A 110,842-nucleotide genomic window follows, 5' to 3' on the forward strand; every position below is an offset into this window, starting at 1 on the left:
CTGCGCATCGCGCACTGGCGGCGCCAGGCCCATCGCGATGGACTCACCGGGCTGGCCAACCGCCACAGCTTCGAACTCGCCTTCCATCAGGAACTGGCGATGGCGCAGCGCAGCGGCAAGCCGCTGACCCTGATCGTGGTCGACGTCGATCATTTCAAGCGCTACAACGACGCCCTCGGCCACCACAGCGGCGACCGCGCGCTGACCCTGGTCGCCGCGGCGGTCGCACGTCATGCGCGGCGTGCGCACGACGTGGCCGCGCGCTTCGGCGGCGACGAGTTCGCGATGATCCTGCCCAACACCGCGCTGGACGATGCGCGCCAGATCGCCGAAGCGCTGCTCGAGGACATCCGCCAGCTGACTGTGCCCGGACCACAGGGCCCGGTGCCGATCACCGCCACCCTCGGCGTGCACAGCACCACGGTCGATGCGGATACCCGCCAACGCGACTTCTTCGCCCAGGCCGACGCGGCGCTGTACCGGGCCAAGACCGCCGGCCGCGACGGCTATGCCTGCAGCACGCCCGGACAGCGTCCGGCACAGCGATGAAATAGCCCACTCCGCGGTTCGGCGTGCACGCGGCAAGCAACAACAGCGGAGCCGACGGGCGATACGCGACGGCGCGACGCCGCCGGCCGCGAACGTGTCACGTTGCAAAACCGTGGGCGGCCGCACCCACGGATGCCGAAGACCCCGGCACACCATACCCATGCGAATGGTAAGCTCGCCGCTTCGTCCCGCCTCCCCCCGTCATGAACGCTTCGCTGTTCCGCTTTGGCCTGAACCTGTGGCCGCCGTTCCTGTTCGCCGGTATCCACCTGGTGGAGCTGAGCCCGGACTACCGCTACGCGCGGGTCGAGCTGCGCATGCGGCCGTGGAACCGCAACTACGTCGGCACCCATTTCGGCGGCAGCCTGTTCGCGATGACCGATCCGTTCTGGATGCTGCTGGCGATGCAAAACCTGGGCAGCGCCTACTACGTCTGGGACAAGGCCGGCAGCATCGAGTTCGTGCGCCCGGGGCGCGGCACGGTGAGCGCGCAGTTCCGCCTGGACGACGCGCTGCTCGACGAACTGCGCACCGCCACCGCCGGCGGCGACAAATACCTGCGCTGGTTCGACAACGAGATCCTCGACGCCCAGGGCGAGGTGGTGGCGCGCACGCGCAAGCAGTTGTACGTCAAGCGCAAGCCGGCGCGGTAGCCGTTCGACGCCGATGGCGTCAGCGCCGGGATGCGCGCGAACGCGCGACGCTGCCTGAGCGGCGGCCCTGGCCTCGCAGGAAAGGCTTCAGCCCGATGCTGCACCCTGCTTCGTTCGTCGCGGTTGCACCGCTCCTGCCCAGGGGCAGTAACCGGCATGGCCGGCATGCCGTGCCTGCGAAGAACTCACGGCGCGAGCGCCGGACCATCCGCTCCCGCGCCGGCACGCAGCGCGTCAGGGCCGCAGCCTGCTGCCCGGCGACGGCAAGCGCAGCGCATCGCCCTCGCTGTCGGCATACAGCGCCACCTGCACGCCCTGCCCGTCGGCTGTCGCCTGTAGCGGCCGCTGCTCCCCGCGCAACTCGGGCGGTAGCGCTGCCAAGCGCTGCGGCAGCGGCTGCGTGCCGGGATGCGCGCGCAGCCACAGCAATGCCGAGGTCAGCCGCATCGCCGCAGCGGTATCCTGCAGCCTCCATTGCGGACCGCCGGCGACGGTGGACGGCGGCAAGCTCACCATCGCGCATCCGAACTGATTGGCCAGGCAGGCGAACGGCGAGCCCACCCATGCGGTCATCTGCGCCGGTGCCAGGCGCCGGTCTTCGCGCAGGCTGGCGCGCACATCGGACGCGCACAACCGGGTGTACGCCGGTGCGACCAGCGCCTCGCTACGCGCGCGGTCGAACAAGAGCGTCAAGCCCATCGATTCGTACCAGCGCCGGCGCGGCGCAGCGCGCGTGCGGTCGAGTTCGTCCAGCGCCGCGAACAGCGCCTGCGCCTCGCCGTGCATCGGCCGGCATAGGCTGACCTCGTCGACCGACAGCGGCGCGAAGGCCTGCGCGCACTGCGCCGGCAGCGCCTGCTGCGCGGGCAGCTCGGCGAGCATGGCGGCGAACAGGCGCGCATTGCCGCGCAACATCGCCGCCCCGATCGTCGTCGTCAGCACGTTGTCGCCACCGCGCAGCAAGACCCGCGCCACACTGGCGTCGTTGCAGACTCCGGCCAGGGCCGGATCGGTCCGGCCCTCGACGAAATCCAGAGCCCGGCGCATCTGCGGCGTCTGCAGCACCGAGAACGCAGGCAGCGCCCCTTCCTGGTGCGCCGGGAATGGCGTGCGATAGCCCGATACCGCCGTCGGCACCGGCATGCGCGCCAGCAAGGCATCCTGCGTGGCCAGCGCCTGCGCATAGTCCCGCGGCCGCGCACGCACCTTGGCCAGGCAATCGTCGGCGTTCCAACTGCAACGCGGCACGCGCTCGGACGGCCAGTCCGGCGTGCGCGGATAATCACTGGCCGCACTGCGCAACGGCTGCCCGGCCAGGCCCTGGCGGAACCTGCGCAAGTCTTCGTCGAGCACCGCCTGTCGCTGTGCCGGCGGAATGGCGTAAGGCAGCAGCCACAGGTCGACGAACAGGTTCGGCCCCTGCAGCGGCGGCGGCGGTTGCCGCAGCTGCGCCAGCGCAGCGCGCTGCGCCGCCGGCACCGGCCACAACCTCGATGCCAGATACAGCGCCACGGCCAGCAGCAGCACCGCGCCGAGCCCTCCCCCGATCCACCTGCCGATCCTTGCCACGCCGCTTCCCCAATCGCACCTGCACGGAGTGCGCCATCTTAGCCGTCGGGCGCAGCGGCAGGCGCAGCGCGCCGCTACACTAGGCGGATGTCGCCCGATACCCCCGCTCCGCACCCCCGCCCGTCCCTGCAACGGCTGTTCTTCACCGGCCTGCTGACCCTGCTGCCGATCTGGCTGACCTGGGTCGTGGTCAAGTTCGTGTTCGTGCTGCTGTCGGGCATCAGCAGCCCGTGGGTGGTGCCGCTGTCGGCGCGCATCGCCGCCTCGTTCCCGCACGAGATGGGCTGGGCCACCGCGCTGTGGGTGCAGAACACCATCGCGCTGGTCGCCACCCTGGCGGTGATCCTGCTGGTCGGCATCCTCAGCCGGCGGGTGATCGGGCAACGCCTGCTGCGCTGGTTCGAGGCGGTCATGCGCCGCATCCCGCTGGCCAGCGTGGTCTACGACAGCGCGCGCAAGTTGCTGGACATCCTGCAGACCCAGCCCGGCAGCACCCAGCGCGTGGTGCTGATCGACTTCCCGCACCGCGACATGAAGTCGGTGGGCCTGGTGACCCGGGTGATCAAGGAACAGGGCACCGGCCGCGAGCTGGCCGCGGTGTACGTGCCGACCACGCCGAACCCCACCTCCGGCTACCTGGAAATCGTGCCGGTGGAGCTGCTGACTCCCACCGACTGGAGCGTGGACCAGGCGATGAGCTTCATCATCTCCGGCGGCGCCGTGGCGCCGGACAGCGTGCCGTTCACCCGCACCATGGACCGCTGAGGGAAGACGCATGCGCAACGGCACGCTCGACGATCGCGCCGTTCGCCTGTTCATCGGCCTGGCCGCGTTCTTCTGCGTCAATGCCGCGCTCGCCGAATTCATCGGGGTCAAGATCTTCGCGCTGGAAGACACCCTGGGCATCGCGCCGCTGAACTGGAACCTGTTCGGCCAGACCGGCTCGATGAACTTCACCGCGGGCACGCTGCTGTGGCCGCTGGTGTTCATCCTCACCGACACCATCAACGAGTTCTTCGGCCGCCGCGGGGTGCGCTTCATCTCCTGGCTGGCGGTGGCGCTGATCGGCTACGGCTTCCTGTTCGCGTTCGCGGCGATCGCGCTGGCGCCGGCCGGGTTCTGGGTCGGCGCGGCGCAACACCAGGGCGTGCCGGACTACCAGGCCGCGTTCGCGGCGGTGTTCGGCCAGGGCCTGTGGACCATCGCCGGCTCGCTGGTCGCGTTCCTGGCCGGGCAGCTGATCGACGTGGCGGTGTTCCACCGCATCCGCAACGTCACCGGCGAAAAGCACGTGTGGCTGCGCGCCACTGGCTCCACCGCGGTGTCGCAGCTGATCGACAGCTTCGTGGTCATCTACATCGCCTTCGTGCTCGGCCCGCAGCACTGGTCGATCCCGCTGTTCCTGGCGGTGAGCACGCTCAACTACATCTGCAAGATGCTGCTGGCGGTACTGCTGATCCCGCTGCTGTACCTGATGCGGCGGCTGATCACCGACTACCTGAGCCCCGAACGCGCCGAGCAGTTGCGCGAGGAAGCCGCGGCCGACTGAGTGCGCGGATCGGCCGCGCCGGCGCGGCAACGAGCGGATCCGCGCGCCCGGATGCATCCCGTATTCGCACGGCCGTCGCACCGTTGGCGCGGCCGTCTTCTCGCCCATGCACGGCCGGCGCAAACGCCGAAGACAACCGCCCCGCCTGGGTCGCGCGCGCCATGCGCACCCGCCGCCCCGGCCGCACCTGCCCTCTGGCTTCCCGGGTTTTTCCTGACCGCGCGCGCGGCGGTGGGTGGCCTCCACGGTGCGGATCGGGCAAGCTCCCGTGCTCGCTTGTCGTTGGAGCCCGCAATGCCGCCCAGCTTTCCCCGCCTGCTGTCGCTCGCCATCGCCGCCGTCCTGAGCCTGTCGCTGGCCGCACCGGCGGACGCGGCCAAGAAGAAGGCCGTCAAGAAACAGCAGACCGTGCAGACCCGCAGCAAGGCCAAGAAGGCGCGACCGGCACCGGCGCCGGTGGTGCGCAGCAAGGCCGAGCAGCTCAACCGCCTGTACGACGACTACTGGGAAGCGTCACTGAAGCTCAATCCGCTGCAGGCCACGTTCCAGGGCGACAGCCGCTACAACGACCAGTTGCCCAACTTTCTGTCGCCGGCGTTCCGCCAGCAGTCGCACGACTTCACCGTGCTGTGGCTGGGCAAGGCCGAGGCGATCGGCAAGGACGGGCTGAGCGGACAGGACCTGCTCAGCTACGAGATCTTCGTCAGCGATGCGCGCACTGCGCTGGAAGCGGAGAAGTACCCGAGCTGGATGCAGCCGGTGAACCAGTTCTACAACGTCGGCAGCATCATGGTGATGCTCGGCTCGGGCACCGGTGCGCAGCCGTTCCGCACGGTCAAGGACTACGACAACTGGTCGCGGCGCGCGCTCGGCATTCCCGCCCTGTTCGACCAGGCCATCGCCAACATGCGCGACGGCATGAAGGCCGGCGTGGTGCAGCCGCGCGCCTTGATGGAAAAGGTGCTGCCGCAGCTGGACGCGATCATCAAGCCCACCGCCGAAGAGAGCCTGTTCTGGGGTCCGGTGCGCAACCTGCCGGCGGACATGCCTGAGGCCGACAAGCAGCGCATCACCGCCGACTACAAGCGCCTGATCGAATACCGGATCATGCCGGCCTACCGCGCGCTGCGCGGCTTCATCGCCACCGAATACCTGCCGGCCACGCGCAGCACCGCCGGCGTCGGCGCGCTGCCCGGCGGCGCGGACTGGTACGCGTACAACGTGCGCCAGAGCACCACCACCGACCTGAGCCCGGCACAGATCCACCAGATCGGCCTGGACGAGGTCGCGCGCATCCAGGCGCAGATCCAGGTGGTGATGAAGCAGGTGAAGTTCCGCGGCTCGATGCCGAAGTTCTTCAAGTTCATGCAGAGCGACAAGCGCTTCACCTTCAAGAGCGAAGACGAACTGCTGAACTACTACCGCGGCCTGGAGACGCGGGTGGACGTGGCGGTGCCGCGCCTGTTCGCGCTGAAGCCGAAGGCGGCGTTCGAGATCCGCCCGGTGGAGCCGTACCGCGCGCAGTCGGCGGCCAGCGGCTCGTACATGCGGCCCAGCGAAGACGGCACGCGCCCCGGCATCTTCTACGTCAACACCTACGACCTGCCCAGCCGCAAGACCTGGGACGCGGAAGACCTGTATCTGCACGAGGCCATCCCCGGCCATCACTTCCAGCTCGGCCTGCAGCAGGAGCTGAGCAACCTGCCCAAGTTCCGCCGCTTCGGCGGCGAGACCGCCTACATCGAAGGCTGGGGCCTGTACACGGAATCGCTGGGCAAGGAGCTGGGCCTGTACCAGGATCCGTACAACTACTTCGGCTACCTGCAGAACGAATTGTGGCGGGCGATCCGCCTGGTGGTGGATACCGGCCTGCACAGCAAGGGCTGGACCCGCGAACAGGTGATCGACTACATGCTCGAGAACTCGGCCACCAGCCGCACCGATGCCGAAGCCGAGGCCGAGCGCTACATGGCCATCCCCGGGCAGGCGCTGTCCTACAAGATCGGCGAGATGAAGATCCTGCAGCTGCGCGAATACGCCCGCACCCAGCTCGGCGCCAAGTTCGACATCCGCGAGTTCCACGCCGAGATCCTGAAGGACGGCTCGGTACCGCTGGACGTGCTGCAGGAGAAGATCGAACGCTGGGTGGCGAGCAAGAAGGGTTGAGCGACGCGGCCCGGCTCGTATGGGAGGGGCCTCGGCCCCGACCGGGCCTTGCCGGTAAAAGCGGTCGGGGCTGAAGCCCCTCCTACAGTGGACTCCCGGCGCGTCGGGGCAGCCTGCGTTGCTCCCCAGAGCCGACGTCGGTACAGCGCCTACAGGTTCGCCGAATCAACCACCCTGCAACGCGTTCGCGCGCAACCGCTGCGCCAGCTGCGCGATAACGCGCGGCGTGGTGCGGCAACAGCCGCCGATCAGGCGCGCGCCGGCAGCGCGCCAGGCATCGACACGGCCGGCCAGACCGCAGGCATCGCCGCCGTCGCCATCCCAGCGCTTGCCAGCGGCGTCGTAGCGCTCGCCGGAGTTCGGATACGCCACCAGCGGCAACCGGGTCAGCGTCGCCAGATGCTGCAGCGCCGGGGTGCACAGCGCCGGCGCGATGCAGTTGACGCCGAGCGCGACCACTTGCGGATGGCCATCGAGCAGCGCCGCCACCTCGCGCAGCGGCGTGCCGTCGCTGAGGTGCATGGCATCGCGCAGGGTGAACGAAAACCACGCCCTGCCCTGCGGAAACTCCTGCAGCAACGCCAGCAGCGCAGCGACCTCCGCCGCCGACGGCTGCGTCTCGCAGGCCAGCAGGTCCACGCCCGCGTCGACCAGCGCGGCGATGCGCGGGCGGTGGAAGTCCAGCATCTGCGCCTGCGGCAGCGCATAGTCGCCGCGGTATTCCGAACCGTCGGCCAGATAGGCGCCATACGGCCCCACCGAGCCGGCGACCAGCAGTGGGCCGGCCTCGGGATGCGCGGCCCGATGCACGTCGCGTGCCTGCAGCGCCAGCTGCGCGCTCAGCACGATCAGCCGCCGCGACTGCACCGGATCGATGCCGCGCGCGGCGAACCCCAGCGGCGTGGCCTGATAGCTGGCGGTGATCGCGCATTGCGCGCCGGCTTCGAAATAGTCCAGGTGCACCTGGCGGATCAGCTGCGGCTGCTCGAGCAGCATCTTGGCCGACCACAGCGCATCGCCGAGGTCGCAACCGCGCGCCTCCAGCTCGGTGGCCAGTGCGCCGTCGAGCACGATGCAGCGGTCGTCGGCCAGCAGCGCGGTCAACGGGTTGTGCGGCATGCTCGCGTCCTCGCCGGCGAAACGTGATGCCGCCATTGTGTCAGGCGGTGGCCGCTGCGCGGAATGTGTGCGGTCGCGCGCACCGCCATTTGCGCACACGCAGCGGACGGCACCGCCGCCGTATGCGAACGCATATCCCGCGCCACGCATCGCACAGACTCACACCTGACGCTGCGCTATGCTCGGCGCATGGCCGACCCTCTTCCTTCCTTGCCGGAACAGCGCATGACGTTCACCGCGTTGACGCCGATGCTGCGCAGCGCCGACCTTGCCGCGGCGCTGGCGTTCTACACCGACACGCTGGAGTTCCGTCTCGACAGCGGTGGCGCGGACGCCGGCTGGGCCTCGCTGCGACATGGGTCGCTGGCGCTGATGCTGGCCGCGCAGCAGGCTACCACCGAGACCGCCGTAGCCGGTTTTCCCGGCTCGCTGTACTTCCGCACCGACGACGTCGACGCCTGGTGGCAGCGGCTGCAGCCGCGCGCGCGCATCGCCTATCCGCTCGAGGACTTCGCCTACGGCATGCGCGAGTTCGCGATCCACGATGCGGACGGCCACCTGCTGCAGTTCGGCCAGGCGCTGTGCCGATGAGCCTGACCCTGCGCGGCGTGCACCACGTGGCGATCATCGCCTCCGACTACGCCCGCTCGAAGGATTTCTACTGCCGCATCCTCGGCCTGCGCGTGATCGCCGAGGTCTACCGCGACGCGCGCGACTCCTGGAAGCTGGACCTGGCCCTGCCCGACGGCACCCAGATCGAACTGTTCTCGTTCCCCGCGCCACCGCCGCGGCCCAGCCGTCCGGAAGCCTGCGGCCTGCGCCACCTGGCGCTGCGCGTGGCCGACCTGGACGCCGCCGTCGCCCATCTGCAGGCGCACGGCGTGGTGACCGAGCCGATCCGCATCGACGAATACACCGGGCGCCGCTTCACCTTCTTCGCCGACCCGGACGACCTGCCGCTGGAGCTGTACGAGATCGCGTAAGCGACGCAAGCCCACGTCAATTGGACTGCGTACTCCTAGCGCGCTGCGTTCGCGTCGCACGTTACGCAAACGACCCCGGGGCGCCGCGACCAAGCAGCCCGGCTTCCACTGCCGGACCCTAAGAGCGCTGCCGACTCGCTGAACCGCCCGCGTCCGGCGATTCCCAGCACCATACGCTTGGGTATACAGTCGGCTCCAGGTCGGCATCGCGCCGGCCGCTTCGCACACACCCTGGGAGGGGACACATGCGCACCACCTTCAAGACCCTGCTGCTGGCCCTGCCGCTGAGCGTGGCCGCGTTCGTCGCGCAGGCCGCCGACACCTCGCCGGTCGGCCGCTGGCAGACCATCGACGACGAAACCGGCAAGCCCAAGTCCATCGTGCAGATCGAGCAGGCCGGCAACGGCACGCTGAGCGGCAAGGTCGTCGAGATCCTGCAGTCCAACCACGGCCCGAACCCGATGTGCGACAAGTGCGACGGCGCGCAGAAAGGCAAGCCGATCAAGGGCATGACCATCCTGTGGGGACTGAAGCCGGACGGCACCGCGGTGTGGAGCGGCGGTTCGGTGCTGGACCCGGCCAAGGGCAAGACCTACAAGGCCAAGGTCACCCTCACCGACGGCGGCAAGAAGCTGCAGATGCGCGGCTATATCGGCATCGAGGCGCTGGGGCGGACGCAGACCTGGATCAGGGAGTAAGAGCCGGGAATCGAGAACCGGGAATCGGGAATCGACACGGCAGGCGCCCGCGAGGGCGCCTTTTTTTTGTAGCCATCAGCCAGCGGCCTGCGTTTGCTTCGACCAATTCCCCATTCCCGATTCCCCATTCCCCAGTAATGCGATAATCGCGATCCCCCAGGATCGCCGTTCGCCATGACCCGCACCGCTCTCGTCACCACCGCCCTGCCCTATGCCAATGGTCCGCTGCACCTGGGCCATCTGGTCGGCTATATCCAGGCCGACATCTGGGTGCGCGCGCGGCGGCTGCGCGGCGACCGCACCTGGTTCGTCTGCGCCGACGACACCCACGGCACGCCGATCATGCTCGCCGCGGAGAAGGCCGGGGTCACCCCGGAGAACTTCATCGCCAACATCCAGGCCAGCCACGAGCGCGACTTCGCCGCATTCGGCGTGGCCTTCGACCATTACGACTCGACCAACTCGGCCGCCAACCGCGCGCTGACCGAGGCGTTCTACGCCAAACTCGAGGCCGGCGGCCACATCGCGCGGCGCTCGGTGGCGCAGTTCTACGATCCGGCCAAGGGCATGTTCCTGCCCGACCGCTACATCAAGGGCATCTGCCCGAACTGCGGCAGCGCCGACCAGTACGGCGACAACTGCGAGGTCTGCGGCGCGACCTACGCGCCGACCGAGCTGAAGGAGCCGAAGTCGGTGATCTCCGGCGCCACTCCGGAATTGCGCGACTCGGAGCACTTCTTCTTCGAGGTCGGCCGCTTCGACGGCTTCCTGCGCGAATGGCTGGCCGGCGACGTGGCCCTGCCCGGGGTCAAGGCCAAGCTGATGGAGTGGCTGGACAGCGAGGGCGGGCTGCGCGCCTGGGACATCTCGCGCGACGCGCCGTACTTCGGCTTCGAGATCCCCGGCCAGCCGGGCAAGTACTTCTACGTGTGGCTGGACGCGCCGATCGGCTACCTGAGCAGCTTCCAGACCCTGTGCGCGAGCCTGGGCGAAGCGTTCGAACCGCACCTGGCCGCCGGCACCGCCACCGAACTGCACCATTTCATCGGCAAGGACATCGTCAACTTCCACGGCCTGTTCTGGCCGGCGGTGCTGCACGGTACCGGCCACCGCGCGCCGACCCGGCTGCACGTCAACGGCTACCTGATGGTGGACGGCGCGAAGATGTCCAAGTCGCGCGGCACCTTCGTGATGGCGCGCACCTACCTGGACGTGGGCCTGGAGCCGGAAGCGCTGCGCTACTACTTCGCCGCCAAGTCCTCCGGCGGCGTGGACGATCTGGACCTGAACCTGGGCGACTTCGTGGCGCGGGTCAACGCCGACCTGGTCGGCAAGTTCGTCAACCTGGCCAGCCGCTGCGCCGGCTTCATCGACAAGCGCTTCGGCGGCCGGCTGGCCGACGCGCTGCCGGACCCGGCGCAGTACGCGCGCTTCGCCGCCGCGCTGGCGCCGATCCGCGACGCCTACGAGCGCAACGACGCGGCCAGCGCGATCCGCCAGACCATGACCCTGGCCGACGAGGCCAACAAGTACATCGACGAACACAAGCCGTGGGTGATCGCCAAGCAGGACGGCGCCGACGCGCAGTTGCAGGCGGTGTGCACGCAGGGCCTGAACCTGTTCCGCGTACTGGCCGGCGCGCTGAAGCCGGTGCTGCCGCGCACCAGCGCCGAGGCCGAAGCCTTCCTGTCCGCGCCGCTTACCGCCTGGGAAGATCTCGACGCGCCGCTGCTGGCGCACGTCATCCAGTCCTACACCCCGCTGTTCACCCGAATCGACCCCAAACTGATCGACGCCATGACCGACGCCTCCAAGGACACCCTCGCCCCCGCGCCCGCCGCCGCCAAGCCGGCGCCGGCCAAGACCGAAGCGAAAGCCGCTGCGAATCCCGAATCCCCAGGCCCCAACCCCGGCCTCATCGGCATCGACGATTTCGCCAAGCTCGACCTGCGCATCGGCAAGGTGCTGGTCTGCGAGTTCGTCGAGGGTTCGGACAAGCTGCTGCGTTTCGAACTGGACGCCGGCGAACTGGGCAAGCGGCAGATCTTCTCCGGCATCCGCGGCAGCTACGTCGAGCCGGAAAAACTGGTCGGCCGCAGCGTGGTGTTCATCGCCAACCTGGCCCCGCGCAAGATGCGCTTCGGCCTGAGCGAGGGCATGATCCTGTCGGCCGGCTTCGACGGCGGCGCGCTGGCGCTGCTCGACGCCGACAGCGGCGCGCAGCCGGGGATGCCGGTGCGCTGAAGGCCGGGATTCGGGATTGGGGAGTGGGGATTCGTTGAAGCGGATCCCTTGCCCGATCCGCTCCATGACGCGCTTTGCGAATCCCCAATGCCGAATCCCCAGTCCCTTGCTCTTTTCGACTTCGACCACACCGTCACCACCACCGATACCTATTCGCGGTTCCTGCGCCGCGTCGCCACGCCGCGGCAGCTGGCGCGGGCGAAGTGGTCGGTGGGGCCGTGGCTGGCCGGCTATCGGCTGGGCCTGATCTCGGCGCAGGCGATCCGCAGGCGGGTCACCCGGATCGTGTTCGCCGGCCGGGCCGCCGAAGAGATCGCCGCGCATGCCCAGGCGTATGCGCACGAGGTGCTGCCGACGCTGCTGCGCCCGGAGACGATGCAGCGCATCGCCTGGCATCGCACGCAGGGCCACAGCCTAGTGCTGGTGTCCGCATCGTTGGACCTGTACCTGCAGCCCTGGTGCGAACAGCACGGGCTGGCGTTGATCTGCAACCGCCTGGAAGCGCGCGACGGCCGGCTGACCGGCCGCTACGCCGATGGCGATTGCGGGCCGCACAAGGCGCGCCTGATCCGCGCGCGCTACGATGTGGCCGCCTATCCGCGCGTCTACGCCTACGGCGACAGCCGCGAAGACCGGCCGATGCTGGCGCTGGCGCACGAGCGTTGGTACCGCGGACGCCGCATCGCCTGACCCTCGTCCTGCAGCGCGCCGCATCCGGCACGCCGAATCCGCCATGAAGCCCACCCAAGACACTCTGCTGGAACGCCTCGATCGCCTGCTGCCGCAGACCCAATGCGGCCAGTGCGGCTTCGATGGCTGCCGCCCGTACGCCGAGGCGATGGCGCGCGGCGCGGCGCAGGTGGACCGCTGCCCGCCCGGCGGCGACGCCGGCGCGCGGGCGCTGGCGCGCGCGCTGGGCACCGTGCCGCTGCCCTACGACCGCCGCCGCGGCACGCACAAGCCGCCGCAGGTGGCGTTCGTGATCGAGGCCGACTGCATCGGCTGCACCAAGTGCATCCAGGCCTGCCCGGTGGACGCCATCGTCGGCGGCGCCAAGCACATGCACACGGTGCTGGCACCGCTATGCACCGGCTGCGAGCTGTGCCTGCCCGCATGCCCGGTGGACTGCATCGAGCTGCGCCCGGTCTAGGCGCCGGCGCCCCGCACGGATCGCGCCAAGCTTGCGCGTACATGGTGCAAGCAAGCGGAAGGGATGAGCGCATGTCCGCGCCCGCGAGATGCCGCAGCACCGTACCGGCGCGGGAGCGCGCTTGCGAACCGGGCTTGCCAGGACAGCCGCCGGGTCCGCGCCGCGTGACCTGACGCGGCCTGCCCGGAATGGATGACGCGCCCCGGCGTCCGGCGTCGGCGCGGCCGTCAGCGCATCCGGATCGGCGCCCGCTGCGTATTGCCAGCTGTCACCGTCTCGCGGAAGCGCCACGCATGCCCATGCCGATCGCCCTTTCCCCACTCGCCCGCGCGCGCCAGCCGCTGGCCGCCGCTGTGTGCCTGACCGTGTTGGGCGTCGCCGCCCCGGCGCAGGCGATGCTGCACTACGACGGGCTGGCCTATGCGCCGAACGGCCAGCAACTGCTGTACCGCGAGAGCCACTGGGTGCGCGACGACGGCGCGCGGCTGGTGCTGTACCGCTGCGCCGACGGCACGCCGTTCGCGCGCAAGCGCATCGCCGACGGCAGCACCGCCCCGGATTTCGAACTGGTCGACGCGCGCAGCGGCTACCGCGAAGGCGTGCGCCGTGCCGGCGGCGGCCGAGTGATGTTCAGCCAGCGCGACGGCGAGCCGGAACGCAGTGCGCCGTTGCCGGCGACGGCGGCGCCGCAGGTGATCGATGCCGGATTCGATGCCTTTCTGCGCCTGCACTGGGACGCGTTGCGCCAGGGCACACCGCAACGCGTCGCCTTCGTGTTGCCCAGCGCCCTGCGCACGCTGGAGTTCCAGATCAAGCCCGCGGCGGCCGACGCCGGCGTGCAGCGCTACACCCTGTCGGTGGACGCCTGGTACGGCGGCGTGCTGCCGAATATAGCGGTCGCCTACACGCGCAACGACCGCCGCCTGCTCGAATTCCGCGGCATCGGCAACGTCCGCGACGCGCGCGGCCGCTACGCGCAGGTGCGCATCGATTTTCCCGAGCGGCTGCGCGGCCAGGCCGACGCCGCCGCATGGAACCAGGCGCTGCAGCAACCGCTGGTCGCGCAATGCGCCGCGCGCTGAATCGCGCCGGCGCCACCTTCACGTCCGTCTGCGTCGCGGCCGCTACACCTATGCAGCGGTCTCCCACACCTCCCGACAAGGAACATCCATGGCCAAGGCCTATCTATGGTTCAACGCTGCGCTCTACGCAGTCCTCGCGCTGTGGTGCACGCTGTTGCCGGCGCAGACCGCCGCCGCGGTCGGCTACATCGGCTTGGATCGCTCCGGGCAGTCCGAATACCTGGTCATCTACGGCGGCCTGCAATTGGGGATGGCGTTCCTGTTCGGCTATTTCGCCCGCAGCGGGCAGATCCGTAACGGGCTGGTGCTGGCGCTCGCCTTCTACGTGCCGATCGTGCTCTACCGCAGCGCCAGCCTGCTGCGGCTGTGGCCGGTCGGACCGACCACCACCGGCCTGGCCATGTTCGAGATCGCGCTGCTGCTCGCCGCGCTCGCGCTGTGGCGCGGGCAGCGTCGTTGAGCGACGCGCGCGCCGAAAGCCTGTAGCATCGCTGCCACCTTCGCCACCGCTCCCCGGCATGACCGAGACGCCCGATCACGACGAAGCAGGCCAATTGCTGGTCGCCACTGCGGCCGGCGACAGCGCCGCGTTCGAACGCCTGTACCGCACCACGTCGTCGCGCCTGTTCGGCGTGTGCCTGCGCATCGTGCCGCAGCGCGGTGAAGCCGAAGACGTGCTGCAGGAAGTGTTCACCTCGGTCTGGCGCAAGGCCGCGCAGTTCGATCCGCAGCGCGCGCGCGGCCTCACCTGGCTGACCATGATCGCGCGCAACAAGGCCATCGACTACCTGCGCGCGCGCGCGCCGGCGCGTCACTCCGTGGCGCTCGACGACGCCGGCGAACTGCACGACGACGGCCGCGACCCGCTGGCCGAGACCGAGTGGCGCGTCGCCGGACGGCGCCTGGACGTGTGCATGGGCGAACTGGAGCCGCCGCGCGGCGACCTGATCCGCACCGCGTTCTTCGAGGGCATCACCTACGAGGAACTGGCTCACCGCAGCGGAACGCCGCTGGGCACGGTCAAGAGTTGGATCCGGCGCGGTCTGGCCAAGCTGAAGGCGTGCCTGGAACGATGAACGCATCCGTGCCCGATCCGCAGGAAACCCCGCCGCCGCGCGACGTGCTGGCCGGCGAATACGTGCTTGGCGTGCTCGATGCAAGCGAACGCCGCGCCGCCGAACAACGCATCGACGCCGACGCCGAGTTCGCCGCGGCGGTGACGCAATGGCAGCAGCACCTGATGCCGCTGGCCGAAGAGATCGCGCCGGTCGCGGTGCCGGAACGCGTGTGGGTGCGCATCCGCGCATCGCTCGGCCTGGATGCGCCGGTGCCGCGCGCGCCGACGGCATCGCCTGGCTTCTGGGAAAGCGTGCGCACCTGGCGCTGGCTGAGCGCCGGCGGTTTCGCCACCGCAGCGGCGTGCATGCTCACGCTGATGGTCGCGCGGCAGCCGCTCCCGCCGCAAACGCCCACCCCGCCGGTCGCTACGGCGCCAGCCGACACCGGCATCGCGATGACCTCGACGCTGATGCAGGACGACGGCAAGCCCGGCTACGTGGTGCTGATGGACGCCGACAAGAAGCGCATCACCCTGACCCCGCTGGCCGGCAGCCGCGACCCCGCGCGCGTGCCGGAGCTGTGGCTGATCCCGGCCGACGGCAAGGCGCGCTCGATGGGCGTGTTCGACGACGCGCAGGCGCGCGCGGCGCGCATTCCCGACGCGCTGATGCCGTTGCTCAGCGACGGCGCCTTGCTGGCGGTGACGATGGAACCTCCTGGCGGCGCGCCCGGCGGCGTCGCCACCGGTCCGATCGTGGCAAAGGGCGGTATCAGCACGCTGCGCCTGGCACCGTAGCCAGGCCGCCGCGGCGCCAGCTGTTCCTTCTCCCTGCGGGAGAAGGTGCCCCGAAGGGGCGGATGAGGGTATGGGCGAAGCCTCAAAGATCCAGACGCGCCCGCCTGCCCGTGCCGACGTACCCTCACCCCAACCCTCTCCCGGTGGGAGAGGGGCTACTGCGGCTCGCAGACAATGCAACGCAGACTGCGCACCTCCCTTCTCCCTGCGGGAGAAGGTGCCCCGAAGGGGCAGATGAGGGTACGGGCGAAGCCTCACAGATCCAGACGCGCCAGCCTGTCCGTGCCGACGCACCCTCACCCCAACCCCTCTCCCGGTGGGAGAGGGGCTACTGCGGCTTGTAGACAATGCAACGCAGACTGCGCGCCTCCCTTCTCCCTGCGGGAGAAGGTGCCCCGAAGGGGCGGATGAGGGTACGGGCGAAGCCTCACAGATCCAGACGCGCCAGCCTGGCCGTGCCGACGCACCCTCACCCCAACCCCTCTCCCGGTGGGAGAGGGGCTTGAGCGCCGTGCGTCGATGACACGCTCGGCTCTCGCGCTGCGCGTGATCATCAGAAACACCGCGAACCCGCACGTTCACCCGGCCACCACTCGCGCGCAGGCAGCATCGCCGCAGCCGTCGCGCATGCGCCGGGCAGCCTGATCCTCCGACGATTCGACCTGCGTGGACGCCGCCGCTAGCGGCGACCGCATGCGCTGCCGTGGCCGGCCATCGATGCCGGCCGCAGTGCGCACAGACGCCGCGACGCGAGTGCATCCGTCTTCCGGCTTTGTCCGTATCGCTATCCGAATCCCCACGAGATGCGCTTGTGCCAAGCCCCGTTCCGGACCAGCCCCGTGAACCCACCGCTGCGCCTGCCGAGGCGCCCGCGCGCCGCGGCGGCGTGGCGCGCACGTTGCGGCGCTGGTTCGACACCGGCGCGGAGATCGAACTGGACGAGGCCCGCGCCGATCGCATCGACTGGCTGCGCGCCGCACCCTATTTCGCCCTGCACCTGGCCTGCCTTGGCGTGTTCTGGGTCGGCGCGTCGTGGTTCGCAGTGGGCATGGCGGTGGCGATGTACGCCGTGCGCATGTTCGCGCTCACCGGTTTCTACCACCGCTACTTCGCGCATCGCGCGTTCAAGACCTCGCGCGTGGTGCAGTTCCTGTTCGCCGCGCTCGGCGCGACCTGCGTGCAGCGCGGGCCGCTGTGGTGGGCCGCGCACCACCGCAACCATCATCGCCACACCGATACCCCGACCGACCCGCATTCGCCGCGGCAACACGGTTTCTGGTGGAGCCACAGCGGCTGGTTCCTGACCCCGCGCGGCTTCCGTACCGACTGGGAGGCGATCCCGGATCTGCGCCGCTTCCCGGAACTGCGCTTCCTCGACCGCTTCGACCTGCTGCTGCCGGTGCTGCTGGCGCTGGCGCTGTTCCTGCTCGGCGGCTGGCTGCAACGCCACCATCCGCAACTCGGCACCGACGGACCGCAACTGCTGGTGTGGGGCTTCTTCGTCTCCACCGTGGCGCTGTTCCATGCCACCTTCACCATCAACTCGCTGGCGCACCGCTTCGGCAGCCGCCGCTTCGACACCCGCGACGACAGCCGCAACAACGCCTGGCTGGCACTGCTGACCTTCGGCGAGGGCTGGCACAACAATCACCACTTCTTCCCCGGCGCGGCGCGGCAAGGCTTCCGCTGGTGGGAAATCGACCTGACCTGGTATGGCCTGAAGGCGCTGTCGTGGACCGGCCTGATCCGCCAGTTGCGGCCGGTACCGGCAGGGCTGGTACGGGCGCAGGCGCGCGCACGATGAGCCGCATCGCGGTAGTGGGCTCGGGCATCGCCGGGCTGGGCTCGGCCTGGCTGCTGTCGCAACGGCACGAGGTCACCCTGTACGAGGCCGCCAATTACTTCGGCGGGCACACCCATACCCATGCGATCGAACTGGGCGGCGTGGAGTACGCGGTGGACAGCGGCTTCATCGTGTTCAACCCGCAGCACTATCCGCTGCTGAGCAAACTGTTCGCGCAGCTCGGCGTGGCAGCGCAACCGACCACGATGAGCTTTTCGGTACACGAAGCGCGCAGCGGCCTGGAATACAACGCAGGCAGTCTCGGCGGCCTGTTCTGCCAGCCCGGCAACCTGGCCAGCCCGCGCTTCTGGCGCATGCTGGGCGATCTGCGCCGTTTCTACCGGCAGGCGCCGCAGGTACTGGCCGATGCGGCGCAGGCGCAGCTGACGCTGGGCGAATTCCTGCAGCGACATGGCTATTCGGACGTGTTCCGCGACGCGCACCTGGTGCCGATGGCGTCGGCGCTGTGGTCTTCGCCGTCGCAGCGGATCCTGCAGTTCCCGATGCGCCAGCTGATCGGCTTCATGGCCAACCATCACATGCTGCAGATCAGCGGCCGGCCGCAGTGGCAAGTGGTGCAAGGCGGCTCCAACAGCTACGTGCGCGCGCTGCGCAGCCGCTGGCGGGTGCACGAGCGCATCGGCACGCCGGTGCGTTCGGTGCAGCGGCTGTCGCAGGGCGTATCGGTGCTGACCGAGGCCGACAGCGATGCCGATGCGCAGCACTACGACCACGTGGTGCTGGCCTGCCACGCCGACGACGCCCTGCGCCTGCTCAACGACGCCAGCGCCGCAGAGCGCGAGATCCTCGGCGCGATCGCCTACCAGGACAACGACACCGTGCTGCACACCGATGCGCGCGTGCTGCCGCGCAACCGCCGCGCCTGGGCCGCCTGGAACGCGCACGTGCCGGCCGATCCGGACGCGCCATGCACGGTCAGCTACTGGATGAACGCGCTGCAGTCGATCGCCTCGCCGCAGCCGTTCATCGTCAGCCTCAACCGCAGCGACGACATCGATCCGGCCAAGGTGCTGCGGCGCATGCGCTACCGGCACCCGCTGCAAACCCACGCTTCGGTCGCCGCGCAGGCGCGCAAGGGCGAGATCCAGGGCCAGCGCGGCACCTGGTTCGCCGGCGCCGGTTGGGGCTTCGGCTTCCACGAGGACGGCCTGCGCAGCGCGGTCGACGTCGCCGCCGGGCTAGGGGTACCCTGGCCATGAATCTGCTGCGCAGCGCTACCGTGTCCGCCCCGCCGGCTGGCGCCGTCTCGACAACGCCGGCGGCGGCGGGCACGACCAAGCGCGGGCTGCACAGCGCGCTCTACAACGGCTGGGTCCGGCACCGTCGCCATGCGCCCAAGCCGCTGGCGTTCCGCTATCCGATCTTCCTGATGTACCTGGACTTGGCCGAACTCGAACAGGTGTTCGCGCGGCGCTGGCTGTGGTCGGTCGGCCGCCGCAACCTGGTCGAATTCCGCCGCAGCGACTACCTCGGCGATCCGGCGCAGCCGCTGGACGAAGCCGTGCGCGACCGCGTGCAGCAGCACTGCGGCGAACGTCCGCTCGGCGCGGTGCGCATGCTGACCCACTTGCGCTACTTCGGCCACTGCTTCAATCCGGTCACCTTCTACTACTGCCACGACGCGCAGCAGCGCCTGCACAGCATCGTCGCCGAGATCACCAACACGCCGTGGAAGCAGCGCCATGCCTACGTGCTGCCGGTGGCCGCCGCGCGCAGCCACGGCAGCGTGCATGCCTGGCGTTTCGACAAGCGCTTCCACGTCTCGCCGTTCATGGCGATGGCGCACGAGTACGCATGGCGCTGCAGCGAGCCGGGCGCGCAGTTGCGCGTGCACATGGACGTGCTGGATCCGCAGCCGGCGGCCAGGCGCTTCGACGCCACGCTGGTGCTGCAGCGGCGCGAACTCTCCGGCGCCAGCCTGGCGCGCGCGCTGCTGCGCTATCCGGCGATGACCCTGCAGGTCGTGGCCAAGATCCACTGGCAGGCGTTGCGCCTGTGGCTGCGCGGCAATCCGGTGCACGACCACCCCGACCATTCCCTTCCGCGAGAACGCCGATGAACGCTCCGCACGCGCCCTCCTCCGCTTCCGTCGCGCTGACCCCGGCCGCGCCGCCGCTGCGCGGCCTCGACCGCCTGCTGCGGCGGCGCCTGCTGGCCACGCTCGACGGCTTGCGCGATGGCCAGCTGCGCATCGAGGAAGCCGGCGCGATCACCACGTTAGGGAGCGCCACGTTAGGAAGCGCCACGTCAGGGAGCGCCCCCCTAGGCAGCGCCACGCAGGCGGACAGCGCACTGCACGCGCACCTGCGCATCCGCGATCCGCGCTTCTACCGCCAGGCCGCGCTGAACGGCAGCGTCGGCGTCGGCGAGGCATACATGGACGGACTGTGGGAATGCGACGACCTGGTCGCGCTGGTGCGCCTGCTGGTGCGCAACCGCGAGCGCCTGGACGCGATGGAGACCGGCCTGGCCCGTCTCGGCGGCATGGCGATGCGCGGCCTGCACGCGCTGGCGCGCAACACCCGCGCCGGCAGCCGCCGCAACATCGCCGCGCACTACGACCTGGGCAACCCGCTGTTCGAACTGTTCCTGGACCGCAACCTGATGTATTCCTCGGCGATCTTCCGCGATGACGACGCCGCGCTCGGCGACGCCGCGCTGGAGCGCGCCGCCGAGCGCAAGCTGCAGCGCATCTGCGCCAAGCTCGACCTGCAACCGCACCACCATGTGGTCGAGATCGGCACCGGCTGGGGCGGTTTCGCGCTGCATGCGGCCAGACATCACGGCTGCCGCGTCACCACCACCACGATCTCGCGCGAGCAGTACGAACTGGCCCGCCAGCGCGTGGACGCGGCGGGCGTGTCCGATCGGGTCGAGGTGCTGTTGCGCGACTACCGCGACCTCGACGGCCGCTACGACCGGCTGGTCTCGATCGAGATGATCGAGGCGATCGGCCACCAGTACCTGGACACCTATTTCGGCAAGGTTGGCAGCCTGCTCAAGGACGACGGCCAGGCGCTGATCCAGGCCATCACCATCGAGGACCACCGCTACGCGCAGGCGCTGAAATCGGTGGATTTCATCAAGCGCCACATCTTCCCCGGCAGCTTCATTCCCTCGGTGGCGGCGATGACCGGCGCGATCGCGCGGGCCAGCGACCTGCGCCTGTTCAACCTGGAAGACATCGGCCCCAGCTATGCGCTGACCCTGCGCGCCTGGCGCCAGCGTTTCATGGGCAAGTTGCCGCAGGTGCGCGCGCTGGGCTACGACGAGCGTTTCATCCGCATGTGGGAGTTCTACCTGGCCTATTGCGAGGGCGGCTTCCTGGAGCGCTCGATCGGCGACGTGCACCTGTGGCTGAGCAAGCCGGGCGCGCGCCCGGCGCAGTTTGCGCCGGCGTTGGCAGGCGACGCATGAGCAACCTCGCCAACTACGTCGCGCTGCAGCTGCTGTGGCTGGCGGCCGTGATGGGCGCCGGGCACGGGCTGGCCTGGGCCGGCCCGGCGGCGCTGGCGCTGTTCGCGCTGTACCAGTTGCAGCCGCGCCGCCGCGCGCGCGGCGATGCGGCGCTGATGGCGCTGGCGTTATTGCTCGGCGCCGGCGTCGATACCGTGCTGGCCGCGGGCGGCTGGGTACGCTACGCCGCGGCGCTGCCGCCGGCGCCGTGGGCGCCGTTGTGGATCCTGGCGCTGTGGGCCGGCTTCGCGCTGACCTTCAACCATTCGCTGGCCTGGGTCATGCGACACCCGTGGCGCGCGGCGCTGTTCGGCGCGGTGTTCGGCCCGCTCGGCTACGTGCTGGCCGCGCGCGGCTGGCAGGCGGTGACGCTGAGCGCGCCGCTGCTGCACCCCGTGCTCGCGCTGGCGTTGGCCTGGGCCGCGGCGCTGGCCGTGCTGAGCGTGGCGACGCGGCGGTTGTCCGCGACCGCGCAGCCCGCGCCACGCATCGCAGGCGCCGCGCCATGAACGCCTGGCCGCTGCTGCACGTGGGTGCGTTCACTGCGCTGATCATGCTCGCCGGCTGGGCCTGGCAGCGGCGCAGCGGCAACGCCGGCGTGGTCGATGTGCTGTGGGCGGCATGCATGGCGCTGGCCGCGCTGTACTGCGCCTGGCGCGCCGACGGCGCCGCGCTGCCGCGCGTGCTGACCGCGGCGATGGGCGGCCTGTGGGGCGCGCGCCTGGCCTGGCACCTGGGCGTGCGCGTATTCGGCGATGCGCACGAGGATGGCCGCTATCGCGCGCTGCGCGAACACTGGCACGGCGACCAGCGTCGCTTCCTGCTGTTCTTCCTCGGCCAGGCGCTGGTCGTGGTGCTGTTCGCGGTGCCGCTGTCGATCGCCGCGCACGCTCCGCTGCCGCAATGGAGCGTGTGGACCACGCTGGCGCTGGCGACCTGGCTGCTGGCGGTGGGCGGGGAAAGCCTGGCCGACCGCCAGTTGGCCGCGTTCCGCGCCGATCCGGGCAACAAGGGCAAGACCTGCCGCCGCGGCCTGTGGCGCTACTCGCGGCATCCGAACTATTTCTTCGAGTTCGTGCACTGGTTCGCCTACGTATTCCTGGCCGTAGGCGGCGGCGCGCTGTGGGTCGGCATCGCCGCGCTGGGGCCGCTGCTGATGTTCGCATTCCTGTACCGCGTCACCGGCATTCCCTACACCGAACAACAGGCGCTGCGCTCGCGCGGCCAGGACTACGCCGACTACCAGCGCAGCACCAGCGCCTTCTTTCCGTTGCCGCCACGGCAATGACCCCGCTTCCAGGAGATTGCCCGATGTCCAGCACCCTCGCCCCTTCGCCTGCGCCCGCGCTGCCGGCCGAACCGCTGGCCACGCGCGTGGCCGAATCCGGCCTGCTGCCCGATGCGCTGCTGCGTGCGGCAATGCGCAAGCTGTGCACGCAGCGCCTGCGCGATGAGCGCAGCGGCGGCGCCGACGCGGCGTGGGAACGCCAGCGCGCCTTCGTCGAGGCCCTGCGCGGCAGCGCCATCGCGATCGAGACCGATGCCGCCAACCGCCAGCATTACGAACTGCCACCGCGCTTCTTCGAGCTTTGCCTGGGCAAGCGCCTGAAGTACAGCAGTTGCTACTGGGACGCCGGTACCCAGGACCTGGACGCGGCCGAGGAACGCATGCTGCACCTGTACGCCGAACGCGCGCAGCTGCGCGACCGCCAGCGCATCCTCGAACTGGGCTGCGGCTGGGGTTCGCTGACGCTGTGGATGGCCGAGCACTATCCCGGCGCGCGCATCACCGCGGTGTCCAATTCGCGGCCGCAGCGCGAGCACATCGAGGCGCAGTGCCGCGCGCGCGGGCTGCGCAACGTGGAGGTCATCACCCATGACGCGAACACCCTGACCCTGCCGCACGCGAGCTTCGACCGCGTGGTGTCGATCGAGATGTTCGAGCACATGCGCAACTACCGCGAACTGCTGGCGCGGATCGGCCAGTGGCTGGTGCCGGGCGGTCGGCTGTTCGTGCACATCTTCTGCCACCGCGACCTGGCCTACCCGTTCGAGGTGCAGGGCGAGGACAACTGGATGGGCCGGCACTTTTTCACCGGCGGGCTGATGCCGGCCGCCGACACCCTGCTGCAGTTCCAGGACGACCTGGCGCTGGAACGGCGCTGGCTGCTGTCCGGCGAACACTACGAGAAGACCGCCAACGCCTGGCTACGCAACCAGGACCGGCACCGCGCCGAACTGATGCCGGTGCTGCAGGCCACCTACGGCCGCGACGCGAAGATCTGGTGGCAGCGCTGGCGCATGTTCTGGATGGCCTGCGCGGAGCTGTTCGGCTACGAGCAGGGCCAGCAGTGGGGCGTGGCGCATTACCGGTTCGTCAGGCGCTGAAGCGCCGGGATTGGGGAGTCGGGATTGGGGATTCGCAAAGGCGGGGCTGCGTGCCCTGAAGGGCGACGTGATGCGGATCGGCCCTTGCAGCGATCGCATGGTGCAGGCAGCCGGATGTGGGGATCGAATCCCGACTCCCCAATCCTCAATCCCGGCTTCCCACTCACACGGCAGCGGTGATCACGATCTCGATCTTCCACTCCGGGTTGGCCAGCTTGGCCTGCACGGTGGCGCGTGCCGGGGTGCTGCCCGGGCAGACCCAGGTTTCCCAGACCTTGTTCATCTCGGCGAACTCGGCCAGGTCGGTCATGTAGATCTCCGCGCGCAGCACCTTGCTCTTGTCGCTGGCGGCGCGCGCCAGCAGTTCGTCGATCGCCGCCAGGACCTGGCGGGTCTGGCCGGCGATGTCGGCGCTGGCGTCGTCGGCGATCTGCCCGGCCAGGTAGGCCACGCCGTTGTGCACGGTCATTTCCGACATGCGCGGGCCGGTATCGAATCGCTGGATCATGAGGCGGTGTCCTGAAGAGGGGAAACCCGGGCATTGTCGCGCGATTGCGCCAGGCCTGCAGGCCGCCACATCCGGTAGGCGACCAGCAGCAGCCAGGCCAGGATCAGCACGATCGCCAGCTTCTGGGTCAGCCCGCGCGGCGGCGCGCGCCACAGCACATGCACCCACAGCGCCACGAACGCCGCCACCGCCAGGGCCATCACCGTGCCGGCATGGCCCTGCCACGGCGCTTGCCGGCGCAGCCAGGCGCTCTGCAGCAGCATCGCGCTGGTCGCGCACAGAAACGCGGTCTGCGCGAACAGCGCGTGCAACAGCGGCGCCAGCAACGGAGCGCGCTGCGGCAGGTAGCTGTCGCCGATCGCCACCCCGCACAGGCCCAGCGCGGCGACCGCGAACAGCAGCAGGGGCGCGGCGCTGCGTGCCGGCGGCGGGGCCTGCGCATACAGGCCAGCGGCCAGTGCGACGATGCCCGCCGCCAGCAGCACGTAGACAATCCGCAGCAGCAGCCCGCCGGGGCCGTGCAGGTACAGGCTCAGCGTCGCCTGCTGCCAGTGCAGGTCGGCGCGCAGCAGCTGCAGCGCCAGCGCCACGCCGAGGAACAGCAGGCACAGCAGCGTGGCGAGGGCGCCGGCGGCGCGCGGCCAATGCGGCGGCGCGGCGGCGCGGGCCAGGGGCGTCGGCATGGGATCGGCTCCGGGTCGTAGCGGGAAACGCGATGCGCGACGCATGCGCGCGCCCGCACCCTCCGCGCACACCGACGCGGTGCCGACGTGCGATTCCACTATGATGCGCGTCACCGGTGTCGCCGGTACAGCCCCAGGCCACCCGATATCGCGATGCACCAGCCCCGTTCCGCCTGCAGGCGCGCCATCGCGCTGGCCCGCACCGCCAACGCCACATGCCTGCGCGACGCCGCTGGCGCCTGCGCACAGTTCCCTCTCTCCTTCGCTTACGCTCCCCTGCAATGACCGACGCCGCGCCCTCCGTTTCCCCGTCCCCCTCCGCCGCTGGCTGGCGCCGTGCGCTGCCGGTGGTGTTCAGCCTGGCGATCCTGGCGCTGGCGCTGCGCGCGCTGGCCACCGAGTTCAGCACCCACGGCTACGCCGCGATCCGCCATGCCTTCAACCAGCTCAGCGTCGGCCAGATCGCGTTGACCCTGCTGCTGGGGCTGAGCAGCTACGCCTGCCTGATCGGCTTCGACGCGGTCGGCCTGCACCGCAGCGGGCGCAAGCTGCATCCGATGCGGATCGGCGTCACCGCGTTCCTGGCGCACGCGGTCGGACAGACCCTGGGCTTCGCCGCGCTCACCGGCGGCGCGGTGCGCCTGCGCGGCTACGGCCGGGTCGGGCTGAGCCTGGCCGAGATCGGCCAGGTGGTGCTGATGAGCACGCTCGGCTTCGTGTTCGGCGCCTGGCTGCTGCTGGCATTGGCGCTGACCCTGGAACCGGCGTCGGCGGCGCTGGCGCTGCCGCTCGGCGCCTCGGCGGTGCGCGCGTTCGGCATCGCGCTGCTGGCCGGCTTCGGCCTGATGCTGCTGCTGGCCGGGCGCGAAGGCCGCACCCTGCGCTGGCGCACCCACGAACTGTGGCTGCCGGACCGGCGCACCGCGCTCGGCGTGACCGCGCTGAGCGTGGTCGAACTGGGCCTGGCCAGCGCCGCGTTCTACGTGCTGCTGCCGAACGAATCGGGCATCGAGTTCGTCGGCTTCGTCGGCCTGTACCTGGTCGCGGTGGTGGCCGGCCTGATGTCCACCGTGCCGGCCGGCCTGGGCGTGTTCGAATGGAGCCTGCTCAAGCTGCTGCCCGGCGTGGCCCCGGCCGCGGTGCTGGCGGCGGCGCTGATCTACCGCATCACCTACTACGTGGTGCCGCTGCTGCTGTCGGTGCTGATGGCTGCGGTCTCGGGCCTGCGCCGGCCGCTGGCGGCCAGCGCCGGCGGGGTGCGCGTGGCCTGGGGCACGCTGCGCCCGTGGCTGCCGCAGATCATCGCGATGGCGGTGTTCGCGGTCGGCGCGGCGCTGGTCATCGACGGCACCCTGCCGACGCCGAAGCGGCGCCTGGGCATGGCGCCGCTGTCGATCGTGGAGACCTCGCACCTGCTGGCCAGCCTCGGCGGCGTGGTGCTGCTGCTGATCGGCCAGGGCCTGCAACGGCGCAGCCATGCGGCCTGGGTGCTGGCGATCGGCATCTGCGTGCTGCTGCCGCTGCCGGCCTGGCTGCGCGGCGGCCACGCCTCGGTGGCGCTGTCCTCGCTGGTGGTGGCGGCCGGGCTGTGGGGCGCGCGGCGCGAGTTCTACCGCCAGGGCGCGCTGCTCGACGAGGCCTGGTCGTGGCCGTGGCTGCGCAACCTGGGGCTGGTGCTGATCGCCACGGTGTGGCTGCTGTTCTTCGTCTACAGCCACGTCGAATACCAGAACGAACTGTGGTGGCAGTTCGCCACCTCGGCCAATGCGCCGCGGGCGCTGCGCGCGGTGCTGCTGGTCAGCGTGGCGGTGGTGGTGTTCGGGCTGGCGCGGCTGCTGCACAGCACGCGTTCGCCGCTGCCGGCTGCAGACGCGGCGCAGCTGGATGCGCTGGCGCCGGTGCTGGCCGCGGCCACCGACACCCAGGCCTGCCTGGTGCTGACCGGCGACAAGGCGCTGCTGCCCGACGAAGGCGGCCAGGGTTTCGTGATGATGCAGCGCTACGGCGGCTCGCTGGTGGCGATGGGCGACCCGGTGGGGCCCCCGGAGGTCGCGCGGGCGCTGATCTGGCGCTTCCGCGAGGAAGCCGACCGGATGGGCCTGCGCCCGGTGTTCTACCAGGTCGGCGAGCAGCACTGGCAGACCTACCTCGACCTGGGCCTGACCCTGGTCAAGCTCGGCGAGGAAGCGATGGTGTCGCTGGAAGACTTCCACCTGGAAGGCCGCGACCGCGCCGACCTGCGCCAGGCCTGGAACCGCGGCAAGCGCAGCGGGCTGAGCTTCCGCATCGTGCCGTTGGAGGAGATCGACGCGCTGATGCCGGTGCTGGCCGACGTCTCGCAGCAATGGCTGGAGGAAAAGGCCGGCGAAGAGAAGGGCTTCTCGCTGGGCAGCTTCGACCCGGCCTATCTGCGCCGCTTCCCAATCGCGGTGGTCGAGGCCGAGGGCAAGGTCGTGGCCTTCGCCAACCTGTGGCAGGCGCCGGCCGGACACGAGCTGTCGGTGGACCTGATGCGGCACATCGCCGATGCGCCGAAGGGCACCATGGATTTCCTGTTCATCGAGCTGTTCCTGTGGGGCCGCGAACAGGGCTACAAGCGCTTCTCGCTGGGCATGGCGCCGCTGTCGGGCCTGGCCCAGCATCGCCTGGCCGGACGCTGGAACCGCTTCGGCAACCTGATCGTGCGCCATGGCGAGCGCTTCTACGGCTTCACCGGCCTGCGCCGCTTCAAGTCCAAGTTCGCGCCGGCCTGGCGCACCCGCTACCTGGCCGCGCCCGGCGGCATGCATCTGCCGGCGGCGCTGCTGGACGTGACGCGGCTGATTTCGCTGGATCCGCGTAAGCCCGATTGACGGCCGGGATTGGGGATTGGGGATTTGGGATTGGTAGCCATTCGGCTGCGGAAACAGGGATTCTGGGACCTGGGAAGAGGTCTCTGCGGCAACTGCGGGTTTGTGGGAGTGGTTTCAGCCCCGACGCTTCAGCGGCACTGCGTCGGGGCTGAAGCCCCTCCCACACATGCCGCTCTTGCGAATCCCAAATCCCCAATCCCCAATCCCGGCCTTCAATCGATGCGCTGCAGGATCTGTTTGGCCAGTTCCGCGTAGTCGCCCTTGAAGTGGTGGTCGCCCGGCAGCTTCACCTGTTGCGCGCCGCCGTGCGGCAGGTCCGGGCACAGCGTGTCGTCGTCGTCTTCGCCGTAGATGCACAGGGTGTGCGCGCCCGGCATCTTCGCCACTTCCGGGGCGATCGGCAGGCCGTCGTCGCCGGAGCTGATCCAGTTGGAGACGTGGAATTCGTAGTCGGCGGTCTTGCCCAGCGACAGCAGCGCGGTGGCCTGCACCTGCTCGCGCATCGCCGGCGGCAGTTGGTTGTAGGCGGCCGGCAGCACGTCGGCGCCCTGCGAGAAGCCGATCAGCACCACGCGTCCGCGCTGCCACAGGTGGCTGTAGTGACGGTAGATGCGATCCAGATCGGTGGCGAAGCCCTGCGGGGTGCGCTCGCTCCAGAAATAGCGCAGCGAATCCACGCCGACCACCGGGATGCCGGCCTGGGCCAGCGCGCCGGCGACCTGCTGGTCGAGCCCGGCCCAGCCGCCGTCGCCGGAAACGAAGATCGCGAACACCTGGTCGTTGGCGTTGCCGGTGGCCGCTGCGCCTGCCGCGGCCGGCGCAGCGACCGCAGGCACCTCGACCACCGGCAGCCCGGCCAGGTCGACCGGCGTCGGCGGCAGGCTGACCCCGCGCTGCGCGCCCAGCGAACGCACCGCCGCGCGCAGTCCGGGCAGCGGATCGCCGCTGGCGCTGCGGCGGAACTGCCGAGCCTGCGGCACCTTCTGCAAGAACGCATCGCTCTGCTGGGTGCAGCGGCGCTTGCCCGGCGCATCGATCGCCGCCAACCACGGCAGCGGCAGCGTCGCCGGCTGCAGCGCGCGCGCCGGCGCAGTGATGCCGGCGCCGCAGATCTGGTCGTCCAGCACCTGCACCGGGCAGAAATCCTCGGTGACCAGGCCGGCCAGCAGGTGCTTGGGCGCCTGCGCCGCGACCGCATAGGCCAGCGCGGCGCCGTCGCCATCGCCGACCAGCAGCGGCAGGCGGTAGGTCGGCACATGGTAGTAGGCCTGCACGTAACGCGAGAAGTTCTCCACGTCGCCGGCGGAGAAACCGCAGGTGCCGGGGATCTTGGCCAGCACCGCCTGCAGGTGCGCGCCATCGATCACCACCACCATCGCGCCGTCGTCGCGCAGCGCCTCGATCTGGCGCATGCGCGCCGCCTCGCCGTGCTTGCCGCCGGCGAACCACAGCACCACGCGCTGCGCCTCGCCACGCGGCAGCAGCACCGGGACCTGTTCGAAGCGGCCGTGGCTGAGTTTCTCCGGGACCGCAGCCGGTGTCGCCGCTGGCGCGGCTGGCGCTGGCGCCGCTGCCGTCGTCGCAGGCGCCGCCGAGGCGGCAACCGCGGCGGCCAGGCCGGCCAACGCACATCCCCACATCCATCCGCCACGCATTCGCATCATCCGGCAATCCTGAAAAGGCGTGTAAAGATAATCCCGAACGGCGGCGGCGCGAAGCACGGCGCGGGCGCCGGTTCATGCGGGGTACGCCGGGACGTTGCACGCGGGGCCGGCACGGCCGCCCGCAGGCGGGCGCTCACGCGCCCGGGTCGGCCTCGGGATGGCGCAGCCGCCACGCCGCCAGCGCCAGCCGATAGCGCGCCACTTCGTCGTTGTACAGGTCGTGGACGCACAGCGGGCAACCGCTGTTGCAGCAATCGCTGGGCAGCGGCGGCTGCGGCGCTTGCGGGCACGGATCGGCAGTGGCGGAATCGGGATCGGACATCACGGTGCGCGGCGGGTGGCACGCCAGCGGCGTGAACAGGTGCGCATTGTAGAACGCCGGCGCGGCCGGCTCAGCCGATCGCCTGGCGCAGGTTGGCGCGCGCCGCCGCGTCGTAGCGCGCATGGAACCAATCGCTGAGGAAGATGCGCGGCTGCGCCAGCACCGTCTTCAGGAACGCCCGGCGCTTGCGCCGGTACAGCCAGCCCGGCACCACGCCGCGGTATTCCTCGGCGATGGCGCGATCGTAGGCGGCGAACCCGGCGGGATCGGCGCCGAGAATGGCCATGTCGCAATCCAGGAACAGCGCCGCCTCGGCATCCACCGCAGCGGCGGACAGTTGCCCATGGCGCGCTGTCAGCTCGATCAGCGCGGCGACGCGCGCCGCGTCCAGCCCGGCAGCGGGCAGCCACTGCGCGATCGCCGCCTGCGCCATGCGTGCCGACTGCGCCTCGTTGTCGCCACGCCCGGCCTGATACACCGCGTCGTGATAGAGCACGGCCAGGTAGACCTCGCGCGGCTGCCGCCAGCCCAGGGCCGCGGCGACCTCGGCATAGTGGCCCAGCACCGCCTGCACATGGCCGAAGTGGTGATAGGCGCGCGGCGGCGTGGCATAGGCCGCCTGCAACTGCTCCCATTGCGCGGCGGGCAGGGTCAGCGGCGGCGCCGGTTCGCTCATCGGATCGCCTCGCCGCCGGCAGACGCAGGCCCGGCCGCATCCGCCGACAGCGGCCAGGTCGCCTCGTGCACATAGCGTCCCTGCCCTTGCACGCTGCGGATCAGGCTCAGCGCGGCGACCGTGCAGCGCAGTTCCGGCACGGTTTGCGGCGGCACCGTCTGCTCGTCGTAGCTCAGGGTGATATGCGGGACATAGGCCGTGTCGGCGCGCGTGGCCACGCCCTGGCGGCCGAGTTGCCGCTGCAGCGCCTCGCGCAGCCGGCGCAGCGCGGGCGGCTCGGCGTCGCCAAGCAACACCAGCGGCCGCGTGCGCGCGCGGCCGCCGAAGCTGGCGACCCGATCGAAACACAGCTCGAACGGCGCCGCCGCCAGTGCCTGTCCGGCGGCATGCGCCTGCTGCAGCAGCCGCGGCGGAATGCCGGCGTATTCGCCGAGGTAATGCAGGGTCAGATGCAGACGTTCCACCGGCAACGCGCGACCGCGCAGATCGTGCGCGGCACGCAGGCGCTCGCCAATCGCGAAGGCGCGCTGCGCGGTGGCCGGGTCCGGCAGCACGGCGAAGAACAGGCTCTCGCGCGGCGCGGGCGCAGCGAAGCCGAGCGAGAACTGCGCGTTTGCGGAAGAAGGATCGTGGGCCATCGGCAGGGTGCGGACGCCGCGGGCGCTGCGGCGACGGGACAGGGACCGCCATGGTAGCAAGCGCGTTGCGCCCGGCGCGCGACCGCTCGCTGCGCAGCGCAAAAGGCCGACCGGACGGACTCCGGTCGGCCTTCGCGCCTTTCGGCATCGGCACGTTGCGATCCGCGCGGATCGCAACGTGCGTTGCCGTCGATGAAGGCCAGGCGCGAGCCCGGCCTGCGGCTCAGGCCGCGTTCTTCATCGCCAGCTTGCGGTTGCGCATCACGTCGTGACAGGCACGCACTTCCGGCAGCAGCTTGGTGGCGGCATCGCGCGCGGCGACCGGGGTATCGCTGTCGGCGATGGTCTCGTTGAACGCCTTCAACAGGCGATCCTCGGACTCTTCCAGCTCGGCCACGTAACCGTACTTGGTGTCGCCCAGCGTCGCGCGCACCTTGCCATACATCTGCTGCATGCTGCCGACCAGCGTGCCGTGCTCGTCGGGCTTGCCGCCGACCGCCTGGACCACGGCGCTCAGGCTGCTGACGATGTCGGACTTGACCCCGGCAATGCGCAGGAACAGCGCGGACAGCTCGGTATCGCCGACCTTCTGCGCCGCTTCTTCGTAGAAATCCTTGCCGTCGCGGGAAATGGCGATCAGGTCGTTGAGGCTGTGGGTGGTCTTGCTCTGAATGCTCATGGATGGAACTCCTTCTGCAATGGGCCGGCGAACATCGCGCAACGGGCACGTTGGGTCGTGTTCCCTGGATGTCGCTTGGCCGCGGGATGAAGAGTCTTGCCGCGTTGCGTCGTGGGAGAGATGCTGGACGCCGGGGCATAAAGTGCACGTGAGCCGAAACGGCCGCGTCCTCACGCGACGCTGGCAGGCATGAACGAACATTCATCGCCAGCGCGCGGCACTCACTGGCGATATTTTCGCCAGGCCGTGCATGCGCCCGGCACGGCACGCCGCGGCGGAGTTATCCACACGCTTGCCCCGCAATCATCCACAATCGCTGTGGATGAATACGCGGCGCCGGCCAGCCGGCAGGCACGGCATCGGACGCGGTCGCGATGGCCGCATTCCCTGGCACGTGCGACGCGCCGGCAAAGGGCTATATTTGCCGAAAGACCCTCCCATCCGGGATTCCCCACGAGGTGCGCCATGTTCGGCTGGACCGCATTCGCCCTGGTCGCCGCGACGGCGATCGCGCCGCCGCCCGCACCGCCGTCGCCGCCCGCTCCATCTGCGCCACTCGTCCCCGAAGAGATCATGCGCGTCCCGCCCGCGCTGCATGCGCTGGTGCAGCAGCGCATCGACCGCCACGGCCCGCCCGAGCAGCGCCTGCAGCAGTTGGTGCGGCTGGCCTTCGACGTGGACGGCCTGGATCTGCAGTACGACGCCAAGGCCACCAACAGCGTTGCCGAGAGCTATACGACGCGGCGCGTCAACTGCCTGTCCTTCACCCTGCTGTTCGTGGCCCTGGCGCGCGACGCCGGGGTGGACGCGCAGGTGCAGGAAGTGGGCCGCGTCCTGAGCTGGTACGAGGACGGCAACGCGCTGTACAACGCCGGTCACGTCAACGTCCTGGTGCGCATCGACGGCAGTCGCCGCAGCGTGGACCTGGACCGCAGCGTGCTGATGGACCGGCGCGGTCCGCAGCCGATTTCCGACCGCCGCGCACTGGCGCACTACTACAACAACCGCGGCGCCGAGCTGATGGCCAACGGCGACCTGCCCGCCGCGCAGCAGCACATGGAGATGGCGCTGCGGATGGACCGCGACTTCGCCGCCGCCTGGAACAACCTCGGCGTGCTGGCGCTGCGCCAGGGCGATCCGCAGACTGCCGCGAACAACTATGCGACCGCACTGTCGATCGATCCTGGCCACGTGTCCGCGCTGTCCAACGCCGCCATCCTGTACCGGCACCTGGGCGACAGCCGGCACGAAGCGGCGATGCTGGCGCGGCTGCAACGGGTGCAGCTGACCGACCCGTTCCATCAGTACCTGCTCGGCAACGAGGCGGAACGGCGCCAGGACTATGCCGCGGCGATCGGCTACTACCGGCATGCGCTGCGCCTGTACGACAACGCGCACCTGCTGTATTTCGCCCTGGCCCGCGCCTATCTGCTCAATGGCGATCCGCGCCGCGCCAACTGGGCGTTGCAGCAAGCCGTGGAGCACGCCGACAAGACCGCGCAGCCGCGCTACCAGGCCAAGCTGGAGGCGTTGCGGCGGTTGACGCACAACACCCAGGCGCAGCGCTGAGCCGCAGCGGGCGAGCCGATCGGGCCGCGCGCGTGGCGTCGGCGTCGCGCATCCACGCAGCCACACCTACCACAGCGCGCCGCCCCACCCGCCTGGCGCGATCGCACCAGGCCCTATGCCGCTCGGCTCAACAGGCTTGCGCCAGGCGCTGCGCACGGCGCGCGTCGTGGCGCGCCCACAAGTACACCAGCAGGCCACCCAGCGCCGCCGCCGCGCCGACGTAACCGGTCGACGTCCAGCCCAGCCCGGCACTGATCGCGATCCCGCCCATCCACGGTCCCAGCGCGTTGGCCAGATTGAAGGCGGCATGGTTGGACGCCGCGGCCAGGGTCTGCGCCTCGCTGGCCACGTCCATCAGCCGGGTCTGCAACACCGGCGCCAGCGCGCCCATCGTGCCGACCGCGACCACCGCCGGCAGCACCGCCCAGGGCGAGTGCGCGGCCAGCGGCCAGGCCAGCAGCACCGCCATCGACCACAGCAGCACCAGCGGCACCGCACGGAACTGCAGCCGGTCGAACAACCAACCGCCGGCGAGGTTGCCGAGCAGGCCGCCGAAGCCGAACGCGCACATCGCGAACGGGATCCAGCGTTCGGACACGCCGGTGACCTGGGTCAGGGTCGGCGCCAGATAGCTGAACACGCAGAACATGCCGGCGAAGCCGACCGAGCCGATGCCCAGCGCCAGCCACACCTGCGGACGGTTGAACGCGCGCAGTTCGCGCAGCGGCTGCTGCCGCGGTTCCTGCGGATCGGCCGGCAGCAGGCGCGCGACCAGCACCACGGTCAGCACCGCGATCGCCGCCACCAGCGCGTACGCGTAGCGCCATTGCGCCACCTGGCCCAGCCAGGTCGCCAACGGATTGCCGACCAGCACCGCCAGGTTGAGCCCCAGCAGTACCCGGCTCACCGCCGCGCCGCGCTGGTCGGGGCGACTGATCGACGCGGCGACCAGGGTAGCCACGCCGAAATAGGCGCCATGCGGCAGCCCGGCGATGAAGCGCACCAGCAGCATGCTGTGGTAATCCGGCGCCAGCGCACTGGCCAGGTTGCCGACCGCGTAGAACCCCATCAGCGCCAGCAGCAGCGTGCGCCGCGGCCAGCGCGCGCCGACGATCGCCAGCAGCGGCGCGCCGACCACCACGCCCAGCGCGTAGGCGCTGATCAGGTGCCCGACCTGCGGCTCGTCGATCGCCAGCCCGCGCGCGATGTACGGCATCAGGCCCATCGTGGAGAACTCGCTGGTGCCGATCGCGAAGCCGCCCATGGCCAGCGCGAACAGGATCAGCACGTAGCCGCGGCGCGACAGCGGCGCCTGGGGAGTGACGGGAGTGGACATGCCCTGGGACCTGATCGAGGGCTGCCCATTATTGTGCATCGCAGCATGCAAAGGCACCCATGCGCGTGCAACACCGCGTTGCGCGCGGTCTTCGCCGGCGTCGCGCCAGCCGTCCGCCTCGCGCCTGGCGAGGCCGGCCGCGCAACGCCGCCAGCACGGCGCCGCCGTCGCTGGCGAGCCTGGCGCCAGCAACGCACTGTCCCATCGCGGCGACGCGCAACCGCGGCGACCATCCCCATGTCTTAGCGGGAGACGGCGACGCCTTCGGCGCTGTGCCGTCCATGCCCCCATTCCTAGTTCGAGAAACCCTGCCGATGACCGCTACCGCTTCCCCCCTGTTCGCCCCGCTGCGCCTGGGCGCGATCGAACTGGCCAACCGCATCGTGATGGCGCCGCTGACCCGCAACCGCGCCGAAGGCGAAGGCCGCATCCCCTCGCCGCTGGCGCCCGAGTACTACGGCCAGCGCGCCGGCGCCGGGCTGATCGTCGCCGAGGCCACCCAGATCAGCCCGATGGGCCAGGGCTACATGGATACGCCCGGGATCTACAGCGAGGCGCAGGTCGCCGCCTGGAAACAGGTCACCGCCGAGGTGCACCGCCGCGGCGGCAGGATCGTGCTGCAGCTGTGGCACGTCGGCCGCATCTCGCACGTCAGCCTGCTGCCGGACGGCGCCGCGCCGGTGGCGCCGAGCGCGCTGCGCGCCAACGCCAAGACCTATACCGCCGAGGGCTTCAGCGACGTCTCCGCACCGCGCGCGCTGCGCCTGGACGAGATTCCGGGGCTGCTGGAGGACTTCCGCCACGCCGCGCGCAACGCCATCGCCGCCGGCTTCGACGGCGTGGAAGTGCACGCCGCCAACGGCTACCTGATCGACCAGTTCCTGCGCGACGGCAGCAACCACCGCGACGACGCCTACGGCGGCAGCATCGAGAACCGGACCCGGCTGCTGTTCGAGGTGGTGCAGGCGGTGGCGCAGGAAATCGGCGCCGAGCGCACCGGCGTGCGCCTGTCGCCGGTGACCCCGGCCAACGACGCGCACGACAGCGACCCGCAGCCGCTGTTCGAGCGCGCGGTCGAACGCCTGGATCCGCTGGGCCTGGCCTTCCTGCACGTGATCGAGGGCGCCACCGGCGGCCCGCGCGACAACATCGCCTTCGACTACGCCGCGCTGCGCGCCAAGTTCCGCGGCCCGTGGCTGGTCAACAACGGCTACGACAAGGCGCTGGCCGAGCGGGTGCTCGGCGCGGGTGCCGCCGACGCGGTCGCGTTCGGGCGTCCGTTCATCGCCAATCCGGATCTGGTGGAGCGGCTGCGCCGCGACGCGCCGCTCAACCCGCTGGATGCGGACACGCTCTACGGCGGCGGCGCCAAGGGCTACACCGACTACCCGACGCTGGACTGAGAAGCCAGACGCGCGGCGGCACAGGCGGGCCGCCGCCGCTGCACCTCAAGGCGTCGCCGCTTTCTGCGGCGGCGCGTCCGCAGACAGATGCGCCTGCAGGAAGCCGGCCACGCCGCTCCACAGCGCGGCACGGTGATCGACGTCGGCGAAGCCGTGGCCCTCGCCCGCGAAGGTCAGACCCACCGGCGGGTTGCCGGCCATCTCCAGCATCCGCAGCATGCGCCGGGTGTGTTCGTAGTCCACGCGCCGGTCCTCCAGCCCGTGCGCCAGCAGCACCGGCACCTTGATCGCCTCGTAGCGGTACAGCGGCGAGGTGCGGGTCATCTGCTCCAGCTGCGTGTTCGGATTGCCCAGCAGCCGCTCCAGGTCGGCGCGACTGTCGGCATCGCGCGCGCCGTCGCTGGCGGTGTAGATCAGGATCCGGTCGGCGACCCCGGCGATCGACGCCACGCAACGGAAACGCGCCGGCCAGCGCATCGCCATCACCAGCGCCGAGTACCCGCCATAACTGGCGCCGAGCACGCACATGCGCTGCGCATCCAGCGGATAGCGCGCCAGCGCCTGTTCGATCGCCGCGTCGATGTCGTCCTCGATCAGCATGCCGAAACCGTCGCGCCCGGCTTCGCGGAACGCGCGGCCATAGCCGTCGGAGCCGCGGAAGTTGACCCGCAGCACCGCATAGCCGAGCGAGGCCAGGAACTGGGTGTCCGGATCGAAGCCCAGCGAATCGGCCACGCCGATCGGCCCGCCGTGCGGGAACACCACCAGCGGCTTGCGTTCGCCGCCCGGCGGCAGGGTCAGGAACGCTTCCAGCGGCAGCCCGTCGCGGCCCTTGAACTTGAGCACCTCGCTGGGCGCGAAACGCAGGCCCTGCAGCCACGGCATGTCCTCGGCGATCGGCGTGGCGGCGCGCTTGTCCAGGTCCAGGTGGTACAGCTGCGGCGGCTGGTCGGCGGCGTCGGCCCACAGGATCATCTGCCGTCCGTCCGCGTTGCGCGCGGCGATCTGCACGTTGCGCCCGGGCAGTGCGGCGCTCAGCGCGCGGCCGAGGCGTTCGTCGGTGCTTTCGAAGTAGTGGCTGACCAGGCGCCCGCTCTCGTAGTAGGTGACCCCGATCGGCGTGCGCCGCGGGCCCTGGATCAGGTCGACCACATCGACCCCGGGCTGGCTGAACAGGGTGCGCACGATCTTGCGCGCGGCGACGTCGTAGGCGACCAGATCGCGCTGGCCGCGCCCCTCGTCGGTCACCGCGTAGATCTCGCCGGCATCGAAGGACAGCCCGACCGGCTGGAAATCGCGCAGGTCGCTGAGCCTCATCACATCGCGGTAGGTCGCGCCCATGCCGTCGCGGTACAGCAGCACGTAGTCGTCGTCGCGCCGCACCACCGCCAGGCGCAGCCGCCCGTTGCCGTCGGTCAGCCAGCCCACGTCGCGTTCCAGGCCGATGTTCAGCCGTTCCTGGAAACGCGGCCGCCAACGGTCGATCGCCGCCTGGCTGGACACGTCCATCAACTGCACCGCGTTGTCGCCGTTGCGCAGCGTGGTGGCGTACAGCACCGTGTTGGGCGCCTGCGGCAAGGCATCGACGATGTAGCCGCCATCGGGCAGGGTCAGCGCGCTCCACTTGCGCTTGCCGTCGGCGCCGACATCCACGCGCATGCCGCGCACCACGTCCTGGCCATGCGGCACGCGCACGGTGAACAGCAGCGCATCGTTGCCGGCCCACAGCAGCTGCTTGATCGGCTCGACGCTGGTGGCCAGCAGGCGCTGCTGGTTGCTGGCCAGATCCAGCAGTTCGATGCGCCATTCGTCCTTGCGCTCGTGCAGCTGCAGCGCCAGCAGGTCGCCGCGCGGATTCAGCTCCAGCGCGTTGACCAGACCGCCGCGGAACACGGTGGCGGGGGCGATCGGCATTGCGGCCGGCGGCGGCGGCGCGCGCAACGCCACCTTCGCCGCCGGCGTGGCGTTGGGATGCTGGGCCAGCGCCTGGCGGTAGAACTGCGGGAACGGATCGGGATAGTGCCCCGAATAGCCCAGTTCGTAGTGCGTCCACACTGCCGGATGGGTCTGCTGCAGCCAGTCCATCGCCGCCAGCGAACGGTTGACCATGCCCAGGTCGAAATTGAACAGGGACTTGGGCCGAAACAACAGGTCGCCCGGATAGGTGATGCGTCCGGGCTGGATGCGGAAGCGGAACTCGTCGCTGTCGCGCATGTTGTAACTGAATCCCGGCAGCAACGAGATCTTGCGCCAGGCGTAGTTGCCGACCGGCGCGATGTACAGCCGGTAGCTGATGCCCGGCTTGAGCTGGGACATGGTGCCGGCGCCGAAGATCTTGCCGTCCTTGTTCAACTCCACGCCGTACAGGTCGACATCGGTATCCACCGCGACCAGCACCAGGCCCTCGTCGGGCGCCAGCTGCGGCGTCTGCCCGGGTTTGACTTCCTGCATCCGCGCCCACGCCGGCAGCGCCAGCGTGCACAACGCCAGCAGCAACAGCCACGCCAGCGAGCGCCCCACGCGACCGCCGGCCGCGACAACGTGCTTTTCCATGATATCCCCTGTTTCCTTGCCGGGCGGCAGCCCCCTGCGCCCAACGCGCATCATAGCCGCGCCGCAGCCGCCTACGGCTGCCGCTAGAGCACCAGCCGCGCGCCGAGGAAATCGACGAACACGCGCAGCTTCGGCAGCATGTGCCGGCCGGACGGCCACAGCAGGTGGAAGGTGCCGGTGGAGTCGACGTAGTCGTCGAGCAGCGTGCGCAGCGTGCCGGCCGCAAGCTCCGCGCGCACCGAGTGCTCCGGCAGGAAGGCGATGCCGCAGCCGCGCAGGGCGAAGCTCAGCCGCGTCTCGATGTTGTTGCAGACCATCGACACCGGCAACTGCAGGCCGGCTGCCGCCGCGCCCATCGGCCAGGCTTCCAGGCGCCCGCTGCTGCGGAAGCGGTAGTGCAGGCACTGGTGGGCGAGCAGATCGGCCGGCCGCAGCGGCGTGCCGCAGCGCTGCAGGTAGTCCGGCGCGGCGACCAGGCAGCGGCGGAAGCGGCCCAGGCGGCGCGAGGCCAGCCGCGAGTCGTCCGGCTCGGCCACGCGCAGCACCGCATCGAAGCCCTCCTCGATCACGTCCACCAGGCGGTCGTCGAAATCCAGGTCCAGCTGGATCTGCGGATAGGCGCGCATGAAGTCGGCCAGCACCGGCAGCAGCACGTTGTTGTTCATCGGCAGGCTGATCCGCAGCCGCCCCTTCGGCGTCGTGGCCAGGCTGCCCAGCTCGCCGCGCGCCGCTTCGGCCTCGGCCAGGATGCACCGGCAGCGCGGCAGGAACAGCTGGCCTTCGGCGGTCAGGGTCAGGCTGCGGGTGCTGCGATGGAACAGACGCACGCCCAGCGACTGCTCCAGGCGCGACACGCTCTTGGCCATCGCCGACGCGGACAGGCCCTGCACCCGCCCGGCCTCGGCGAAGCCGCCACTCTCCACCACCTGTACGAAGCCGCGCAGGCTGCCCAGACTGTCCATCGCACCGCCACCATTGCGGACATTTACGTCCTCGTAGCCAGGAACTCTACCCGTCTTTTTCCGCAATCGGCATGCGCCCACGCTGCACCTCCCCCTCCACGAGTCGCGCCGATGCCCACGTCCCCCACCGCCGCTCCTGCGCCGACGCTGTCGCCGCACCACGCCGCACCGCTCGATGCCGCGATCGACGCCGCGCTGCGCCAGCAACGCCTGGTCGGTGCGGTGGTGCTGGTCGCCCACCGCGGCGCCTGCCTGTACCGCCGCGCCGCCGGCTGGGCCGACCGCGAGGCGCAGCGGCCGATGCGCGAGGACACGACGTTCCGCCTGGCCTCGGTCAGCAAGCTGGTGGTGGCGACGGCGGCGCTGGTGCTGGTCGCGCAGGGCCGCCTGGCGCTGGATGCGCCGGTCACGCGCTGGCTGCCCTGGTTCCGTCCCGCATTGCCCGACGGACGGGTGCCGGACATCAGCCTGCGCCAGTTGCTCAGCCACAGCGCCGGACTCGGCTATCGCTTCCTGGAGCCGGCGGACGGCGCGCATGCGCGTGCCGGCGTCTCCGACGGCATGGACAACAGCGGGCTGAGCCTGGAAGACAACCTGCGCCGCCTCGCCGGGGTGCCGCTGCAGTACGCGCCCGGCACCGGCTGGGGCTATTCGTTGTCGATCGACGTGCTCGGCGCGGTGCTGCAGGCGGCCAGCGGCCAGGCGTTGCCGGCATTGGTGCGCGACCTGGTCACCGCGCCGCTGGGCATGCACGCCACCGCCTTCCATGCCGAGGACGCGGCCCGCCTGGCCGTGCCCTACGTCAACGGCGCCCCGGCGCCGCACCGGCTGGGCGAAGGCGAAGTCGTCGCGCCGTTCGCCGAGGGCGCCGGCATCGTGTTCCATCCCTCGCGTGCGCTGGACCGCGACGCGTTCGCTTCCGCCGGCGCGGGCATGGTCGGCAACGCCGGCGACGTGCTGCGCCTGCTCGAGACGCTGCGCGGCGGCGGCGCGCCACTGCTGCCGGCCGCGCTGGTCGCCGAAATGGGCCGCGCGCAGGCCGGCGACTTCGGCCCGCCGGACGGGCCCGGCTGGGGCTACGGCCTGGGCTTTGCGGTGCTGCGCGATCCCGCGCCGACCGCGACCCCGGAAGCGCCCGGCACCTGGCGCTGGGGCGGCGCCTACGGGCACAACTGGTTCGTCGATCCGGCGCTGCAGCTGAGCGTGGTGGCGTTGACCAACACGCTGTACGAAGGCATGTCCGGGGCGTTCGTGGTCGAGCTGCGCGACGCGGTCTACGCCAGCCTGCGCGGGGTATCGGCATGAGCGGCGAATGCCTCGCGCCGCGCCCGGCCGGGTCCGCTGCGGCCGCGCCGCCGGCGGCGCGGCGCCTGCCCTGGAGCGGATTGCTCGCGCTGGCCTGCGCCGGCTTCATCACCATCCTCACCGAAGCGCTGCCGGCCGGCCTGCTGCCGGCGATGGCGGCGGGGCTGGGCGTCGGCGAAGCCTGGGTCGGCCAGTTGGTCACGCTCTATGCGCTCGGCTCGCTGCTGGCGGCGATCCCGCTCACCGCCGCCACCCGCCGCTACCGGCGGCGCCCGTTGCTGCTGCTCGCCATCGCCGGCTTCGCGCTGGCCAACACGGTCACCGCGATCTCCGCCAGCTATCCGTTGATCCTGGCCGCGCGCCTGCTCGCAGGGGTCAGCGCCGGGTTGCTGTGGGCGCTGCTGGCCGGCTACGCGCGCCGGATGGTGGCCCCGGCGCAGCAGGGCCGCGCGATCGCGGTGGCGATGGTCGGCACGCCGCTGGCGCTGGCGCTGGGCGTGCCGGCCGGCACCCTGCTCGGGCAACAGTGGGGCTGGCGCTGGACGTTCGGCGCGATGTCGCTGCTGAGCCTGGGCCTGCTCGGCTGGGCGCGCGGCGCGCTGCCCGATTTCGCCGGCCAGGCGGCGACTGCGGCGCTGCCGCTGCGCCGCGTGCTGGGCCTGCGCGGCGTGGCCCAGGTACTGGCGGTGATGCTGTTGTTCGTGCTCGCGCACAACCTGCTCTACACCTACGTGGCGCCGCTGCTGGCGCTGTCGACCGCGGCGGCGGCGCTGGACCGCTACCTGCTGCTGTTCGGCGCGGCCTCGCTGCTGGGCATCGTCGTGGTCGGCGTATGGATCGATCGCTGGATGCGGCCGCTGCTGCTGGCCAGCATCGGCCTGTTCGCGCTCGCCGTGCTGGCGATGGCGCTGTGGCCGCGTTCGCCTGCGTTGCTGGCGGTGGCGCTGGCGACCTGGGGCGTGGCGTTCGGCGGCTGCGCCACGTTGTTCCAGACCGCGATCGCGCGCCGTGCCGGCGACGCCGCCGATCTGGCGCAGTCGCTGGTGGTCACCGGCTGGAACCTGGCGATCGCCGGCGGCGGCATGCTCGGCGGCGCATTGCTGCAGCGTTCCGGCGCCGCCGCCCTGTCCTGGGTGGCGCTGGCGCTGCTGGTGCTGGCGTGGGCATTCGCGCAACGCCGGCACGGCTGGGCGAACGCCGACGAGTGAGCCGCAGCGCCACCACCGGCGCCGGCCATGCGCGTGCCGAATGCCGCGTCCCGTGCGCAACGCCCGCTACGCCGCGCCGCGCATCGCCGCGAACGCGATGCCGGCGCCGCCGACGCGGCTCAGGCCTTGCGCAGGAAGCAGGTCTTCAGCACCAGGCCCTTGATCTTGTCCGAGTTGCCTTCGATGTGCTCGGCATCGTCCTCGACCAGGCGGATGCCGCGGATCACCGTGCCCTGCTTCAGCGGGATCGACGAGCCCTTGACCTTCAGGTCCTTGATCACCACCACCGTGTCGCCAGCCTGCAGCACGTTGCCGTTGCTGTCGCGCACCACCGTTTCCGCGGCGGCGGCGGTGTCCGCCGCCGCCGGCCATTCGTAGCCGCAGTCGGCGCAGATCCACAGCGCCCCGTCGACATAGGTGTTTTGCAGGGTGCATTGCGGACAGGCGGGTGCGGCGGACATGGCGTTCCTTGATACGGCGACGACGGGAGGACGCCTATTGTAGCCGCCCGCTCCACGCCGCCGCGTGCCGCGGCCCCGGCCGCTCTTCCCGCAGGAATCCCATGTCCGCCGCTTCCGGTTCCCGCTTCGCGATCTATGCCGCGCTCGCCGGCAACCTGGCCATCGCCATCGCCAAGTTCGTCGCCGCCGCGTTGTCCGGCAGTTCGGCGATGCTCAGCGAAGGCGTGCATTCGCTGGTCGATACGGTCAACGAGCTGTTGCTGCTGTACGGCCTGCGCCGCGCCGCGCGGCCTGCCGATGCCAGCCATCCGTTCGGCTACGGGCGCGAGCTGTACTTCTGGAGTTTCATCGTCGCCCTGCTGGTGTTCGCGCTCGGCGCCGGGGTGTCGCTCTACGAAGGCATCGCGCATGTCCGCAATCCGGAGCCGGCCAGCAACCACACCCTCAACTACGTGGTGCTGGGCCTGTCGATCCTGTTCGAGGGCGGTTCGTGGTGGGTGTCGCTGCGCGAGTTCCGCGCGCGCAAGGGCGCCATGGGCTACGTGCAGGCGTTCCGCGAGAGCAAGGACCCGAGCCTGTTCACCGTGCTGCTGGAAGACAGCGCCGCGCTGATCGGCCTGTTCATCGCCTTGCTCGGCCTGCTGGCCGCGCAGTGGCTGCAGATGCCCGAGCTGGACGGCGTGGCCTCGATCGGCATCGCCGCGGTGCTGGCCTGCTCGGCCTTCGTGCTGGCGCGCGAGAGCAAGGGCCTGCTGATCGGCGAACCGGCGGCGCGGCCGCTGAGCGATGCCTTGCGCCGCATCGCCGGCGCCGATCCGGACGTGCGCGCGGTCAACGGCGTGCTGAGCGTGCAGATGGGGCCCGAGCAGGTGGTCGCCGCGCTCAGCGCCGAGTTCGAGGACCAGCGCAGCACCGCGCAGATCGAGGCCTGCATCGAACGCATCGAACGCGCCGCGCGCGCCGAGCACCCCGAATTGCAGTCGCTGTTCGTCAAGCCGCAGACGCCCGAGGCGTGGCAGGCACGACGCAGCGCGTTGCGCGCCCCGCCGCCGGCCTGAACGCGCGATCCGGCGCGCAGACTTGCGATCCGCCGCCGCTTTTCGTTAGGGTATTCGGGTAGCACCTCCCATCGCGCTGTGACTGTGCCGGCGTATCCCACTTCCTACTGAATGAGGTTTCCCATGGAGATCGCCAATGGCCTTGTCGCCACCATCCACTACACCCTGACCGACGACGCCGGCGAGGTGATCGATCAATCCGCGCCGGACAATCCGCTGAGCTATCTGCACGGCGCCGGCAACATCGTGCCTGGGCTGGAAAAGGCGCTGACCGGCAAGCGCCCCGGCGAACGCGTGCAGGTCGACGTGATTCCGGCCGAAGGCTACGGCCCGCGCCACGAGCAACTGCAGCAGCAGGTGCCGCGCAGCTCGTTCCCGGATGCCGAGGGCCTGCAGCCCGGCATGCAGTTCCAGGCGCAGACCGACCAGGGCCCGCTGCTGGTCACGGTCACCGAGGTCGGCGCGGAGCTGGTGACCATCGACGGCAACCATCCGCTGGCCGGGCAGGTGCTGCATTTCGCGGTGGAAGTGGCCGGCGTGCGCGATGCCACCGAGCAGGAAAAGAACCAGGGCCACGCGGGCGCGGCGCTGTAACCGCCCGCATCCCGGCTGCACCCGCACGAGGCCCGCAATCGCGGGCCTCGTGCATTGTGCGGCGGCGGCAGCGACAGGCGCGCCACGCCCCGGCAGCGGCCGCCGCCGGCTTGCGCCGCGCTGCGGCTTGCCGCACAGTGCGCGGCCCCCTGCCCGGCCCCGCAGCGACATGAGACTCGGCATCGATTTCGGTACCAGCAACTCCGCCGCCGCCGCGGTGATCGATGGCCGCGTGGTGCCGATCGGCTTCGGCGACCAGCACCAGTTCCGCACCACCGTGTACTTCCCGGAAGTGATGCGCGATCCGTCCGATTTCGAGCTGACCCCGGTGCTGGAGCGGCAGGTGGACGAGCTGATCGAGGCCGGCCGCCGCGATGCCGCCGCCGCCGGCCGCGAGCGCAGCCGCGACGAGTTGCGTCGCGACGCGATCCGCGTGGTGCGCCGGCAATGGATGGAAGCGCAGATGCGCGAGCCGCGCAGTTCCGCGGCGCTGCTGCAGAACGCGGTGTACGGCGACGCGGCGCTGGACGCGTATTTCGTCGAAGGCGAAGGCAGCCTGGTGCAAAGTCCGAAATCGATGCTCGGCTACAACCTGCATCCGCGCGCCAAGCAGACCATCACCGGCATCGCCACGCACATCCTCGAGCACATCCGCCTGACCGCCTCGCAGCAACTCGGCGTGCAGGTGCGCAGCGCGCTGCTCGGGCGCCCGGTGCAGTTCCGCAGCTCGATCGGCGAGGCCGGCAACGCGCAGGCGCTGCAGATCCTGCACAGCGCCGCGATCGCCGCCGGCTTCGACGACATCGCGTTTCTGGAAGAACCCGCCGCCGCGGCGATGCACTACCACGCCGGCAGCGGCGAGCGGCACGACGCGGTGGTGGTGGACATCGGCGGCGGCACCACCGACATCGCGCACGCCAGCGTCGGCGGCGACGGCGCGCCGCAGGTGCATCGCGCCTGGGGCATCGCCCGCGGCGGTACCGACATCGACCTGGCGCTGAGCCTGGCCAGCTACATGCCGCTGTTCGGCCGCGGCAGCACCCGCGTGCCGGCGCACCACTACGTCGAAGCGGCGATGGTGCAGGACACCACGCGCCAGCGCGATTTCCGCCAGCATCGCTACGACGACGTGCCGCATCCGTACGACACGCGGCTGCAGGCGTTGCAGGACACCGGCAACACCGCGCGCCTGTACCGCGCGGTGGAGCGCAGCAAGATCCTTCTCAGCGACAGCGCGCAGCACGAGGAGGCGCTGGATTACATCGAAGCCGGGCTGCAGGTGCAGGTGCGGGCCGACGAGCTGACCCACGCCGCACGCAGCTATCTGGAAGCGCTGGGCGAACTGCTCGCGCAGGTCCGCAGCGACATCGCCTGCGATCCGGCCGCGGTGTTCCTGACCGGCGGCATGTCGCGCGCCGGCTACATCCAGCAGGTGGTCGCCGCCGCGTTCCCGCAGGCGCGCCTGGTGCACGGCGATCCTTCGTTCGGCGTGGTCCAGGGCCTGGCCCTGGCCGCCGCGCAGCGCTGACCGACGCAGGCCGCCGCGTCTCGCCAACCGCGCCGCATCGCGCGCTGGCGCGGCCGCGCGTGCGCAAGCCGCTAGCGCAGGTTCCGTTCATACGCAAGAGGCGCGACTGGCGTAATATGCGCGGTCACGCTTCAGCGTCACGTTTCTACACGCGTCTCGTCCGGCCGTTTCTGTCGCCCGACTCGCCCCTCTTCTCGCGCCAGCCTCCGTCCCGCTTCGGGCCGGATCCACCGGGAGCGCCTGTGTCCGGCTACACCACCCAGATCAATACGCTCAACCTGGGCGGCCAGGACTATCGCATCCGTTCGCTGCTCGACACCCAACAGTTCTCCGATCCCGACGCGCAGGCCGAAGCGGCCGGCATTTCCTCGGCGCAATGGAGCCTGTTCGGCAACGTGTGGCCGGCCGGGCGGCTGCTCGCCGAAGCGATGGCGCTGTACGACTTCGGCGGCAAGCGCATCCTCGAGATCGGCTGCGGCCTGGGCCTGGCCAGCCTGGTGCTGCGCCGCCGCGGCGCCGACATCGTCGCCAGCGACCGCCATCCGCTGACCGAGGTGTTCCTGGCCTACAACGCCGCGCTCAACGAAATGCCCGCGGTACCGTACCGCCGCCTCGACTGGGACCAGCCCAACCTCGAGCTGGGCCGTTTCGACGTGATCATCGGCAGCGACGTGCTGTACGAACACCAGCATCCGGCGCTGCTGGCCGAGTTGCTGGCGCGGCATGCGACGGCGAGCGCGGAAGTGCTGATCGCCGATCCGGGCCGCGGCAACAGCGCCGCGCTGACCCGCGCGCTGGCCACGCAGGGCTATGCGCTCAGCGAACAGCGCGAAATGCCGTTGGGTCCGGACGATCTGCCGCCCTACCGCGGCCGCGTATTGCGCTTTCGCCGCGATGCCATGCCCATCGGCGGCAACGCGTGAGCGCGCAACCGGCAACACCGCGCGCCCCGGCCGAAAAATCCGTCGCCTGCGACCGCTGCGACGCGATCTGCTGCCGCCTGACCGTGCTGCTGATGCCCGACGACAAGGTGCCCGACCACTACACCGAGCACACCGCCGAGGGCCTGCACGTGATGGCCCGCGACGAGGACGGCTGGTGCGTGGCGGTGGACAGCAAGCGCATGTGCTGCTCGATCTACGAACAGCGCCCGGCGATCTGCCGCAAGTTCACGATGGCCGGCCCGTATTGCCGCGACATCCGCCGCATCCACAACGATCAGTTGGCACGCGGCATTCCCCTGACGATGTACTGACTCCAGGAGATTCACCATGGCACGTCCCACCAGCAAGACCCCGCCCCCGACCGCCAAGACCGCACGCAGCGGCGCCGGCGACAAGGCGCAAAAAGGCCTCAGCCGCGAGCGTATCGAGGCCGACATGGCCGCGTTCCGCAAGGCCGGCGGCCGCGTCGAAGTGCTCGGCACCACCCGCGTGCTGAAGAAAGTCGACGAAGCCGAAGCCGGCTGAGCCCGCGCGCTGCGGCAGCGCCGCAGCCGATGTCGGCGCCGTCTTCACGGCGCCGGCCGATAATCCAGGCCTCTTCGCTGCGGTAGACGCACGTAGCATGCTCCTGCGATCCCTCTCCGCTGAACTGGGCCAGCCGGCCTGCGGCAATTGCCGCGATGGCGAACCGCTCGACTTCGGCATCCGCATGGCGTTCCAGCCGATCGTCGATGCGCGCGCGCGCACGATCTACGCCTACGAGGCGCTGGTCCGCGGCGAGGACGGCAGCGGCGCGGCCGCGGTGTTGGCGCGGGTCGGCCCGCAGCAGCTGTACCGCTTCGACCAGACCTGCCGGGTGCAGGCGATCGCCACCGCGGCGCGGCTGGGCCTGCGCACCCGGCTGTCGATCAATTTCATTCCCAATGCGGTCTACGAACCGGCGACCTGCATCCGCCTGACCCTGGCCGCGGCCGAGCGCTACGGCGTGCCGACCGGCGATCTGATCTTCGAGATGAGCGAGTCCGAGCACATCCGCGATCTCAGCAAGGTGGTGCGGATCCTGCGCGACTACGCGCAGCGCGGATTCCTGACCGCGATCGACGATTTCGGCGCCGGTCACTCCGGGCTCAACCTGCTCGCCAATTTCCAGCCGCATCTGCTCAAGCTGGACATGGCCCTGATCCGCGACATCGATACCAGCGCGCCGCGCCGGCATATCGTCGCCGGCATCGTCGGCATGGCGGCCGCACTGGGTTGCCAGGTGCTTGCCGAGGGCGTGGAAACGCCCGCCGAGTACCGCGCGCTGCGCGCGTTGGGCATCGACCTGTACCAGGGTTTCCTGTTCGCGATGCCTGCGCTGGAGGCGCTGCCGGAGATCCCTGCGGAACGCTGGGCCAGCCTGGAACAGGCCGCCTGAGCGACGCCCGGCAGCGCGCCTGCGCTGCAGCGTCGGCGTGGCGGCGATGGCGCTGGCCGGACGCCATCCGCACTTGCCCGATGCGGCGACGATTGCGACCATCGCGCCTCCCCCGCCATGCCGAACCCGCCGATGTCCTCGCTGCACACCATGCTGCCACCCTGGGCCCACCGCTGGCTGGACCTGATCGTGCCGAGCGCGCAGATCGCGCTGATCGTGCTCGGCGCATGGCTGTTGCGCACCCTGCTGCGGCGGCTGGTGCGGCGACTGAGCGAACACCACGCGCTGCCGCCCGAACTGACGATGCTGGCGCGCCGCGGCAGCGGCTTCGTGATCTACAGCACGGCGCTGCTGCTGATCCTGGACCGGCTCGGCGTGTCCGGCACGGTGCTGTGGACCGCGTTCACCGGCTTCGCCGCAGTGGCGGCGGTGGCGTTCTTCGCGGCCTGGAGCGTGCTGTCGAACATCTTCTGCACGCTGCTGATCTTCGCCACGCGGCCGTTCCGCCTGCACGACCACATCGAACTGCTCGAGAACGGCGAAAAGCCAGGACTCAAGGGCCAGGTGGTGGACATCAACCTGATCTACACCACGCTGCGCGAGAACCGCGGCGACGATGGCGACAGCGTGCTGCAGATTCCCAACAGCCTGTTCTTCCAGCGCAGCACGCGGCGCTGGCGCGGCCACCCGGTGCCGCCGGGACTCGGCTAGCGCGCAAGCGCACGTCCTAACAAGACACTGATCGCACGAGCGGTATCGTGCCTGGCTCGTGCGCCGCCGTATCGCGGCACGCGCCCCCAACGACAAGGTGCCCCATGGAACAACCCGTCCACCCGTTCGCCGAGCTGTTCGCCCAGTTGGGCCTGCCCAATAGCGAAACCGAGATCCGCCAGTTCATCGGCCGCCATTCGCCGCTGCCGGACACGATGCGGCTGGAAGAAGCGCCGTTCTGGACGCCGGCCCAGGCGCAGTTGCTGCGCGAGGAACGCATCGACGACGCCGACTGGGCGATGGTGGTCGATCAACTCAACATCGCGCTGCACTCGCGGCCGGTACCGCCGGTCAGCAACGCCGCCAACGACGACTGAGTCGCCTCAGCGCAGCTGGCTGTCCTTGCTGCCGCGGCGGTTGTAGCCGCTGTGCTCGTGCTGCTCGCGGTCGTGCGCTTCCTGGCAGGCCACGCACAAGCGCACGCCGGGCACCGCCTTGCGCCGCGCCTCGGGAATCGGCGCATCGCAGGCTTCGCAGTGCTCCAGGCTCGGGCCCTGCGGCAGCTGGCTGCGCGCACGCTTGATCGCATCTTCGACGGTGGCGTCGATCTGGTCCTGCACCGCGCCGTCGTTTGCCCACCCTGTGGCCATCGCCGTCTCCTGCTGTGTCGCCTGTTTCCGATGATGCGGGCGGCGCCCGCCAATGCAATGGCAGGCGCCTTCACATTGCTTGGGGATTCAGTCGCGACCGCGGACGCGGCAAAGCCGGCCACTGCGCCGATGCCGGGAACCCGCGCGTATCGCGCACTAGATCCGTAGCGCAAGATCAGGCGTCCCGGTTCCCGAGTCCCGGCTCGCGCCCAGCCAGAAACCGCTGCAACCGCGGCACCACGAAATCCAGGAACACGCGCACGCGCTGCGGCAAGCGCGGGCCGCCGCGATAGAGCGCATGGATCTCCTCGGTATCGCCTTCCACCGCTTCCTGCAGCACTTCCACCAGGCGGCCCGCGGCCAGATCGTCGCGCACGTGATAATCGCCCAGCCGCGCCAGGCCGATGCCGGCGACGGCCATGCGCCGCACCGTTTCGCCGTTGTTGGCGAGCAGCGCGCCCTGCACCGTGCGATCGACGATGCGGCCGCTGTGCGCGAGCGGCCACACCGGTGCGGCGCGACGGAAATTGAAGCCCAGGCAGCTGTGCCGCGACAGCGCGTCGATGCTGCGCGGCGTGCCGTGGCGCGCCAGATAGGCCGGCGCGGCGACGATCTTGCGCCGCGCCACGCCGACATGCCGCGCCATCATGCTCGAATCCTGCAAGGCGCCGACGCGGAACGCGACGTCGGTGCGATCCAGGTACAGATCGACCATCTCGTCGGACAGCGAAAGATCGACCACGATCTGCGGATGCGCCTGCCAGAACGCCGGCAGCAGCGGCTCCAGGCCGAGAATGCCGAACGCCACCGACGCATTCACCCGCACGCTGCCGCCGGCACTGGCCGCGCCGCGGCCGAGGTCGCGCTCCACGTCGTCGAGTTCGGCGAGCAGCGACAGGCTGCGCTCGTAGTAGACCTGGCCTTCGGCGGTCAGCGACAGGCGCCGGGTCGACCGCTCCAGCAGGCGCACGCCAAGACGGGTCTCGACGCGGCCGATCAGCTTGCTGACCGTGGACGGCGTCATGCGCAGCAGGCGTGCGGCCGCAGAGAAACTGCCGGCATCCACGACCCGCAAAAACACCTGCATTTCGCCGGCCCGATTGTCCATTGCGTCCAACCTGTGAATTCGCTTCACAGATCATAGGCGTGCGCGGCGGATTATCAAATCCGCCGCCGCGGCCTATCGTGGCGTTTCCGACCGAACCGCAAGCCCGCGCTCTCCACCAGCGCAGCATCGAAACCCGGACGAACAGCGCGGCCACGCCTGGCGGCAGCGCGGATGCCGGACCCGCGCGCGCAGCGCCCGCCGCACCCCACCTTTTCCGCCGGATGCGGCCAGCGCCGCACCGCTTCCCTCTCTCTCACCGAAGGATGACCTCATGGATCTGCAGCTCGACGGCAAGACCGTTCTCGTCACCGGCGCCACCGCCGGCATCGGCCTGGCCATCGCCCGCACGCTCGCCGCCGAAGGCGCCGAGCTGATCATCTGCGGCCGCAACCAGGCCAATCTGGACACTGCCGCCGCCAGCATCGGCGGCAACGTGCGCAGCGTGCTGGCCGACCCGGCGACCGCGCAAGGCGCCGCGGCGCTCACCGCCGCGCTGCCGCAGGTCGACGTGCTGGTCAACAACCTGGGCATCTACGAATCCAAGGAATTCGGCGAGATCAGCGATGCGGACTGGCTGCGCTTCTTCGAAGTCAACGTCCTGAGCGGCGCGCGCCTGGCCCGGCATTACCTGCCCGGCATGCTGGCGCGCGACTGGGGCCGGATCATCTTCATCTCCAGCGAAAGCGCGGTCCTGGTCCCACCCAACATGATCCATTACGGCATGACCAAGACCGCGCAGCTGGCCATTTCGCGCGGCCTGGCGGCGACCACCAAGGGCACCCGCGTCACCGTCAATGCGGTGCTGCCCGGCACCACGCGCTCGGCCGGCATCGAGGAGTTCATGCGCAGCGTCGCCAGCGATCCGGACATGCCGCCCGAGGCGATGGAACGCGAGTATTTCGCCAAGGAACGCGCCAGCTCGCTGATCCAGCGCATGATCGAGCCCGAAGAGGTCGCCAGCCTGGTCGCCTACGTGGCGAGTCCGCTGTCGGCGGCGACCAATGGCGCGGCGCTGCGCGTGGATGGCGGCATCACTCCGACCATCGTGTGAGCCGCGGCGCGACGTGCGCGCAGCGGCAATGGATCGATCCGCAGCAGTGCCACGTTCACAGGCGAGGTCCGCTGCGCTCTGTGCAATTCGACGCGCGGCGCATCGTGTCCGCGCACGCCGCACGCCGTTTTTCGCGCATGCCGAGGGGTGACGAGCGTGGCGGTGCCGGCGGCTACCAGATCAGGTCGTCCGGCACCTGGAAGCGGCTGTAGTACACGTCGTCCTCGTCGCTGGCCGCCGGCGCGGCCTGGGTGGTGTCGAGCACGATCGCGGCGGGATCGCGGCTGGCCACCTTTTCCACCACCGCGCGCGGAATCGGCGCATAGCCGGCATCCAGCCGCGCGATCACCGCCGCGCCGCTGATCAGCTGCGCGCGCAAGGCCGCGTCGACCCGCAAGCGCTGGATCTTGCCGGCGTCGGTGAAGTGGTAGTCGATCTCGCCATCGGCCTTGAGCTTGTGGCTGTCGACGAGTTGCCGCGCCTGCGCGCGCTGTTCCTGCGCGCGCACCTGCGCATTGCGCTCGGCGGCCAGCGCGCGGTCGCGCTCCACCCGTTCCAGCCGCAGCCGCTCGCTCTCCAGCTGCTCGGCGCTGGGCGGCGGCGGCGCCTTGCCATGGCGCGCCTTGGCCTGCTCGCGCGCGACCTGCGCCACCTGGTTCTTCTTCACCAGGCCGGCCTTGAGCAGTTGTTCCTGCAGGGGATTGCGCATCGGGAAAATCCAGTCGATCCAAGACGTTGGCCGCTATCTTACCCGCTGCGGCAGACCCCTGGCCGCGGCTGCGCGGCGGCGGCCACCGCTCGTGCCGGCGGCCATGGCGCGCTATCGTGGCCCCATGCAAGCGCTGAAATACCTCGTCGGCTATCCGCCGCATGTGCAGGACCAGGTCCGCGAACTGATCGCGCGCGATCGCCTCGGCGAATGGCTGCGCAAGCGCTACGACACGCCCAATCCGGTCCGCAACGACCGCCAGCTGTACGACTACACGCTGGCGTTGAAGGACCGCCACATGCGCAGCTCCGAGCCGCTGCACAAGGTCATCTACGACAACCGGCTGCAGGCGGTGAAGCACGCACTGGGCACCCACACCAGCGTCTCGCGGGTGCAGGGCAGCCGGCTCAAGGCCAGCCGCGAGATCCGCATCGCAGGCGTGTTCCGCGACGCGCCGGCGGCGTTCCTGCAGATGATCGTGGCGCACGAACTGGCGCACCTGAAGGAAAGCGCGCACAACAAGCCGTTCTACCAGCTGTGCACGCACATGGCGCCGGACTACCACCAGCTGGAATTCGACCTGCGCCTGTACCTGACCCAGCTCGACCTCGCCGGTACCGCGGACCGCTGAGCGGCGCCGCGCATGGCAGCGTGGCGACGGCTGCACGTACACTGCCCTGCCCTGATCGCCGAGCCATTCGATGTCCGCCCCTACCCGCCTCGACAAATACGTGGCCGCCATGCTGCCGTGCTCGCGCAGCGAAGCGCAGCAGTACATCGAGGGCGGCTGGGTCAGCGTGGACGGCGTGGTGGTCGAGGAACCGCAGGCGGCGGTGACCACGCAGCAGGTGACCCTGGCCGCCGACGCGCAACTGGGCGCGGTCGAGCCGGCCACCCTGCTGCTGCACAAGCCGGCCGGGCTGGGCCTGGACGCCGCCCTGGCCCTGGTCACGCCGGCTACGCGCAGCGGCCTGGACATGGCCGACGTGCGCGTGCTGAAACGCCACTTCCTGCGCCTGAACGCGCCGCTGCCGCTGGAAGACGCCGCCAGCGGTCTGCTGGTGCTGAGCCAGGATGGCCGCGTGCTGCGCCGCCTGACCGAGGACGCGACCTCGATCGAACAGGAGTTCGTGGTCGAGGTGCGCGGCGAACTGCGGCCCTACGCCATGTTGCGGCTGGCGCACGGCCTGGTCTACCGGCAGCGCAGCCTGCCGCCGTGCAAGGTCAGCTGGCAGAACGAGGACCGCCTGCGCTTCGCGATCAAGCACGTGCAGCCCGGGCAGCTGCAGCACATGTGCGCCGAGGTCGGGCTGGAAGCGATCAGCCTGCGGCGCCTGCGCGTGGGCCGCATTCCGTTGGGCAAGCTGGCACCGGGCGAATGGCGTTATCTGCCCGGCGGCGAGCGCTTCTGAGCGGCGGCGGCCGGAACCGGTGAAGCGCCGACGCACGGCGCACGCAGCCGTGCCGGCGCGCACAATCGAGCCTGGCGGCGCGAAGTCCCCCTGCCTTGCGGCCTATTGCGCGCGTCGCGACTGGCGGCCGACACTCGCCGCGGGCAAAAGGGGACACGCATGATCGCAACGATTCTGGCCGCGGCACTGGCCGTGGCGCCGACCGATGCCGCGGTGGCGCAAGCCGACCTGCAGTTCGCCGCCGCGCGCATCGCCGCCGATCATCCGGGCCTGGCCCCCGGCGCGGATCCGACACTGGCCGCGCAGGCGCGGCAGGCAGCGAGCGCGGCGCAGGCCCAGGCGCGGCGCATCGTCGATCGTGCCGGCTATGCCCGGGTCATGCAGGCCTATGTCGCCTCGTTCGGCGATCCGCATGTCGCGATCGAACTGGCCTCGTCCGATACCGCCGCCGCGAGCGCGACCGCGACCGCGCCCGCACCCGACACCGCCGCGCAGGGCGCATTCGAACGCGTCACGCCGATGGCCTGGAAACTGACCCTGCCGACCTTCTATGCCGGCGATCCCGGCTTCGAAACGACGCAGGCCGCGATCGCCGCGGCGGCGGACGCGCTGCGCCAGCGCACGCCCGCATTGCTGGTGCTGGACCTGCGCGGCAACGGCGGCGGCGCCGCGGCGCCCGGCGATGCGGTGCTGGCCGCCATCTGGGGCGAGCAGGCGCTGCCCGCGCTGGACCGCCGCCGCGCCAGCGCCTCGCTGTGGCGGGTCTCCGACGGCGTGATCGACAACCTGCAGACGCGCCGCGCGCGGATCGCCGTGCGCTATCCGCAGGAACTGCCCGGCTTCGACCGCTTGCTGGACGGCCTGCGCGCGGCGCAGCGCCAGGGAGAGGCGCTGTTTCGCGACCCGCTGCCGAGCGCGGCCGGCGGCACCCCGCCGCGCGGCGGCCCGGCACGCATCGTCGCGATCACCGATGGCGCCTGCATCAGCGCCTGCCTGGATTTCATGGACCGGCTGCTGGAAGGTCCCGGCGTGGAGCAGGTCGGCCAGCCGACCGGCGCCGACACGCTCTACACCGAAGTGGAAAGCGTGCCGCTGCCGAGCGGACGCGCGACGTTGCTGCTGCCGATGCAGCGCCTGGAGGGGCGCCAGCGCGGCGCGATGCAGGCCTATGCGCCGCATGTGTACCTCGCCGACGACGCGGCGGTGAGCGCCTGGCTGCGCCGCGAAGTGGCCGCGGTGTCGCCCGCCAACGGCGCGCCCTAGCGACTTGGCGCGATCGCGATCGGCTGCTCCGGCTGCGCCGAATGCCTGGCCGCGGCAGCGCTCAAGGCGCGTCATCACTCCACAAGCAGGTGCTGTGGAGTGACACGCCCTACGGCTGCGCCAACGCGCGCTCCACCGCCTGCTGCGCCAATGGTGCCATCAGCGCATAACCGGCCGCGGTGGGATGCACGCCGTCGTTGGCCAGGGCCTTGTCCAGGCCGCCCTGGCGATTGCTCATCTTGCCGTGGTAGTCCAGGTACACCGCGCCATGGCTTTGCGCGTACTGCTTGATCCACGCGTTGAGCGCGCGGATCTTTTCCGCCGGCTGCAGGCCCGGCCGCCACGGGTAGTCGCTGACCGGCAGCACCGACGCCAGTACCAGCTTGATGTGGTTGGCCTGCGCCAGCTCGGCCATCGAGCGCAGGTTGTCTTCGATCATGCGCTGCGTGGACAGGCCGGTGTTGCCGGCCAGGTCGTTGGTGCCGGCCAGGATCACCACGGCCGCCGGCTTCAGGTCGATGACGTCCTGGCGAAAGCGCACCAGCATCTGCGCGGTGGTCTGCCCGGAAATGCCGCGATTGACGTAGGGCTTGCCGGGGAAGAACTTGGCGCCCTCGCTACGCCCCCACATGTCGGTGATCGAATCGCCGTAGAACACCACGCGCCGCTCGCCCGCGGCCGGCGGCGCCAGCGCGGCGTTGTCGGCGCGATAGCGACCGAGCTGCGCCCAGTCCAGCAGGCGCTGCTGCAGCTCGGCCACGTCCTTGGCCTGCAGCGTGTCCGGCGCCTGCGTGTACAGCGCGTCCACCTTGCCCTGCAACGCGTCGGCGGCAGGCGCGGCGGTCTGCGCGAACGCAGGATGGGCGACACTCAGGCACAGCGACAACAGTGCGGCATGCGACAAGGGCTTCACGATCCACCTCCAGCTCGGGGAAACGCGTCACCCTAATCCAAATCGTGCGCCTGCGCGCGGGGCGGTGGCTTGGGCGGTGTGCGCGGAGCGCACAAGCAGTGTGCGCGGCATTGCCGATGCAGCGTTACCCGCGGTTTCTGCGCACGGAGCTCGCTCGTATTCTCGCCTCGGCGATGCTGCGCCCGTACCCTCACCCCAACCCCTCTCCCGTGGGGAGAGGGGCTTGTGCTCCGGTGGGAACGCGCCGTCGCTGGTAGCGCGGCAGGCCGGCTTCGCTCAGTTGCTGGCGGCGGCCTGCCGCGGCAGCGTCGCCAGGAAACGGGTGCCATCCTGCTGCGAGGAGCTGACCTCGATGCGCCCGCCATGCGCCGCGACGATCCGGTCGACGATGTACAGGCCCAGGCCCAGATTCGCGCCGGCGACCTGTGGCGTGCCGTCGGCGTGCGCGGTCGTGGTCAGCGGCTCGAACACCGAGGCCATCATCGCCTCGGGAATCGGCGGCCCCAGGTTGTGCACGCTCAGGCCCACCTCGTCCGCCGCCAGGCCGTTCAATGCGATCGTGATCTGCTGATCGCGGCTGCCGTATTTCAATGCGTTGTTCAGCAGGTTCGCGATCACCCGGCGCAGCCGCATCGCGTCCCAACTGCCGTGCAAATCGCCGACCGTGAGCACCTGCATCGCCCGTTTCGGATAGATCGTGGCCATCTCGTCGACGACGTCCTGGGCCAGCGCGTCCAGGCTGGCCGCTTGCGGACGCACCGGCGTGGACACGCCCAGGTTGTCGCCGGTGAAGTCCATCAGGTCGTCCAGGATCGCCTTCATCTGCATGGCGCTGCGCAGCAACACGCGCGCCTGCGGCGCTTGCGCCTCGCCCTGCCCCAGCATCAGGTCCGCGCAGCTCATCACCGCCGACAGCGGCCCGCGCAGGTCGTGGCCGAGGATGCCCATGAACAGGTGCTGGGTCTGCTCCACGCTCTCCATGAAGGCGCGCACCGAATCGGCCAGGATCTGGTCCAGCGCCTCGTTGAAACGGCTCATGTCCGGCAGATCCTGCACGCCCGGCGTGTGTTCGGATCGGCTCCACAGGCGCATCACGCTGGCGCGCAGCGCACGGAATTCCGATACCAGCTGCATCATGCCGAAGCCGTGCTTGACCCGTTGTCGGGCATGCAGGCTCGCGGCGCCGTCGGTCTCGAATTGCTCCGAGCCGGCATCCAGCGACCTGAGCCGCAGTTCCGTCGCGCTCATCGGCGCGCGCATGTCGGCGACGATTTCGGCCAGCAGCTGCGCGGCGTGATCGCGCAACTGGAATGCGCTCATCGCCTCGCCTTCCGCACCGCGGGTGCGCGCGAACGCGATCCAGTCGTCGCACAACGGCCCGATGTTCGCCTCGATGAAATCAGCCAACTTCATGCCCGCCCCCTCGCACTCGGGCGGCCGCGCCGTAGCCGCCGAGCACGACCGTTCGCCGCGAGCGTGCCCCCGGCGCCGCTTGCCGCCGCCCCGCGGCCTTCCAAGCAAAACGTCTTCATTGCGTCAGCCCCCAGCGTCGATGCGCCAGCTTAAACATTCCCGGTTGAATGCGTACACCTGGGCCTGCCGGAACGGACGAGGCGATGCCATGTACCGCCGCCCGGTGTTCGCGGTGGCGCGCGGTTGGTGGTGCGCGGTACCACACGCGGCCGCTGAACGGATCGATTCTCGTGTGCGGCACCGAAGCGACAAGGCGCACGGCCGTACCGATGCGACATCGGGAATGTGCGCAACGGCGATCCGCCAGGGACCGGCACGCGAACGCGGCACACGCCAGCGATGCGACGCGCAACCTGTCACCAAAACGCCACGCGGCAGCCTCCGCTCGGGCCGATCGCAGGCGTGCCGCCGCGCCACACGCCCGGCATTCAGTCGCCACTCATGCGCCGGCGCCTGCCCCGCATCGGCACGCCTACCGCGCAAGGACGAACGCCCGCATACCGGATGCCGAAGGCACAAGCCGTTGCCCGACAAGGGAAGCGGCGAATGCCGAAGCGCAGACGCTGCGGCATGCCTGCCATCGGCAATGCACACGTTTGCTACGCGATGCCGCGCGCGCGATTGTTTTTCGCTATCCATGCAACCTTTTCGCCGGCCCTAACTTTTTTGTACGTACATGACACGCGCCGTTTTCCGTTCCTACCATTGCGCCGGTAGTGAAGGGGGGGTCCCCACTCCAAGCCCCGAAGGACACCGCATGAACAGGCATTACGCGCACCGGAAACTCTCTCTGCTGTGGCTGGCGTTGGCTCCCGGATTGATGCTCGCCACGGCGGCGTCGGCACAATCCGCAAGCCCTGCCCCGGCGCAAGCTCCGAACGACAGCGCAGCGTCCGCCAGCCCGCAGGGCGGCAGCGACGGCGACAACGCAAGCTCCGGTTCCACCGCTGGCTATGGCACGGCATTCGGCGGCGGCGCGCCCTATGCCACGCGCAGCAGCTGGGAAAACGCCGGTGGCGGCTATCTCAACACGCGCTTCGCCCCGGCCGAATGGCAGATCACTCCGTTCAACGCGGCGCGGCTGAAGACCGCATGGACCTTCACCACCGCAGGCGACGTGTCCGCCACGCCGACCGTGCAGGGCAGCGCGCTGTACGTGCCCGACTGGGGCGGCCAGCTGTATCGCATCGACACCACGCTGGGCAAGGCGGTGTGGCAGGTGAAACTGTCCGACTACACCGGCAATGCCGCCTCGCTGTCGCGCAACAGCCCGGCGATCGCGCGCAACAGCGTCCTGGTCGGCGACCAGGCCAGCGGCACGGTGGTGGCGATCGACAAGAACACCGGCAAGCTGCTGTGGAAGACCCTGGTCGAAGCCAATGCGCAAGCGCGCATCACCGCCTCGCCGGTGGTGTACGGCGATCGCGTCTACGTCGGCGTGTCTTCCGGCGACTGGGGCGGACTGAGTCCTGGCTACAAATTTTCCTTCCGCGGCAGCGTGGCCGCGCTCGACCTGAAGACCGGCAAGCTGCTGTGGAGCTTCCGCACCGCACCGGAAGGCTATACCGGCGCCTCGGTGTGGGGCACGCTGGCGATCGACCCGCAACGGCAGCGCGTCTACGCCACCACCGGCAACAACTATTCGGTGCCGCTGGACGTGGCCAGCTGCGTCAAGAACGCCAACGGCGACAAGACCGCACAGCTGGCCTGCCTGGCGCCGGACAACTACGTGGATTCGGTGCTGGCGCTGGACATGCGCAGCGGCAAGCCGGTGTGGACGCGCCGCCTGCAGGGCGCCGACGCCTGGTCGCTGTCGTGCCTGGTCGCGCCGACCGCCGGTGTGTGCCAGGAACCGCAGGGGCCGGACTACGACTTCAGCGGCGGCGGCGCCAACCTGTTCACCGCGATCCGCAACGGCAAGCCGCAGGCCCTGGTCGGCGCCGGGCAGAAGAGCGGCGTGTACTGGGCCTTCGACGCCGACAGCGGACGCACCGTGTGGTCCACCCAGGTCGGTCCGGGCGGCACCGCCGGCGGCATCGAATGGGGCTCGTCGGTGGATCCGCTCAAATCGCGGGTCTACGTCGCCATCAACAACAACAACCACACCAGCTACACCCTGGCCCCCGGCAACACCGAGACCTGGAACGCCGGCTCGTGGGCGGCGCTGGATGCGGCCAGCGGCAAGATCCTGTGGCAGGTGAAGGTGCCGGGCATCGATCCGATCCAGACCACGTTCGGCGCCGGCGGCCGTGGTCCGCTCGCGTCCTCGCCCGGGCTGGTCTACGCAGGTTCGATGTCCGGCGCGATGACCGTGCTCGACGCCGAGACCGGCAAGACCCTGTGGAGCTTCGATGCCGGCGGTTCGGTGTCCAGCGCGCCGGCCGTGGTCGACGGCGCGGTGTACTGGGGCGCGGGCTATAGCCGCTTCAACTTCGGCACCGGCGTGCACAAGCTGTACAAGTTCGTCCCGGCCACCTCGCACGCTCACTGATCGCGCGGCGGCGCAGCCGAGACAGGCTAGAACCGACAGCCCTCCTGCGCATGCAGGAGGGCTGTTTTCGTAGACGATGCATTTGCCGCGAGGCGGCAGTTCAGCCTCTGGCGGCGCGACAGCGCGCTTCCACCCACCCAGACGACAAGCGCTCAGCCCAGCGCCAATCCTTACGACCGCTTCTTTTTTTTCGCTTCCCGGCTTTCTTCGCCCGCAATCAGCGACAGCACGTCGTGGATGATGGTGAACATCGCCGCCTGCGCCTTGTCCCCGTCGCCGCTCTTGATCGCGTTCAGGACCCGACGGTGCGCCGGGATGCTCGCCGTATGCCCGCCGATGCGGTTGGTGAACTGGATCGAAAAACTCAGCGCGGTGTTCACCAGCTCGTGGAATTGCATGTAGAACGGATTGCCGGTCGCGTCGAGGATCGCGACATGGAAGGCCACGTCCGAGGACAGGTGATCGTCTTCGCCGCGGCCGGCCGCGATCATGCGTTGCAGCGCGTGCTGGATCTTACCGATCGCCTCGGCATTGCCCTGCTGCGCGGCCAGCTTGGCCGCCATCGGCTCGATGCCCTGGCGCATTTCGGTGAACGAACGCAGCAGGCTGTGCGAGAACTTGCGTTCCAGCATCCAGCGCAGCACGTCCGGATCCAGCAGGCTCCAGGTCTGCTCGGGCCGGACCACGATGCCGCTGCGCGGGCGCGCGGACAGCAGGCCCTTAGCGGTCAGCATCTTGATCGCTTCGCGGGTCACGCTGCGGCTGGTGGAGTACGCCGAGGAAATCTCCGCCTCGGTGGGGAAACTCTGCAAACCGTAGATGCCGGCCACGACATCGCGCCCCAGCGCATCGAGCAATTGCGAGCTGAGCGTCGTGCTTCCGAACTGTCGCGCCCCCCTGCCCAGATGGTGCGATTTCATTGCAGGCAGCCGTTTTTACAAGGAAAGATCGAGAGTAGCACGGCGATTTCGGCGCGGAAGTCTTGATTTTTTCACGGCAAATCCGGTGGCCCGGGACACCCGCGGACACGTCCTGGGCACCGGCCGCGCACGCGTGCCGCCGGCCGCCAAACGCCTCACGGCAGCCTTGCGAAAGCGGTCGCGCCGCGACCGGCGATGGGCCCGCACCACGCGCCCCGCCGTGCTGCGCTGCCCTGCCACCGCTCATTCGTCGCGCCCAGGCGCGGCCTGCTCCGCGACGCTGCCCGGCGTCGCGCTCGGCTGCAGGCGGAACCGGTAGCTCGCCGGCTGCAGCGTGATGCGATACGCCGCGTGCGGCTGGCCCCATTTGCTCCACTGATCGTCGCCCCCCAGGCCGATCTGGCGATCGTCGATCAGCAGCGACACCCGGCCATGGGCACGGATGTCGGAACTGTGCGCACTGCCGACCAGCCTGCGCTCCAGATCGGAATACGGGAACGCGAGCGCGTTGACCGACAGCGGCGCGCGCCCGCTCACGGTCAGCGCCGCACCCTGCTCCGGCGCCAGCCGCAGCCAGCGCACGCCGACCTTGTTGCCGGTCTCCTGCGGGCGGATGTAGTCGTGGTGCTGCTCGGCGATCTTGCCCGCGTACAGCGCGACCTCGCCGCTGCTGTAGCGATCGGCATAGGTCTCGTGCGGACCGCGGCCATACCAGGCCAGGTCGACGAAGCGGCTGGGCATGGTGAACGCCATCCCGAAGCGCAACGGATCCGGCAGGCCGGATAGCGCGGGTCGAAGCGCGCGGTCACCTCCACCGAGCCGTCGCGCGCCATTACGTAGGCGACGTCGTAGCGCACGTCGGCCGTCGCGCCATCGCCGCCGAGATCGAAACCGATGTCGATCCTGGCGCTGCCGTCATCGGCCTTGCTGGCGGCGATGGAGCGGACCCGGCGCGTTTCCGACAAGGTCTTCCACACCAGGTGCGTCGCGTACAGGCCGGTGCCGATGTCGTTGTCGGTCGGCGCGCGCCAGAAATTGGGCGCACCGCCCTGCAGCAATTCCTGGCCGCGGTAGGCATAGCGTGCGACCAGTCCGGTGCCGCGGTCGATGCGCAGTTCCGCACCCGCCGCGCGCAGGCTCAGCTCGTCCGGCGCGTCGCGCAGCGCGACCGCGGCGCCGTCCGCCCGCGCCACGGCCGCCGCCGGCGGCGAGGCCAGCGCGAACTGCTCCCAGGACACCACGTGCCCGGCAGGCACCAACGGAATCGTGCCGGCGCGCGCGTGGGCGCGCACGCTGATCAGGTACTCGGCGCCGGCCTGCTTGTGCAATGCCGGCAGGTCCAGTTGCAGCTCGCCGGCGGCGCCGGCGGCGATCGCCAGGTCCGGCGCGCGGCCCTCCTGCACCACCCGCCCGTCCTGGCGGATCTGCCAGTCGAAAGAGAACCCCGACAGGTCGATGAAGGCATGCCGGTTGCGCACCAGGAAGCGCCCGCGATCGGCGTCGATGGCCTCGAACTGGATCGGGCCGTAGACCTTGGCCAGCTCGTGCAGGTGCGGGTTCGGGGTGCGGTCCGACTGCAGCAGGCCGTCGCCGAACTCGATCGCGCTCTGGCCCGAGGGGTTCGGCCCGTAGTCGGCGCCATAGCCCCAGTACGGGCGGCCGTCGGCGGTCTTCAGCAGCATGCTCTGGTCCACCCAGTCCCAGATGAAGCCGCCCTGCAGGCGGTCGTGCGCATAGATGGCGTCCCAATAGGCTTTCAGGTCGCCCAGGCTGTTGCCCATCGCATGCGCGTACTCGCACATGATCAGCGGCTTGTACGCATACTCGGTGCTTGTCGCGTAATCGACGATGCGCGCCACCGAGTCGTACATCGGCGCGTAGATGTCGGCATAGGCATTGGGCGCGTGCTGCGCGTACAGCGTGCCCCAGCCCAGGTAGCTCACCAGCCGGGTCGTGTCGCGCGCGTGCAGCCAGTTGGCGGCCTTCTCGAAACTCGGGCCGATGCCGGCCTCGTTGCCCAGCGACCAGAAGATGATCGACGGATGGTTCTTGTCGCGCTCGAACATCCGCTGCACCCGCTGCAGGTGCGCCAGCTCCCAGGTCGGGTCGTAGCCGAGCTGCACCTTCTCGCGCGGGCGCATGCCCTCGTTGCCGGCCTGCATGTAGGCATGCGATTCGATGTTCGCCTCGTCCATCACGTACAGGCCGTATTCGTCGGCCAGCGCGTACCACAGCTCCGCGTTCGGATAGTGCGAGGTGCGCACGGCGTTGATGTTGTTCTGCTTCATCAACGCGATGTCGCGCCGCATCGAGGCTTCGGAGATCACGTGGAACGTCTGCGGATCGTGCTCGTGCCGGTTCACCCCGCGGATCTTGACCGGCTTGCCGTTGACCTTGACCAGCCCGTCCTTGACCTCGACGGTGCGAAAGCCGATGCGGCTGGCGCTGGCCTGGATCAGCCGCGCATCGGCGTCGTGGACCTCCAGCAGCAAGGTATACAGATTGGGCGTTTCCGCGCTCCACGGGCGCACCTTGCCGATCGCCCCGGACAGCGTGAGCGCCGCCTCCTGCGTGGCCGCCGCCACCGTCGCCTGCCGCACCAGCACCGGCGTGTCGCCGTCGAGCAGCGTGGCGGTGACCCGCGTGCCCTTGGCCGCATGCACCAGGCCGACATCGACATCCAGCGCGCCGCCGACATAGCGCGCATCCAGCGTGGCGCGCGCGAAGAAATCGCGCAGCCAGGTCTGCGGCGTGGCCAGCAGGTAGACATCGCGCTCGATGCCGCTGACCCGCCAGAAATCCTGGTCCTCCAGATAGCTGCCGTCGGACCAGCGATAGACCTCGATGGCGACCGCGTTGCGCCCCGGACGCAGCTGCGCGGTCACGTCGAATTCGGCCGGCAGCTTGGAGTCCTCGCTGTAGCCGACCCGTTGTCCGTTGACCCAGACGTAGTAGGCCGCGCCGGCCGCGCCGATGTGCAGCAGCACCCGGCGTCCGTCCCAGCCCTGCGGCACCTCGAAATCCCGCCGGTAGGAGCCGACGCTGTTGATGGCGTGGGCGATGAACGGCTGGTTGGCCGGGAACGGGTAGTCGATGTTGTTGTACAGCGGCTGCCCGTAACCCTGCGCCTGCCAGTCGGACGGCACCGGAATGGTCTTCCAGGCCGACACGTCGTAATCGTCGCGGTAGAACTGCGCCGGGCGCCGCTCCGGCGTGGGCGAGAACATGAAGCGCCAGTCGCCGTTGAGCGAGAGGTGGTAACGGGAATCGGCGATGCGGCCGGCCTTGGCCAGTTCCACCGATTCGTACGGGAAGGACGTGGCCCGCGCCGGCAGCCGGTCGATCTCGTTGACCTCCGGGCGCTCCCACTCGGGCAGCGTGGCGGCGGCCGAAGTCGTGGCCATGTGCAGGCCGATCAGCAGCAAGGCGCTTGCGCTGGCCAGGAGTCGTTGTCGCACTGTCGGTTTCATGGAAAGCCCCTCGTGTACAAAACGGCCGGTCGGGTTGCACTGCGGCGGCGATTCCCGACGCCGGGATGCAGCGCCGGTACTGCGACGCGTGAACATGCGCGGCCGCGCGGCTGGGCGCGGGCCGGCTTCATCGTTTGCGCAGGACCACGCTGACCACCGACTGCGGCGGCGCCAGCGCCGCTTGCGCACCGGGCGCGGCCGCGCGGCGGCAACCGGTTTCGGCACGCTGCGAGGCCGAGGTGACGATCACCTGCTGCGACCACGCGCCAGCCCCCAGCGCCTGCGGCGCGATCGCCAGGCGCCGCGCCGACAGCCCGGCGTTGACGTGCACGAACACCAGTTCGCGCCCATCCGCCGACAGCGCCGCCACCGTATCCGGATCGTCCACCGGCAGCAGGCGCATGCCCGGCCGCAGATAGCGGCTGAAGTTGGCCATGGCCCAGTACTTGCGGGTGACCTGAAACGGATGCTCGGCCGCCGCCGCGGCGCTCAGATCCATCCGGATCAGGCCCCAATGGCGGCCGGAGCCGGGCTTGCCGGCGGCCGACGTCTCGATCGCCTGCCAGAACACCCACGCCGACGGCTGCAGGCGCTTGAGGTCCAGCACCATGTGCTCGGCCAGCGCCAACGCCGGGCGCATGTCGTCCACGCCCTCCGCCACGTTGGGCGGCGACAGGTCGTTTTCCGACATCCACAGGCGAATGCCGCTGGCGGCGGCGATATCGCGCACGCCGGTCTGCCCGGTGCTGTCGTAGCTGTGCACGTTGAGCTGGCCCAGCACCGCCTTGGTGGCTTCCGAATAGCCGGACCAGTTGCGGATGAAGCCCAGCGCGCTGGTTTCGTCCATCGCCGCGACCCGCGTCTGCAGGCCGCGCGCGCGCAGCACGCGGTCGCTGGCCTGGAGGATGCGCTCCTGCGCCGGCACGCTCCAGTGCGCGCCTTCCTGGGTGTTGCCGGCGAACCAGTAGGGCGTGTCCGGTTCGTTGACCGGCGACAAGGTGCGGAACGCGATGCCGTGGCGGCGTTGCAGTTCCTCGACCACCCGCGCCAGGTAGGTCGCGAACGCCGCGTCCTGGCCGGGCCGCAGATTGTCGTCCAGCCCGCGCTCGGCGCCGGAAACGCGGCCGCTCACGGTCATGAACCACGGCGGCGAGTTGGAGAACGCCTCGAAGATGCGCAGATCCGCGGGCACCCGCGCGCGGATCGCGTCCAGCCACCAGCGCTGGCCCTGGTCGGCCGACCAGTCCCACATCGCCGGATCGTCCGCACGCCACCAGTCCTTGCCCGATGCGCCCGCCGGCTGCCGCCAGAACCCCGGTATCGCCGCGCCGGGACGCAGATACGGCGGCGTGTCGGCCGCATTGCCGCCGCCGATGTTGTAGCGGGCGATCACCCAGCCCAGGCCGTCGCGGCCATAGAGCAGGTCGGCCAGGCGGTTGCGTACCGGATCCGGATAGGTGCCGGTCACGTTGGCGAACCAGGCCAGCGCCGTGCCGAAGCCTTCGAAGCGGGTCCGCGGCGACTGCAGGTCCGGACGCAAGGCGACGGTGACCGGCGCGTCGGCATCGCACAGCGGCGCGCCGAGACACGGCAGCGCCAGCGCCGCGACCGCGATGCCGCCGAGCCAGCGGCGCCGCAGCAGCGCAGGCCACGTGCGCGACGTGCGCGGGCGATGCAGTGCGGCGCTACGCATGCGCCACCTGCATCGGCGTCACCATCAGGCTGCCGCCGCATGCCGGCAAATCCAATCCGCATTGGGTCTCGTCGGCGGCCGCGGCCATCCCGCCCGCGATGCCGCCGCCGACGATCGCGATGCGACGCAACGGCTCGCCGGCATTCACGTCCATTGCCACGTACACCCCTGCGCTGCCGAGCGTGATTGCATCTTCATCGGTCCTTGCGAGACATCGATCGCAGGTGCCCGGCCCGTGCAGGCATGGGCCGGACGCAGCCCGCTTCAACCACCGAAGCGGGCAGCCACCGCATCAGTAGGTGATCCGTGCCGAGAAGCCGTAGCGCCGGTCGTTGAGTTCGTAGCGCAACGGCGCGCTCGCCGTGCCGATGTAGATCTCGTTCATGCGGTTGTTCAAGTTCACCGCGTCGAACGACAGCGCGATGTGTTCGTTCACGTTGTAGCTGACCGAGGCATCCAGCGAGGCGTAAGGCTTCTGGTATTGCGGAATGCCGTTGGCGCCGCTGCCCTGGGTGGTGTCCAGGTATTCGCCACGCCAGCTCCAGGCCAGGCGCGCGGTGACGGGACCCTTCTCGTACAGGGCCACCGCGTTGTAGCTGTGCTTGGACAACTTCTCCAGCGGCACCGTGGCCGGGATGTCGGAGCCGGCGGTGGCGAAGGGATTGGACACGCTGCTGTCCACGTAGGTGTAGTTGAACTGGAACCCCAGGCCGCTGAGCCAACCGGGCAGGAAATCGTAGAACTGCTGGTAGGCGAATTCGGCGCCGCGGATGGTGCCGTTGCCGGTGTTGAGCGAGGTGCTGATGTCGTAGTCCAGGCCGTTGTAGTTGCGCACCACGGTGCCGCTGGCCAGGAAGCCGTCCACCTTCTTGTAGAACAGGCCGGCGGTGAGCGAGCCGGCAGGAGCGAAGTACCATTCCAGCGTCGCATCGTAGTTGTCCGACTGGACCGGACGCAGGAACGGATTGCCCGAGGACCCGCCAGGCCGCCCGGTGATCGGATTCAGCTGGCTCGATGCGCCCAGCGAGACGTTGGTCGACATCTGGTCGAAGTTGGGCCGCGCGATCAGCTGCGAATAGGCGAAGCGCGCCTGCAGGGTGTCGCTCAGGTGCGCGCGCAGGTTGAACGACGGCAGCACGTCGTTGTAGGTGCGCTCGACCGACAACGGGGTGATGCCGCCGCCGTCCATGAACACCGCGCCGTCCGAACCGGTGGTGGTCCTGACCAGGCGCACACCGATATTGCCATCCAGGCGCAAGCCGGCCAGATCGGTGTCGTAGTCGGCGGTGAAATAGCCGGCCCAGGTCTTTTCGGTCTGGTGGTTGAGGTCGCTCGGCTTGAACGCGGTCTGCGGCGCGAAGCCGAACAGCGCCTCGGTGCGCGCGGTGCGGTCGAACAGGCCGCCGCCGCTGGCGAACTCCGGATACAGCACGCCGCCGGTCAGGGTCTTGCCGTCGAAGAAGTCCGGCGACGGCCCATTGCGCACCAGTTCCGGATGCGCCGAAACCGACGGGTAGACCAGGGTCGTGGCGCAGGTCGGATCCGCCCCGGTCACGCCCAGGCAGGCGGCGTTCCAGGTGCCGCGCAGGTCGATGCTGCTGTCGGCGTAGCGCACGCCGGCGCTGAACTTGGTGAACAAACCGCCCTCGGTGAAGTATTCCAGGTCCGATTGCAGCGCCAGCTGGTCGGCGTCGTTGCGGGTCAGCGCATCGGCGATATAGCTGAAGCCGTAGTTGTTGGGATCGCTCAGCAACGCCGGATCGCGCACGTTGAAGCGCGGGTTGCCGCCGCGCAGGTCGAAGTCGACGATCGAGCGGTTGGCCGCGTTGCTGCTGTCCTCCGATGCGCGGTCGTAGAGCGAGACGACGAAGCCGTTGCGGTCGGCATCGTAGGACGAGGTGAGGTATTGCGCGTCGAAGGTCACCGCCAGCTTCTCGCTGGGATTCCAGCGCAGGTTGAGGCTGTAGTTGGTGTTGGTCGAGGTGAGATCCTGGTCGTAGCGCGCCGACTCGAACATCTGGTTGTCCAGCGCGCCCGAGGTGGCGTAGCCGTTCTTGTCGAAGGTGAAGTCCGCGCCCGCCAACGGCGACGCCGCATCGCGTCGGTTGGCCTGGTAGAAGTACTTGCCCTGCCGGTAGAAGTCGTAGGTGGTGCGCAGGAACTGCCCGGTGACCAGCACCGTATCGGACGGCTTCCACTGCAGCGCGGCCGCCGTGCCCAGGCGCTTTCGGTCGCCGCCGTCGTCGTAGATCTGGAAGCCGGAGGGAATCTGCACGCCGCTCGGCGCGCCGGCGATGACGCCGTCCGGCACCGCGACGAACGGGCCGGTCAGGATGCCGTCCTGGCGATAGCTGGAGCGGCCATAGCCGACATTGAACAGCACGCCGATCTCGCCGGCGTCGGTGTCGAAGCGGTCGCTGTACAGGCCCGACGCCGACCCGCCGGTCTTGTCGGCGCGGTCGTAGTAGTTGCCTTTGGCGGTGGCGCTGAGGACCCGGCCGGGCGCGTCGAACGGCAGCCGGGTGCGCAGGTTCACCACGCCGCCGACGCCGCCCTCGATGAGGTTCGCCGGCGGATTCTTGTAGACGTCGATACCGGACAGCAGCTCCGGCGGAATGCCTTCCAGGTCCAGGGTGCGGCCGCCGGAAGCGGAAAACGTATCGCGCCCGTCAAGGAAATTGCGCACCTGGGTCAGGCCGCGCACGGTGACGGCCGGCTGCGTGCGGTGATCGAAATCGGTGGCGCCTTCGCCGTAACGGCGCTGGATCTGCACGCCGGTGATGCGTTGCAGCGCTTCCACCGTGTTCGCATCCGGCAGCTTGCCGATGTCCTGGGCCTGCACCGAATCCACGATCTGCGTCGCGTCCTGCTTGATCGCCTGCGCCGAGCGCAGGCTTTCGCGCACGCCGGTGACCACGATGCTGTCCATTGTCTTGACGTCGGTGCCGGCCGGCTGCGCAGCGGCATCCTGCGCGCCCTGCTCGGCAGGAGTGGTGGGCTTGGCCTGCGCCCACGCCAGCAACGGCGTCAGCATCGCCAGGCCCAAGGCGCTGGCGAGGGGATTCCTGTGCTTGCGGTATTTACGCTTGAAGGGCGCACGACTTGTCATTCGAACTCTCTCCGGTACTGACGAAATTGACCTTCGTATCGAAACCGACATCGGCCTTGATGCTGCGCACGATGGACAGCGAAGTTCTTGCCGGTGGTGGCGACAACTGCAGCGACGGCAAGCAGGGGTTTCAAGCTGTATTTCAAGCTATGTTCATATTTATATGACAATTAGAGAGTGCGCACGTTGCGTCGCAACACGCCTTCTGCACAGGCGTTCGCAACGCCGCGCACCTTGCGGCGCCGACGTTTGACGCCCTATGCGTCGACACTGACACCGGTTGTAGATGCAGGCGACGGCGTATCGCGACGCCGCACCTGTCTACGAAATCGGCCCTGTACGCGTGACGCCGCGCACGCAATCGCCGTGCCTGCGCCCGTAGCCTCGGCATGCACCGTGGAAGTGGGTGCAACGGCATCCGGTCCCCTGCCGGATGGTCTAGTCGTCTTCTAGCAGAAGGAAGATCCATGAATCGCAAGAACGCGCTGTATCTGGCCCTGCTGGCCGGCATCTCCGGTCTTTCCCCCGTCGCCATGGCCGCCAATCCCCCAGCGGCCGAGATGGACTCCGCTCCCGTCGAAGCCCGCCCCAATGCCGCCGCGCTCGGCGGCGCCGAACTGCGCAGCCTCGCCACCGGTAGCGCGCATGCGCCGCGCGTCATCGAACTCGGCGCTCCCGACAGCGCCCAGGCCGCGACGATGAAGCAGCTGCGCGGCCAGCAGGTCAAGCATGGCCAGCCGCTGCAGATCGGCTTCTCGCGCGACATCGCCAAGCCGGCAATCAACCTGCGCCGGCTCAGTTGGCAGAGCCTGCCCAACGGCGCGCAGGTCACCAGCTTCGAAATCGTCTCCACCGATGCGGCGGCGCTGCGCGCGGCATTGCAGCTCAGCGGCAGCGGCGCCCAGCCGGGCGACCCGAGCAAGGCCACGCTGCGCTTCGCCGGCGACGACGGCCGCGTGTTCGAACAGAGCGGCGCCGATTTCGCCGGCAGCGAGCCGGGCTGGTCCGCGGCGGTGTCCGGCTCGCGCCTGGTGGTGGAGATCGAACTGCCGGCCGGCCAGTATCCGCAGGGCTTCGCGCTGAAGATCCCGCAGATCTCGCACATGGACATCAATCCCGTCGCCAGCGAGGAAATGATGCGGCCGATGATCGGCGAGAGCGATTCGTGCGAGCGCGACATCGTCTGCCGCGCCAGCCCCAGCAGCGGCTTCACCTCGGCCGCCAAGTCGGTGGCGCGCATGGTGTTCAGCACCAGCAGCGGCTCCTACCTGTGCACCGGCACCCTGCTCAACAACAGCAACTCGCCGAAGAAGTACCTGTTCTGGACCGCGGCGCACTGCATCAGCACCCAGACCGTGGCCAACACCCTGCAGACCTACTGGTTCTACGACGCCACCACCTGCAACGGCTCCACGGTCAGCTCGTCCTACACCACGCTCAGCGGCGGCGCCTATCTGCGCCACGCCAACACCACCCGCGACACCTCGCTGCTGGAACTGAAGACCGCTCCGCCCAGCGGCGCCTTCTATGCCGGCTGGAGCAGTTCGGCGATCGGCTCCACCGGCACCGCGATCGAAGGCATCCACCACCCCGCCGGCGACGTGAAGAAGTACTCGCTGGGCAGCGTCACCGCGCTGTCGTCCTCGATCGACGGCAAGTCGCCGCTGTACAAGGTGGTCTGGAACACCGGCGTCACCGAAGGCGGCTCCTCCGGCTCGGGCCTGTTCACCGTCAACAGCAGCGGCGCCTACCAGCTGCGCGGCGGCCTGTACGGCGGCACCTCGTACTGCAGCGCGCCCAGCGACCCGGACTACTACTCGCGCTTTTCCGACGTGTATTCCACCATCCAGCCCTACCTGAGTCCGTAAGCCCAGGCCCGGGAGGGCCGTACTCCCGGACCCGGACAGGCCACGCCGCGCGCGTGGCCTGTCCGTACGGCCCGCCACCACCCCGGCATGCAGGGGTTACACTGGGGGCCCCATCTCACACACGGCAGGCATCCACTTGGCAAAGCCCAACTATTCCTTCGAAAAACGTCAGCGCGAAATCGCCAAGAAGAAACAGCAGGACGAGAAGGACGCGCGCAAGCGCGAAGCCCGCGAGGCGGCCAAGGCCGCAGCGGACGCCGAAGCGAAGACGCCCGACAGCGGCACCTGAGCAGCGCCGGCGGAACCGGTCCCGCACCGGCTCCCGCCAATGCGTGCCGCCCGCGGCGTTGCCGGCCATGCGCAATGGCGGGCGCCGTTGCCTCGTCTTGCGCCTGGATCGACTCAGGCGATGCCGGTGGCCGGCGGAGCGGCGCAGGCGGACGCGGACGGCAACGTCGCCGGGAACCACTCCGCGCGTGCCAGCCAACCCTTCAGGAATTTGTCGTCGGCCGGACGCTCCTGCGCCAGCCGGTCGTAGTAGTCGATCCGGCCCTGGCGATACAGCGCATAGACCTGTGCCTGGTCGGCCGCCTGCAGTGCCGCCAGCGTGGCAGGCCCCATTTCTCCATCGGTGGCCAGACCCGTGGCGCCCGATTGCTGCAGGATCCGCTGCAGCAGCAGGACCGCCTCGGTCCCGGCATTGACGTAGAAATCGAACAGGATCTCGGCCAGCGGCTGCGAGGCGACCTGATCGCCGTCCAGCTTGTCCCAGTATGCATTCCGATAGATGACGCCGGCCTGCTCCGGGGTCAGCGCGCGCAGTGCGTCCAGCGTCGGCTGCTCGCCGAGCAACGGCTGCGCATAGCGCTCGAACGTCGCCAGGGTGATGCCGAGGTTGGTAGCGCCGCCGGGATCGGCCGGATCGTCGACGTAGCCCCCTTCGAACCGCAACAACTGCGGCAGATACAGATCCAGCGATGCCATGGCGACGTACTCCTTGACGAACGACAGGACGTCAGTGTGGCACCGAACCGGCAAACCAAGCTGTGCCCCAGGGAACAACTTGCGTGGCCGGAACGCTGTACGGACGTGGGCGACGGACGGCGCCTACACGCCCCGTCGACGCCTCCGTCACGACCCGCCTGCGCGCGGCAATGCACAGTCCGGGCAGGCATTCACGCCCTATCGGAGACCCGCATGGCCAGCCCGCAGGAACTGGAAGAGAAATTCTGGAAAGCGCTCAAATCCGACCGCACGGTCATGCTCGGCCTGGACGGTGTCGAGGACGGCCATGCGCGACCGATGACGGCGCAATTCGAAGGCGACCGCGGCGGTCCGATCTGGTTCTTCACCTCCAAGGACAACGCCCTGGTGCAGAAGCTGACCCAGAGCCAGCGTGTCATCGCCGCGTTCAGCGCCAAGGACCACGACCTGTTCGCCAGCATCAGCGGCACGCTCAGCGTGGACAACGACCAGGCGGTGATCGAGCGCCTGTGGAACGGCTTCATCGACGCCTGGTACGAGCAAGGCAAGGACGATCCCAAGCTGGCGCTGCTGCGCCTGGATCCGGACCACGCGCAGATCTGGCTCAACGGTTCCAGCCTGGTGGCCGGCATCAAGGTGCTGTTCGGCATCGACCCGAAGCGCGATTACCAGGACAAGGTCGCGGACGTGCCGCTGCGCTGAGCGGCATGCACGCGTCCTGACAGGCCGCATCGCGCGCCTGTCGGGCCTATCGCTCGTCCCTTCTCGCCGCGCTCGCTGCCGCGGCGAGAAGGGCTTTTCGCAAGCGCTCGGATACCAGCAGCGCTTCCCCGCGTTGCTACGCCATCCTCCCTCGCCTGCGCTCTCCGCGACCTCAAGCGGAATCGCCCTGGGCAGGGCTGCATCGCGCATCCATAATTGGTGCCAATGCCCGCAGCGCTGAAACAGGTCGTCCGATGCCGCAACCTTTATCCGAAGAAGACCTGCAGTCGGTGCACGAACGCGCCTACGAGAGTTTCAACGCAGGACAGCTGGAACAGGCTGCGCAACACTTCGCCACCCTGCTCACGCATGCGCCGGACGCGCGCCACTATCACTACATGCAAGGGCTGGTGCACAAATATCGGCTGGACTGGAGCGTGTCCCTGCGCCACAACCTGTGTGCGTTGGCGCTCGCCGAAGAACCAGACGAAGCCGCGCACTGGAATGCCGGCATCGCGGCGACGGCCGTCGGCGACTGGGCGCAGGCGCGCGCGCAATGGGCGGCCTGCGGCATCGACGTTCCCGAGGGCAATGGACCGATCGAGACAGATTTCGGCGTGGTCAGCATACGTCTGAACCCATGGTCCGACGGCGAGACCCTGTTCGCGCGGCGCATCGACCCGGTCCGCGCGCGCCTGCTCAACGTGCCGCTACCGGAAAGCGGCCACCGCTATGGCGATGTCGTTCTGCACGACGGCGCAGCGACCGGGCGGCGTGCGTTTCACGACCGCACGGTACCGGTCTTCAACGCCTTGGCACGCCTGCAGCCTTCGCCATTGCGGACCTTCACGGTGTTCGCGCATTGCCCAACCCCGGAAGACCGCGACGCGCTCCGCGATGTGCCCGCCGGCGACGAGATCGCTCTGGTCGAAGACTGGACCGAAACCCTCGTCAACTATTGCCTGCGCTGCAGTTACGGCGCAGCCGCGCATCCGCACCACGACGCGTCGACCGATCCCTGGAAAAGCGATCGCGATTTCGGCGTCGCTGCCACCCAGCGCAGTTCCCTGGACGTATGGTTGCGGCACTGGCAGGCCGGTGCTGCAGGACGTCGCATCGATGCGGTGGAGCTTCGCGAGACCAGCCCGCCATTGCGCCAGGATGGCATGGCCTGGTGGATATCGCCGGACGATGCGGCCGACGACGGCATGGCCGAGCATTCCTAGCGCGTCGGCAAGCGCACCGACGCCGCCCGAGCCTCAACCTGGAGCGGCGTCCAGCAGCGCCAGCGCCGCCTGGCGGCGCCCGATCCGCAGCGAACGCCCCAAGGAACTCAATGCATGCGGCTCGACATGCCTGTGTTGTTCGTCGAGCCCTTGTCGCATGCGCTCCGACAGCGCCCAGTCATGCGAGATCGCCTCCGCCACCCGCGCCGTCCAGTCTCGCAGCAACTCCGCCAGCAGCCCTGCATCGGGTAGGAGTCCGGGCTGTTTCGCATACGCATCGCGAACCACCTGCACCACCGCCACGGCTCCCAACCCATACAGCAGCGCCAGCAACTGCGCCGCCGCGGGATCCTCGCGCTCGGCATCCTCGGCATGGCGCGCGGTGGCCCTGGCCGACAGCAAGGTGTGCTCCCACAGCAGCGCCGCGCAGCGGCCGAACGCGCTGCCGTCGTCGGCAATGACCGGCTGCAGCAGCGCGGCCAGCACGATCTGGCGCAGGCCCTCGGTGCCGAGCAAGGCCACCGCGCGCTCCAGGTTCTCGATCGGCTCGGCGTGGCGGCGGTACGCGGCACTGTTGGCGATGCGCAGCAGATTGCCGGCCAGCGCCGGATCCTGGCCGAGAATCGCCGCGATGGCCTGGGCGCCGGCAGCGGGATCGTTGAGCGCGCGGGTCAGCTGCGGCAACAGCTGCGGGCGGCGCGGCGTATAGCGCGGATGCGCGTCGATGCGCGCCAGGACCGCGACGGCCGCCGCGGCGATCTCGGCCTGCGCGGCACCCGAGGCCGCGCTGGGTTCGGGCGCAGGCACGCCGGCGAACGCCAGCGCGTACAGGCGCAGCAACAGCGCGGATTCCTGCGCTACGGAAAAAAGTTCGGCCGCGGCGGCAGCCACGCCCTGCCCCGGCTCCGCCGCGATCGCCGCATCCGTGCCGGCGTCTTCGGCAGTGACACGGTGCGCAGACGCGGCGGCGGTTTGCGCAACGGCGATCGGCGCCACAGCTCCACGCCGGCGTCTACGGCGCCACATCCAGCCGCCGATACCCAGCAGCAGCGCGACGGCAACGCCTGCAATCCAAATCGACGGCCCCATCATCGGCATCCGCAAGGTCGCCATATCCCCCACCCGGCTGGAAGCGCAACCACGGCCAGGCGCGCCACGCCATTCAAGCATGGCGCGCAGGTTCCTGCTTGAACGGCCGCGGCGGCCTGCACGCGAGGCTGCAGCGACTGCGCGGCGCCTCCGCCATGCACGCTCAGGGCGCCGGCGCAGCCGCCGCGCGATGGCCGTAGCTGAGCACCCGCGTCAGCTTCCAGCCGTCCTGGTCCTGGCGCCACACCATCACGAATTTGGCGATGCCCTCACAGCGCCCGCTGGCCAGCTCGCAGAAGCGGTGTTCGCCCTCCTCGATCGCACCGAAGTCCTTGACCGGATAGACCCGCAGCGTGCCGTCCACCAATTCGCGGCGCACCTTGCCGCAGATCCACTTGCGCGTGTTGTCGACCACGGTCTTGCGGTCCCAGCTGGCGCCGCCGGTGTCGTGATAGAACTCCACGTCGGGCACGAACAGTTGCTCGAACGCCGCCATGTCGCAGCGGTTGTAGGCGCCGAACAGGCGCTGGTCCAGTGCGGCGACCGTGTCGAACAGCGGCCCCGCAGTGCCGTCCTCGGTCGGCGCCGCGGCTCGCGCGGTCGCCGCGCAAGCCAACAGCAGGAGCGATCCCCATATCTTCATCCGCCACCTCCCCCGTCGTCGATGCGCAACTATGCGTCTCCCCAGGCCGTGCCTGCAATGGCTCCAGGCACGTGCCGCAGGCAGTGGGCTGGGCGGCGGCAAACGCAGAGATGGCTGGCTGCAGGCACTCGCAGCGCACGCGCCACGGCCGCCGTTGGCCGGCGGCTACATGTTGCGTCGGTACTCCCCGCCCACTTCGTACAGCGCGTGGCTGATCTGACCCAGGCTGTGGGTCTTCACCGCCTGCATCAGCGCGGCGAAGACGTTGCGGCGCTCGCGCGCGGCACGCTGCAGATAGCCGAGGCCTGCCGCATCGCCGGGAGCCGGCGCGGCGGCCGCTTCGGCCGGTTCCGCTTGCAGCGGCTGTGCCGGCGCAATGCCGTTGCGGCGCTGCTGCCAGTCGCGCACGTTGGCGATCTGCTGGCCCTTTTCTTCCTCGGTGGAGCGGATCAGTTCGATCTGGGTCGCGGTCTCGCCGGCGTGCTGCTTGGGCAGGAAGGTATTGACACCGACCAGCGGCAGGCTGCCGTCGTGCTTCTTGTGCTCGTAGTACAGGCTCTCTTCCTGGATCTTGCCGCGCTGGTACATGGTGTCCATCGCGCCGAGCACGCCGCCGCGCTCGCTGATCGCCTCGAACTCCTTGTACACCGCCTCCTCCACCAGGTCGGTGAGCTGCTCGACGATGAAGCTGCCCTGCCAGGGGTTCTCGCAGAAATTCAGCCCCAACTCCTTGTTGATGATCATCTGGATCGCCACCGCGCGGCGCACGCTTTCCTCGGTCGGCGTGGTGATCGCCTCGTCGTAGGCGTTGGTGTGCAGGCTGTTGCAGTTGTCGAACAGCGCGTACAGCGCCTGCAGCGTGGTGCGGATATCGTTGAACTGGATCTCCTGCGCATGCAGCGAGCGGCCGGAGGTCTGGATGTGGTACTTCATCATCTGGCTGCGTTCGTTGCCGCCGTAGCGCTCGCGCATCGCCCGCGCCCAGATGCGCCGCGCCACGCGGCCGATCGCGGTGTACTCCGGATCCATGCCGTTGCTGAAGAAGAAGCTCAGGTTGGGCGCGAAATCGTCGATGCGCATGCCGCGCGCCAGGTAGTACTCGACGATGGTGAAGCCGTTGCTCAGGGTGAAGGCGAGCTGGCTGATCGGGTTCGCGCCGGCCTCGGCGATGTGATAGCCGGAGATCGACACCGAATAGAAGTTGCGCACCTTCTGCTCGACGAAATACTGCTGGATATCGCCCATCATGCGCAGCGCGAACTCGGTGCTGAAGATGCAGGTGTTCTGCGCCTGGTCCTCCTTGAGGATGTCGGCCTGCACCGTGCCGCGCACGCTGGACAGGGTCTGCGCCTTGATCTGCGCATAGGTCTGCGCGTCGACCAACTGATCGCCGCTGACGCCGAGCAAGGCCAGGCCCAGGCCGTCGTTGGTCGGCGGCAAGTCGCCGTGATAGCGTGGCCGCTGCCGGCCTTCGAACAACTGCGCCAGGGCCTGCTCGGCCTGCGCCCAGCGCTGCGCATCGGCCTTGAGGTATTTCTCCACCTGCTGGTCGATGGCGGTATTCATGAACATCGCCAGGATCATCGGCGCCGGGCCGTTGATGGTCATCGACACGCTGGTCGTCGGCGCGCACAGGTCGAAGCCGGAGTACAGCTTCTTCATGTCGTCCAGGGTGGGAATGTTGACCCCGGAATTGCCGATCTTGCCGTAGATGTCCGGGCGCGGCGCCGGGTCCTCGCCGTACAGGGTGACGCTGTCGAAGGCGGTGGACAGGCGCGCGGCCGGCTGGCCCACGCTCAGATAGTGGAAGCGGCGGTTGGTGCGCTCCGGCGTGCCCTCGCCGGCGAACATCCGGATCGGGTCCTCGCCGGCGCGGCGGTACGGATAGACGCCGCCGGTGTAGGGATAGCTGCCGGGCAGGTTCTCCTTGCCGAGGAAGCGCAGCAGTTCGCCCCAGCTCCTGTAGCGCGGCGCGGCGATCTTCGGGATCGGCTGATGGCTCAGCGACTGGCGGTAGTTCTCCACGCGGATCGCCTTGCCGCGCACTTCGTATTCGGTGACCTCGTCGGTGATCGACTTCAGCCGCTGCGGCCACTCGCGCAGCAACTTCAGCGACTCGCTGGACAGCGCCTGCAGCGCGTCGTTGTAGCGCTGGCGCAGCAGCAGCAAGGTCGCATCGACCGCGGCGCCGGCCATGGCGGGCGCATCAGCGCTGCGCGCGGGTGGCTGCAGTTCCTCGACTGCGTAAAGGTCCAACTGCTTCGGCAACTGCGGGTCCTGCAGTTCGTGCAGCGACTGCCAGAACGATTGCGCGCGATCCGCGGCCTCGGCCTGGCGTTCGATGCCGGCGTTGAGCGCGCGGCCCTGTTCGGCGATCTCGGCCAGGTAGCGCACGCGCGCACCGGGGATCAGCACGGTGGCGCGCGGCTCCTTCAGCGTGGTGTCCAGCTGCGGCCGGAAATCGCAATGCGGCGACGCCGCGGCGCGGCGGGCGGCGTCGCTCGTTTCGGCTCCGGGGTCGGACGCCTCGAGGCCCAGCTTCGCGCGCAACAGCCGGCACAGGTTGACGAACATCCAGCTGATGCCGGGATCGTTGAACTGGCTGGCGATGGTCGGATACACCGGCACTGCCTCGTCCTCGAGCTGGAACGCGACGCGGTTGCGCCGCCACTGCTTGCGCACGTCGCGCAGCGCGTCCTCGGCGCCGCGCCGGTCGTACTTGTTCAGCACCACCAGTTCGGCGAAGTCGAGCATGTCGATCTTTTCCAGCTGGCTCGGCGCGCCGTAATCGCTGGTCATCACGTACACCGGGAAATCGACCAGATCGACGATCTCCGAATCGCTCTGGCCGATGCCGGCGGTCTCCACGATCACCAGGTCGTAGCCGATGCCTTTCAGGAACGCGATGCAGTCCTTGAGCACGCGGTTGGTGGCCGCATGCTGGCGTCGCGTGGCCATCGAGCGCATGTACACGCGCGGGCTGCGCAAGGCGTTCATGCGGATGCGGTCGCCGAGCAGCGCGCCGCCGGTGCGGCGCCGGCTCGGATCCACCGACACCACCGCGATGCGCATCTGCGGGAAGCCGGCCAGGAAGCGGTTGAGCAATTCGTCGGTGACCGACGACTTGCCGGCGCCGCCGGTGCCGGTCAGGCCCAGCACCGGCGCTGCGTGCCGCGTGCGGGACTCGGGACCCGGCAGGCCGGACTGCCACTGCTTGCGCAGCAGGGCCAGTTCGGACTCGGAGAACGCGCCATCCTCGAGCGCCGACAACACCTTGCCGATACCGATCTCGTCGTCGATGTGCGGCAATAGCGCGCCGGCCTGTTCCGGGTCCCGAGTCCCGAGTCCCGAGTCCCGCGCGAGCGAAGCGCGCGCCACCACGTCCTCGATCATCTCCACCAGACCCATCTTCATGCCGTCGTTGGGGTGGTAGATGCGCTCCACGCCGTAGGCCTGCAGCTCGGCGATCTCCTCCGGGGTAATGGTGCCGCCACCGCCGCCGAACACCCGCACATGGCCGGCGCCGCGTTCGCGCAGCATGTCCACCATGTACTTGAAATACTCGACGTGGCCGCCCTGGTAGGAGGACAGCGCGATCGCGTCGGCGTCCTCCTGCAAGGCCGCGCGCACCACGTCCTCCACGCTGCGGTTGTGGCCGAGATGGATCACCTCCGCGCCCTGCGCCTGGATCAGCCGGCGCATGATGTTGATCGCCGCATCGTGGCCGTCGAACAGGCTGGCAGCGGTGACGAAGCGCAGCGGGCTGGTATCGGCTTGCGGCAGCGGCACGCGGGACGCGGGAATGCTCATCGAGAAGACATCGGCAAGAGAATGCGGCAATTCTAGGCGCGCAGCGCAGCGTGGGCAGGTTGCGCTGCAACATGCGACAACCGCCGCGCTGGCGGCGAGCGTGCCGCCGGACGCCACGGCGAACGTAGCTATCCGGGACATGAATGCGGCAGTTCGGCGCGTCAACAGCGGCGGCGCCTGCCGCGTTTGCGTTGACGTCGGCACACCGCCGATGTCCCTGGAGAATCGCATGTCCCTTCGTCCTTTGTTGCTGACCTCCCTGCTCGGCAGCGCGCTCGCCGGCGGCATGCTGGCCGCGCCCGCGCAGGCGCGACCGGTGGTGGAACTGTCGGTGCAGACCGCGCCGCCGCCGCCGCGGTTCGAACGTGTGGTGGTGCGACCGGGCTATGTCTGGGCGCCGGGCTACTGGCATTGGAACGGCCGCCGCCATGTCTGGGTCGCCGGCCGCTACGTGGTCGCACGCCCGGGCTATGTCTATGTCGGCCCACGCTGGGAGCATCGCGGCCCGGCCTACCGCTTCCACGACGGCTATTGGGTACATCGCTAGGCCATGGCGTGGCGGCGCGGCCATGTTCCCGCCGCCACGATGCTGCGCGGCGTCGTGACCGTCCTCATCGCGCTTTGCGATAGTGCGCGGACCACGGCACCCGCCGGTTCCCGAGAGAACGCATGTTCAGGCCTTCGCTGTCGCGTGCGTTCCTGCCGTTGTCGCCGGCCCCTGCCGTGCGTGGCGCCTGCGGGGTGCGCGGTCCGTCGCGCACTGCAGGCCATCGCCTGCCTGGCCTGATTCGGCACTCGCTGCGCACCGGATCCTAGCGATGCCGTTGCGCGTCCCGCCAGGCACCTACGCGATCGCCATCACCGTGCTGGCGGTGGCGATCGCCAGCGTCGCCGCATGGCGCGAACGCCCCACCGACGCGGCCTCGCACCGTGGACTCGGCGATGCCATCGACGCCACGGCGAAGACGGTCGCGGCGCGCAAACGCACCGCCATGCCCGTCGCCAGCGCGCCGGCCGCGCCGAGCGCCACCCCGACCCGCGACGCACCCCGCTTCGACCAGCAAGGCCGGCTGCTGCCGGATCCGGCATTGCGGCACTACCTGGATCGCTATCTGACGGCCGTGGATGCACAGGCCGTGGCGACGCAGCGCCAGGACCTGGAGCGCGACCTGGCCGCGATGCCCGCCGCGAAGGCGGGTCAGATCCTCGCCTGGTTCGATCGCTACGCCGCCTATCTGCAGGCCGAAGCGACAGGCGCGCCGCACGGCACCGACCCGGAGCAGCAGGCGCGGCAGGCGCGTGCACTGCGCGAACGCCTGCTCGGACCGCAAGCGGCCAGCGCCTTCTTCGCCGACGAGACAGCCACGCGCTGAACGGAACAGCGATCGGCGCCCGGAGCCAAAGGGGCCCTCCGCACCGCACCTGGACACCGTCCGAGCGTCGCAAACAGTACCGAGATGCCCATGCCGCACGGGTCTGCACGGAGCTGCCGGAGACTGCACGGCCCGCAGGGAATTGCTTTAAAATGCGCTCATCGCGACGATCAGGACCCGTTCCGGAACCCGTCGCGTTTTTCGTTTTGCGCACCCTCACTAGGCAAGTTCCTGGAACCAAGGTGTCCTACACCTGCAACGCCAGCGGAGCCCCCATGCTTTTCGAAACGCTAGCCACCACCGGCCACGAACAAGTCGTCTTCTGCCACAACCGCGACGTGGGCCTGCAGGCGATCATCGCCATCCACAACACCGTGCTCGGCCCCGCGCTGGGCGGCGTGCGCATGCGCCCCTATCCCAACACCGAGGCCGCGCTGCACGATGCGCTGCGGCTCAGCCGCACGATGACCTACAAGAACGCGCTGGCCGGGCTGAACATCGGCGGCGGCAAGGCGGTGATCATCGGCGATCCCAAGGCCGACAAGTCCGAGGCGCTGTTCCGCGCGTTCGGCCGCTACGTGGATTCGCTGGGCGGGCGCTACATCACCGCCGAGGACGTCGGCACCGACGTCAACGACATGGAACAGATCTACCTGGAGACCGAGTACGTCACCGGCGTGCACCAGGTGCACGGCGGCTCCGGCGACCCGGCCCCGTTCACCGCCTATGGCGCGCTGCAGGCGTTGATGGCGTCGCTGCAGCGCAAGCTCGGCCACGAGGAGATCGGCAAGGCCAGCATCGCCGTGCAGGGCCTGGGCCACATCGGCATGGAACTGGTGAAGCTGCTGAAGGAGCGCGGCGCCAAGCTGTACGTCACCGACCTGGACCAGGCGCTGGTCGAGCGCGCGGTCGCCGAATACGGTGCAGAAGCGGTCAAGCCGGACGAGATCTACGACGTGGCCGCCGACGTGCTGGCGCCGTGCGCGCTGGAAAGCGCGATCGACGAGGCCACCCTGCCGCGGCTGAAGGCGAAGATCATCTGCGGCACCGCCAACAACCAGCTGGCCAACGCCGCAGTGGGCGAAGAACTGCACCGCCGCGGCATCCTCTATGCCCCGGACTACGCGGTCAACGCCGGCGGGGTGATGAACGTGTCGCTGGAGATCGACGGCTACAACCGCGAGCGCGCGATGCGCCTGATCCGCAGCCTGTACCACAACCTCGGCAAGATCTTCGACCTGTCCGAGCGCGACAACATCCCGCCGCAGCAGGCCGCCGATCGCATCGCCGAAGCGCGCATGCACGCGATCGGCAAGCTCAAGCTGCCGCTGGGCCGCACCGCCCCGCGCTCGATGGGACATCTGCGCGGCGAGTAGGCCAGCCAACAGCGGAACCTCCCGACGCGCAGCGCGTCGGGACTGCAGTCCCTCCCACGAGAGCCGGCACGCCATCGGCAGGCCACATGACTTCCGTAGGAGCGGCTTCAGCCGCGACGAACAAAGCCCGATCCTGCCGCAATCCATACGCATCGGGGCCGAAATCCCTCCGACCATAAGCCGGCACGGCATCGCCGGACCGGGCACCCCTGTAGGAGCGACTTCAGTCGCGACAAAGCGAAGAGTGGAAACCTGACGCTGCCCCGGCGCGTCGGGACCGAAGCATTCTCCGCGAATCAAGCGCGACTGCCTCGACCCGCACTGCATCGGCACCCAGCCGACGATAAGCCGGCACCGCATCGCCGGGGCCCGAGCGCCCCTGTAGGAGCGACTTCAGTCGCGACAAGCGAAGAGGAAAACCCGACGCTGCCTCGGCGCGTCGATGCCGAAGCTTCCTCTGCGAATCAAGCGCGGGCCATGCCAGGCCCGCACCGCATCAGAACCCCAACCGATACCGCAGCGACATCGCATGATCGTCGCCGCGCGGGCCGAAGCGCCGGTCGTAGCCGATGCCCAGCGCGCTGCTGCCCCAGCGCCGGTCCAGGCTCGCGCCGAACAGCCCGCCCGAACGCGCCGGCTGCAGATCCACCAGCGGCGCCCAGGCGTCCACGCCGACGAAACTGGCCTGGCGCTGCAAGCCTTGCGCGGCCAGGGTCTGCTGCCATTCGGCATAGCCCTGCAGCGACCAGCCGCGCCCGCCGTAACCGGCACGCAGGCCGGCCAATGCCTGGCTGCGCGAAGAGGACGCGGCCGCGGCCATCAGCCCGAAGCCGTCGCCACCCTGCTCGCGGAAGCCGTCGCTGTCGATGCGGCTGTAGTCGGCGCCGGCATACGGGGTCAGCGACGCCTTGCCGCGCCCGAAGCGGTAGCCGACTTCGACGCTGCTGGACAGGAAGCGTCCGGCGTAGCGGCTGGACGCATCGGCGACGCTGTCGCCGAGCAGCAGGCTGCGGTCGAGCTGGCGCCGGTACTGCCCGGTACCCAGCTGCGCCAGCGCGTAGGCATTGCCGGCGACCGCACCGAGATAGGCCTGGCCCTGCACCTGGCGGTCGCGGCTGTGGTCCAGGCCGCCGTCGCCGCCGCCGTCGGCGCGGCTCTCGCCGAAAGCGAAACCGGCCACGCCGTGCTCGCCCAGGCGCAGGTCCTGGCCCATCATCCAGCCGTCGAGCTGGAACTGGCTGCCGGCGAAGCTGCCCTGCCCGGTCTCGCCCAGGCGCTGGCTCCACGCGCCGATCGCGCGCGGTTGCGCGACCAGGCTGTCGAAGCGGCCGGACAGCGCGCGCCGCTGCAAGTCGATGCTGTCGAAGGTCATCGCGGTGGCCGCCGCATGCGCTTCGCCGGACAGGCTGCGCAGCGTCGCCGCCGCGGCGGCCGCGCTCGGCGATTGCTGCACCGCGCCGGCCGCCTTCAGCAGCGACGCATCGACCGTCGCCGGATCGCGGCCCAGTTGCGCATCCAGTTGCGCGAACGCCGCGTCCACGCGCGTGGCGGAGGCGAGCGTGGCGGCGGTGATGCTGCCGAAACTCGCCGCCGCGGCGGTGACGCTCAGCGCCTGCACGGTGATCGAAGCGCTGGTGCTGTCGTAGGCGAGCGACGAGGTCAGGAACACGTTCGACGGCGTGGTCACCGAGGCGAACGTGCCGCTCAGTCCGCCGCTGGTCTCGAGCACCTTGTAGGCGGTGTTGTTGACCACGTAGTCGCGCTTGCCGAGCACGTACAGCGCGCCGCCCTGCAGCGTCGCGGTACCGGTCACCGAGAGCTTGTCGCCGACCAGCAAGGCCAGCCGGCCGTTGCTGTCCTGCACGTAGTTGCCGCTCAGGCTCAGCGCCGCGGCACCGACCTGGAAGGTGCCGGAATTGCTGACGTTGCCGCGCAGCGGCCCGGTGCCGATGAAGGTGGCGCCATTGCTGATCGCCACGTTGGAGCCGCCCAGGCTGGCCGCGCTGAGCGTGCCGGCCTGCACCTGGGTCGTGCCGCTGTAGCTGTTCTGGGTGCCGCTCAGGGTCAAGGTGCCGCTGCCCTGCTTGATCAGGCCGCCGCTGCCGGCGATGTCGTTGGCCCAGGTCGAGCTGCCGCTGAAGGACACGCTGACGTCGCCCCAGTCGAACCTGGCCGGCCCCAGCACCGCCTTGCCGACGTTGAGCAGGCCGTAGCCGAAGGTGGCGTCCACGCCGGGCGTGCCCAGGTCGGTGGCGGTGCCGAGCAGGGTCTGCCGCAGCAGATCGTTGCTGAAGTAGGGAAACGCCTGCCACACCAGCGCCGCGGCACCGGAGACCAATGGCGCAGCGAACGACGTGCCGCTGCCGTAGTAGTAGTCCGGGTTGGCGGTGGCGGTGGTCGCCTTGGGATCGACGAACACTTCCGTGCCCGGCGCCACCAGGCAGTAATGCATGGCCACGCCGCAGGCGTTGGAATACGACTCCAGCTTGCTGCCGGTGCTCGCGTCCACCGCGGCCACCACCAGCCAGCCGCGTTCCAGGTCCGCCGCAGGACGGCTGCCGCCGGGGCCGGGCTGGCTGGGCAGCGCGGCGACGTCCGACGGATCGGCCTTGGCTTCGTTGCCCGCGGCGAACACCACCAGCCCGCCATTGCTCAGCACGAACGGGCGATATTCGTCGGCGATGGCGTTGGTCGCGGTCGGGTCGGTCCAGTAGATGCCGCCCCAGGAATTGTTCATCACCTTGACCCCGGTGTTGATCAGGTCCTGGTGGACGGAGGCCAGGCCCAGCGCGCCGCTGGTCTGGTTGCCCTCGCCGCTGCCGTCGTCGTCGGGCGAGGTGTCGCTGATGATGCGCGCCGACACGATCTGCGCGCCGGGCGCGATGCCGCCGGGCCACGCGCCCACCGCCTTGCCCGCGGCCAGCTGCGCGACCGTGGTGCCGTGGCCGTCGACATCGTCGACGTTGACGTTGTTCTTAGCCGGATCGACGTAGATCAGGTTGGACACCACGCGTCCGGCCAGCGCCGGGTGGTTGCGGTTCACGCCGGTGTCGACCACGCCGATGCGGTAGCCGCTGCCGTCGTAGCCGGCGTTGTGCGCGGCCAGCGTATTGGTCAGCGCCAGATGCGCGTCGAACGCCGGCTGCGGCGGTGGCGGCGAGGTCGGCGGCGAGGTGGGGGGAGAGGTCGGCGGCGGCGGTGGCGGCGGTGAGGTGGGCGGCGGCGAGGTCGGCGGCGGATCGCTGCGGGTCAGCCCGCCCCCGCCGCCACCGCCGCAGGAGGTCAACGCCACCGCCAGTGCGGTCGCCAGCAGCGACCGGGCCATCAACTTGCGCATGCTCTCTCTCCGAAGATAAGCGCGCCGGCCAAGTCGACCGGCAACGTTGCGTTAGCGGCCGCAAACGGGCGACCTGAATCGACACGAATCTACACCGGAATTCCGCCCCCGCCACCATCCCCGCCCGCGCACCGCGATTGGCAGGAGCGGCGCCGAGGCAGATAATCGGCGACTAATCTTTCGTAAGGGTTTGCCATGACCGAGATCGTCATCGCCGCGGCCAAGCGCACCGCCATCGGCGCCTTCCTGGGCCAGTTCAACGGCGTGCCCACGCCGGAACTCGGCGCCGCGGCCATCCGCGCCGCGCTGGAGCAGTCCGGCATCCCCGCCGCCGACGTGTCGGAGGTGATCATGGGCTGCGTGCTGCCGGCCAACCTCGGCCAGGCGCCGGCGCGCCAGGCCGCGCGCGCCGCCGGCGTGCCCGACGCCACCGGCGCCACCACGATCAACAAGGTCTGCGGTTCGGGCATGAAGGCGATCATGCTCGGCCACGACCTGATCAAGGCCGGCTCGGCCAGCATCGTCGTCGCCGGCGGCATGGAATCGATGAGCAACGCGCCGCACCTGCTGCCGAATTCGCGCACCGGCAACCGCTACGGCAACTTCCAGGCGGTCGATCACATGGCCTGGGACGGTCTGACCAACCCCGACGACGGCCAGGCCATGGGCGTGTTCGGCGAAGCCACCGCGGAGAAGTTCGGCTTCAGCCGCCAGGACCAGGACGCGTACGCGATCGAGTCGGTGACGCGCGCGCAGGCCGCGCAGCGCGATGGCGCCTTCGACGCGGAGATCGTGCCGGTGCGCGTGGCCACCCGCAAGGGCGAGGCGGTGTTCGCCAGCGACGAGCAGCCGGGCAAGTCCGATATCGCCAAGATCCCCACGCTGAAACCGGCGTTCAAGAAGGACGGCACGGTCACCGCCGCCAGTTCCTCCAGCATCTCCGATGGCGCCGCCGCCACGGTGCTGCTCAGCGCCGACGACGCGGCCCGCCGCGGCGTCGTGCCGCTGGCGCGGATCGTCGGCCACGCGACGTTCTCGCAGGCGCCGGAATGGTTCACCACCGCCCCGGTCGGCGCGATCAGGAAGCTGCTCGAGCAGGCCGGCTGGAGCCTGGACCAGGTCGACCTGTTCGAAATCAACGAAGCATTCGCGGTGGTGCCGATGGTGCCGATCAAGGAACTGGGGCTGGACCCGGCCAAGGTCAACGTCAACGGCGGCGCCTGCGCGCTCGGCCATCCGATCGGCGCATCCGGCGCTCGGCTGGTGGTGACATTGCTAAACGCGTTGCGCACCCGCGGCGGACGCCGCGGAATCGCCACCCTGTGCATCGGTGGCGGCGAGGCGACAGCGGTCGCCATCGAATTGATTTGATTGGAATTAACCCTTAAAACACAAAAATGAATGCGCGTGCGCTTGACAGCCGACTTTGGCTTGTCATCATGTTGAGGGCGCGCAATAGCGCGTTGCCTAACTAAACGACGAGGATAGACACACATGAGCATCAACAAGCTGCTGATCGCAATGGCCCTGGGCCTGGCCCTGGCCGCATGCTCGAAGCAGGAGCAGGCGCAGGACGCCGCTGCTTCGGCTAACGAAGCCGCCACCGACGCGCAGGCTGCTGCCGACCAGGCTTCGGCCGCCGGTGCCGCCACCGCCGATTCCGCCCAGGCTGCTGCCGACACGGCCGCTACCGCTGCCAACACCGCTGCCGACGCTTCGGCCGCTGCCGCCGCTGCCCCGACCGATGCCGCTGCCGACAAGGCTGCCGACACCGCCAAGGCTGCTGACGACACCGCCGACAAGGCCAAGGACGCTGCCGAAGAAGCCAAGAAGTAATCACTTCTCGCTTCAGGCACGTCTGAAGAAGCCGCTGGTTCGCCAGCGGCTTTTTCTTTGCCTGCGATTTGCCCAAGCGCATGCGCGACACCGGCGCTGCACGCTGCGCCGGGCTTTCGGCCGACGCTATCATTGGCGAGCGCGAGCGCCTGGCCCGCGCCATCGGCGCCGCCACTTCCCGGCCGCATTTCTTTCGCAACGGACTTGCCAATGATCGTCGGTATCGACCTCGGCACCACCCATTCCCTGATCGGCGCCTACTTCGAGCAAGGCAGCCGTTTGTTTCCCAATGCGCTCGGCGAGGTGCTGACCCCGTCGGTGGTCAGCGTCGACGACAGCGGCATCCTGGTCGGCCAGGCCGCGCGCGAACGCCTGGTCAGCCACCCGCAGCGCAGCGTGGCGGCGTTCAAGCGCTGGATGGGCAGCGACCGCGAGACCGTGCTGGGCGAACATCGCTTCCGCCCGGAAGAACTGTCGGCGATGGTGCTGCGCTCGTTGCTGGCCGATGCCGAAGCCGCGCTCGGCGAAAAGGTGCGCGAAGCGGTCATCAGCGTGCCCGCGTATTTCTCCGATGCCCAGCGCAAGGCCACCCGCGCGGCCGGCGAACTGGCCGGCATCCGCATCGAGCGGCTGATCAACGAACCCACCGCGGCCGCCCTCGCCTACGGCCTGCAGGAACGCCAGGGCCATGGCCGCTTCCTGGTGCTGGACCTGGGCGGCGGCACCTTCGACGTGTCGATCCTGGAAATGTTCGAAGGCGTCATCGAGGTCCACGCCAGCGCCGGCGACAATTTCCTCGGCGGCGAGGATTTCCTGGAACTGCTGCTGCAGGCCTTCCTGGCCGACCACGCGCTCGCGCCGCAGGCGCTGAGCGTGCAGGAAAGCGGCCAGCTGCGGCGGCGGCTGGAAACGGCCAAACGCGCGCTGTCCAGCGGTCAGGAAGCGACCGTGCAGATCGGCGTGGCCGGCCAGGCCTTGCACTGGACGCTGCACGAGGAACGCTTCAACCGCCTGGCCGAGCCCCTGCTGCAGCGCATGCGCGCGCCGCTGGAACGGGCGATGCGCGATGCGCGGCTGCAGCCGGCGCAACTGGACGAGATCGTGCTGGTCGGCGGCGCGACGCGGATGCCGCTGGTCGCCAAGCTGGTCACGCGCATGTTCGGACGGTTGCCGATGCGCCACATCAATCCCGACCAGGCGGTGGCGCTGGGCGCGGCGGTGGCGGCCGGGATGAAGGCGCGCAATGCCGCGCTGGAGGAAGTGATCCTCACCGACGTGTGCCCGTATACGCTCGGCACCGAAGTCGCCTCGCGCGACGCGCACGGCCAGCTGCGCACCGGCCTGTTCCATCCGATCATCCAGCGCAACAGCACCGTGCCGATCAGCCGCGAGGACAGCTTCTACCCGGTCCACGACGAGCAGGAACACCTGGTGATCGACGTCTACCAGGGCGAGAGCCCGCTGGTGGCCAAGAACATCAAGCTCGGCGAACTTCGGGTGCCGCTGCCCAAACACCTGCCCAAGGCCGAGAAGGGCGTCACCACCCGCTTCACCTACGACAACAACGGCCTGCTGCAGGTGGAAGTGACCGAGCACCACAGCGGTCTCAAGCACGAACTGATCCTGGAGCAGAATCCCGGCCTGCTCGGCGCCGAGCAGATCCGCGAACGGCTGGCCGCGCTGCAGGCGCTGAAGATCCATCCGCGCGAACAGCAGGACAACCTGAGCCTGCTCGCGCGCGCCGAACGCATGTACGAGGAATACCTGGACCTGCGCGAACAGATCCAGGCCTGGATCGTCGCCTTCCGCGGCGCGCTCGACACCCAGGACCTGCGCCTGATCGACGACCATCGGCAACGCCTCGGCGAGGCGCTGGACGCACTGGAGCGTCGCGCTTGAACTGGGCGTTGCGGTGGCTGCAACTGCCGCCCGATGCCGACGAAACCGCGATCAAGCGCAGCTACGCCAAGCGGCTGCGCCAGCATCGCCCGGATACCGACCCGGAAGGTTTCCAGCAACTGCACGCGGCCTACCAGGCCGCACTGGCCTGGGCGCGGGCGCGCAGCGACGAGGACGAGGACGAGGACGAGGACGTAGAGGACGACGACGCTCGCGCCGCTCCGGAGGCCGCGACCATGGCTGCCGGCCTTGGCGCCAGCAGTGGCGATGGCGCCGATCGTCGCGACGCGCAGCCGAAGCCGGCCGTTGCATCCGCCACGGACAACGATTTCCTCGATACCGAGCGGCTCCCCCCGGATACCGACGGCGACAACGCGCGCCTGGTGCAGCAGCAACGCCCGACGCCACCGACACCGACACCGCCGCCTGCGCAGATCGACGTAGCGCAGCCTCCCCCGCTGCCCGCGCCCGATCCGGATGCGCTGTGCGACGAACTGCTCGCCCTGGCCACGCGCGCCGAGCCGCAGACGCTGCAGCACTGGCTGGAACGGCAGCCCACGCTATGGTCGCTGCGCGACAAGGCTCACGTCGGCTGGCTGCTGTGCCATCGACTGCAGCAGCGAATGCCGCCGATCCAGCGCGACAATTTCGCGATCCTGCTCGGCTTCTTCGGCCTGGACGACATCGCCGCCGGTAGCGCCGCGCAGACGCTGCCGATGCTGCAGGAGCGCTTGCACCTGGCCTGGGAAATGCAGCCGGGGAACGCCCACGCTCTTGCCCGGCGCGTGTATCCGGCCGGCGACAAACGCTATCGGGTCCCCGCGCTGATGCGCCAGCTGACGCGTCCGTTCGCGCTGCCGCAGGCGCTATGGACAGGCCTGATGCCGGGACGGCCGCGGGCATTGCGGCAATTGCTGCTGCGCCTGGACCAGGGCCGTCTCGACACCCTGCCGGCACCGCTGGATCGGCAGCAAATCGGTTTCTGGATGCGCGCCACCGACGCCGGCTACCTGACCCGCGCGCGGCTGCTGGTCGGCTTGGCGCGATGTGCCGCAGCCGCGCTGCTGCTGGCCATCGTCGTGGTCCTGGCCACTGCCGCCAGCGCCCTGACGCCGGATCCGGTGCCGATGTCGTTCGCTTTGTCGCGCAGCGGCATGGCCGCCGTGACGATCGCCGCGCTGTGGGCAGTGTGGCTGGTGGTCGGCATGCTGCTGCGTTGGCAGAGCGAACCGGAGTCGGCGAATCGCTCGCCGGCGCCGCTGTGGCTGCGGCTGTTGTTCATTCCGTTGCTGGTCGGCATCGCCCTGGGCTTGATCTACGGCGCCGGACAGCGCATCCCCGGCAGCATCGTCGCCATGCTTGCGCTGCTGCTGTCGATCGTACGGGTGTGGCGGCGACGCGGCCTGGAATATCGCCTGAGCGTGCGCAGCACCTGGTGGACGATCTTCGTGATCCCCAGCCTGTTCAAAGGTTTGCTGGCATTGCTCCATTCCGGCGAGATCGGTGCGGCGCTGGCGCTCGCCTTATGGTCGTGGGACCTGCTGCACCAGCGCCGGCGGCTGCGCTGGCGGCGTAGCTGAACGCGAGCCGGCGCCGTGCGCCGGCATTGACGCCGGCTGCATGCGCGCCCGCCTAGGCTGCGCCGCATCACCCCGCAATGGAGAACGCGCATGAACAAGACCCCGATCGCGGCAATGGCCCTGCTGGGCGCCCTGGCGCTGGCCGCCTGCCAAGGCCCGGAAGCGCAGCAGGCGCAGCGCGACGCCAAGGTGGCGGCGGAGCAGACCGGCGAAGCGGCCAAAGAAGCGGCCGACCAGGCCGCGCAGACCGGCCACGAAATCGCCGCCGACGCCCGCGACGCGGCACACCGCGCCGCCAACTCCGAGGCGGTGCAGGATGCCTCGGCCGCTGCCAAGGAAGCCGCGGCCGACGCCAGCGAGGCCACTGCCAGCGCAGCGCAGAAGCTCGCCGACAAGGCGCGCGAGAACGCCAACGAAGATCCGCACAACGGCGACAAAGAGAAGCATTGACCGCCCCCGCCGCACTCGCGCCCTGCGCACGAGTGCGGCGGTCGCGTTGCGGCTCCGCGAACCGCGCAGCCCAGGCAAAACCGGCGTTGCTGCGCCGATGTCGCAATCCGGCCGCGTCGCGGCGTGACCTAGGGCACCTTTTGCACGCGAAGGTTCTGCCGATCCGGTCCCTGGTTACAATTCCCCCATGTCGACGTTCCAACGCGTGCGGATCAGAACCCGCCTAGCGCTTCTGTTCTCCGCCCTGGTCTTCGTCTCGATCGGGTTCGGGGTGTTTTCCGGCGCGCAGCGTTCGATCTCGGATGCGGCGCGCGTGGCCCATACCCACCAGGTGCTGCGCAGCATCGACGAAGTGCAATCGACCCTGCTGCAGGCCGAAACCGCGGCGCGCGGCTACGAACTCACCGGCAACCAGGCCTACCTGAGCAACTATCGCGACAGCGCCGAACGCGTGCCGCGGCACCTGGCGCAACTGCGCGCACTGGTCGTCGACAACCCGGTACAGATCGCGAACCTGGACATCCTGCAGCGCCTCGTGCAGGCGCGGCTGACGCAGATGCGGCAGATGCTCGACCTCTACCAGCGCGATGGATTGGAGGCGCTGCAGCGCGCGATGGCGCCGAGCGTGTTCCAGGACTCCGGTGCGATCCGCGACCATGTGCAGCAGATGACCGAGCTGGAGCAACAGCTGCTGCAGAGCCGCGACCGTTCCAACCAGCGCAGTTCGGATCTGCTGCTGGCGCTGGCCCTGGCCGGCATTCCGTTCGGCCTGGGCAGCGTGGGCGTGGTCTATGCGCTGCTGTTCCGCGAATTGCGCAACCGCAGCAACGCCGAGCATGCCGCTTCGGTCGCCAACGACAAGCTGGCCGCCAGCATCCACGACCTGGAGCGCACCAGCGCCGACCTCAATGCGCTCAGCCGCTACACCGGCCTGCTGCAGAGCTGCGTGGACCCCAAGGAAGCGCTGGAGGTGACCGCGCGCATGCTCGCCGCGCTGATGCCCGACGCCGGCGGCAGCGTGTACCTGCTGCGTGCGTCGCGGGATCGCGCCGAATCCATCGTCGCCTGGGGCGAGGCGCCGGTGCGCAGCGAACCGGCCGTGGCGCCCGAGGAATGCTGGGCGCTGCGCCGCGACAAGGCGCATTTCGTGCACGCGCTGCGCCACGACTCGGCATGCGCGCATCTGCTCGACGATCCGCAGGCGGTCGGCGCCAGCAGCGCCTGCATTCCGTTGTCCGCGCAAGGCACGCAGCTGGGCTTCGTGTTCCTGGCCGGTCCCGGCTCCGGGCCGCTGCCGCGCATCGCCATCGCCGAGGCCGCCGCCGAGCAGCTGTCGTTGGCGCTGAGCAACCTGCGCCTGCGCGAATCGCTGCGCCTGCAGTCGATCCGCGACCCGCTCACCGGCCTGTTCAACCGCCGCTACCTGGAGGAGTCGCTGAACCACGAACTGGCGCGCTGCGCACGCCGCTCGGTGCCGCTGTCGCTGCTGATGCTGGACGTGGACCACTTCAAGCACTTCAACGACCTGCACGGCCATGGCGGCGGCGACAGCCTGCTCGCCGCGGTCGGGCAGATGCTCGCCTCGCGGCTGCGCGGCGAAGACATCGCCTGCCGCTACGGCGGCGAGGAATTCACCGTGATCCTGCCGGAAACCGGCGCGGAGGCGGCGCTGGCGATCGCCGAGCAGATCCGCAGCGCCGCGCAGCAGATGACCACCACCCTGGACGGCAAGGCGTTGCCCGGGGTCACGGTCTCGATCGGGCTGGCCAGCTATTCGCGCGACGGCGTGGTCGCCACCACCTTGCTGCGCAAGGCCGATGCGGCGCTGTACCGGGCCAAGCGCAGCGGCCGCAACCAGGTGCAGCAGTTCGATCCGGCGCTGGACGGCATGGGGTGATCGCCGCGATCGCCGCACGAGGAACGCACTTTAGCGATAGTTGTCACAAAACCTGCGCGATAGAGCGGCGATAGTCGGGTTTCCCCCGACTGGAGACGTCTGCGCATGTCCATCTGGAAAGATCAGGGTACCCCGCGCAAGGATGGCCTGCCGCTGCCCGGCGCGCCCGCCGGCACCGCAGTGCCCGAGCCGCGGCCGGCCACCGAATCGGCGGCCGGCGAGTCCGCGGTCAGCGTCGCCGCGGCCGCTCCCCTCCCCGTACGCGCCGCAGCGCCAGCGGCAAAGGAGTCGCTGATCGCTGCCGACATCACCATCGAAGGCAAGATCGAAGGCACCGGCCACATCCGCATCGCCGGCAAGTTCAAGGGCGACGTCAACGTGCAGGGCGACCTGACCATCGAGACCGGAGCCAAGCTCAGCGGCGGCGTGCGCGCCAACAAGGTGATCATCGCCGGCGAGCTGGAAGGCAACATCGAATCGGCCTCGCAGGTGGAGCTGCTGGCCTCCGGCGCGCTGATCGGCGACGTCAAGGCCGGCTCGCTGACCGTGGCCTCCGGCGCGCGGATGCGCGGCCAGGCCGATTTCGGCTGGGAAGACGACAAGGGCCGCAAGGGCGGCAAGCCGACGGAGCCCGACGCCGGCGCATGAGCACGCCGCGTCCCGGCACCCCGGGGGCGACCCGGACCTGCCCCCACTGCAAGGCGACGATTCTGGAGAGCGCCAGCGTCTGCCCGGCCTGCAAGCACCACCTGCGCTTCGACTCGGCGGTGCTGCAGCAATCGGCGCCAACCGCGACGGTGCCGCTGCGCGTGCAGGGCACCATCCAGCATCCCGCCGACGGCACCGCGTGGGAGTACACGGTGGTGGTGACGATCCGCAACGGCCGCGGCGAGGAGATCAAGCGCCAGCTGGTCGGCGTCGGCGCGATGCTGGACGGCGAGGAGCGCAGTTTCACCCTGTCGGTGGAGGCGACCCAGGCCAAGGGCGGCGGCAAGCGCGGGACGCGGCATTAGGCTTACTGGCTGGCCGGACCCCTCATCCGCCGCTGCGGGGCACCTTTTCCCGGTGGGAGAAGTGAACAGCCGTATCCCCTCTCCCACCGGGAGAGGGGTTGGGGTGAGGGTACGGCGCGAAGCGACTCGCGGAGTTTGGGTGCATGAGGCTGCGCCCGGACCCTCATCCGCCCCTGCGGGGCACCTTCCCCCGAAAAGGGGGCCATGGTCCCGAGAGGAGAAGGAACAGCCGCTAGCCCCTCTCCCCTCGGAAGAGGGGTTGGGGTGAGGGTCAGGCGCGAAGCGTCTCGCGGAGTTTGGGTGCACGAGGCTGCGCCCGGACCCTCATCCGCCCCTGCGGGGCACCTTCCCCCGAAAAGGGGGCCATGGTCCCGATGGGAGAAGGAACAGCCGACTAGCCCCTCTCCCACCGGGAGAGGGGTTGGGGTGAGGGTCCGGCGCCCGCTGCACTTGTCCACCCGTCAGGGCAACACCCGCGCCAACAGCTCGTCCACCGGCACATCCGCGTCCAGCGTCCCGAACGCCAGCCCGTGCGCGCCTGCCAGGCGACTGCGCACGAACGCATCGGCAGCAGGGCTGGCGCTGCGCAACAGCAGCGCAGCCTGCAACGCCAGCGCGATGCGTTCGCTGATGCGGCGCGCGGCGTATTCGTCCACCTCGCCGTTGCCGGCCAGCGGCGCGCGCAACGCGTCCAGCGCCTTGTCGTACTCCGGGCTCGCACCCGCCGCGGCCTCCAACTCTGAAAGCAGCGCCGCCGCGCTGGCCGGCTCGCGCGCCAGCGCACGCAGCACGTCCAGGCACTGGATGTTGCCGCTGCCTTCCCAGATCGAATTCAGCGGCGCCTGCCGGTACAGCCGCGGCAAAATCGATTCCTCGACATAACCCGCACCGCCCAGGCATTCCTGCGCTTCGTTGACGAAGGCCGGCGCGCGCTTGCACAACCAGTACTTGCCCAGCGCGGTGGCGATGCGCGCGAACGCGGCTGCGGCCGGATCGCGTTCGGCCGCATCCACCGCGCGCGCCACGCGCATGGCGAACGCGGTGGCCGCCTCCGATTCGAGCGCCAGGTCGGCGAGCACGTTGCGCATCAGCGGCTGCTCGACCAGGCGCTTGCCGAACGCGACGCGATGCCGCGCGTGATGCAGCGCCTGCGCCAGCGCCATGCGCATCTGCGCGGCGGCGGCGAGCATGCAGTCCAGCCGGGTCAGCATCACCATGCCGATGATGCGCGCCACGCCGCGTCCTTCCGCGCCGATGCGCTGCACCCAGGCGCCGGCGAATTCGACTTCGCTGGACGCGTTCGACCAGTCGCCGAGCTTGTCCTTCAACCGCATCAGCCGCAGCGCGTTGAGCCGGCCGTCGGGCAGGCGCCGCGGCAGCAGGAAGCAACTCAATCCACCCGGCGCCTGCGCCAGCACCAGAAAACCGTCGGACATCGGCGCGGAGAAGAACCACTTGTGCCCGACCAGCGCGTACGCGCCGTCGGCGCCCAGCGGCGTGGCGACCGTGGCGTTGCTGCGCACGTCCGAGCCGCCCTGCTTCTCGGTCATGCCCATGCCCAGCGTGATGCCGGCCTTGTCGGCGATCGGCACGTCGCGCGGGTCGTAGTGCGGCGCGGCGGCCTTGTTCGCCCAATCGCGCAGCGCCGGTTCCTGGCGCAGCACCGCGACCGCGGCATGGGTCATCGTCAACGGACAGCTGGTGCCGGCCTCGGCCTGGTGATGCAGGTAGCTCAGCGCCGCCCGCGCCACGTGCGCGCCCGGCCGCGGCACGTGCCAGGACAGACCGGCCACGCCATGGGTCTTGGCCGCATCCAGCAGCTGGTGGTAGGCCGGATGGAATTCGACCGTGTCGATGCGGTGGCCGTAGCGGTCGTGCGTGCGCAGCCGCGGGCGGTCGCGATTGGCGTCGAAGCCGAGCCGGTACAGGGTGTCGCCGGCCAGCGCGCCGTACTGCGCCAGCTGCGCGGCGAACGCTTCGCCGCCCTCGCGCGCGACCGCGGCGCGCAGCACCGCATCGTCGGCCCACAGATCGCGCGGCTCGAACGGCGGCGGCTGGTTGTCGACCACGTGCGTGGCGAAGGCGGGCAGGTCCGGTTGCATCCATCTTCCTCCCAGAAGCGCGTCCCGCATTGTGGCCGATTCGCGCGCGCACGGTGAATCGCTCAGCCTGGATTCTCATCTCCTGCACACCGCGTTGGACACAGTGGCGGGCATGCCGAATCCCGCCTCCCAGGACCTGGTGGTGCTGCGCCCGGAAGGGCTGTACTGCCCCGCCGGCGACTTCCACATCGATCCCTGGCGGCCGGTGCCGCGCGCGGTCATCACCCATGGCCACGGCGACCACGCGCGCGCCGGCATGGGCGAATACCACTGCGCCGCCGCCGGCCTGCCGATCCTGCGCTGGCGCCTCGGCGACCAGGCCTACCGCGCCTACGACTACGGCGAACGCTTCGCGCTGGGCGCAGCAACGGTGTCGCTGCATCCGGCCGGGCACGTGCTCGGCTCGGCGCAGGTGCGCATCGACGTGGACGGCGAAGTGTGGGTGGCCTCGGGCGACTACAAACGCCAGCCCGACCCGACCTGCGCGGCGTTCGAGGTGGTGCGCTGCGACACCTTCATCACCGAGGCCACCTTCGGCCTGCCGGTATACCGCTGGCCGGACACCGCCGCGGTGGCGCGCGAGATCGTCGCCTGGCGCCACGAATGCGCCGCGCGCGGCGAGGCCGCGGTGCTGTTCTGTTATGCGCTGGGCAAGGCGCAACGGGTGCTGGCCGAACTGCAGCCGTGGGACGACCAGCCGGCACTGCTGCATGGCGCAGTCGCCGCCGGTGTGGCGGTGTACCGCGACGCCGGCATCGCGATGCTGGACACGCACCCGGTGGCCGACATGGACAAGCGCGCCGACTACGCCGGGCAGCTGGTGCTGGCGCCGCCGTCGGCCGCAGGCAGCCCGTGGCTGCGCCGCTTCCGCCATGCGCAGCTCGGCTTCGCCTCGGGCTGGATGCGGCTGCGCGGCAACCGTCGCCGGCGCAACTACGACCGCGGCTTCGTGGTCTCCGACCATGCCGATTGGCCGGACCTGCTGCGCACCATCGAGGAAACCGGCGCGCGACGGGTCATCGCCACCCACGGCAACACCGACGCGATCATCCGCGCCTTGAACGAACGCGGCGTCGCCGCCGAGGCGTTCCGCACCGACTACGGTGCCGAGGAATGAAGCGCTTCGCCGCGCTGTACCGGCAGCTGGACCAAAGCACCGCGACGCTGGACAAGCGCGCCGCGCTGGTCGCGTATTTCGAACAGGCTCCGCCGGCCGACGCGGCATGGGCGATCTGGCTGCTGAGCGGCGGCAAACTGCGGCGCATCGCCAATACCCGCGAACTGCGCGAGTGGATCGCGCAGGAAAGCGGCCTGCCCGGCTGGCTGGTCGACGACAGCTACGACCACGTCGGCGACCTCGCCGAAACCCTCACCTTGCTGCTCGACGATCCGGCCGCAGCCTCCGATCCGGCGCCGCTGCGCGACTGGATCGAGGAACGCCTGCTGCCGGTCGCCGCGCAGGACGAGGCCGCGCGCCACGCCGCGGTGCTCGCCGGCTGGCGCAGCCTGGCGTTCGACGAACGCCTGCTGTTCAACAAGCTGCTCACCGGCGCGCTGCGCGTGGGCGTGTCGCAGCGGCTGGTGCAGCAGGCGCTGGCGGCGATGTCGGGGATCGACATCGCGCGCATCGCCCAGCGCATGCTCGGCGCGTGGTCGCCGACCCCGGCCGCACTGGAAGACCTGTTGTCGCACGAGGTGCTGGCCAGCGACCGCCAGCAGCCCTACCCGTTCTTCCTGGCATCGCCGCTGGAAAACGACGTGGCCACGCTGGGTGCGATCGACGACTGGCAACTGGAATGGAAGTGGGACGGCATCCGCCTGCAGTTGATCCGCCGCGCCGGCGAGACGGCGCTGTGGTCGCGCGGCGAGGAACGCCTGGACGGCCGCTTCCCCGAGATCGAGACCGCCGCGGCCACACTGCCACGCGATGCGGTGATCGACGGCGAACTGCTGGGCTGGCGCGACGGCGACATCGCGCCGCTGCCGTTCACCGCGCTGCAGACCCGCATCCAACGCCGCAAGCCCGGCGCCAAGACGCTGGACGACACGCCGGCGCGGGTGCTCGCCTACGACCTGCTGGAGCTGGACGGCGTCGACCTGCGCGAGCAGCCGCTGGCGCAGCGCCGCGCGCAGCTGCAGGCCTTGCTCGCTGCGCATGCCGATCCGCGCATCGTGCTGTCGCCGCAGGTACAGGCCGCCTCGTGGGAAGACGCCGCAACGCTGCGCGAGGATTCGCGCGAGCGCGGCGTGGAAGGGCTGATGCTCAAGCGCGCCGCGTCGCCCTACCAATCCGGGCGCCGCTGCGGCGACTGGTGGAAGTGGAAGATCGAACCGCTGACCATCGACGCGGTGCTGCTGTACGCGCAGGCCGGCCACGGCCGCCGCAGCACGCTGTACACCGACTACACCTTCGGACTGTGGGACGGCGCGCAACTGGTGCCGGTGGCCAAGGCGTATTCGGGCCTGGACGACAGCGAGATCCTGGCCTTGGACCGCTGGATCCGCGCGCACACCACCGAACGCTTCGGCCCGGTGCGCGCGGTGACGCCGTACCACGTGTTCGAACTCGGCTTCGAGGCGGTGAACAAGAGCAGCCGGCACAAGTCCGGCATCGCGGTGCGGTTCCCGCGCATCCTGCGCTGGCGCCACGACAAGCCGTTCGCCGAAGCCGACCGGCTGGCCACGCTGCAGGCGCTGGCGCGATGACCGCGGCGCAGGCGCGCAAGCGCCCGGCCGATGCGCCGCTGTACGCATGGTTCGCCGCGCAAGGCTGGCAACCGCTGCCATTCCAGCGCGCACTGTGGCGGCACTACCTGGAAGGTGGCTCGGGCCTGCTGCACACGCCCACCGGCAGCGGCAAGACGCTGGCCGCGTTCGGCGGCCCGCTGCTGGAAGGCCTGCGCGAACAGGCCGCGCTGCAGGCGGCGGCAGACAAGCGGCCACGCCGCGCGAAGGCAGCCGCTGCCGACAAGACCGCGTCGGCATCGAGGTCGCGCAGGCAGGCGCAGCGCGACCTGAAAGTGCTGTGGATCACCCCGCTGCGCGCGCTCGCCGCCGACACCTTGCGCGCGTTGCGCGAACCGGCGGAAGCGCTGGGCCTGGACTGGCAGATCGGCCTGCGCACCGGCGATGCCAGCGCGCGCGACAAGCGCCTGGCGCGCAGCGGCAAGCTCGACGTGCTGGTGACCACGCCCGAATCGCTGGCGCTGCTGCTGTCCTATCCGGACACCGCGCCGCAGCTGGCGACGCTGCGCTGCGTGATCGTCGACGAATGGCACGAGTTGCTCGGCAACAAGCGCGGCGTGCTGCTGCAGCTGTGCCTGGCGCGGCTGCGCGCGTGGGCGCCGGCGCTGCGTACCTGGGGGCTGTCGGCCACGCTCGGCAATCTGGACGAGGCGCGCGACGTGCTGCTGCCGCATGTGGCGGATGCGCCGATCGTGGCCGGGGTCAAGCCGCGCACGCTGACCCTGGAAACGCTGACCCCGGCCAGCGGCGAGCGCTTCCCCTGGGCCGGCCACCTGGGCCTGGCGCAGTTGCCTCGGGTGCTGGAAAAACTGTTCGCGGTGCGTACCAGCCTGCTGTTCACCAACACCCGCGCGCAGGCCGAACTGTGGCACCAGGCACTGGAATCGGTGTGGCCCGAGGACGCGCAGAGCCTGGCCCTGCACCACGGCTCGCTGGACCCGGCGCTGCGCCGCACCGCCGAGCAAGGCCTGCGCGACGGCAGCCTGCGCTGCGTGGTCGCGACCTCGAGCCTGGACCTGGGCGTGGATTTTCCCGCGGTCGACCAGGTGCTGCAGATCGGCAGTCCGAAGGGCGTGGCGCGGCTGCTGCAGCGCGCCGGCCGCGCCAAGCACCGCCCCGGCGAGGCCGGCCACGTGCTGTGCGTGCCCTCGCATGCGCTGGAGTTGGTCGAGTACGCCGCCGCGCGCCGCGCCATCGCCCACGGCCGCATCGAATCGCGCCCGTCCCCGCGGCTGTCGCTGGACGTGCTGGCGCAGCATTGTGTGACCTGCGCGCTGGGCGGCGGCTTCCGCGCCGACGCGCTGTTCGCCGAAGTCCGCGGCAGCGCCGCGTTCGCGGCACTCGATGCGCCGACCTGGGCCGCGGTGCTGGAGTTCGTCGTGCAGGGCGGGCGCGCGCTGGCGCAGTACCCGGACTACCGCAAGGTGGTGCGCGACGAGGACGGCGTGTACCGCGTGCACGACCGCCGCATCGCGCTGCGTCATCGCCTGTCGATCGGCACCATCACCAGCGACGGCAGCGTCGCGGTGCGCTTCCTGCGCGGCGGCCGGCTCGGCGCGGTGGAAGAACAGTTCGTCGGCCGCCTGCGCCGCGGCGACCGCTTCCAGTTCGCCGGGCGCCTGCTGGAGCTGGTGCGGCTGGAGGACATGACCGCCTACGTGCGCCTGGCCAAGGGCGGCGACGGCAGCGTGCCGAAATGGATGGGCGGGCGCATGCCGCTGTCCTCGGCGCTGGCGCATGAAGTGGAAGCCGTCTTCGCCGAGCCGCGCGGCGAGGAAGAACTGCGCGCATTGGCGCCGCTGCTCGGCCTGCAGCGCGCGCTGTCGGCGCTGCCGTCGCCGCAGCGGCTGCTGGTGGAAAGCGTGCGCGCCCGCGACGGCCGCCACGTGTTCGTCTATCCGTTCGCCGGGCGCCAGGTGCACGAAGGTCTGGCCGCGCTGCTGGCGCTGCGCTGGGGCCGGCGCCAGCGCAACACTTTCAGCTTCGCCGCCAACGACTACGGGCTGGTGCTGTCGCCGGCGCAAGAAGTGGCCACCGACGCAGCGCTGCTGCGCGAACTGCTCAGCCCCGAGCACCTGTTCGAGGACCTTCGCGAAAGCCTCAACCTGGGCGAACTGGCGCGGCGCCAGTTCCGCGAGATCGCGCGCGTGTCCGGCCTGCTGCCGCCGAGCCTGCCCGGCGGCACGCCGCGCAGCCTGCGCCAGCTGCAGGCCTCCAGCGGCCTGTTGTACGACGTGCTGAGCCGCTTCGATCCCGGGCACCTGCTGCTGGCGCAGGCCGAACGCGAAGTGCTGCAGGGCGAGATGGAACTGACCCGGCTCGCCGCCACCCTGCACGACTGCGCCGCGCGCGAACTGGCCGTGTACACGCCGCGCAGCCTGACGCCGCTGTCGTTCCCGCTGTGGGCCGAGAGCATCCGCGGCCAGCTCAGCACCGAGGACTGGAAGGCGCGGGTGACGCGCGCGGCCGCGCAGCTGGAACAACGCCATGCGCGCTGAACTGGACTGGCGCCTGGCCGGCGAGCCGATGACTCTGCTCGGCGAACGCGCGTTGTACTGGCCGGCGCGCCGGCGGCTGCTGATCGCCGACCTGCACCTGGGCAAGGCCGACGTGTTCCGCCGCGCCGGCATCGGCCTGCCCAGTGGCGGCACCGCGCTGGACCTGCAGCGCCTCGCCGCACTGCTGCAGGCACAGGACGCGCAGGAACTGTGGATCCTCGGCGACGTGCTGCACGGCGCCGCGCCCGCGGCCGCCTGGCAGCGCGACTGGCACGCCTGGCGCGCCGCGCATCCACAGTTGCGCGTGGCCGCGATCGCCGGCAACCACGACCGCGCGCTGGCCGGCGCCGGATTGGACATCGCGCCGCTCGGCGAACAGGTCGAGGACGGCCCGTTCGCGCTGCGCCACGATCCGGTGCCGCACCCGCACCTGCACGTGCTGTGCGGACACCTGCATCCGCTGGCGAAACTGCCCGGCATGCGCCAACGCTGGCCGGCGTTCTGGCTGCGCGAACGGATGACGGTGCTGCCCGCGTTCTCGCAGTTCACCGCCGGCGTGGTGCCGATCCTGGACCCGGGCGAACGCCTGGTCGTCTGCGTCGAAGGCGCGACGCTGGCGTTGCCGGCGGTAATGAAATAGCGCGCCCCCCCAGATACGCCGATCGCCCCCTGTGGGAGGGACTTCAGTCCCGACGCGTTATCGGTAGAGCGTCGGGACTGAAGTCTCTCCCACAAAAAGCGCTGCCGCCGCGGCATCGCAACAGGCCGGCCGATCGCAGAAACAACGTCGGTCGCCACCTGCACGAACGCACTGGCTCACTGCACCTGTTCGCCCTGCGCCTGCGCCGCCGCAATCCGTGGCACTGCCGCCGTCTCCGCCAGCGCCTGCAGAAATCCAGGCTCCAGCGGCAGCTTGCCGAACCACCCGTGCTGGGTACCGCTGAGCACGCGCAGCATGTGCCCGCGACCGCCCGGCATGCGCCCGGCCGGCAGCATGCCGAGGTCGCGCACGCGCGCCACCAGATCACGTTCGGACTGGAACAGCGGGGTCAGCCAGCGGCTCCAGAACTGGTACACCGCCACGTGCGCATGGCGCTGCGCCTGGTAGCGCGCCAGCGCCGCGTCCAGGTCCGGGGCTTCGCGCAGGCTCTCGCTCAACACCCACGCATCCATCAGCGCCATGTTGACGCCCTGCCCCAGCTGCGGGCTCATCGAATGCGCCGCATCGCCGGCCAGCACCAGGCGGCCGCGGTACCAGCGCTGCTGCACCGCATCGCGATAGCTGGCCCGCGCCAGCTGCGCCGGTGCGCACACCTGCGCCAGGCGCTCGCGCGCCTGCGGCCACAGCTGCGCGACCTCGTCCAGCCACGCCTCCATGCCGCGCGCCTGCCAGGCGTCGAAATCGGCGGTGGGCAGGCTCCAGAAGAAACTCATGCGCGGCTCGGGATCGTCCGGCCGGGTACCGACCGGCAGCAGCCCGATCATCTTGCGCGCGGCCACGTAGCGCTGGCGCAGTTCGTCGGCGAAGGCCCAGTCGCCGCGCGGCAGCAGGCACCACAGCGCGCCCCACGGATAGACCCGGTCCAGGCGCGTGCCCTGCACCTGCGCGCGCAGCGCCGAGGCCGAACCGTCGCTGGCGATCACCAGGTCGAACGGACCATGCCAGCGCCCGTGCTGGTCCTGCACCCGGCGCAGGCCGTCGTCGATGGCGACGATGCGCGTGTCGCGCTGCAGCTCGGCATAGCCGTCCCATGCCTGCGCCAGCAGCGAGAACAGCGCGCCGCGCTGCATGCCCAGCCCGAACAGGCGCGTGTCCAGGTCGCGGTAGCGCATGTCCATCACCGCGCGGCCGCACGGCGTCTCGCCGTACAGGCGGCGCACGGGCGCGCCATGCGCCAGCGCCTGCTCGAGCAGGCCGATCCGCCACAGCACCTGCAGCCCGGTCGGCTGCAGCAGGAACCCGGCGCCGACCGGACCCGGCTGCGGCGCGCGCTCGAACACCTGCACCCGATGGCCGTCGCGCGCCAGCAGCAGCGCCAGGGCCTGGCCCGCCGTGCCGTAGCCGACGATGCCGATCTGCATCCGTTGCTTCATCGCATCCACTGATTGCGGGCGACACCGCAGCGGTATCGCCATCCATAAAAAACCCCGCCGAAGCGGGGCTCAAAAACAGCTCAGCCGAGCAAGCGATTTACTCGACAGGCGTAATATTGGAGGCCTGCGCGCCCTTCGGACCCTGGGTCACGTCATAGCTGACACGCTGTCCTTCCTGCAGGCTGCGGAAGCCCTTGGAATTGATCGCGGAGAAGTGCGCGAATACATCGGCGCTGCCGTCTTCCGGTGAAATAAAGCCAAATCCCTTGGCGTCGTTGAACCACTTGACGGTACCGTTCGGCATGGTGATGCGAGACCTTGTGCAATGAATGGGTGGTGGTTGTGCGGCAGCCCGCACCGGCGGAGTATGCAAAGCTTGGGCAACGAAGACAATCACCCGCGCGCCAGTTCGCCGATCAGCTCCGGCAGCCCCGCCGACGCCGCCTCCACATTCGCCAGCACCTCGGCCAGGGTGATTTCCTGCGCGTCGCCGCAGCCCGCGGCCCAGTTCGCCACGATCGCCAGACACACGTATTCCAGGCCCAATTCGCGCGCCAGGCCCGCTTCCGGCATACCGGTCATGCCGACCAGGTCGCAGCCGTCGCGGCGCAGCCGGGCGATCTCTGCAATCGTTTCCAGTCGCGGTCCCTGGGTGGCGCCGTAGCAGCCGCCATCGACCACCTCGGCGCCGGTCACGCGCGCGGCGGCCAGCACCTTGCTGCGCAGCATCGGCGAATACGGATGGCCGAAATCCACGTGCAGCACCTCGCTGCCCGGCTCCTCGCTGAGCGTGGAGACGCGGCCCCAGGTGTAGTCGATCAACTGATCCGGGCAGGCCAGCACGCGCGGGCCGAAGCGCTCGCCGATGCCGCCGACGGTGTTGAGCGCGAGCACCCGCGTGGCGCCGACTTGCTGCAGTGCCGCAAGGTTTGCGCGGTAATTGATCTTGTGCGGCGGCAGCGAATGGCCCTCGCCGTGCCGGGCCAGGAACGCGACCCGGTGACCGAGCAGCGTGCCGATGCGCACCGGGCCGGACGGACTGCCGTAGCGGGTGTCGACCTGGCGGGTCTCCACGTCGTCCAGTTGTGCGAGCTTGTAGACGCCGGTGCCGCCGATCACGGCCAGTGCGATGTTGTCCATGCAGATCCTCGAATCAGAACGTGCGCGAACGCCGGCCGCGACGGCCGGCGCGCGATGGGAAAAGGCGCCGCGCCCTATTCCTTCATCGCGTAGATCGCCGGCAGGTTGCGCAGGCCTTCGTTGACGTCCATGCCGAAGCCGAACACGTAGCGGTCGGGCACTTCCACGCCCACGTAGTCGGCGTTGACGTCGTCCACGCGGCGGTCGTGGCGCTTGACCGTCAGCGCGGCGATGCGCACGTCGGTGGCGCCCTGTTCCAGGCACCACTGGCGTACCGCCAGCAGGGTCAGCCCTTCGTCGAGGATGTCGTCGAGCAGCAGCACGCGGCGCCCGTACAGCGCGGTGGCCGGGCGGTGCTTCCACACCAGTTCGCCGCCGACGGTCTCGCCGCGGTAGCGGGTGGCGTGCAGGTAATCCAGCTGCAGGTCCTGGCCGCGCGCGCCCAGTTCCAGCGCCAGTTGCCCGGCGAACGGCAGCGCGCCGTGCATGATGGTCAGGTAGACCGGGATCTCGCCGCGGTAGTCGGCGGCGATGGCGTCGGCCATGCGCGCGATGGCCTGGTCGAGGTGCGGACGATCGACCAGCAGGTCGGCCTGGGCCAGGGCCTGGGCGATGGTGAGAGTGGACATCAGGCGGTTTTTCCGAGGGTTGCGAGCAGGTGGGATTGGGTGTGGCCGTAGCGGGCATCGGCGAGCAGCCCGTCCCAGCCGAGGGCGCCGCGGCCGATCAGGCCGAGCAGCGCGGCGGTATTGAGCGGGCGGTCGCGCACGGCCTGCAGCGAGTCTTCGACCAGTTCGGGATGGCAGACCAGGACCACGTCGCAGCCGGCGTCCAGGTGCGCGGACACCCGCGCGGCGACGCCGCCGGCGGCGAACGAGGCGGCCATGCCGATATCGTCGGAGAACACCACGCCGCGGAAGCCCAGTTCCTGGCGCAGGATCTGCTGGATCCAGCGCGGCGAATAGCCGGCCGGTTCCGGCGCGACCTGTGGGTAGACCACGTGCGCCATCATCACCGCGTCGGCGCCGGCGGCGATGCCGGCGGCGAACGGCACCAGGTCCTGCTCGCGCAGTTCCTGCAGCGGGCGCGGATCGACGGCGTTGTCGACGTGGGTGTCTTCCAGCACCGTGCCGTGGCCGGGAAAGTGCTTGAGGGTGGCGGCCATGCCGACGCTGTGCATGCCGCGCACGTAGGCGCCGGTGAACGCGGCCACCACCTGCGGATCGTCGCTGAAGGCGCGGTCGCCGATCGCGCGGTTGCCGCGCGCCAGATCCACCACCGGGGCGAAACTCAGGTCCACGCCGCTGGCGCGGACCTCGCTGGCCATCAGCCAGGCATGCTGCTCGGCCAGCGCCAGCGCCGCATCGCGATCGCGCGCATACAGCGCGCCGAAGCCGTGCAGCGGCGGCAAGGCGCTATAGCCTTCGCGGAAGCGCTGCACGCGGCCGCCTTCCTGGTCCACGCAGATCAGCTGCGGCCGCGGCGCCGCGGCGCGGATCGCCGCGGTCAGCTCCACCAGCTGCGCCCTGGAGGCGAAATTGCGCTTGAACAGGACCACGCCGGCGACGGCATCGTGCTGCAGCCAGTCGCGTTCCTGGGCGGTGAGTTCGGTACCGGCGACGCCGATCGCGAGCATGCGGGGGATTCTCCTGCCAGCGCTGTTCAGCGCGCCTGGGCGGCATTGTCGCAGATGCCGGCGCCGGCGACAGGCCGCAAGTGCCGTGCGGTACCGGCGCGTGCCGATGGCGCACCGTGGCTGCGCCACGTTGCGCTCGTGTGACCGGCCTACACCGCGCAACCGTCGGGGCCGCAGTCCTGCGCCGCGGCCGGCGCCGGCGGCAGCAGGCCGCGCAGGGTCGCGGCGAACACCTCCGGCGGCTGCGCTCCCTGGATCGCGTGGCGGCCGTCGACGACGTAGGTCGGCACTGCGCGGATGCCCATCGCCTGCGCCTGCTGCAGCTGCGCCTGGATCTCGGCCAGGCCCTCGTCGCCGTCCAGCAGCGCCTGCACCCGCGCCGCGGGCAGCCCGCCGGCGGCGCCGGCGGCGAGCAGCGTACTGGTCTCGGCCAGGTTGCGACCCTCGGCGAAATGCGCGTGGAACAGCGCCTCGGCCACCGCCTCGGCATCGCCTTCGCGCGCCGCCAGCCACAGCAGCCGGTGCGCCGGCAGCGTGGTCACCCGCACCTGGCCGCGGTCGAAGTCGAACGGCAGCCCCTCGGCGCGCGCGGTGGCCTGGGTCTGCGCCAGGATCTGCTCGGTGCGCGCGGCGCCGCCGAACTTGGCTTCATACGCCTTGCGCAGCGGCACCGGCTCGGTGCCGGCATCGGGATCGAGCAGGTACGGATGCCAGTGGATCTCCAGCGCCGGCGCATCCGCGCCGAGCGCCGCGATGCCTTGCTGCAACCGGCGCTTGCCGATCCAGCACCAGGGGCAGACCACGTCGGACCAGATATCGATGCGCATGAGCGGGGATTCGGGATTCGGGAATGGGGATTCGCAAAAGCATAAGCCTGATCACCGCACTTGACTCGCTTTTGCCAATCCCTAATCCCGAATCCCAAATCCCGGCCACTTACTGAACGGATGCGAAGCCAGCGCCAAATTGTAATAGCGCGCATCGTCGGTGACTTCGGCGCCGATCCAGTCGGGCTTGGCGAAGGCCTCGTCGGCGCTCTCCAGCTCGATCTCGGCGACCACCAGCCCGGCGTTGTCGCCGAGGAACTCGTCCACTTCCCACAGATGGCCCTGGTGTTGCACCAGGTGCCGGCGCTTGTCGATCAGCCCGCCCACGCACAGCGCCAGCAGCGCGCGCGCGTCGTCCAGCGGCAGCGGATACTCGAACTCCTGGCGGGTGTGCCCCAGCTCGCGCGACTTGAGGTTGAGGAACGCCTCCTGGTCCTGGATGCGGACCCGCACCGAGGCCTTCTGCGCGCCGCTGTCCATCGCCGCCTGGTCGTTGATGTAGCCCTGCGCCATCGGGATCACCCGATGCGCCGCAGCGCGCCAGCCGTCGCCGGTGACGAGGAATTTGCGTTCGATTTCGATGGCCATGGGATTGGGGATTGGAGATTCGGGATTGGTCAAAGCATAAGCCAGCGCGCAGACGCCACTGTTACGAATCCCTAATCCCCACTCTCCAATCCCGGCTTCTCGAACACCGCAATGCTCTCCACATGCGCGGTATGCGGGAACATGTCCATCGCGCCGGCGGCCTTCAGCACGAAGCCCTGCTCGTTGACCAGGTAGCCGGCGTCGCGCGCCAGCGAGCCGGGGTGGCAGCTGACGTAGACGATGCGCTGGAACGTCTCCAGCGGCAGCTGCCGCAACACCTCGATCGCGCCGGAGCGCGGCGGGTCGAGCAGCAGCTTGTCGAAGCCCTGCTGCATCCACGGCGCCTGGCGCTGGTCCTGGGTCAGGTCGGCGGCGAAGAACTGCGCGTTGTCCAGGCCGTTGCGCTGCGCGTTGTCGCGCGCCCGTGCCACCAGCCCCGCATCGCCTTCCACGCCCACCACCTCGCGCACCGTGCGCGCCAGCGGCAGGGTGAAGTTGCCCAGCCCGCAGAACAGGTCGAGCACGCGGTCGCCGGGCTGCGCGTCGAGCAGGGTCAGCGCCAGCGCGATCATCTTCTGGTTGAGCGAGGCGTTGACCTGGATGAAGTCCAGCGGCCGGAACGCCAGTTCCACGTCCCACTGCGGCAACCGGAACGACAGCGGCACGTCCTGCGGATACAGCGGATGCACGCTGTCCACGCCGCCGGGCTGCAGGAAGATGGCGAAGTCGTGCGCCTGGGCGAACGCGACCAGCGTCGCCTGGTCGCGCGCGCTGAGCGGCTGCATGTGGCGGAAGGTCAGCGCCACGGCGGCGTCGCCGGCGATGAACTCGATCTGCGGGATGTCGCGCTTGCCGTCCAGGCTCTCGACCAGCTCGGCCAGCGCGCTCACCTTGAAGCCGATCTGCGGAATCACCGTGTGGCACACCGACAGGTCGGCGACGAAGCGCGGGTCGAGCTCGCGGAAGCCGACCAGGGTCTTGTCCTTCTTCTCCACCCGGCGCACCGAGAAACGGCCCTTGCGCCGGTAGCCCCAGGGCGCGCCGGACAGCGCCGGCAGCACCGTCTGCGGGGTCACGTGGCCGATCCGCTCCAGGTTCTCGGTCAGCACCCGCTGCTTGGCCAGGATCTGCTGGTCCTCGGCCAGGTGCTGCAGCACGCAGCCGGCGCAGACCCCGAAATGCGGGCAGCGCGGTTCGACCCGCTGCGGCGAGGCCTGCAGCACCTGCAGGGTGCGCGCCTCGTCGAAATGGCGATTGCGCGCGGTGGGCTCGGCGAGCACCGTCTCGCCCGGCAGCGCGCCGGCGACGAAGGCGACCTTGCCGCCCTCGCCCTCGGGGCGGGCGACGCCGCGGCCGTCGTGGCTGAGGTCGACGATATCGGTCTGGAACGGGGTGCGGTCTAGGCGTTTTCTGGATCGGGCCACGTGGCGGCAGGCTGCGGGCGAAAAAGGGCGGCCATTGTCGCAGATGCGCCAGGGCCTGCCGATGCGCGGGAGCGGCCCTGCGGTGCGCGGGCGCCGACGCCGCCCTATCGGCGCCCGGACGCGGCGCTTCGGGTTGCCCTGGCCTGCGCCGATCCGGCCAGCGGCCCCCGGCGGCGGGCCGGGGCACCGGCTTGCGGACGCGGCGGCAGCGGCGCAAAGTGATGCGACGCATCGTCGCAGCCGCTAAGATGCGCCCAGGCCGCATGGAGGCATAAGGATGGCATCGACCCAGGACCCTGTGACGCGACTTTTACTGGTCGAGGACGACCCGATCAGTCGCACGTTTTTGCAAGTGACGCTGGAATCCCTGCCCGCGCAGGTCGATCTGGCCGACACCGTCGCTTCCGCGCTGGCCAGTGCGCAGGCCCAGGAACACGATCTGTGGCTGATCGACGCCAACCTGCCCGACGGCAGCGGCGCCGACCTGCTGCAGCGCCTGCAGCGGCAGCGCCCCGGCACCCTGGCGCTGGCGCATACCGCCGACGCCAGCGGCGCGGTCCGCGAGCACCTGCTCGGTGCCGGTTTCGCCGAAGTGCTGCTGAAACCGCTCAGTCCCGAACGCCTGCTGCAGGCGGTGCGCCGGTTGCTGGCGCGTGGCAGCGTCGGCACCGCGCCGGGCGCGGTGGAGGCGGCGGTGGACTGGGACGAGACCACCGCCCTGGTCGCGCTCAACGGCGAGCGCTCGCACCTGATCGCGCTGCGCGAACTGTTCCTGGCCGAGTTGCCCGGCACCCGCGACGCGGTCGCCTCGGCGCTGCAGCTCAGCGACGAGCAGGCGGTGCGCAACCACCTGCACCGGCTGCAGGCCAGCTGCGGCTTCGTCGGCGCCGCGCGGCTGGCGCGCGCGGTACGCCAGCTGCAGGGCGACCCGGCCTCGTCGCAGGCGCGCAGCCAGTTCAGCGAGGCGGTCGCGGCGTTGCTGCATTGAGCCGGGATTTGGGATTGGGGATTGGGGATTCGTAAAAGCAGTGCGTCGGCGCACTTGCTGCACGCCCGTGTAGGAGCGGCTTCAGCCGCGACAGACACCGTCGGCAAGCCGGCATGCTGGGTAAGCGGTTGGAGCTGAAGCCCCCTGCAGGAAGCCGGCCGGCGCAAGCGCGGCTCAATCGGTCTTCGGCGCCTGCGGGTCAGCCACTTCCGGTGAGTCAGGCACCTGCGGCAGTTCCCCGGCTTCCGCGTCGCGGCGCTGGCGGGTCAGGTCCTGCAGCATCTCCCACGACTTCAGGCCGCGCCCGCCGAGGTGGTGCATCAACACCACGCGCATGCCGCGGCGCAGGCCAGGCAGGTCTTCGGCCACCGGCATCTCGTCGGCGGCCAGCGCCAGCAGCGCGCGGCCGGTGGCCATGCCGCTGCGCTGGTCGTGGCCGCGGTCGCTGAGCAGGCGGCGCGGGCCGTGTTCGGCGTCCAGCACGTAGCGCGCGGCCGGGTCGATCGGCTCGCCGTCGCCGTCGTGGCGCAGGTCGAAGCCCACACCCAGGGCGTCCAGCAGGTCGCGCTCGAAGCAGCGCAGCGTCCACGCCAGCGGCGCCTCCGCGCCCAGCCGCGCGCGCACCCGTGCGTAGGCCAGGTACAGGTCCGGCGCAGGATCGTCGCGCGGCGCCAGGCGCAGGGTCAGTTCGTTGATGTAGAACCCGGCGAGCATGCCGTCCCCGCTCAGGCGCGGCGCCGTATCCACCGCCTCGGCCGCACGCAGTTGGGCCAGCTCGCCGCGGCGCTGCGCGCTGAAGCGGATCGACTGCAGCGGCTGCAGCGCCGCGCGCAGCGGCTGATTCTTCGGCCCCTGCACGCCCCGCGCCAGCACGCCCAGCCGGCCGTACTGCGCGCTCAGCACTTCGACCAGCAGGCTGGTCTCGCGCCAGGGGCGCGCGTGCAGGACGAAGGCGGGTTCGTGTTCGATGAGCATGGACGCTTCGGGACTCGGGACTCGGGACTCGGGACTCGGGACTCGGGACTCGGGACTCGGGACTCGGGACTCGGGACTCGGGAC

At 70.1% G+C, this 110,842-nt stretch carries 100 protein-coding genes and 1 pseudogene (1 of these 101 running past the window's edge); 62 read left to right on the plus strand and 39 right to left on the minus strand.

Features of this window, described 5'->3' with window-relative positions; all coding sequences use genetic code 11:
• Both H9658_RS06505 and H9658_RS06510 read left to right on the plus strand, forming a co-directional pair.
• Nucleotides 1–549, plus strand: partial view of a CHASE2 domain-containing protein gene (locus H9658_RS06505; RefSeq protein ID WP_191824855.1) — the 3' end only. It extends 1,101 nt beyond the left edge of the window; 549 of the gene's 1,650 nt are visible here — the last part of the coding sequence; the start codon falls outside the window, past its left edge; the stop codon is at nt 547–549.
• Between the two features lie 203 nt (nt 550–752).
• Entirely contained in the window at nt 753–1,202 is a 450-nt protein-coding gene (locus H9658_RS06510; protein WP_179563773.1) for a DUF4442 domain-containing protein, read from the plus strand.
• Nucleotides 1,203–1,436: 234 nt separating this feature from the next.
• Here the strand turns inward: H9658_RS06510 and H9658_RS06515 are convergent, their stop codons facing one another.
• Nucleotides 1,437–2,729 carry a hypothetical protein gene (locus H9658_RS06515; RefSeq protein WP_318241187.1) on the minus strand — a complete coding sequence of 431 codons (1,293 nt, stop codon included), beginning with the start codon at nt 2,727–2,729 and terminating at the stop codon, nt 1,437–1,439.
• A gap of 129 nt (nt 2,730–2,858) precedes the next feature.
• On the opposite strand from H9658_RS06515, the gene H9658_RS06520 reads away from it, so the two are divergent.
• The 3 genes from H9658_RS06520 to H9658_RS06530 all read left to right on the plus strand — a co-directional run bounded on the left by H9658_RS06520 (nt 2,859) and on the right by H9658_RS06530 (nt 6,486).
• A complete protein-coding gene (locus H9658_RS06520) occupies nt 2,859–3,536 on the plus strand; it encodes a DUF502 domain-containing protein (RefSeq protein ID WP_179563772.1) in 678 nt (225 codons plus the stop codon).
• Nucleotides 3,537–3,546: 10 nt separating this feature from the next.
• Nucleotides 3,547–4,320, plus strand: coding sequence for a queuosine precursor transporter (locus H9658_RS06525; RefSeq protein WP_179563771.1), 774 nt, complete (start codon nt 3,547–3,549; stop codon nt 4,318–4,320).
• A gap of 294 nt (nt 4,321–4,614) precedes the next feature.
• Complete coding sequence (locus H9658_RS06530) at nt 4,615–6,486, plus strand: DUF885 domain-containing protein (protein ID WP_191824769.1); 1,872 nt, start codon at nt 4,615–4,617, stop codon at nt 6,484–6,486.
• Between the two features lie 165 nt (nt 6,487–6,651).
• Here the strand turns inward: H9658_RS06530 and mmuM are convergent, their stop codons facing one another.
• Nucleotides 6,652–7,605 carry a homocysteine S-methyltransferase gene (gene mmuM / locus H9658_RS06535; RefSeq protein WP_191824770.1) on the minus strand — a complete coding sequence of 318 codons (954 nt, stop codon included), beginning with the start codon at nt 7,603–7,605 and terminating at the stop codon, nt 6,652–6,654.
• Nucleotides 7,606–7,830: 225 nt separating this feature from the next.
• Between mmuM and H9658_RS06540 the strand changes: the two genes are divergently transcribed.
• From H9658_RS06540 to H9658_RS06620, 17 genes are all read left to right on the plus strand, one after another.
• Complete coding sequence (locus tag H9658_RS06540; protein WP_191824771.1) at nt 7,831–8,196, plus strand: VOC family protein; 366 nt, start codon at nt 7,831–7,833, stop codon at nt 8,194–8,196.
• Nucleotides 8,193–8,588, plus strand: a complete 396-nt coding sequence (gene gloA2, locus H9658_RS06545) for an SMU1112c/YaeR family gloxylase I-like metalloprotein (protein ID WP_191824772.1) — start codon at nt 8,193–8,195, stop codon at nt 8,586–8,588. Before H9658_RS06540 ends, gloA2 begins: the two co-directional genes overlap by 4 nt.
• A gap of 245 nt (nt 8,589–8,833) precedes the next feature.
• A complete protein-coding gene (locus H9658_RS06550) occupies nt 8,834–9,286 on the plus strand; it encodes a DUF2147 domain-containing protein (RefSeq protein ID WP_191824773.1) in 453 nt (150 codons plus the stop codon).
• Between the two features lie 174 nt (nt 9,287–9,460).
• Complete coding sequence (metG, locus tag H9658_RS06555) at nt 9,461–11,530, plus strand: methionine--tRNA ligase (RefSeq protein WP_191824774.1); 2,070 nt, start codon at nt 9,461–9,463, stop codon at nt 11,528–11,530.
• 87 nt (nt 11,531–11,617) lie between these two features.
• Nucleotides 11,618–12,220, plus strand: a complete 603-nt coding sequence (locus tag H9658_RS06560; protein WP_191824775.1) for an HAD family hydrolase — start codon at nt 11,618–11,620, stop codon at nt 12,218–12,220.
• A 22-nt stretch (nt 12,221–12,242) separates the two neighbouring features.
• Entirely contained in the window at nt 12,243–12,680 is a 438-nt protein-coding gene (gene rnfB, locus H9658_RS06565) for an Rnf electron transport complex subunit RnfB (RefSeq protein ID WP_318241201.1), read from the plus strand.
• A gap of 293 nt (nt 12,681–12,973) precedes the next feature.
• Complete coding sequence (locus H9658_RS06570) at nt 12,974–13,762, plus strand: hypothetical protein (RefSeq protein WP_191824777.1); 789 nt, start codon at nt 12,974–12,976, stop codon at nt 13,760–13,762.
• An 88-nt stretch (nt 13,763–13,850) separates the two neighbouring features.
• On the plus strand, nt 13,851–14,222 hold the full coding sequence (locus tag H9658_RS06575; protein ID WP_191824778.1) for a DUF4345 domain-containing protein: 372 nt from the start codon (nt 13,851–13,853) through the stop codon (nt 14,220–14,222).
• Nucleotides 14,223–14,280: 58 nt separating this feature from the next.
• Nucleotides 14,281–14,838, plus strand: coding sequence for a sigma-70 family RNA polymerase sigma factor (locus tag H9658_RS06580; RefSeq protein ID WP_179563760.1), 558 nt, complete (start codon nt 14,281–14,283; stop codon nt 14,836–14,838).
• Nucleotides 14,835–15,617: an anti-sigma factor gene (locus H9658_RS06585; RefSeq protein WP_191824779.1), complete on the plus strand. Its 783-nt coding sequence runs from the start codon at nt 14,835–14,837 to the stop codon at nt 15,615–15,617. Before H9658_RS06580 ends, H9658_RS06585 begins: the two co-directional genes overlap by 4 nt.
• Before the next feature lie 811 nt (nt 15,618–16,428).
• A complete protein-coding gene (locus H9658_RS06590) occupies nt 16,429–17,421 on the plus strand; it encodes an acyl-CoA desaturase (protein WP_191824780.1) in 993 nt (330 codons plus the stop codon).
• The gene (locus H9658_RS06595; protein ID WP_179563757.1) at nt 17,418–18,680 is read left to right on the plus strand and encodes an NAD(P)/FAD-dependent oxidoreductase; all 1,263 of its coding nucleotides are present in this window, start codon (nt 17,418–17,420) and stop codon (nt 18,678–18,680) included. Before H9658_RS06590 ends, H9658_RS06595 begins: the two co-directional genes overlap by 4 nt.
• A complete protein-coding gene (locus H9658_RS06600; protein WP_185813374.1) occupies nt 18,677–19,540 on the plus strand; it encodes a DUF1365 domain-containing protein in 864 nt (287 codons plus the stop codon). The genes H9658_RS06595 and H9658_RS06600 overlap by 4 nt, the downstream gene beginning before the upstream one ends.
• Nucleotides 19,537–20,898, plus strand: a complete 1,362-nt coding sequence (locus H9658_RS06605; RefSeq protein WP_225209792.1) for an SAM-dependent methyltransferase — start codon at nt 19,537–19,539, stop codon at nt 20,896–20,898. Before H9658_RS06600 ends, H9658_RS06605 begins: the two co-directional genes overlap by 4 nt.
• Nucleotides 20,895–21,446: a DUF2878 domain-containing protein gene (locus H9658_RS06610; protein ID WP_191824781.1), complete on the plus strand. Its 552-nt coding sequence runs from the start codon at nt 20,895–20,897 to the stop codon at nt 21,444–21,446. The genes H9658_RS06605 and H9658_RS06610 overlap by 4 nt, the downstream gene beginning before the upstream one ends.
• Nucleotides 21,443–22,225, plus strand: a complete 783-nt coding sequence (locus tag H9658_RS06615) for a DUF1295 domain-containing protein (RefSeq protein WP_191824782.1) — start codon at nt 21,443–21,445, stop codon at nt 22,223–22,225. The genes H9658_RS06610 and H9658_RS06615 overlap by 4 nt, the downstream gene beginning before the upstream one ends.
• A 23-nt stretch (nt 22,226–22,248) precedes the next feature.
• Complete coding sequence (locus H9658_RS06620; protein WP_185820547.1) at nt 22,249–23,325, plus strand: SAM-dependent methyltransferase; 1,077 nt, start codon at nt 22,249–22,251, stop codon at nt 23,323–23,325.
• A gap of 163 nt (nt 23,326–23,488) precedes the next feature.
• On the opposite strand, the gene H9658_RS06625 is transcribed toward H9658_RS06620, so the two are convergent.
• Nucleotides 23,489–23,833: a RidA family protein gene (locus H9658_RS06625; protein ID WP_179563752.1), complete on the minus strand. Its 345-nt coding sequence runs from the start codon at nt 23,831–23,833 to the stop codon at nt 23,489–23,491.
• The gene (locus H9658_RS06630; RefSeq protein WP_191824783.1) at nt 23,830–24,516 is read right to left on the minus strand and encodes a DUF998 domain-containing protein; all 687 of its coding nucleotides are present in this window, start codon (nt 24,514–24,516) and stop codon (nt 23,830–23,832) included. The genes H9658_RS06625 and H9658_RS06630 overlap by 4 nt, the downstream gene beginning before the upstream one ends.
• 281 nt (nt 24,517–24,797) lie before the next feature.
• On the opposite strand from H9658_RS06630, the gene mprF reads away from it, so the two are divergent.
• Entirely contained in the window at nt 24,798–27,368 is a 2,571-nt protein-coding gene (gene mprF / locus H9658_RS06635) for a bifunctional lysylphosphatidylglycerol flippase/synthetase MprF (RefSeq protein ID WP_191824784.1), read from the plus strand.
• Nucleotides 27,369–27,580: 212 nt separating this feature from the next.
• On the opposite strand, the gene H9658_RS06640 is transcribed toward mprF, so the two are convergent.
• The 5 genes from H9658_RS06640 to H9658_RS06660 all read right to left on the minus strand — a co-directional run bounded on the left by H9658_RS06640 (nt 27,581) and on the right by H9658_RS06660 (nt 31,347).
• A complete protein-coding gene (locus H9658_RS06640; RefSeq protein WP_191824785.1) occupies nt 27,581–29,032 on the minus strand; it encodes a virulence factor family protein in 1,452 nt (483 codons plus the stop codon).
• A gap of 133 nt (nt 29,033–29,165) precedes the next feature.
• Nucleotides 29,166–29,354, minus strand: a complete 189-nt coding sequence (locus H9658_RS06645) for an oxidoreductase-like domain-containing protein (protein ID WP_191824786.1) — start codon at nt 29,352–29,354, stop codon at nt 29,166–29,168.
• A 70-nt stretch (nt 29,355–29,424) separates the two neighbouring features.
• A complete protein-coding gene (locus tag H9658_RS06650; RefSeq protein WP_179563747.1) occupies nt 29,425–30,030 on the minus strand; it encodes an HD domain-containing protein in 606 nt (201 codons plus the stop codon).
• Nucleotides 30,027–30,668 carry a 2'-5' RNA ligase family protein gene (locus tag H9658_RS06655; RefSeq protein ID WP_191824787.1) on the minus strand — a complete coding sequence of 214 codons (642 nt, stop codon included), beginning with the start codon at nt 30,666–30,668 and terminating at the stop codon, nt 30,027–30,029. The genes H9658_RS06650 and H9658_RS06655 overlap by 4 nt, the downstream gene beginning before the upstream one ends.
• A gap of 223 nt (nt 30,669–30,891) precedes the next feature.
• Nucleotides 30,892–31,347, minus strand: a complete 456-nt coding sequence (locus tag H9658_RS06660) for a PA2169 family four-helix-bundle protein (RefSeq protein WP_179563745.1) — start codon at nt 31,345–31,347, stop codon at nt 30,892–30,894.
• A 573-nt stretch (nt 31,348–31,920) separates the two neighbouring features.
• Between H9658_RS06660 and H9658_RS06665 the strand changes: the two genes are divergently transcribed.
• The gene (locus tag H9658_RS06665) at nt 31,921–32,916 is read left to right on the plus strand and encodes a tetratricopeptide repeat protein (protein ID WP_191824788.1); all 996 of its coding nucleotides are present in this window, start codon (nt 31,921–31,923) and stop codon (nt 32,914–32,916) included.
• Between the two features lie 127 nt (nt 32,917–33,043).
• Here H9658_RS06665 and H9658_RS06670 read toward each other — a convergent pair whose 3' ends face one another.
• Nucleotides 33,044–34,252 carry an MFS transporter gene (locus H9658_RS06670; RefSeq protein ID WP_179563744.1) on the minus strand — a complete coding sequence of 403 codons (1,209 nt, stop codon included), beginning with the start codon at nt 34,250–34,252 and terminating at the stop codon, nt 33,044–33,046.
• A 314-nt stretch (nt 34,253–34,566) separates the two neighbouring features.
• Here H9658_RS06670 and H9658_RS06675 point away from each other — a divergent pair, with 314 nt between their 5' ends.
• Nucleotides 34,567–35,655 carry an alkene reductase gene (locus tag H9658_RS06675; protein ID WP_191824789.1) on the plus strand — a complete coding sequence of 363 codons (1,089 nt, stop codon included), beginning with the start codon at nt 34,567–34,569 and terminating at the stop codon, nt 35,653–35,655.
• A 45-nt stretch (nt 35,656–35,700) separates the two neighbouring features.
• On the opposite strand, the gene H9658_RS06680 is transcribed toward H9658_RS06675, so the two are convergent.
• Nucleotides 35,701–38,208, minus strand: a complete 2,508-nt coding sequence (locus H9658_RS06680) for an alpha/beta hydrolase family protein (protein WP_191824790.1) — start codon at nt 38,206–38,208, stop codon at nt 35,701–35,703.
• Nucleotides 38,209–38,291: 83 nt separating this feature from the next.
• Nucleotides 38,292–39,170 (minus strand): LysR family transcriptional regulator, encoded by an 879-nt coding sequence (locus H9658_RS06685; RefSeq protein WP_191824791.1) that lies wholly within the window; start codon nt 39,168–39,170, stop codon nt 38,292–38,294.
• Nucleotides 39,171–39,281: 111 nt separating this feature from the next.
• Between H9658_RS06685 and H9658_RS06690 the strand changes: the two genes are divergently transcribed.
• Together H9658_RS06690 and H9658_RS06695 are read left to right on the plus strand one after the other, a co-directional pair.
• Complete coding sequence (locus H9658_RS06690; protein ID WP_191824792.1) at nt 39,282–40,475, plus strand: serine hydrolase domain-containing protein; 1,194 nt, start codon at nt 39,282–39,284, stop codon at nt 40,473–40,475.
• A complete protein-coding gene (locus tag H9658_RS06695) occupies nt 40,472–41,683 on the plus strand; it encodes an MFS transporter (protein WP_191824793.1) in 1,212 nt (403 codons plus the stop codon). The genes H9658_RS06690 and H9658_RS06695 overlap by 4 nt, the downstream gene beginning before the upstream one ends.
• 119 nt (nt 41,684–41,802) lie before the next feature.
• Here the strand turns inward: H9658_RS06695 and H9658_RS06700 are convergent, their stop codons facing one another.
• Nucleotides 41,803–42,144, minus strand: coding sequence for a zinc ribbon domain-containing protein YjdM (locus tag H9658_RS06700; protein WP_179563738.1), 342 nt, complete (start codon nt 42,142–42,144; stop codon nt 41,803–41,805).
• A 101-nt stretch (nt 42,145–42,245) separates the two neighbouring features.
• Here H9658_RS06700 and H9658_RS06705 point away from each other — a divergent pair, with 101 nt between their 5' ends.
• The 9 genes from H9658_RS06705 (at nt 42,246) to H9658_RS06745 (ending at nt 48,773) form a co-directional block, all read left to right on the plus strand.
• Nucleotides 42,246–43,202: a cation diffusion facilitator family transporter gene (locus tag H9658_RS06705; RefSeq protein WP_191824794.1), complete on the plus strand. Its 957-nt coding sequence runs from the start codon at nt 42,246–42,248 to the stop codon at nt 43,200–43,202.
• A 123-nt stretch (nt 43,203–43,325) separates the two neighbouring features.
• Nucleotides 43,326–43,796, plus strand: coding sequence for an FKBP-type peptidyl-prolyl cis-trans isomerase (locus tag H9658_RS06710; RefSeq protein ID WP_179563736.1), 471 nt, complete (start codon nt 43,326–43,328; stop codon nt 43,794–43,796).
• 169 nt (nt 43,797–43,965) lie between these two features.
• Nucleotides 43,966–45,324 carry an Hsp70 family protein gene (locus H9658_RS06715; RefSeq protein WP_191824795.1) on the plus strand — a complete coding sequence of 453 codons (1,359 nt, stop codon included), beginning with the start codon at nt 43,966–43,968 and terminating at the stop codon, nt 45,322–45,324.
• A 242-nt stretch (nt 45,325–45,566) separates the two neighbouring features.
• Nucleotides 45,567–46,247, plus strand: a complete 681-nt coding sequence (locus H9658_RS06720; RefSeq protein WP_179563734.1) for a class I SAM-dependent methyltransferase — start codon at nt 45,567–45,569, stop codon at nt 46,245–46,247.
• Nucleotides 46,244–46,579, plus strand: a complete 336-nt coding sequence (locus H9658_RS06725) for a YkgJ family cysteine cluster protein (RefSeq protein WP_179563733.1) — start codon at nt 46,244–46,246, stop codon at nt 46,577–46,579. Before H9658_RS06720 ends, H9658_RS06725 begins: the two co-directional genes overlap by 4 nt.
• A 16-nt stretch (nt 46,580–46,595) precedes the next feature.
• On the plus strand, nt 46,596–46,793 hold the full coding sequence (locus tag H9658_RS06730) for a hypothetical protein (protein ID WP_179563732.1): 198 nt from the start codon (nt 46,596–46,598) through the stop codon (nt 46,791–46,793).
• 97 nt (nt 46,794–46,890) lie between these two features.
• On the plus strand, nt 46,891–47,685 hold the full coding sequence (locus H9658_RS06735; protein ID WP_191824796.1) for an EAL domain-containing protein: 795 nt from the start codon (nt 46,891–46,893) through the stop codon (nt 47,683–47,685).
• Between the two features lie 132 nt (nt 47,686–47,817).
• Nucleotides 47,818–48,396: a mechanosensitive ion channel family protein gene (locus tag H9658_RS06740; RefSeq protein ID WP_179563730.1), complete on the plus strand. Its 579-nt coding sequence runs from the start codon at nt 47,818–47,820 to the stop codon at nt 48,394–48,396.
• A gap of 104 nt (nt 48,397–48,500) precedes the next feature.
• Nucleotides 48,501–48,773: a DUF2789 domain-containing protein gene (locus H9658_RS06745; protein ID WP_191824797.1), complete on the plus strand. Its 273-nt coding sequence runs from the start codon at nt 48,501–48,503 to the stop codon at nt 48,771–48,773.
• Between the two features lie 6 nt (nt 48,774–48,779).
• Here H9658_RS06745 and H9658_RS06750 read toward each other — a convergent pair whose 3' ends face one another.
• Both H9658_RS06750 and H9658_RS06755 read right to left on the minus strand, forming a co-directional pair.
• Nucleotides 48,780–49,046: a DksA/TraR family C4-type zinc finger protein gene (locus H9658_RS06750; RefSeq protein WP_191824798.1), complete on the minus strand. Its 267-nt coding sequence runs from the start codon at nt 49,044–49,046 to the stop codon at nt 48,780–48,782.
• A gap of 175 nt (nt 49,047–49,221) precedes the next feature.
• On the minus strand, nt 49,222–50,154 hold the full coding sequence (locus H9658_RS06755) for a LysR family transcriptional regulator (RefSeq protein ID WP_191824799.1): 933 nt from the start codon (nt 50,152–50,154) through the stop codon (nt 49,222–49,224).
• 271 nt (nt 50,155–50,425) lie between these two features.
• Between H9658_RS06755 and H9658_RS06760 the strand changes: the two genes are divergently transcribed.
• A complete protein-coding gene (locus H9658_RS06760) occupies nt 50,426–51,205 on the plus strand; it encodes an SDR family NAD(P)-dependent oxidoreductase (protein ID WP_179563726.1) in 780 nt (259 codons plus the stop codon).
• A 172-nt stretch (nt 51,206–51,377) separates the two neighbouring features.
• Here H9658_RS06760 and H9658_RS06765 read toward each other — a convergent pair whose 3' ends face one another.
• Nucleotides 51,378–51,914: a DUF2058 domain-containing protein gene (locus tag H9658_RS06765; protein ID WP_191824800.1), complete on the minus strand. Its 537-nt coding sequence runs from the start codon at nt 51,912–51,914 to the stop codon at nt 51,378–51,380.
• Between the two features lie 124 nt (nt 51,915–52,038).
• On the opposite strand from H9658_RS06765, the gene H9658_RS06770 reads away from it, so the two are divergent.
• The 3 genes from H9658_RS06770 (at nt 52,039) to H9658_RS06780 (ending at nt 54,589) form a co-directional block, all read left to right on the plus strand.
• Nucleotides 52,039–52,545 carry a YgjP-like metallopeptidase domain-containing protein gene (locus H9658_RS06770; RefSeq protein WP_179563724.1) on the plus strand — a complete coding sequence of 169 codons (507 nt, stop codon included), beginning with the start codon at nt 52,039–52,041 and terminating at the stop codon, nt 52,543–52,545.
• A gap of 70 nt (nt 52,546–52,615) precedes the next feature.
• On the plus strand, nt 52,616–53,326 hold the full coding sequence (locus H9658_RS06775; protein WP_191824801.1) for an rRNA pseudouridine synthase: 711 nt from the start codon (nt 52,616–52,618) through the stop codon (nt 53,324–53,326).
• Between the two features lie 159 nt (nt 53,327–53,485).
• Nucleotides 53,486–54,589, plus strand: coding sequence for a S41 family peptidase (locus tag H9658_RS06780; RefSeq protein ID WP_191824802.1), 1,104 nt, complete (start codon nt 53,486–53,488; stop codon nt 54,587–54,589).
• A 109-nt stretch (nt 54,590–54,698) separates the two neighbouring features.
• Here the strand turns inward: H9658_RS06780 and H9658_RS06785 are convergent, their stop codons facing one another.
• Entirely contained in the window at nt 54,699–55,469 is a 771-nt protein-coding gene (locus tag H9658_RS06785; protein WP_369916679.1) for an SGNH/GDSL hydrolase family protein, read from the minus strand.
• 309 nt (nt 55,470–55,778) lie between these two features.
• Nucleotides 55,779–56,915: a sensor histidine kinase gene (locus H9658_RS06790; RefSeq protein WP_191824803.1), complete on the minus strand. Its 1,137-nt coding sequence runs from the start codon at nt 56,913–56,915 to the stop codon at nt 55,779–55,781.
• Between the two features lie 817 nt (nt 56,916–57,732).
• On the opposite strand from H9658_RS06790, the gene H9658_RS06795 reads away from it, so the two are divergent.
• Nucleotides 57,733–59,466 carry an outer membrane protein assembly factor BamB family protein gene (locus H9658_RS06795; RefSeq protein ID WP_191824804.1) on the plus strand — a complete coding sequence of 578 codons (1,734 nt, stop codon included), beginning with the start codon at nt 57,733–57,735 and terminating at the stop codon, nt 59,464–59,466.
• Between the two features lie 170 nt (nt 59,467–59,636).
• On the opposite strand, the gene H9658_RS06800 is transcribed toward H9658_RS06795, so the two are convergent.
• The 6 genes and pseudogenes from H9658_RS06800 to H9658_RS06820 form a co-directional block, all read right to left on the minus strand.
• On the minus strand, nt 59,637–60,386 hold the full coding sequence (locus H9658_RS06800; protein WP_191824805.1) for a FadR/GntR family transcriptional regulator: 750 nt from the start codon (nt 60,384–60,386) through the stop codon (nt 59,637–59,639).
• Between the two features lie 243 nt (nt 60,387–60,629).
• The gene (locus H9658_RS23120) at nt 60,630–61,127 is read right to left on the minus strand and encodes a beta-galactosidase small subunit-related protein (RefSeq protein WP_263604316.1); all 498 of its coding nucleotides are present in this window, start codon (nt 61,125–61,127) and stop codon (nt 60,630–60,632) included.
• A gap of 113 nt (nt 61,128–61,240) precedes the next feature.
• Nucleotides 61,241–63,952: pseudogene (locus tag H9658_RS06805) on the minus strand (glycoside hydrolase family 2 TIM barrel-domain containing protein); the annotation flags it as partial.
• Nucleotides 63,953–63,983: 31 nt separating this feature from the next.
• On the minus strand, nt 63,984–65,549 hold the full coding sequence (locus tag H9658_RS06810; protein WP_191824806.1) for a glycoside hydrolase: 1,566 nt from the start codon (nt 65,547–65,549) through the stop codon (nt 63,984–63,986).
• On the minus strand, nt 65,542–65,697 hold the full coding sequence (locus tag H9658_RS06815; protein ID WP_225209793.1) for a hypothetical protein: 156 nt from the start codon (nt 65,695–65,697) through the stop codon (nt 65,542–65,544). The genes H9658_RS06810 and H9658_RS06815 overlap by 8 nt, the downstream gene beginning before the upstream one ends.
• Nucleotides 65,698–65,841: 144 nt before the next feature.
• The gene (locus H9658_RS06820) at nt 65,842–68,658 is read right to left on the minus strand and encodes a TonB-dependent receptor (RefSeq protein ID WP_191824808.1); all 2,817 of its coding nucleotides are present in this window, start codon (nt 68,656–68,658) and stop codon (nt 65,842–65,844) included.
• On the opposite strand from H9658_RS06820, the gene H9658_RS06825 reads away from it, so the two are divergent.
• The 3 genes from H9658_RS06825 to H9658_RS06835 all read left to right on the plus strand — a co-directional run bounded on the left by H9658_RS06825 (nt 68,652) and on the right by H9658_RS06835 (nt 70,815).
• Nucleotides 68,652–68,825, plus strand: coding sequence for a hypothetical protein (locus tag H9658_RS06825; protein WP_191824809.1), 174 nt, complete (start codon nt 68,652–68,654; stop codon nt 68,823–68,825). The genes H9658_RS06820 and H9658_RS06825 overlap by 7 nt on opposite strands.
• 300 nt (nt 68,826–69,125) lie before the next feature.
• Nucleotides 69,126–70,526, plus strand: a complete 1,401-nt coding sequence (locus tag H9658_RS06830; protein ID WP_191824810.1) for a trypsin-like serine peptidase — start codon at nt 69,126–69,128, stop codon at nt 70,524–70,526.
• Between the two features lie 136 nt (nt 70,527–70,662).
• Nucleotides 70,663–70,815 carry a hypothetical protein gene (locus tag H9658_RS06835; RefSeq protein WP_179563714.1) on the plus strand — a complete coding sequence of 51 codons (153 nt, stop codon included), beginning with the start codon at nt 70,663–70,665 and terminating at the stop codon, nt 70,813–70,815.
• 113 nt (nt 70,816–70,928) lie between these two features.
• On the opposite strand, the gene H9658_RS06840 is transcribed toward H9658_RS06835, so the two are convergent.
• Nucleotides 70,929–71,510: a glycoside hydrolase family 108 protein gene (locus H9658_RS06840; protein WP_179563713.1), complete on the minus strand. Its 582-nt coding sequence runs from the start codon at nt 71,508–71,510 to the stop codon at nt 70,929–70,931.
• A 213-nt stretch (nt 71,511–71,723) separates the two neighbouring features.
• On the opposite strand from H9658_RS06840, the gene H9658_RS06845 reads away from it, so the two are divergent.
• Nucleotides 71,724–72,212, plus strand: coding sequence for a pyridoxamine 5'-phosphate oxidase family protein (locus H9658_RS06845; RefSeq protein WP_179563712.1), 489 nt, complete (start codon nt 71,724–71,726; stop codon nt 72,210–72,212).
• Between the two features lie 290 nt (nt 72,213–72,502).
• Nucleotides 72,503–73,438 (plus strand): hypothetical protein, encoded by a 936-nt coding sequence (locus H9658_RS06850; RefSeq protein ID WP_225209794.1) that lies wholly within the window; start codon nt 72,503–72,505, stop codon nt 73,436–73,438.
• 33 nt (nt 73,439–73,471) lie between these two features.
• Here the strand turns inward: H9658_RS06850 and H9658_RS06855 are convergent, their stop codons facing one another.
• The 3 genes from H9658_RS06855 to H9658_RS06865 all read right to left on the minus strand — a co-directional run bounded on the left by H9658_RS06855 (nt 73,472) and on the right by H9658_RS06865 (nt 78,980).
• On the minus strand, nt 73,472–74,329 hold the full coding sequence (locus H9658_RS06855) for an HDOD domain-containing protein (protein WP_318241188.1): 858 nt from the start codon (nt 74,327–74,329) through the stop codon (nt 73,472–73,474).
• A gap of 361 nt (nt 74,330–74,690) precedes the next feature.
• Complete coding sequence (locus H9658_RS06860; protein ID WP_179563710.1) at nt 74,691–75,170, minus strand: nuclear transport factor 2 family protein; 480 nt, start codon at nt 75,168–75,170, stop codon at nt 74,691–74,693.
• Between the two features lie 165 nt (nt 75,171–75,335).
• Entirely contained in the window at nt 75,336–78,980 is a 3,645-nt protein-coding gene (locus tag H9658_RS06865; RefSeq protein WP_191824812.1) for a methylmalonyl-CoA mutase family protein, read from the minus strand.
• 229 nt (nt 78,981–79,209) lie between these two features.
• Here H9658_RS06865 and H9658_RS06870 point away from each other — a divergent pair, with 229 nt between their 5' ends.
• From H9658_RS06870 to H9658_RS06880, 3 genes are all read left to right on the plus strand, one after another.
• A complete protein-coding gene (locus H9658_RS06870) occupies nt 79,210–79,527 on the plus strand; it encodes a YXWGXW repeat-containing protein (RefSeq protein ID WP_179563708.1) in 318 nt (105 codons plus the stop codon).
• A gap of 271 nt (nt 79,528–79,798) precedes the next feature.
• On the plus strand, nt 79,799–80,353 hold the full coding sequence (locus H9658_RS06875; protein ID WP_191824813.1) for a hypothetical protein: 555 nt from the start codon (nt 79,799–79,801) through the stop codon (nt 80,351–80,353).
• 275 nt (nt 80,354–80,628) lie between these two features.
• On the plus strand, nt 80,629–81,729 hold the full coding sequence (locus H9658_RS06880) for a Glu/Leu/Phe/Val dehydrogenase (protein WP_179563706.1): 1,101 nt from the start codon (nt 80,629–80,631) through the stop codon (nt 81,727–81,729).
• Between the two features lie 496 nt (nt 81,730–82,225).
• Here H9658_RS06880 and H9658_RS06885 read toward each other — a convergent pair whose 3' ends face one another.
• The gene (locus H9658_RS06885; RefSeq protein ID WP_191824814.1) at nt 82,226–85,066 is read right to left on the minus strand and encodes an autotransporter serine protease; all 2,841 of its coding nucleotides are present in this window, start codon (nt 85,064–85,066) and stop codon (nt 82,226–82,228) included.
• 195 nt (nt 85,067–85,261) lie between these two features.
• On the opposite strand from H9658_RS06885, the gene H9658_RS06890 reads away from it, so the two are divergent.
• The 8 genes from H9658_RS06890 (at nt 85,262) to H9658_RS06925 (ending at nt 93,741) form a co-directional block, all read left to right on the plus strand.
• On the plus strand, nt 85,262–86,437 hold the full coding sequence (locus tag H9658_RS06890) for a thiolase family protein (RefSeq protein ID WP_191824815.1): 1,176 nt from the start codon (nt 85,262–85,264) through the stop codon (nt 86,435–86,437).
• 123 nt (nt 86,438–86,560) lie between these two features.
• Nucleotides 86,561–86,902, plus strand: coding sequence for a hypothetical protein (locus H9658_RS06895; protein ID WP_179563703.1), 342 nt, complete (start codon nt 86,561–86,563; stop codon nt 86,900–86,902).
• A gap of 210 nt (nt 86,903–87,112) precedes the next feature.
• Entirely contained in the window at nt 87,113–88,801 is a 1,689-nt protein-coding gene (locus H9658_RS06900) for a molecular chaperone HscC (protein ID WP_179563702.1), read from the plus strand.
• On the plus strand, nt 88,798–90,381 hold the full coding sequence (locus H9658_RS06905; protein WP_191824816.1) for a J domain-containing protein: 1,584 nt from the start codon (nt 88,798–88,800) through the stop codon (nt 90,379–90,381). The genes H9658_RS06900 and H9658_RS06905 overlap by 4 nt, the downstream gene beginning before the upstream one ends.
• Before the next feature lie 90 nt (nt 90,382–90,471).
• On the plus strand, nt 90,472–90,831 hold the full coding sequence (locus H9658_RS06910) for a hypothetical protein (protein ID WP_179563700.1): 360 nt from the start codon (nt 90,472–90,474) through the stop codon (nt 90,829–90,831).
• Nucleotides 90,832–91,018: 187 nt separating this feature from the next.
• A complete protein-coding gene (locus H9658_RS06915; RefSeq protein ID WP_191824817.1) occupies nt 91,019–92,728 on the plus strand; it encodes a diguanylate cyclase in 1,710 nt (569 codons plus the stop codon).
• Between the two features lie 105 nt (nt 92,729–92,833).
• Complete coding sequence (locus H9658_RS06920; protein ID WP_191824818.1) at nt 92,834–93,376, plus strand: bactofilin family protein; 543 nt, start codon at nt 92,834–92,836, stop codon at nt 93,374–93,376.
• Entirely contained in the window at nt 93,373–93,741 is a 369-nt protein-coding gene (locus H9658_RS06925) for a hypothetical protein (RefSeq protein ID WP_003479271.1), read from the plus strand. The genes H9658_RS06920 and H9658_RS06925 overlap by 4 nt, the downstream gene beginning before the upstream one ends.
• A 461-nt stretch (nt 93,742–94,202) precedes the next feature.
• On the opposite strand, the gene H9658_RS06930 is transcribed toward H9658_RS06925, so the two are convergent.
• Complete coding sequence (locus tag H9658_RS06930) at nt 94,203–95,843, minus strand: acyl-CoA dehydrogenase family protein (protein WP_191824819.1); 1,641 nt, start codon at nt 95,841–95,843, stop codon at nt 94,203–94,205.
• Nucleotides 95,844–95,955: 112 nt separating this feature from the next.
• Here H9658_RS06930 and H9658_RS06935 point away from each other — a divergent pair, with 112 nt between their 5' ends.
• The 4 genes from H9658_RS06935 to pdeM are packed head-to-tail and all read left to right on the plus strand — an operon-like array spanning nt 95,956 to nt 101,726.
• Nucleotides 95,956–96,960: a ligase-associated DNA damage response exonuclease gene (locus H9658_RS06935; RefSeq protein WP_191824820.1), complete on the plus strand. Its 1,005-nt coding sequence runs from the start codon at nt 95,956–95,958 to the stop codon at nt 96,958–96,960.
• Nucleotides 96,957–98,549, plus strand: coding sequence for an ATP-dependent DNA ligase (locus H9658_RS06940; RefSeq protein ID WP_191824821.1), 1,593 nt, complete (start codon nt 96,957–96,959; stop codon nt 98,547–98,549). The genes H9658_RS06935 and H9658_RS06940 overlap by 4 nt, the downstream gene beginning before the upstream one ends.
• Nucleotides 98,546–101,086: a ligase-associated DNA damage response DEXH box helicase gene (locus tag H9658_RS06945; protein ID WP_191824822.1), complete on the plus strand. Its 2,541-nt coding sequence runs from the start codon at nt 98,546–98,548 to the stop codon at nt 101,084–101,086. The genes H9658_RS06940 and H9658_RS06945 overlap by 4 nt, the downstream gene beginning before the upstream one ends.
• Nucleotides 101,076–101,726 (plus strand): ligase-associated DNA damage response endonuclease PdeM, encoded by a 651-nt coding sequence (gene pdeM, locus H9658_RS06950; protein WP_191824823.1) that lies wholly within the window; start codon nt 101,076–101,078, stop codon nt 101,724–101,726. The genes H9658_RS06945 and pdeM overlap by 11 nt, the downstream gene beginning before the upstream one ends.
• Nucleotides 101,727–101,902: 176 nt before the next feature.
• Here the strand turns inward: pdeM and H9658_RS06955 are convergent, their stop codons facing one another.
• The 8 genes from H9658_RS06955 to rlmD form a co-directional block, all read right to left on the minus strand.
• Nucleotides 101,903–103,180, minus strand: a complete 1,278-nt coding sequence (locus H9658_RS06955; RefSeq protein ID WP_191824824.1) for an FAD-dependent oxidoreductase — start codon at nt 103,178–103,180, stop codon at nt 101,903–101,905.
• A 97-nt stretch (nt 103,181–103,277) separates the two neighbouring features.
• Nucleotides 103,278–103,484, minus strand: coding sequence for a transcription antiterminator/RNA stability regulator CspE (gene cspE / locus H9658_RS06960; RefSeq protein ID WP_003488188.1), 207 nt, complete (start codon nt 103,482–103,484; stop codon nt 103,278–103,280).
• 89 nt (nt 103,485–103,573) lie between these two features.
• On the minus strand, nt 103,574–104,320 hold the full coding sequence (locus tag H9658_RS06965) for an S-methyl-5'-thioinosine phosphorylase (protein WP_218847965.1): 747 nt from the start codon (nt 104,318–104,320) through the stop codon (nt 103,574–103,576).
• 74 nt (nt 104,321–104,394) lie between these two features.
• Nucleotides 104,395–104,949, minus strand: a complete 555-nt coding sequence (locus H9658_RS06970) for a hypoxanthine-guanine phosphoribosyltransferase (protein ID WP_179563691.1) — start codon at nt 104,947–104,949, stop codon at nt 104,395–104,397.
• Nucleotides 104,949–105,956: a beta-N-acetylhexosaminidase gene (gene nagZ / locus H9658_RS06975; protein WP_191824825.1), complete on the minus strand. Its 1,008-nt coding sequence runs from the start codon at nt 105,954–105,956 to the stop codon at nt 104,949–104,951. The genes H9658_RS06970 and nagZ overlap by 1 nt, the downstream gene beginning before the upstream one ends.
• Before the next feature lie 149 nt (nt 105,957–106,105).
• Entirely contained in the window at nt 106,106–106,783 is a 678-nt protein-coding gene (locus tag H9658_RS06980) for a DsbA family oxidoreductase (RefSeq protein ID WP_191824826.1), read from the minus strand.
• Nucleotides 106,784–106,864: 81 nt separating this feature from the next.
• Nucleotides 106,865–107,371, minus strand: a complete 507-nt coding sequence (locus H9658_RS06985; RefSeq protein ID WP_179563688.1) for a CYTH domain-containing protein — start codon at nt 107,369–107,371, stop codon at nt 106,865–106,867.
• 71 nt (nt 107,372–107,442) lie between these two features.
• Nucleotides 107,443–108,795 carry a 23S rRNA (uracil(1939)-C(5))-methyltransferase RlmD gene (gene rlmD, locus H9658_RS06990; protein ID WP_191824827.1) on the minus strand — a complete coding sequence of 451 codons (1,353 nt, stop codon included), beginning with the start codon at nt 108,793–108,795 and terminating at the stop codon, nt 107,443–107,445.
• Nucleotides 108,796–109,072: 277 nt separating this feature from the next.
• Here rlmD and H9658_RS06995 point away from each other — a divergent pair, with 277 nt between their 5' ends.
• Complete coding sequence (locus H9658_RS06995) at nt 109,073–109,783, plus strand: response regulator transcription factor (protein WP_191824828.1); 711 nt, start codon at nt 109,073–109,075, stop codon at nt 109,781–109,783.
• 174 nt (nt 109,784–109,957) lie between these two features.
• Here H9658_RS06995 and recO read toward each other — a convergent pair whose 3' ends face one another.
• Complete coding sequence (gene recO, locus H9658_RS07000; RefSeq protein WP_179563685.1) at nt 109,958–110,758, minus strand: DNA repair protein RecO; 801 nt, start codon at nt 110,756–110,758, stop codon at nt 109,958–109,960.
• Nucleotides 110,759–110,842 lie beyond the last annotated feature (84 nt).

Origin of the sequence: Xanthomonas bonasiae (genome assembly GCF_014836395.1) — a bacterium.
In the GTDB taxonomy this organism is placed as follows: Bacteria; Pseudomonadota; Gammaproteobacteria; order Xanthomonadales; family Xanthomonadaceae; genus Xanthomonas_A; species Xanthomonas_A bonasiae.

Bases quoted from the DNA above. Each gene is read 5' to 3' on its own strand.
- H9658_RS06660 (WP_179563745.1), bottom strand. From the start codon at position 31,347: ATGAGCATTCAGAGCAAGACCACCCACAGCCTCAACGACCTGATCGCC.
- H9658_RS06610 (WP_191824781.1), top strand. From the start codon at position 20,895: ATGAGCAACCTCGCCAACTACGTCGCGCTGCAGCTGCTGTGGCTGGCG.
- H9658_RS06690 (WP_191824792.1), top strand. From the start codon at position 39,282: ATGCCCACGTCCCCCACCGCCGCTCCTGCGCCGACGCTGTCGCCGCAC.
- H9658_RS06840 (WP_179563713.1), bottom strand. From the start codon at position 71,510: ATGGCATCGCTGGATCTGTATCTGCCGCAGTTGTTGCGGTTCGAAGGG.
- H9658_RS06980 (WP_191824826.1), bottom strand. From the start codon at position 106,783: ATGCGCATCGATATCTGGTCCGACGTGGTCTGCCCCTGGTGCTGGATC.
- H9658_RS06845 (WP_179563712.1), top strand. From the start codon at position 71,724: ATGGCCAGCCCGCAGGAACTGGAAGAGAAATTCTGGAAAGCGCTCAAA.
- pdeM (WP_191824823.1), top strand. From the start codon at position 101,076: ATGCGCGCTGAACTGGACTGGCGCCTGGCCGGCGAGCCGATGACTCTG.
- H9658_RS06800 (WP_191824805.1), bottom strand. From the start codon at position 60,386: ATGAAATCGCACCATCTGGGCAGGGGGGCGCGACAGTTCGGAAGCACG.
- H9658_RS06655 (WP_191824787.1), bottom strand. From the start codon at position 30,668: ATGGCCCACGATCCTTCTTCCGCAAACGCGCAGTTCTCGCTCGGCTTC.
- metG (WP_191824774.1), top strand. From the start codon at position 9,461: ATGACCCGCACCGCTCTCGTCACCACCGCCCTGCCCTATGCCAATGGT.
- H9658_RS06605 (WP_225209792.1), top strand. From the start codon at position 19,537: ATGAACGCTCCGCACGCGCCCTCCTCCGCTTCCGTCGCGCTGACCCCG.
- H9658_RS06925 (WP_003479271.1), top strand. From the start codon at position 93,373: ATGAGCACGCCGCGTCCCGGCACCCCGGGGGCGACCCGGACCTGCCCC.
- H9658_RS06935 (WP_191824820.1), top strand. From the start codon at position 95,956: ATGCCGAATCCCGCCTCCCAGGACCTGGTGGTGCTGCGCCCGGAAGGG.
- H9658_RS06735 (WP_191824796.1), top strand. From the start codon at position 46,891: ATGCTCCTGCGATCCCTCTCCGCTGAACTGGGCCAGCCGGCCTGCGGC.
- H9658_RS06895 (WP_179563703.1), top strand. From the start codon at position 86,561: ATGAGCATCAACAAGCTGCTGATCGCAATGGCCCTGGGCCTGGCCCTG.
- H9658_RS06915 (WP_191824817.1), top strand. From the start codon at position 91,019: ATGTCGACGTTCCAACGCGTGCGGATCAGAACCCGCCTAGCGCTTCTG.
- H9658_RS06780 (WP_191824802.1), top strand. From the start codon at position 53,486: ATGATCGCAACGATTCTGGCCGCGGCACTGGCCGTGGCGCCGACCGAT.
- H9658_RS06945 (WP_191824822.1), top strand. From the start codon at position 98,546: ATGACCGCGGCGCAGGCGCGCAAGCGCCCGGCCGATGCGCCGCTGTAC.
- H9658_RS06750 (WP_191824798.1), bottom strand. From the start codon at position 49,046: ATGGCCACAGGGTGGGCAAACGACGGCGCGGTGCAGGACCAGATCGAC.
- H9658_RS06645 (WP_191824786.1), bottom strand. From the start codon at position 29,354: ATGTCCGATCCCGATTCCGCCACTGCCGATCCGTGCCCGCAAGCGCCG.
- H9658_RS06940 (WP_191824821.1), top strand. From the start codon at position 96,957: ATGAAGCGCTTCGCCGCGCTGTACCGGCAGCTGGACCAAAGCACCGCG.
- H9658_RS06775 (WP_191824801.1), top strand. From the start codon at position 52,616: ATGTCCGCCCCTACCCGCCTCGACAAATACGTGGCCGCCATGCTGCCG.
- H9658_RS06760 (WP_179563726.1), top strand. From the start codon at position 50,426: ATGGATCTGCAGCTCGACGGCAAGACCGTTCTCGTCACCGGCGCCACC.
- H9658_RS06995 (WP_191824828.1), top strand. From the start codon at position 109,073: ATGGCATCGACCCAGGACCCTGTGACGCGACTTTTACTGGTCGAGGAC.
- H9658_RS06865 (WP_191824812.1), bottom strand. From the start codon at position 78,980: ATGAGCATTCCCGCGTCCCGCGTGCCGCTGCCGCAAGCCGATACCAGC.
- H9658_RS06625 (WP_179563752.1), bottom strand. From the start codon at position 23,833: ATGATCCAGCGATTCGATACCGGCCCGCGCATGTCGGAAATGACCGTG.
- H9658_RS06920 (WP_191824818.1), top strand. From the start codon at position 92,834: ATGTCCATCTGGAAAGATCAGGGTACCCCGCGCAAGGATGGCCTGCCG.
- H9658_RS06620 (WP_185820547.1), top strand. From the start codon at position 22,249: ATGTCCAGCACCCTCGCCCCTTCGCCTGCGCCCGCGCTGCCGGCCGAA.
- H9658_RS06860 (WP_179563710.1), bottom strand. From the start codon at position 75,170: ATGAAGATATGGGGATCGCTCCTGCTGTTGGCTTGCGCGGCGACCGCG.
- H9658_RS06790 (WP_191824803.1), bottom strand. From the start codon at position 56,915: ATGAAGTTGGCTGATTTCATCGAGGCGAACATCGGGCCGTTGTGCGAC.
- H9658_RS06680 (WP_191824790.1), bottom strand. From the start codon at position 38,208: ATGGAAAAGCACGTTGTCGCGGCCGGCGGTCGCGTGGGGCGCTCGCTG.
- H9658_RS06650 (WP_179563747.1), bottom strand. From the start codon at position 30,030: ATGAGCGAACCGGCGCCGCCGCTGACCCTGCCCGCCGCGCAATGGGAG.
- H9658_RS06510 (WP_179563773.1), top strand. From the start codon at position 753: ATGAACGCTTCGCTGTTCCGCTTTGGCCTGAACCTGTGGCCGCCGTTC.
- H9658_RS06985 (WP_179563688.1), bottom strand. From the start codon at position 107,371: ATGGCCATCGAAATCGAACGCAAATTCCTCGTCACCGGCGACGGCTGG.
- H9658_RS06665 (WP_191824788.1), top strand. From the start codon at position 31,921: ATGCGCGTCCCGCCCGCGCTGCATGCGCTGGTGCAGCAGCGCATCGAC.
- H9658_RS06560 (WP_191824775.1), top strand. From the start codon at position 11,618: ATGCCGAATCCCCAGTCCCTTGCTCTTTTCGACTTCGACCACACCGTC.
- H9658_RS06695 (WP_191824793.1), top strand. From the start codon at position 40,472: ATGAGCGGCGAATGCCTCGCGCCGCGCCCGGCCGGGTCCGCTGCGGCC.
- H9658_RS06885 (WP_191824814.1), bottom strand. From the start codon at position 85,066: ATGCGCAAGTTGATGGCCCGGTCGCTGCTGGCGACCGCACTGGCGGTG.
- H9658_RS06890 (WP_191824815.1), top strand. From the start codon at position 85,262: ATGACCGAGATCGTCATCGCCGCGGCCAAGCGCACCGCCATCGGCGCC.
- H9658_RS06795 (WP_191824804.1), top strand. From the start codon at position 57,733: ATGAACAGGCATTACGCGCACCGGAAACTCTCTCTGCTGTGGCTGGCG.
- H9658_RS06540 (WP_191824771.1), top strand. From the start codon at position 7,831: ATGACGTTCACCGCGTTGACGCCGATGCTGCGCAGCGCCGACCTTGCC.
- H9658_RS06730 (WP_179563732.1), top strand. From the start codon at position 46,596: ATGGCACGTCCCACCAGCAAGACCCCGCCCCCGACCGCCAAGACCGCA.
- H9658_RS06705 (WP_191824794.1), top strand. From the start codon at position 42,246: ATGTCCGCCGCTTCCGGTTCCCGCTTCGCGATCTATGCCGCGCTCGCC.
- H9658_RS06740 (WP_179563730.1), top strand. From the start codon at position 47,818: ATGTCCTCGCTGCACACCATGCTGCCACCCTGGGCCCACCGCTGGCTG.
- H9658_RS06575 (WP_191824778.1), top strand. From the start codon at position 13,851: ATGGCCAAGGCCTATCTATGGTTCAACGCTGCGCTCTACGCAGTCCTC.
- H9658_RS06810 (WP_191824806.1), bottom strand. From the start codon at position 65,549: ATGCGTAGCGCCGCACTGCATCGCCCGCGCACGTCGCGCACGTGGCCT.
- H9658_RS06900 (WP_179563702.1), top strand. From the start codon at position 87,113: ATGATCGTCGGTATCGACCTCGGCACCACCCATTCCCTGATCGGCGCC.
- H9658_RS23120 (WP_263604316.1), bottom strand. From the start codon at position 61,127: ATGCCCAGCCGCTTCGTCGACCTGGCCTGGTATGGCCGCGGTCCGCAC.
- H9658_RS06770 (WP_179563724.1), top strand. From the start codon at position 52,039: ATGCAAGCGCTGAAATACCTCGTCGGCTATCCGCCGCATGTGCAGGAC.
- recO (WP_179563685.1), bottom strand. From the start codon at position 110,758: ATGCTCATCGAACACGAACCCGCCTTCGTCCTGCACGCGCGCCCCTGG.
- H9658_RS06595 (WP_179563757.1), top strand. From the start codon at position 17,418: ATGAGCCGCATCGCGGTAGTGGGCTCGGGCATCGCCGGGCTGGGCTCG.
- H9658_RS06640 (WP_191824785.1), bottom strand. From the start codon at position 29,032: ATGATGCGAATGCGTGGCGGATGGATGTGGGGATGTGCGTTGGCCGGC.
- H9658_RS06965 (WP_218847965.1), bottom strand. From the start codon at position 104,320: ATGGACAACATCGCACTGGCCGTGATCGGCGGCACCGGCGTCTACAAG.
- nagZ (WP_191824825.1), bottom strand. From the start codon at position 105,956: ATGCTCGCGATCGGCGTCGCCGGTACCGAACTCACCGCCCAGGAACGC.
- H9658_RS06550 (WP_191824773.1), top strand. From the start codon at position 8,834: ATGCGCACCACCTTCAAGACCCTGCTGCTGGCCCTGCCGCTGAGCGTG.
- H9658_RS06615 (WP_191824782.1), top strand. From the start codon at position 21,443: ATGAACGCCTGGCCGCTGCTGCACGTGGGTGCGTTCACTGCGCTGATC.
- H9658_RS06530 (WP_191824769.1), top strand. From the start codon at position 4,615: ATGCCGCCCAGCTTTCCCCGCCTGCTGTCGCTCGCCATCGCCGCCGTC.
- H9658_RS06930 (WP_191824819.1), bottom strand. From the start codon at position 95,843: ATGCAACCGGACCTGCCCGCCTTCGCCACGCACGTGGTCGACAACCAG.
- H9658_RS06600 (WP_185813374.1), top strand. From the start codon at position 18,677: ATGAATCTGCTGCGCAGCGCTACCGTGTCCGCCCCGCCGGCTGGCGCC.
- H9658_RS06700 (WP_179563738.1), bottom strand. From the start codon at position 42,144: ATGTCCGCCGCACCCGCCTGTCCGCAATGCACCCTGCAAAACACCTAT.
- H9658_RS06520 (WP_179563772.1), top strand. From the start codon at position 2,859: ATGTCGCCCGATACCCCCGCTCCGCACCCCCGCCCGTCCCTGCAACGG.
- H9658_RS06580 (WP_179563760.1), top strand. From the start codon at position 14,281: ATGACCGAGACGCCCGATCACGACGAAGCAGGCCAATTGCTGGTCGCC.
- H9658_RS06955 (WP_191824824.1), bottom strand. From the start codon at position 103,180: ATGAAGCAACGGATGCAGATCGGCATCGTCGGCTACGGCACGGCGGGC.
- H9658_RS06670 (WP_179563744.1), bottom strand. From the start codon at position 34,252: ATGTCCACTCCCGTCACTCCCCAGGCGCCGCTGTCGCGCCGCGGCTAC.
- H9658_RS06715 (WP_191824795.1), top strand. From the start codon at position 43,966: ATGAGACTCGGCATCGATTTCGGTACCAGCAACTCCGCCGCCGCCGCG.
- H9658_RS06685 (WP_191824791.1), bottom strand. From the start codon at position 39,170: ATGGACAGTCTGGGCAGCCTGCGCGGCTTCGTACAGGTGGTGGAGAGT.
- H9658_RS06910 (WP_179563700.1), top strand. From the start codon at position 90,472: ATGAACAAGACCCCGATCGCGGCAATGGCCCTGCTGGGCGCCCTGGCG.
- H9658_RS06525 (WP_179563771.1), top strand. From the start codon at position 3,547: ATGCGCAACGGCACGCTCGACGATCGCGCCGTTCGCCTGTTCATCGGC.
- gloA2 (WP_191824772.1), top strand. From the start codon at position 8,193: ATGAGCCTGACCCTGCGCGGCGTGCACCACGTGGCGATCATCGCCTCC.
- H9658_RS06745 (WP_191824797.1), top strand. From the start codon at position 48,501: ATGGAACAACCCGTCCACCCGTTCGCCGAGCTGTTCGCCCAGTTGGGC.
- H9658_RS06830 (WP_191824810.1), top strand. From the start codon at position 69,126: ATGAATCGCAAGAACGCGCTGTATCTGGCCCTGCTGGCCGGCATCTCC.
- H9658_RS06765 (WP_191824800.1), bottom strand. From the start codon at position 51,914: ATGCGCAATCCCCTGCAGGAACAACTGCTCAAGGCCGGCCTGGTGAAG.
- cspE (WP_003488188.1), bottom strand. From the start codon at position 103,484: ATGCCGAACGGTACCGTCAAGTGGTTCAACGACGCCAAGGGATTTGGC.
- H9658_RS06570 (WP_191824777.1), top strand. From the start codon at position 12,974: ATGCCCATGCCGATCGCCCTTTCCCCACTCGCCCGCGCGCGCCAGCCG.
- H9658_RS06880 (WP_179563706.1), top strand. From the start codon at position 80,629: ATGCTTTTCGAAACGCTAGCCACCACCGGCCACGAACAAGTCGTCTTC.
- H9658_RS06755 (WP_191824799.1), bottom strand. From the start codon at position 50,154: ATGGACAATCGGGCCGGCGAAATGCAGGTGTTTTTGCGGGTCGTGGAT.
- mprF (WP_191824784.1), top strand. From the start codon at position 24,798: ATGACCGACGCCGCGCCCTCCGTTTCCCCGTCCCCCTCCGCCGCTGGC.
- H9658_RS06875 (WP_191824813.1), top strand. From the start codon at position 79,799: ATGCCGTTGCGCGTCCCGCCAGGCACCTACGCGATCGCCATCACCGTG.
- H9658_RS06585 (WP_191824779.1), top strand. From the start codon at position 14,835: ATGAACGCATCCGTGCCCGATCCGCAGGAAACCCCGCCGCCGCGCGAC.
- H9658_RS06675 (WP_191824789.1), top strand. From the start codon at position 34,567: ATGACCGCTACCGCTTCCCCCCTGTTCGCCCCGCTGCGCCTGGGCGCG.
- mmuM (WP_191824770.1), bottom strand. From the start codon at position 7,605: ATGCCGCACAACCCGTTGACCGCGCTGCTGGCCGACGACCGCTGCATC.
- H9658_RS06870 (WP_179563708.1), top strand. From the start codon at position 79,210: ATGTCCCTTCGTCCTTTGTTGCTGACCTCCCTGCTCGGCAGCGCGCTC.
- H9658_RS06970 (WP_179563691.1), bottom strand. From the start codon at position 104,949: ATGTCCACTCTCACCATCGCCCAGGCCCTGGCCCAGGCCGACCTGCTG.
- H9658_RS06710 (WP_179563736.1), top strand. From the start codon at position 43,326: ATGGAGATCGCCAATGGCCTTGTCGCCACCATCCACTACACCCTGACC.
- H9658_RS06820 (WP_191824808.1), bottom strand. From the start codon at position 68,658: ATGACAAGTCGTGCGCCCTTCAAGCGTAAATACCGCAAGCACAGGAAT.
- H9658_RS06630 (WP_191824783.1), bottom strand. From the start codon at position 24,516: ATGCCGACGCCCCTGGCCCGCGCCGCCGCGCCGCCGCATTGGCCGCGC.